The 115,343-nt window shown below is 54.4% G+C and carries 100 protein-coding genes, 7 tRNA genes, 1 rRNA gene, 1 pseudogene and 2 riboswitches (2 of these 111 only partly in view); of the genes and pseudogenes, 29 read left to right on the forward strand and 80 right to left on the reverse strand.

Annotated features, from left to right (window positions below; all coding sequences use genetic code 11):
• From cas1c to C6I21_RS00745, 10 genes are all read right to left on the reverse strand, one after another.
• Positions 1-510, reverse strand: partial view of a type I-C CRISPR-associated endonuclease Cas1c gene (gene cas1c, locus C6I21_RS00695; protein ID WP_105957505.1) — the 5' portion only. The gene continues 522 nt to the left of window position 1, outside the view; only the first 510 of its 1,032 coding nucleotides appear in the window; it begins with the start codon at positions 508-510; the stop codon falls past the left edge of the window.
• Positions 510-1,163 (reverse strand): CRISPR-associated protein Cas4, encoded by a 654-nt coding sequence (cas4, locus tag C6I21_RS00700; protein WP_105957506.1) that lies wholly within the window; start codon positions 1,161-1,163, stop codon positions 510-512. Before cas4 ends, cas1c begins: the two co-directional genes overlap by 1 nt.
• Positions 1,153-2,016: a type I-C CRISPR-associated protein Cas7/Csd2 gene (gene cas7c, locus C6I21_RS00705; RefSeq protein ID WP_105957507.1), complete on the reverse strand. Its 864-nt coding sequence runs from the start codon at positions 2,014-2,016 to the stop codon at positions 1,153-1,155. Before cas7c ends, cas4 begins: the two co-directional genes overlap by 11 nt.
• A complete protein-coding gene (cas8c, locus tag C6I21_RS00710; RefSeq protein WP_105957508.1) occupies positions 2,016-3,884 on the reverse strand; it encodes a type I-C CRISPR-associated protein Cas8c/Csd1 in 1,869 nt (622 codons plus the stop codon). Before cas8c ends, cas7c begins: the two co-directional genes overlap by 1 nt.
• Before the next feature lie 13 nt (positions 3,885-3,897).
• Complete coding sequence (gene cas5c, locus C6I21_RS00715) at positions 3,898-4,587, reverse strand: type I-C CRISPR-associated protein Cas5c (RefSeq protein ID WP_105957509.1); 690 nt, start codon at positions 4,585-4,587, stop codon at positions 3,898-3,900.
• Positions 4,588-4,605: 18 nt separating this feature from the next.
• Entirely contained in the window at positions 4,606-7,011 is a 2,406-nt protein-coding gene (locus C6I21_RS00720; protein WP_105957510.1) for a CRISPR-associated helicase/endonuclease Cas3, read from the reverse strand.
• A gap of 425 nt (positions 7,012-7,436) precedes the next feature.
• Positions 7,437-9,557 carry a heavy metal translocating P-type ATPase gene (locus C6I21_RS00730; RefSeq protein WP_245411498.1) on the reverse strand — a complete coding sequence of 707 codons (2,121 nt, stop codon included), beginning with the start codon at positions 9,555-9,557 and terminating at the stop codon, positions 7,437-7,439.
• Positions 9,550-9,921, reverse strand: coding sequence for an ArsR/SmtB family transcription factor (locus C6I21_RS00735; protein WP_105957512.1), 372 nt, complete (start codon positions 9,919-9,921; stop codon positions 9,550-9,552). Before C6I21_RS00735 ends, C6I21_RS00730 begins: the two co-directional genes overlap by 8 nt.
• 134 nt (positions 9,922-10,055) lie before the next feature.
• The gene (locus C6I21_RS00740; protein ID WP_105957694.1) at positions 10,056-11,258 is read right to left on the reverse strand and encodes an ISL3 family transposase; all 1,203 of its coding nucleotides are present in this window, start codon (positions 11,256-11,258) and stop codon (positions 10,056-10,058) included.
• 191 nt (positions 11,259-11,449) lie between these two features.
• On the reverse strand, positions 11,450-13,045 hold the full coding sequence (locus C6I21_RS00745) for a diguanylate cyclase domain-containing protein (RefSeq protein WP_105957513.1): 1,596 nt from the start codon (positions 13,043-13,045) through the stop codon (positions 11,450-11,452).
• A 243-nt stretch (positions 13,046-13,288) separates the two neighbouring features.
• On the opposite strand from C6I21_RS00745, the gene C6I21_RS00750 reads away from it, so the two are divergent.
• Both C6I21_RS00750 and C6I21_RS00755 read left to right on the forward strand, forming a co-directional pair.
• The gene (locus C6I21_RS00750) at positions 13,289-13,720 is read left to right on the forward strand and encodes a DUF2243 domain-containing protein (protein WP_105957514.1); all 432 of its coding nucleotides are present in this window, start codon (positions 13,289-13,291) and stop codon (positions 13,718-13,720) included.
• The gene (locus tag C6I21_RS00755; RefSeq protein WP_105957515.1) at positions 13,717-14,472 is read left to right on the forward strand and encodes a cytochrome c oxidase assembly protein; all 756 of its coding nucleotides are present in this window, start codon (positions 13,717-13,719) and stop codon (positions 14,470-14,472) included. The genes C6I21_RS00750 and C6I21_RS00755 overlap by 4 nt, the downstream gene beginning before the upstream one ends.
• Here C6I21_RS00755 and C6I21_RS00760 read toward each other — a convergent pair.
• Positions 14,438-16,315 carry a heavy metal translocating P-type ATPase gene (locus C6I21_RS00760; protein WP_105957516.1) on the reverse strand — a complete coding sequence of 626 codons (1,878 nt, stop codon included), beginning with the start codon at positions 16,313-16,315 and terminating at the stop codon, positions 14,438-14,440. The genes C6I21_RS00755 and C6I21_RS00760 overlap by 35 nt on opposite strands.
• A 173-nt stretch (positions 16,316-16,488) precedes the next feature.
• Positions 16,489-16,635: pseudogene (locus C6I21_RS16855) on the reverse strand (IS4 family transposase); the annotation flags it as partial.
• A 146-nt stretch (positions 16,636-16,781) separates the two neighbouring features.
• Positions 16,782-16,870, forward strand: a riboswitch (cyclic di-GMP riboswitch).
• Between the two features lie 80 nt (positions 16,871-16,950).
• Between C6I21_RS16855 and C6I21_RS00765 the strand changes: the two are divergent.
• Entirely contained in the window at positions 16,951-18,333 is a 1,383-nt protein-coding gene (locus C6I21_RS00765) for an S-layer homology domain-containing protein (protein ID WP_105957517.1), read from the forward strand.
• Between the two features lie 213 nt (positions 18,334-18,546).
• On the opposite strand, the gene C6I21_RS00770 is transcribed toward C6I21_RS00765, so the two are convergent.
• Positions 18,547-20,478: a right-handed parallel beta-helix repeat-containing protein gene (locus tag C6I21_RS00770; RefSeq protein WP_181186016.1), complete on the reverse strand. Its 1,932-nt coding sequence runs from the start codon at positions 20,476-20,478 to the stop codon at positions 18,547-18,549.
• Positions 20,479-20,618: 140 nt separating this feature from the next.
• Between C6I21_RS00770 and C6I21_RS00775 the strand changes: the two genes are divergently transcribed.
• Complete coding sequence (locus tag C6I21_RS00775; RefSeq protein WP_105957518.1) at positions 20,619-21,374, forward strand: helix-turn-helix domain-containing protein; 756 nt, start codon at positions 20,619-20,621, stop codon at positions 21,372-21,374.
• Positions 21,375-22,086: 712 nt separating this feature from the next.
• Here the strand turns inward: C6I21_RS00775 and C6I21_RS00780 are convergent.
• The gene (locus C6I21_RS00780) at positions 22,087-23,166 is read right to left on the reverse strand and encodes an alpha/beta hydrolase (RefSeq protein WP_105957519.1); all 1,080 of its coding nucleotides are present in this window, start codon (positions 23,164-23,166) and stop codon (positions 22,087-22,089) included.
• A gap of 609 nt (positions 23,167-23,775) precedes the next feature.
• Entirely contained in the window at positions 23,776-24,498 is a 723-nt protein-coding gene (locus C6I21_RS00785) for a GntR family transcriptional regulator (RefSeq protein WP_105957520.1), read from the reverse strand.
• Positions 24,499-24,747: 249 nt separating this feature from the next.
• Between C6I21_RS00785 and C6I21_RS00790 the strand changes: the two genes are divergently transcribed.
• Together C6I21_RS00790 and C6I21_RS00795 are read left to right on the forward strand one after the other, a co-directional pair.
• Positions 24,748-26,100 carry a 6-phospho-alpha-glucosidase gene (locus tag C6I21_RS00790; RefSeq protein ID WP_105957521.1) on the forward strand — a complete coding sequence of 451 codons (1,353 nt, stop codon included), beginning with the start codon at positions 24,748-24,750 and terminating at the stop codon, positions 26,098-26,100.
• 94 nt (positions 26,101-26,194) lie between these two features.
• Positions 26,195-27,772 (forward strand): PTS transporter subunit EIIC, encoded by a 1,578-nt coding sequence (locus tag C6I21_RS00795; RefSeq protein ID WP_105957522.1) that lies wholly within the window; start codon positions 26,195-26,197, stop codon positions 27,770-27,772.
• A gap of 435 nt (positions 27,773-28,207) precedes the next feature.
• Here C6I21_RS00795 and C6I21_RS00800 read toward each other — a convergent pair whose 3' ends face one another.
• Positions 28,208-29,614, reverse strand: a complete 1,407-nt coding sequence (locus C6I21_RS00800; RefSeq protein ID WP_105957523.1) for an MFS transporter — start codon at positions 29,612-29,614, stop codon at positions 28,208-28,210.
• Positions 29,615-29,702: 88 nt separating this feature from the next.
• On the reverse strand, positions 29,703-31,958 hold the full coding sequence (locus tag C6I21_RS00805; protein WP_105957524.1) for a glycoside hydrolase family 3 C-terminal domain-containing protein: 2,256 nt from the start codon (positions 31,956-31,958) through the stop codon (positions 29,703-29,705).
• A 129-nt stretch (positions 31,959-32,087) separates the two neighbouring features.
• Between C6I21_RS00805 and C6I21_RS00810 the strand changes: the two genes are divergently transcribed.
• A complete protein-coding gene (locus tag C6I21_RS00810) occupies positions 32,088-33,353 on the forward strand; it encodes a helix-turn-helix domain-containing protein (RefSeq protein WP_105957525.1) in 1,266 nt (421 codons plus the stop codon).
• Between the two features lie 872 nt (positions 33,354-34,225).
• Here C6I21_RS00810 and C6I21_RS00815 read toward each other — a convergent pair.
• The 3 genes from C6I21_RS00815 to C6I21_RS00825 are packed head-to-tail and all read right to left on the reverse strand — an operon-like array spanning position 34,226 to position 35,521.
• Complete coding sequence (locus C6I21_RS00815; RefSeq protein WP_105957526.1) at positions 34,226-34,783, reverse strand: sugar O-acetyltransferase; 558 nt, start codon at positions 34,781-34,783, stop codon at positions 34,226-34,228.
• Entirely contained in the window at positions 34,780-34,965 is a 186-nt protein-coding gene (locus tag C6I21_RS00820) for a hypothetical protein (RefSeq protein WP_105957527.1), read from the reverse strand. The genes C6I21_RS00815 and C6I21_RS00820 overlap by 4 nt, the downstream gene beginning before the upstream one ends.
• Before the next feature lies 1 nt (position 34,966).
• Positions 34,967-35,521, reverse strand: coding sequence for a GNAT family N-acetyltransferase (locus C6I21_RS00825; RefSeq protein WP_105957696.1), 555 nt, complete (start codon positions 35,519-35,521; stop codon positions 34,967-34,969).
• Between the two features lie 108 nt (positions 35,522-35,629).
• Here C6I21_RS00825 and C6I21_RS00830 point away from each other — a divergent pair, with 108 nt between their 5' ends.
• On the forward strand, positions 35,630-36,571 hold the full coding sequence (locus tag C6I21_RS00830; protein ID WP_105957528.1) for an arsenic resistance protein: 942 nt from the start codon (positions 35,630-35,632) through the stop codon (positions 36,569-36,571).
• 9 nt (positions 36,572-36,580) lie between these two features.
• Here the strand turns inward: C6I21_RS00830 and C6I21_RS00835 are convergent, their stop codons facing one another.
• Together C6I21_RS00835 and C6I21_RS00845 are read right to left on the reverse strand one after the other, a co-directional pair.
• The gene (locus C6I21_RS00835; RefSeq protein ID WP_105957529.1) at positions 36,581-37,012 is read right to left on the reverse strand and encodes a hypothetical protein; all 432 of its coding nucleotides are present in this window, start codon (positions 37,010-37,012) and stop codon (positions 36,581-36,583) included.
• A gap of 458 nt (positions 37,013-37,470) precedes the next feature.
• Positions 37,471-38,361 (reverse strand): AraC family transcriptional regulator, encoded by an 891-nt coding sequence (locus C6I21_RS00845; RefSeq protein WP_105957531.1) that lies wholly within the window; start codon positions 38,359-38,361, stop codon positions 37,471-37,473.
• Positions 38,362-38,480: 119 nt separating this feature from the next.
• Here C6I21_RS00845 and C6I21_RS00850 point away from each other — a divergent pair, with 119 nt between their 5' ends.
• Positions 38,481-38,729 (forward strand): hypothetical protein, encoded by a 249-nt coding sequence (locus C6I21_RS00850; protein WP_105957532.1) that lies wholly within the window; start codon positions 38,481-38,483, stop codon positions 38,727-38,729.
• Between the two features lie 118 nt (positions 38,730-38,847).
• On the opposite strand, the gene C6I21_RS00855 is transcribed toward C6I21_RS00850, so the two are convergent.
• The 4 genes from C6I21_RS00855 to glmS all read right to left on the reverse strand — a co-directional run bounded on the left by C6I21_RS00855 (position 38,848) and on the right by glmS (position 42,177).
• Positions 38,848-39,177: a hypothetical protein gene (locus tag C6I21_RS00855; protein ID WP_142393192.1), complete on the reverse strand. Its 330-nt coding sequence runs from the start codon at positions 39,175-39,177 to the stop codon at positions 38,848-38,850.
• Positions 39,174-39,830 (reverse strand): HAD family hydrolase, encoded by a 657-nt coding sequence (locus C6I21_RS00860; protein ID WP_245411499.1) that lies wholly within the window; start codon positions 39,828-39,830, stop codon positions 39,174-39,176. Before C6I21_RS00860 ends, C6I21_RS00855 begins: the two co-directional genes overlap by 4 nt.
• Positions 39,831-39,850: 20 nt before the next feature.
• Positions 39,851-40,297 (reverse strand): NUDIX domain-containing protein, encoded by a 447-nt coding sequence (locus tag C6I21_RS00865; RefSeq protein WP_105957535.1) that lies wholly within the window; start codon positions 40,295-40,297, stop codon positions 39,851-39,853.
• Positions 40,298-40,374: 77 nt separating this feature from the next.
• Positions 40,375-42,177 carry a glutamine--fructose-6-phosphate transaminase (isomerizing) gene (gene glmS / locus C6I21_RS00870; protein ID WP_105957536.1) on the reverse strand — a complete coding sequence of 601 codons (1,803 nt, stop codon included), beginning with the start codon at positions 42,175-42,177 and terminating at the stop codon, positions 40,375-40,377.
• 1,030 nt (positions 42,178-43,207) lie between these two features.
• Between glmS and C6I21_RS00875 the strand changes: the two genes are divergently transcribed.
• The 5 genes from C6I21_RS00875 (at position 43,208) to C6I21_RS16250 (ending at position 48,760) form a co-directional block, all read left to right on the forward strand.
• Positions 43,208-44,656, forward strand: a complete 1,449-nt coding sequence (locus tag C6I21_RS00875; protein ID WP_105957537.1) for a PTS mannitol transporter subunit IIBC — start codon at positions 43,208-43,210, stop codon at positions 44,654-44,656.
• 34 nt (positions 44,657-44,690) lie between these two features.
• On the forward strand, positions 44,691-46,757 hold the full coding sequence (locus tag C6I21_RS00880) for a BglG family transcription antiterminator (protein ID WP_105957538.1): 2,067 nt from the start codon (positions 44,691-44,693) through the stop codon (positions 46,755-46,757).
• A 15-nt stretch (positions 46,758-46,772) separates the two neighbouring features.
• Positions 46,773-47,213 carry a PTS mannitol transporter subunit IIA gene (locus tag C6I21_RS00885; RefSeq protein ID WP_105957539.1) on the forward strand — a complete coding sequence of 147 codons (441 nt, stop codon included), beginning with the start codon at positions 46,773-46,775 and terminating at the stop codon, positions 47,211-47,213.
• Positions 47,210-48,355 (forward strand): mannitol-1-phosphate 5-dehydrogenase, encoded by a 1,146-nt coding sequence (locus C6I21_RS00890; RefSeq protein ID WP_105957540.1) that lies wholly within the window; start codon positions 47,210-47,212, stop codon positions 48,353-48,355. The genes C6I21_RS00885 and C6I21_RS00890 overlap by 4 nt, the downstream gene beginning before the upstream one ends.
• A 138-nt stretch (positions 48,356-48,493) precedes the next feature.
• On the forward strand, positions 48,494-48,760 hold the full coding sequence (locus C6I21_RS16250) for a hypothetical protein (protein ID WP_181186017.1): 267 nt from the start codon (positions 48,494-48,496) through the stop codon (positions 48,758-48,760).
• Between the two features lie 680 nt (positions 48,761-49,440).
• On the opposite strand, the gene C6I21_RS00900 is transcribed toward C6I21_RS16250, so the two are convergent.
• The 23 genes from C6I21_RS00900 to C6I21_RS01010 form a co-directional block, all read right to left on the reverse strand.
• The gene (locus C6I21_RS00900; RefSeq protein ID WP_105957697.1) at positions 49,441-51,408 is read right to left on the reverse strand and encodes a phospholipase D-like domain-containing protein; all 1,968 of its coding nucleotides are present in this window, start codon (positions 51,406-51,408) and stop codon (positions 49,441-49,443) included.
• 325 nt (positions 51,409-51,733) lie between these two features.
• The gene (gene glmM / locus C6I21_RS00905) at positions 51,734-53,101 is read right to left on the reverse strand and encodes a phosphoglucosamine mutase (RefSeq protein WP_105957542.1); all 1,368 of its coding nucleotides are present in this window, start codon (positions 53,099-53,101) and stop codon (positions 51,734-51,736) included.
• A 21-nt stretch (positions 53,102-53,122) separates the two neighbouring features.
• Positions 53,123-54,514 carry a CdaR family protein gene (locus C6I21_RS00910; RefSeq protein WP_105957543.1) on the reverse strand — a complete coding sequence of 464 codons (1,392 nt, stop codon included), beginning with the start codon at positions 54,512-54,514 and terminating at the stop codon, positions 53,123-53,125.
• On the reverse strand, positions 54,507-55,325 hold the full coding sequence (cdaA, locus tag C6I21_RS00915) for a diadenylate cyclase CdaA (protein WP_105957544.1): 819 nt from the start codon (positions 55,323-55,325) through the stop codon (positions 54,507-54,509). Before cdaA ends, C6I21_RS00910 begins: the two co-directional genes overlap by 8 nt.
• A gap of 185 nt (positions 55,326-55,510) precedes the next feature.
• The gene (locus C6I21_RS00920) at positions 55,511-56,155 is read right to left on the reverse strand and encodes a zf-HC2 domain-containing protein (protein WP_105957545.1); all 645 of its coding nucleotides are present in this window, start codon (positions 56,153-56,155) and stop codon (positions 55,511-55,513) included.
• Positions 56,156-56,183: 28 nt separating this feature from the next.
• Positions 56,184-56,741, reverse strand: coding sequence for an RNA polymerase sigma factor SigW (sigW, locus tag C6I21_RS00925; protein ID WP_105957546.1), 558 nt, complete (start codon positions 56,739-56,741; stop codon positions 56,184-56,186).
• A gap of 484 nt (positions 56,742-57,225) precedes the next feature.
• Positions 57,226-57,301: transfer RNA gene (locus C6I21_RS00930), tRNA-Ala, on the reverse strand.
• Positions 57,302-57,311: 10 nt separating this feature from the next.
• Positions 57,312-57,387, reverse strand: a tRNA-Lys gene (locus C6I21_RS00935).
• A gap of 54 nt (positions 57,388-57,441) precedes the next feature.
• A tRNA-Gln gene (locus C6I21_RS00940) sits at positions 57,442-57,516 on the reverse strand.
• Positions 57,517-57,524: 8 nt separating this feature from the next.
• Positions 57,525-57,600, reverse strand: a tRNA-Thr gene (locus C6I21_RS00945).
• A gap of 2 nt (positions 57,601-57,602) precedes the next feature.
• Positions 57,603-57,677: transfer RNA gene (locus tag C6I21_RS00950), tRNA-Glu, on the reverse strand.
• A 6-nt stretch (positions 57,678-57,683) separates the two neighbouring features.
• Positions 57,684-57,759, reverse strand: a tRNA-Thr gene (locus C6I21_RS00955).
• 4 nt (positions 57,760-57,763) lie between these two features.
• Positions 57,764-57,838, reverse strand: a tRNA-Asn gene (locus C6I21_RS00960).
• A 342-nt stretch (positions 57,839-58,180) separates the two neighbouring features.
• Positions 58,181-58,297: ribosomal RNA gene (gene rrf / locus C6I21_RS00965) — 5S ribosomal RNA — on the reverse strand.
• Between the two features lie 96 nt (positions 58,298-58,393).
• Positions 58,394-58,696: a helix-turn-helix domain-containing protein gene (locus C6I21_RS00970; protein WP_105957547.1), complete on the reverse strand. Its 303-nt coding sequence runs from the start codon at positions 58,694-58,696 to the stop codon at positions 58,394-58,396.
• Positions 58,697-59,234: 538 nt separating this feature from the next.
• Positions 59,235-59,897 (reverse strand): KinB-signaling pathway activation protein, encoded by a 663-nt coding sequence (locus tag C6I21_RS00975; protein WP_105957548.1) that lies wholly within the window; start codon positions 59,895-59,897, stop codon positions 59,235-59,237.
• A gap of 132 nt (positions 59,898-60,029) precedes the next feature.
• A complete protein-coding gene (locus C6I21_RS00980; RefSeq protein WP_105957549.1) occupies positions 60,030-61,082 on the reverse strand; it encodes an Mrp/NBP35 family ATP-binding protein in 1,053 nt (350 codons plus the stop codon).
• Positions 61,083-61,156: 74 nt separating this feature from the next.
• Complete coding sequence (locus C6I21_RS16255; protein ID WP_181186018.1) at positions 61,157-61,474, reverse strand: hypothetical protein; 318 nt, start codon at positions 61,472-61,474, stop codon at positions 61,157-61,159.
• Between the two features lie 113 nt (positions 61,475-61,587).
• Positions 61,588-62,103, reverse strand: a complete 516-nt coding sequence (gene lepB / locus C6I21_RS00990) for a signal peptidase I (protein ID WP_105957551.1) — start codon at positions 62,101-62,103, stop codon at positions 61,588-61,590.
• A 383-nt stretch (positions 62,104-62,486) separates the two neighbouring features.
• Complete coding sequence (locus C6I21_RS00995) at positions 62,487-63,224, reverse strand: FixH family protein (protein ID WP_105957552.1); 738 nt, start codon at positions 63,222-63,224, stop codon at positions 62,487-62,489.
• A gap of 82 nt (positions 63,225-63,306) precedes the next feature.
• Positions 63,307-64,095 carry a TerC family protein gene (locus tag C6I21_RS01000; RefSeq protein WP_105957553.1) on the reverse strand — a complete coding sequence of 263 codons (789 nt, stop codon included), beginning with the start codon at positions 64,093-64,095 and terminating at the stop codon, positions 63,307-63,309.
• 240 nt (positions 64,096-64,335) lie between these two features.
• Positions 64,336-65,610: an allantoinase AllB gene (allB, locus tag C6I21_RS01005; protein WP_181186019.1), complete on the reverse strand. Its 1,275-nt coding sequence runs from the start codon at positions 65,608-65,610 to the stop codon at positions 64,336-64,338.
• Positions 65,611-65,778: 168 nt separating this feature from the next.
• Positions 65,779-67,350: a PucR family transcriptional regulator gene (locus tag C6I21_RS01010; RefSeq protein WP_105957555.1), complete on the reverse strand. Its 1,572-nt coding sequence runs from the start codon at positions 67,348-67,350 to the stop codon at positions 65,779-65,781.
• 121 nt (positions 67,351-67,471) lie between these two features.
• Between C6I21_RS01010 and C6I21_RS01015 the strand changes: the two genes are divergently transcribed.
• Together C6I21_RS01015 and C6I21_RS01020 are read left to right on the forward strand one after the other, a co-directional pair.
• The gene (locus tag C6I21_RS01015; protein ID WP_105957556.1) at positions 67,472-68,686 is read left to right on the forward strand and encodes a Zn-dependent hydrolase; all 1,215 of its coding nucleotides are present in this window, start codon (positions 67,472-67,474) and stop codon (positions 68,684-68,686) included.
• Positions 68,683-69,915 carry a pyridoxal-phosphate-dependent aminotransferase family protein gene (locus C6I21_RS01020; protein WP_105957557.1) on the forward strand — a complete coding sequence of 411 codons (1,233 nt, stop codon included), beginning with the start codon at positions 68,683-68,685 and terminating at the stop codon, positions 69,913-69,915. Before C6I21_RS01015 ends, C6I21_RS01020 begins: the two co-directional genes overlap by 4 nt.
• A gap of 746 nt (positions 69,916-70,661) precedes the next feature.
• On the opposite strand, the gene uraH is transcribed toward C6I21_RS01020, so the two are convergent.
• The 9 genes from uraH to C6I21_RS01065 form a co-directional block, all read right to left on the reverse strand.
• A complete protein-coding gene (gene uraH / locus C6I21_RS01025) occupies positions 70,662-71,024 on the reverse strand; it encodes a hydroxyisourate hydrolase (RefSeq protein WP_105957558.1) in 363 nt (120 codons plus the stop codon).
• Positions 71,014-71,961: a factor-independent urate hydroxylase gene (gene pucL, locus C6I21_RS01030; RefSeq protein WP_105957559.1), complete on the reverse strand. Its 948-nt coding sequence runs from the start codon at positions 71,959-71,961 to the stop codon at positions 71,014-71,016. The genes uraH and pucL overlap by 11 nt, the downstream gene beginning before the upstream one ends.
• Entirely contained in the window at positions 71,958-72,482 is a 525-nt protein-coding gene (uraD, locus tag C6I21_RS01035) for a 2-oxo-4-hydroxy-4-carboxy-5-ureidoimidazoline decarboxylase (RefSeq protein ID WP_105957560.1), read from the reverse strand. The genes pucL and uraD overlap by 4 nt, the downstream gene beginning before the upstream one ends.
• Positions 72,475-73,851 carry a 5'-deoxyadenosine deaminase gene (locus C6I21_RS01040; RefSeq protein WP_105957561.1) on the reverse strand — a complete coding sequence of 459 codons (1,377 nt, stop codon included), beginning with the start codon at positions 73,849-73,851 and terminating at the stop codon, positions 72,475-72,477. The genes uraD and C6I21_RS01040 overlap by 8 nt, the downstream gene beginning before the upstream one ends.
• Before the next feature lie 42 nt (positions 73,852-73,893).
• A riboswitch (purine riboswitch) is annotated at positions 73,894-73,993 on the reverse strand.
• Between the two features lie 5 nt (positions 73,994-73,998).
• Positions 73,999-74,586, reverse strand: a complete 588-nt coding sequence (locus C6I21_RS01045) for a nucleotidyltransferase family protein (RefSeq protein ID WP_105957562.1) — start codon at positions 74,584-74,586, stop codon at positions 73,999-74,001.
• Entirely contained in the window at positions 74,587-75,624 is a 1,038-nt protein-coding gene (locus tag C6I21_RS01050) for an XdhC family protein (protein ID WP_105957563.1), read from the reverse strand.
• Positions 75,621-76,106, reverse strand: a complete 486-nt coding sequence (locus tag C6I21_RS01055; RefSeq protein ID WP_105957564.1) for a (2Fe-2S)-binding protein — start codon at positions 76,104-76,106, stop codon at positions 75,621-75,623. The genes C6I21_RS01050 and C6I21_RS01055 overlap by 4 nt, the downstream gene beginning before the upstream one ends.
• Positions 76,103-78,382: a xanthine dehydrogenase subunit D gene (gene pucD / locus C6I21_RS01060; RefSeq protein ID WP_105957565.1), complete on the reverse strand. Its 2,280-nt coding sequence runs from the start codon at positions 78,380-78,382 to the stop codon at positions 76,103-76,105. The genes C6I21_RS01055 and pucD overlap by 4 nt, the downstream gene beginning before the upstream one ends.
• The gene (locus C6I21_RS01065) at positions 78,369-79,235 is read right to left on the reverse strand and encodes an FAD binding domain-containing protein (protein WP_105957566.1); all 867 of its coding nucleotides are present in this window, start codon (positions 79,233-79,235) and stop codon (positions 78,369-78,371) included. Before C6I21_RS01065 ends, pucD begins: the two co-directional genes overlap by 14 nt.
• A gap of 296 nt (positions 79,236-79,531) precedes the next feature.
• On the opposite strand from C6I21_RS01065, the gene C6I21_RS01070 reads away from it, so the two are divergent.
• Both C6I21_RS01070 and C6I21_RS16260 read left to right on the forward strand, forming a co-directional pair.
• Positions 79,532-80,674 carry an amidase gene (locus C6I21_RS01070; RefSeq protein ID WP_105957567.1) on the forward strand — a complete coding sequence of 381 codons (1,143 nt, stop codon included), beginning with the start codon at positions 79,532-79,534 and terminating at the stop codon, positions 80,672-80,674.
• A 137-nt stretch (positions 80,675-80,811) separates the two neighbouring features.
• Complete coding sequence (locus C6I21_RS16260; RefSeq protein ID WP_181186021.1) at positions 80,812-80,979, forward strand: YuzK family famiily protein; 168 nt, start codon at positions 80,812-80,814, stop codon at positions 80,977-80,979.
• 565 nt (positions 80,980-81,544) lie between these two features.
• Here the strand turns inward: C6I21_RS16260 and C6I21_RS01080 are convergent.
• From C6I21_RS01080 to C6I21_RS01115, 8 genes are all read right to left on the reverse strand, one after another.
• Positions 81,545-82,627, reverse strand: coding sequence for a sensor histidine kinase (locus tag C6I21_RS01080; protein ID WP_181186022.1), 1,083 nt, complete (start codon positions 82,625-82,627; stop codon positions 81,545-81,547).
• Entirely contained in the window at positions 82,617-83,297 is a 681-nt protein-coding gene (locus tag C6I21_RS01085; RefSeq protein ID WP_105957570.1) for a response regulator transcription factor, read from the reverse strand. Before C6I21_RS01085 ends, C6I21_RS01080 begins: the two co-directional genes overlap by 11 nt.
• A 41-nt stretch (positions 83,298-83,338) precedes the next feature.
• Positions 83,339-83,905, reverse strand: a complete 567-nt coding sequence (locus C6I21_RS01090; protein WP_105957698.1) for a redoxin domain-containing protein — start codon at positions 83,903-83,905, stop codon at positions 83,339-83,341.
• Positions 83,906-83,925: 20 nt separating this feature from the next.
• The gene (locus tag C6I21_RS01095; RefSeq protein ID WP_105957571.1) at positions 83,926-84,669 is read right to left on the reverse strand and encodes a cytochrome c biogenesis CcdA family protein; all 744 of its coding nucleotides are present in this window, start codon (positions 84,667-84,669) and stop codon (positions 83,926-83,928) included.
• A complete protein-coding gene (locus tag C6I21_RS01100; RefSeq protein WP_105957572.1) occupies positions 84,657-85,361 on the reverse strand; it encodes a hypothetical protein in 705 nt (234 codons plus the stop codon). Before C6I21_RS01100 ends, C6I21_RS01095 begins: the two co-directional genes overlap by 13 nt.
• Positions 85,362-85,571: 210 nt before the next feature.
• Positions 85,572-87,119, reverse strand: coding sequence for an L-glutamate gamma-semialdehyde dehydrogenase (gene pruA / locus C6I21_RS01105; RefSeq protein WP_105957573.1), 1,548 nt, complete (start codon positions 87,117-87,119; stop codon positions 85,572-85,574).
• Positions 87,120-87,141: 22 nt separating this feature from the next.
• On the reverse strand, positions 87,142-88,347 hold the full coding sequence (locus C6I21_RS01110) for an ornithine--oxo-acid transaminase (protein ID WP_105957574.1): 1,206 nt from the start codon (positions 88,345-88,347) through the stop codon (positions 87,142-87,144).
• 129 nt (positions 88,348-88,476) lie between these two features.
• Complete coding sequence (locus tag C6I21_RS01115) at positions 88,477-89,847, reverse strand: sigma-54 interaction domain-containing protein (RefSeq protein WP_105957575.1); 1,371 nt, start codon at positions 89,845-89,847, stop codon at positions 88,477-88,479.
• Positions 89,848-90,252: 405 nt separating this feature from the next.
• On the opposite strand from C6I21_RS01115, the gene C6I21_RS01120 reads away from it, so the two are divergent.
• Positions 90,253-90,630: a hypothetical protein gene (locus tag C6I21_RS01120; RefSeq protein ID WP_105957576.1), complete on the forward strand. Its 378-nt coding sequence runs from the start codon at positions 90,253-90,255 to the stop codon at positions 90,628-90,630.
• Between the two features lie 140 nt (positions 90,631-90,770).
• On the opposite strand, the gene C6I21_RS01125 is transcribed toward C6I21_RS01120, so the two are convergent.
• The 6 genes from C6I21_RS01125 to C6I21_RS01150 all read right to left on the reverse strand — a co-directional run bounded on the left by C6I21_RS01125 (position 90,771) and on the right by C6I21_RS01150 (position 96,162).
• Entirely contained in the window at positions 90,771-91,892 is a 1,122-nt protein-coding gene (locus tag C6I21_RS01125) for an NADH-dependent flavin oxidoreductase (protein WP_105957577.1), read from the reverse strand.
• Between the two features lie 73 nt (positions 91,893-91,965).
• Positions 91,966-92,685 carry a glucosamine-6-phosphate deaminase gene (nagB, locus tag C6I21_RS01130; protein ID WP_105957578.1) on the reverse strand — a complete coding sequence of 240 codons (720 nt, stop codon included), beginning with the start codon at positions 92,683-92,685 and terminating at the stop codon, positions 91,966-91,968.
• Entirely contained in the window at positions 92,682-93,821 is a 1,140-nt protein-coding gene (gene nagA / locus C6I21_RS01135) for an N-acetylglucosamine-6-phosphate deacetylase (protein ID WP_105957579.1), read from the reverse strand. Before nagA ends, nagB begins: the two co-directional genes overlap by 4 nt.
• Complete coding sequence (locus C6I21_RS01140; protein ID WP_181186023.1) at positions 93,818-94,564, reverse strand: SIS domain-containing protein; 747 nt, start codon at positions 94,562-94,564, stop codon at positions 93,818-93,820. Before C6I21_RS01140 ends, nagA begins: the two co-directional genes overlap by 4 nt.
• A gap of 157 nt (positions 94,565-94,721) precedes the next feature.
• Positions 94,722-95,225, reverse strand: a complete 504-nt coding sequence (locus C6I21_RS01145) for a hypothetical protein (RefSeq protein WP_105957581.1) — start codon at positions 95,223-95,225, stop codon at positions 94,722-94,724.
• A gap of 208 nt (positions 95,226-95,433) precedes the next feature.
• Entirely contained in the window at positions 95,434-96,162 is a 729-nt protein-coding gene (locus tag C6I21_RS01150; RefSeq protein WP_105957582.1) for a GntR family transcriptional regulator, read from the reverse strand.
• A 269-nt stretch (positions 96,163-96,431) separates the two neighbouring features.
• Between C6I21_RS01150 and C6I21_RS01155 the strand changes: the two genes are divergently transcribed.
• From C6I21_RS01155 to C6I21_RS01180, 6 genes are all read left to right on the forward strand, one after another.
• Entirely contained in the window at positions 96,432-98,198 is a 1,767-nt protein-coding gene (locus C6I21_RS01155; protein ID WP_105957583.1) for a helix-turn-helix domain-containing protein, read from the forward strand.
• A 125-nt stretch (positions 98,199-98,323) separates the two neighbouring features.
• Complete coding sequence (locus tag C6I21_RS01160) at positions 98,324-99,616, forward strand: Zn-dependent hydrolase (RefSeq protein ID WP_105957584.1); 1,293 nt, start codon at positions 98,324-98,326, stop codon at positions 99,614-99,616.
• Between the two features lie 25 nt (positions 99,617-99,641).
• Positions 99,642-100,778: a TRAP transporter substrate-binding protein gene (locus C6I21_RS01165; RefSeq protein ID WP_105957585.1), complete on the forward strand. Its 1,137-nt coding sequence runs from the start codon at positions 99,642-99,644 to the stop codon at positions 100,776-100,778.
• A gap of 79 nt (positions 100,779-100,857) precedes the next feature.
• Positions 100,858-101,382, forward strand: coding sequence for a TRAP transporter small permease (locus C6I21_RS01170; RefSeq protein ID WP_105957586.1), 525 nt, complete (start codon positions 100,858-100,860; stop codon positions 101,380-101,382).
• On the forward strand, positions 101,360-102,637 hold the full coding sequence (locus tag C6I21_RS01175; protein ID WP_105957587.1) for a TRAP transporter large permease: 1,278 nt from the start codon (positions 101,360-101,362) through the stop codon (positions 102,635-102,637). Before C6I21_RS01170 ends, C6I21_RS01175 begins: the two co-directional genes overlap by 23 nt.
• Positions 102,638-103,258: 621 nt before the next feature.
• Entirely contained in the window at positions 103,259-104,413 is a 1,155-nt protein-coding gene (locus tag C6I21_RS01180) for a polysaccharide deacetylase family protein (RefSeq protein WP_105957588.1), read from the forward strand.
• A gap of 120 nt (positions 104,414-104,533) precedes the next feature.
• Here the strand turns inward: C6I21_RS01180 and C6I21_RS01185 are convergent, their stop codons facing one another.
• On the reverse strand, positions 104,534-105,562 hold the full coding sequence (locus C6I21_RS01185; protein ID WP_105957589.1) for an anthranilate phosphoribosyltransferase: 1,029 nt from the start codon (positions 105,560-105,562) through the stop codon (positions 104,534-104,536).
• Positions 105,563-105,885: 323 nt separating this feature from the next.
• Here C6I21_RS01185 and C6I21_RS01190 point away from each other — a divergent pair, with 323 nt between their 5' ends.
• The 4 genes from C6I21_RS01190 (at position 105,886) to C6I21_RS01205 (ending at position 109,913) form a co-directional block, all read left to right on the forward strand.
• Entirely contained in the window at positions 105,886-106,863 is a 978-nt protein-coding gene (locus C6I21_RS01190; protein WP_105957590.1) for a quinone oxidoreductase family protein, read from the forward strand.
• Positions 106,864-107,153: 290 nt separating this feature from the next.
• A complete protein-coding gene (locus C6I21_RS01195) occupies positions 107,154-107,438 on the forward strand; it encodes a hypothetical protein (RefSeq protein ID WP_105957591.1) in 285 nt (94 codons plus the stop codon).
• 81 nt (positions 107,439-107,519) lie between these two features.
• Complete coding sequence (locus C6I21_RS01200) at positions 107,520-108,503, forward strand: 3'-5' exoribonuclease YhaM family protein (RefSeq protein ID WP_105957592.1); 984 nt, start codon at positions 107,520-107,522, stop codon at positions 108,501-108,503.
• A gap of 156 nt (positions 108,504-108,659) precedes the next feature.
• Positions 108,660-109,913: a serpin family protein gene (locus C6I21_RS01205; RefSeq protein WP_105957593.1), complete on the forward strand. Its 1,254-nt coding sequence runs from the start codon at positions 108,660-108,662 to the stop codon at positions 109,911-109,913.
• A gap of 57 nt (positions 109,914-109,970) precedes the next feature.
• Here C6I21_RS01205 and C6I21_RS01210 read toward each other — a convergent pair whose 3' ends face one another.
• From C6I21_RS01210 to C6I21_RS01240, 7 genes are all read right to left on the reverse strand, one after another.
• The gene (locus tag C6I21_RS01210) at positions 109,971-111,104 is read right to left on the reverse strand and encodes an alcohol dehydrogenase catalytic domain-containing protein (RefSeq protein ID WP_105957594.1); all 1,134 of its coding nucleotides are present in this window, start codon (positions 111,102-111,104) and stop codon (positions 109,971-109,973) included.
• A 186-nt stretch (positions 111,105-111,290) separates the two neighbouring features.
• On the reverse strand, positions 111,291-112,013 hold the full coding sequence (locus tag C6I21_RS01215) for an amino acid ABC transporter ATP-binding protein (RefSeq protein WP_105957595.1): 723 nt from the start codon (positions 112,011-112,013) through the stop codon (positions 111,291-111,293).
• Positions 112,014-112,685, reverse strand: coding sequence for an amino acid ABC transporter permease (locus tag C6I21_RS01220; protein ID WP_105957596.1), 672 nt, complete (start codon positions 112,683-112,685; stop codon positions 112,014-112,016).
• 72 nt (positions 112,686-112,757) lie between these two features.
• Positions 112,758-113,570 carry a transporter substrate-binding domain-containing protein gene (locus C6I21_RS01225; RefSeq protein WP_105957597.1) on the reverse strand — a complete coding sequence of 271 codons (813 nt, stop codon included), beginning with the start codon at positions 113,568-113,570 and terminating at the stop codon, positions 112,758-112,760.
• 200 nt (positions 113,571-113,770) lie between these two features.
• Entirely contained in the window at positions 113,771-114,544 is a 774-nt protein-coding gene (locus tag C6I21_RS01230; protein WP_105957598.1) for a copper amine oxidase N-terminal domain-containing protein, read from the reverse strand.
• 139 nt (positions 114,545-114,683) lie between these two features.
• Positions 114,684-115,109, reverse strand: coding sequence for a copper amine oxidase N-terminal domain-containing protein (locus C6I21_RS01235; RefSeq protein WP_105957599.1), 426 nt, complete (start codon positions 115,107-115,109; stop codon positions 114,684-114,686).
• 23 nt (positions 115,110-115,132) lie between these two features.
• Positions 115,133-115,343, reverse strand: the 3' portion of a protein-coding gene (locus C6I21_RS01240) for a copper amine oxidase N-terminal domain-containing protein (protein ID WP_105957600.1). 791 nt of this gene lie beyond the right edge of the window; only the last 211 of its 1,002 coding nucleotides appear in the window; its start codon lies off the right edge, out of view; the stop codon is at positions 115,133-115,135.

Below are 115,343 nucleotides of genomic sequence, written 5' to 3' on the forward strand. Positions count from 1 at the left end.
TGCTGCCTGGCCTTCGATTCCACGCATCGATTCCATATTGGCTGATGCGTAAATTTCTTTTGCATACATCGTCATTTTTTCTGAAGCCGACTCCAGCGCCTTTTCATCAACCCGCAACCGATGGTCACGAAGCGTCCGCTCGATTACCCATTTACTGTTCTGAATTTTTGCTGTCAGCATATTCCGGCTGATTTTCATTGATTCTTCTTCCTGCTCGGATATGGCGTACTGCTGCTTTCTCAGAACGACGTTCCCTCTGCTTTTTCCTGTGACCCTGGCTAGAAACCTTCCCGTCATCGTCATGAAAACGATCGAAATATTACGTTCTGCGCAGTAGCCCATGAGCGCGGGACTGGCTCCTGTATAGCCGAATGCCACAATTGATTCCAGATTATGAAGAGGCAGTTTCCCGAGTTTCTCTCCTTCTTTCTTTAAAACGACCGTTTCTCCTTCCAGCATCAGATAGACATCCGGCTGATTGACATAAAGTGTATTCAATAGGCGCTTCATCAAGAAAGATTCCTTTCTATATATGATTCGGCCGTTTCTGTCTTCATTAGTTTCGGCAGACACTCATTCCGCAGAGAACATGCCCTGCAGTGCGGTCCTGTTCTCACTGTCGGTGTATGACGCCGTTTGAACATAGCATGCATTTCATCGATCACTGTCTTTACCTGACTTCGTAAAGCCTGATCGATCTGGATATGTTCCCGGCGCTTAGGCTCTGCGTAATAAAAACTGGCTTCCTCAATATCAGCAGCGAACATTTCCTCGAGACATAAGACCTGCGCTGCCAGCTGGACTTCATCCACCGCTTCCCGCTTCGGCTTTCCCCGCTTGTATTCGACTGGCCTTATGCGGAACGTCCCTTCCAGCTTCGGAATATAAACCCCTTCTTTGTCTTCTGAAAATTCGACAATGTCACAGACACCGGTGATCTGAAATTCATGAGATTTAACAGGCAGCGCTCTGACGGTATAAAGGGAAGAGCGCTTTTCACGGATGAATGGATCATCCGCACGTTCATGAAGGTGCTTTCCCTGGACCGTCAGCACGTTTTCTGTCCAGAGTTGTTCAATGTGTATGAGTGCCCACTGCCTCCTGCAGAAGAAATAATGCTGCAGGCCGGAAATCATCAAGTAATCTTCTTCGTTATATTCCATGAAGAATCTCTGGGGTTAATCCGTCCAGTTCATCTGCCTCTAAGGTGTAATCTTCAAATGATTTCGGTTCCTCGGTACTGCTGTCCAGATCAACTGATTTATGCACTTTAGCTGCGGAGTACTGGCCCATTTTGGACTCATGCTCCCACCAGAAGACGCGGTCCACTTCCATACTGCCCTCCGGTCTCGCTGAAGAACTGTCATTTTCAAATAAGGTCCGGAGTGCTTCTTTTAACTGCTGGGCATCTTCATACGTAAAGCCGGTTTTCTCTGCAAGCTGCACGTTGATGCTTCCCTGGAATACATAGGTTCCGAAATCGACGCGGTGTTTCATCCCCATCGTGTCCGATCCCCGCTCCTTGCCGGATTCTGAATTGACGCTTTTGGTAATCTGCGTGCTGACGATGTCCACAGGATGGACTGAAACAGCAGGATGAACAGATACAGGGCCGCGGACACCGACGGAAACACCATCGCCTTTTCCTTTTCCTTTATAAGCAAAAACCTGACCGAAGGCTCTCACGTCGTACCATTCCTGACAGGCGATATCGGCAAATTCATCGCTGGAACGGCTTTTGGATTTCAAAATATCATTCAGTTCCGGGTGTGCTTCTGCTCTGGCTTTCAGGCTGTCAAAATCATCCGTTCTGCGGTCATTCGACTGCACAAAAATAGATTCTCCCATATCCAGCAGGCGGTTGCGGATTTTCCGCTTGATTGCGACATCGGATACTTCTCCAAAGCCATCGTAGTTCTGACGCGGACGGTTTCCATTTAACGGGTCCCCATTTGGATTGGCTTTGTACACAGAAAAAACTACCTTGAAATCAATTTTTCGGTCCAGTGCTGTCATTATGCATCCTCTCCTTTTTCTTCTGTTTGGTCGTTTGTATTTTTGTTATACAGTTCATGCCGCTGGCTGTAAAAGCCCAGCAGATATTTCCCAGAAAGCGGTTTGTTGGTGAAATCCTCCGGCGTCATTTTTGAGCCGATTTCATCCATCAGGCGCTGCAGGTCACCAGCTTTCCGACCCAGTTTTGCCTGGTAGGGCTGAATACTTTCCTGAATGGTTTTCCATGTACGCTCCGGGTGCTTGGAAAATGAATTCATATACCGGACCGCATTGGTTGCGCGGTTTTCGTCTCTGCTGAGCGCCCGCTTCTCCAGCACATCTGCAACAGCCAGCAGTCTTCCAAATAAATAATCCCTTGATGTATTTTCTGTATCTACACTCACATCTTGTCCCTCCTTTATATTAATAAATGCACATGCCGTAGAAAGTACTTTCTCCCACTCCCACTTTTCCATGGAAACAGGACTTGAAGCCCGGTGGAACAAGTTTGAAACGATGTCTTTTGGTACAGGAGCTTTTTCTGTCACACAGGGAAGGAGCCGGTTAATCATTTCTTTAATCACTTTGTCATCTGCATGCCTTCCGTACACTGCTTTGGCAATATCATAATGGGAGGGCGCACCCCAATAATACTGCCGCTGTTCCTGTTCATTTTTATACGAATGCATCCAGGCGCATGCCCCATGCCATTCGGCAATGCGGTCTACAAGCGCTCCCACTTCCATTACTTGATAATAAAGAACAGCAAGCCGGCCGGGAGTGGCCGCATCCAGTACGAGAATATTTACCCGCTCTGCTGCATCCAGATCGTTTTTCCATCCGTTCATTGCCTTCACAAACTTTTCGGCATAATCTTCTTTCGTAAATGGAGTTCCTGGTGCATCCGCTTCTTCTGGGAAAAGATCTCTTGCTGAGGACAGCGGATTCGGCGGCTCCTGCCGTCCGGGAACCCAAACAATAAACGAACGGCCATCATAGGTTTTTCCCTGGCGGCGGATGAGCCATTTCAGTGCGTTATGCATCTTTTGAGAGGCATCAAAGCTGATCCCCGCTGCTTCACCAGCTTCTGAAAAGCGGCCTCTGAACGTAAAACCAGACGTATCATTGGTCGAAATTAATTTTGCTTTATCTGCCGCATTCCGGATTTTGTTGGCATGACGCTCTGTCTTAGGAAGAGTTTCCCCGGTGACAAAGCAGATATCTTCTGCCATCAATTTCGTCTCGTAATAATCCGCAAACGAATCGAACATTTCTTTGTCTTTCCATAACTGCTTTTTGTTTTCCGGGTAATGGACGTCAAACCGCACAAATGCAGCACTCTGCCCCCCTGGCGATACTTTGAAAATATCCGGTTTCTCTTTCGCCTCTCCCTTCCATTTCTCCAGAAGCTTTCCTTCTTCATCCTGATGGAGGATCTTTTCCTTGAATAAATCCTGAATCAGCTGTCGTTTGGAAATATAGGCGGTTACAGCCTGAAGCTTTTCGTTTTTCTGATCCCAGGAGCTCCACTCCTGAAGCTGCTCATAGTACTTCTCAAACTGCTCGGCTTTGGAAGCCTCTCCATACAGCGTATAATCTCCAGCACAGTAACTCAGCTTATCATGTATCGGATACGGCGCTACCAGCTTTCCTGAACGGCTCGCGGAGGCTTCTGTTGTCGGAATCGTAGTGTTCGCCTGTTCGGAATCAATAACGACAGCGGAATGAAAATCCCCCTCCGGCGTGACTGCCAGCTCAATGTGTGCGTTCTGTGTCGTATGTGCAACCGGCAGAAGTGTATATTCCTGCCCATTCCGGCGGACGTTCACGTCGCCGATATCACTCAGATGCTTTTCGTATGTTTCATACAGCTGCTCCATCCAGCTCATATCTTCACCCCCTTCACTCGTCTTCCACCAGACGGACGTTGGATTCGTCGAATCGCTTCGGCTCCATCTCTTTTACTTTCCTGACAATCGTGCATTCCTCAGGATGGATAAAGTCAATAACTCCCTGTTTCATTACCGGGCGCCAGAGACGGACATCCAGCTGGTCTTTCCCTGTTTCATCCGGATAGCTCAGGCCGTGCACCATCGTTCCAAAGTGAAGTTCTTCATTATGATCATACGCCCCGTCACCGCTTCCAAACGTGCATGGCTCTACATACGCCTGACATTCCCGCGCACCGAGAAACACATCCCGGCGCCCTCCTGCCTTCACGGCCCGGGTCATCATATTGTGATGCTTGTGCTCGTTCCGGTCGTGCGCCAGATCTTTCCGGTGCGGATTAAAGACAAAGTGGGCCTGCACTTGATATTCCACGTCTTTTAAGTATGTGTAGTTGGCAAGGGTATTGCCGCCGTGATATTCGATCGGCCGGATTCCTTTTGACTCCATCCGGATCGGTTTCATGATCCGTACTTTATCCACCACGATCATGATCGTCGGTTTCCAGTAGATCGATTCCACCATCCCCTTCAGTGCCTGATACGTCGGTACCTGATAGGTAAGTTTTTCTCCCCCCAGCTTTGTTAATGGATCCGTGAATAAGGCATAATCGCCGTACACTGTAAATTCAACCGCATTGCGCATCGTACCCCTCCCTGCAGATTAATATCCAATAAAATCGAGTTCGCCGGCGCCGTCCATAGTCAGCCCGGTTTCTTCAGCATAAAAGCCTTCTTTTAATACATAATAATCTCCATCCGCTGCCGCTTCTACCGCCTCCAGTTCCACCAGTCGCTTCCATTCCCCGTGAAATACATTGACTGCATAATGCTGTAGTTCTCTCAGGAGTTTTTCCATTTCCCGTAACGATGTGCCGGCAGCAAGCTCAGCAATGATCGTTTCTCCTTTTCCGTGTGGCACGATAACACTTTTCGTATTGCTTTCGATTACTTCAAATGCTTTGGCTGCCGTTTTCATCGAATAAGATAATACAAACGGCGGCTCTTCTTTATGACGCTCCTTCCAGCTCACATAGTATGGGTGATGGTTGAGAATCGTGAATAATATCTCCGTCATATTTTTTGTCTCGTTCGGCATGCGGTAATTCAGCTGGCTTTCGTGCTGCTGGTAATAGTTCATGAAAAAGGTCGTCATGGCTTTCTCGGAGAGCAGGTCATGCTGGAAATAGCCAGGCTGCTTTTTGAAATCAATCAGCATCTTTCTCGTTATTTCCGCTCCTGCCTTCATTTCCGGAAGGCGCTGGAGGTTTTCTTCTTCATGATGGATCATATACGTCGGTTTTACCTCTGATTTCCCGTGACGGTTGCACCGCCCCGCCGCCTGCGCAATGGAATCCATCCCGGCTAGAGAGCGGATGACACAGGAGAAATCGACATCCACTCCTGCTTCAATCAACTGGGTGCTGACACAGATAACCGGTTCATCTGCTTCCAGCCTGCTGCGTATTGTCCCCAGTTTTTCTTTCCGGTGCGCCGGACACATCGCAGTACTTAAATGAAAAACTTCTTCACCCTCTTCTTTCAGCCTATCGACAAGACGGCGCACGACACTTTTCGTATTTAAAATCACCAGAATACTTTTGTGTTCGGACTGAAGGCTGTTTACCATCCCGGCGAGGTCTTCTGTATTCATTTGCTTGTCTGTTGCTTCATCGATTAGTTCCACGCGCTTAAAAGGAAGCAGCTTTTCTGGAGAGCGGTCGATCATTTCCCCGTCGATCGTCAACCGGATTTTTTCTGTCAGCCGGTCAAGTGCCGGTTGTGTTGCCGTACAGAGCAGAATAGAAGTCTTGGCCCGGTCCCTGAGAAACTGAACGCTCTGATTAAATAAGGTAGTGCAGGAGAGAGGTATTTTCTGCACTTCATCAAAAATAACGACCGCATTACTGAGGTTGTGAGCCCGTCTCGCATTTTTGGAACCATAGCTGTAAAAGGCATTTAAATACTGCACCATCGTTGTAAAAACAACCGGAATGTCCCAATTATCTTTTGCCAGGTTCATTTTCTGACGCCGGTGGAATGCTCCCCAGTCATCGGCTTCCGATTCTTCCTCCCCCTGCGCGACATTCGAATGATGCTCCAGCAGTTCGCCCTCCGCCTGCAGAACATGCCGGATTTCCGCTGCATTCTGCTCAATAATCGTTGTAAAGGGAACGACATAAATAATTCGGTCTTTCTTATACTTTTTTGCATGATGAAGCGCGTAACGCAGACTGGCAAGTGTTTTTCCACCGCCGGTAGGAATAGACAATGTGTAAATACCAGACGGTTTTTCAGCATACTTCCGGCACGCTTCTGCCATGTCTGAACGGGCCTGATTCACCGACGAGTACTCACCGCCTGCAAAAGAGTCATAGCGCGACTCCAGATTGTTCAGAAACCGCTCCACCGGAAGTGTATAGGAGGGATCTGTCGTTTCTGCCTCTTCAAAATCTCTCGTATTCGTCCGGTCGGCATCAATCACTGCGCTGAAAATCATGCGAGCGGCAAGCGACAGCCATTCTCCTCTTTTTTCAGGTCCGGCAGCGGTCATCAGCTCCTGTATCTCTTCCACTGCTTCGATGCAGTAGCGAACAAATGCATCCTCCGGCATCACTTCTCCAAAGAAACGTTCTTTGCAGGCTTCATATTCCGGAAGCTCTTTTTCCCTCACTCTCTTCCAAAAAGGACTGTCTATATCCGGAGACACATAATCATGAAGATAGCCATGGTGGGAAATAACGGCATTTGCTGTGAGTTCCGCAGTAACAAGAGGAATTCCATTCTGCTCTGCATGCAGCACATCCATGATCAACCGCCCACCGTACGTCGCGTGATCCACACTTCCGCGCTTTGGAGGCCGGTCCGGATTCGCAATCGCTTCTCTTAAATACGTTTGAAAAGCAGTGGTATACTTTCCCATGTCGTGTACCAGTGCAGCCAGTCCGGCTGTTTTCGATAGAGCCATATTGGACAGGTATCCTTCCGCCAGCTGACAGCACTCTTTCAAATGATCAGACACCAACTGTTCTGCTTCATCTGCTTCCCGGACGTGTGCAATATAGTCCATATTTTCCTCCTATGTAAAATCGGTTGTAGTACTATATTCGATGCTCATGAAAAAAATCCTTCTTTAAAGGAGATTTATTTACTTTTTTGTGTTTTTTTGCCTATACAGTTATGAAACAAGTCCCGATATTCAGTTTCTTTACTTTATGTAATACTTGCTTCGAAGTGTTCGGCAGGGACGGCGGTGTGTTTGTTCTCCGCTTCAAGAAGCAAGGCTCCGCGCGGCCGCGCCGCATGACAGAAGATCGCTGCCCTGGAACGGAGAAGCACCAGCAGCAGAAAAACACCACGGTATTTCATAAACGATTGAACTATCCAATTCCAGCCACAGCTGCACAGAACAGCATTCCCATTTACTCCACCTCCGTCCATAAAAAGAAACAGCCTCCCTTCTTAAAAAGGAGACTGCTTCGATCTATATATCTTTCACGCGGGTTCTTCTCTCCGCTCCACGGCGGCCGCTGTTTCTTTCTTCTCTTTTTCCATCAGCCGCAGGCTGTTGGCGGTGACGAGGAGTGTGGCGCCCATGTCGGCGATGATGGCGATCCAGAGGGTGAGCCATCCCGGCACGATCAGGAGGAGCGCCACGGCTTTTAAGCCGAGGGAGAAGATGATGTTCTGTTTGATGATCCAGCCGGCTTTGCGGCTGAGACGGATCAGGTAGGGAAGCTTGTCCAGGTCATCGGCCATGAGCGCAATGTCTGCCGTTTCAATCGCTGTATCGGTTCCGGCGCCGCCCATGGCGATGCCGAGATCCGAGGCGGCGAGTGCCGGGGCATCGTTCATACCGTCGCCGACCATGCCGGTGTGCGGCTGCCGGCGCACGGCGGTAAGCTTCTCCTCCGGCAGCAGGCCGGCGGCGGTTTTTGTGACGCCGAGCCGCATTCCGACGGCCGCCGCGGTCCGCTCATTGTCGCCGGTGAGCATCATCGACGTGATGCCGAGACCAGTCAGCTCCCGAAGCACCTGTTTCGATGACGTGCGGACCGTGTCCGCAAGCGCGGCGTAAGCCGTCACGACGCCGTCCACAGCCAGCAGCATCACCGTTTCCCCATTGCGCTCCCGTTCTTCGATCTCTTCCCGGAGCGGATCGGTTTCCCCGAGCAGCCAGGCCGGACTTCCTGCCTGTATTCGCTTCCCGTCCAGCACGGCTTCCACGCCGCGGCCGGTGACGGACTGGAACGATTCCACAGCTTCTCTGGAAAACGCGGCGCCTTCTTCCTTGGCACGGCGTACAATGGCCGCTGCCAGCGGGTGCTGCGAGCTGCTCTCCACCGCGGCAAGGTACGAAAGCATCTCCTCCCGGCTGCCGTTCACCGCGACAACATCCGTCACTTCCGGCGTCCCGTGCGTGAGCGTTCCCGTTTTATCAAAGGCGAGTGTCCGCAGACGTCCGGCCGCTTCGAGGTACGCGCCGCCCTTGATCAGCACGCCGTTTTTCGCCGCGCTTCCAATCGCCGTGACGACCGCTACCGGCGTCGAGACGACGAGCGCACACGGACAGCCGACGACGAGGGTCGCAAGTCCAAGATAAATCCACTCTTCCCACGACGCACCTGCTGCAAGCGGCGGCACCGTCATAACGAGGGCGGCCAGCACGATAATCGCCGGCGTATACCACGCCGCAAACCGGTCGATAAACTGCTGCGACGGCGCCCGTTCCGCCTGCGCCTCTTCGACGAGGTGAATGATGCCCGCAAGCGTCGTATCCTCGACGCGCCGCGTCACCGTCACCTCCAGCACGCCCTCTTCATTCAGCGTCCCGGCAAACACATCATCGCCCTTCTCCTTCAGCACCGGCATACTTTCCCCGGTCACTGCCGCCTGATTGAGCGTCGAGCGGCCGTGGAAAACGACGCCGTCCACCGCGAGCTTCTCTCCCGGGCGCACGAGCAGAAGATCCCCGGGCTCCACGTCCTCTGCCGGGACGATCTCCTCGTTTCCGTCTCGCAGCCGGCGTGCGGTTTTCGGTGCGATATCGAGCAGCGAAGCAATCGACCGGCGTGCTTTGTCCATCGAGAACTGCTCGAGCAGTTCACTCAGTGCAAATAAGAGAACGACGACCGCGCCTTCGGTCCATTCCCCGATCAGCACCGCGCCGGTCACGGCAATCGTCATTAACGTGTTCATATCGAAGGTCAGCTTCCGCAGATTGCGGAGGCCTTTCCGCAGCAGCGTCCAGCCTCCTGTGAGCATGACAGCGCCGTAGAGAACTTCCACGTAAGGGAGCTGTATACCGTGATCGAGAAAGAGAGCCGCGATAAACAGGACAACCGCTGTATACAGACGCCAGCTTCCTTTCTGTTTCCAGAACGAGACCGGCTGGGGAGCGTCGTTTTCCCGCCGGAGGGTGAGTCCGTCGAAGGCGCCTTCCTTCTCGACCTGTTCCATGGAGGCCGTGCCGTGGACGGTGATTTTGGCGGCGCCGAAGTTGATGGATGCGTCGGTGACACCTTCCAGGTGCCGGACGTTCTGTTCGAACGTCTTCGCGCAGTCCATTCAGGTGAAGCCCTGCACGCGGTAGGTGGTGACGGGCTGATCAGTCATGCGGGACACCTTCTTTCGTATGGGCGAGTGCGGTGAGGATGAGCTGCCGGATGTGATCGTCGTCGAGGGAGTAGAAGGCGAGCTTGCCTTCCTTCCGGTACGTGACGATGTCCTGCTTGTAGAGCGTGCGCAGGTGGTGGGACGTCGTCGCGGTGCTCGCGTGTAGAATGTTGGCGAGGTCGCAGACGCACAGCTCCTCGTAATGGGCGAGCGCATAAGCAATGGAGGCCCGCTTCTCGTCGGCGAGCGCTTTAAACAGCCGCACCGGTGCGGATAGATTCTCTTCGGCGAGGAGCTCTTTCGCTCCGTTCACATGCTCCTCGTTGTAGCAGTACACGTCGCACGTTTCGATCTCTTTCGGCATGGTGCTTCCCCCTCTATGGATGGTTCATTCAAATGATTGTTTGATTGTATTGTAGCATGCAGGGAGATGTTATTCAAACGATTGTTTGAAGGTTCTAAGTCAATTGTTGGGGTATCGGTGAAGCACCGATGCCCTTATCCTACTTGAAAGTGCGTATGTTTATATTGGTGGTGCAGTAAAATACGTAACCGGAAACGATCGTACCGCTGAAAGCCAAAGGCATTTCGCTTGATCACTTTCGTCTGGTTATTCAACCCTTCAATTGGTCCATTCGTGTAGCCGAAGGTGAAGCTGTTCAGAATTTCGCTCTCCCAGTTCCGGAACGTCGTCAGGGCGTCCTGAAAGTCCGGCATCTCCGATGCTTCTACCTGGGCATAGAAGCTCCATAGCTCTTCCTTGACGCTGCGTCCGTCTTCGCTGCCGATCTCCTTCGCACGCTGAAACCAGGCGTGAAACGCTTCTTTCAGTTGATGCGCCTGCCTGAGTTCTTCAGACAGGGACAGGTACCGGTCCAGGTACCAGCGCTGCTTTTCCGACAGCTGTTCAAACGGGAGATGAAACACATGCCTCATCCGCTTGCACTTCTTCCGGTCATAGTCATGAAATTCCTGCTGTACCCGCCGCCGGACCCGGTCCAGCGCCCAGTAAATCGAACGGCAGAAATGAAACCGGTCCGCCACGATGACGGGATTTCCTATGGCCTGCTGAACCGCGGACTTGAACGAGGAGCTCATGTCCATGACCACTACCTGTACCGCCTGACCCTTCTGCTGAAGGTAGTGGCGAACCGTGCGGGAGGTCCGGTCCGGCAGGATATCGAGCGGCTCGCCCGTCACTCCATCCGCCAGGATGACCTGGTATTTCCCCTTGTTCGTATCGCCCTTGTATTCATCGATCGAAAGGACCGGCGGAAGTTCCTCGACCTCCTGAAGCATCGATGCGGAGAGCGTATCGAACCGTCTCATCGCCGTCGTCGGGGACGTGTGGAACTGCCCGGCGCTGTCGGTGAAGTTTTTCCCTTGAATGATCCGCAGGCCAAGCGCCTGATTCCATTCCCGGCTGTGCCGCTGGTATCGGTTCACAAAGGTATTGGATTCGGCGAACCGTTTCCCACAGGAACAGACATACCGCCGACGGCGGTAAAACAAGACGGTCGGCCGTTCCCACATTTTAAGATGCTGGATTTTCTGATAGCGGTAATCGTGAACTCGATTCGTGCGGCTGAAACACTCCGGACAGCGGTGCGGTTTCCGCCGCAGCTCCACATGCAGGTGCAGCGCCCCTTCCACCATTTCCGATTTGGTACAGATCGCTTCTTCTAACCCTGGTAAATCCATGCTAAACTGAGCAGTGAGCACGCAGATCTCTCCTTTACTTGTTTCTCGACAACTCAAGTATAAAGGATAGAGGGGTCTGCGTGCTTTTTCGTTGAATTGTTTTTCTACCCCAACATATATTTTAGAGCCTGTTTGAATGAAAAGTTATAGAAAAACCGGACAGGAAACCTGTCCGGCAGATCGTACTATCGTCAATTTCGAAAACGCGGGATGGGAAGAATGCGGCGCAGCTTTTCCCAGCGCGAGGATGCCGCGGCTTCTTCGCCGTAGATATGGAACGTCTGCTTGCCGAGCATTTTTGCTTCATAGAGCGCCTCATCCGATTCCTGATAGAGCGTGTCCTCTGTTTTCCCCGGCGCGTAGACGGAAGCACCGATGCTTACAGTCACGTACACCTGCACCTGATCAAGCACAATCGGCTCCTCCATCGCAGCCAGAATGCGCCGGCATACGGCTTTGCCTTCCGTGCTCCCGGCCCCCGGCACGAGCACATGAAACTCATCGCCGCCCATGCGCGCCACCGTATCGCTGTCCCGGACACTTCTCGTAATACGCTTTGCCATGATGCGGATCACTTCATCACCGGCCGCGTGTCCGTACGTGTCATTGATCGTTTTAAAGTTATCGCAGTCGAGCATAAGAAGCGAAAATTCCTGCACCGTCCGGCTGCTTCTCGCCATCTCTTTTTCCATCAGGCGGCGGAACCGGCGCCGGTTGGCAAGACCCGTCAATTCATCATGCATCGCAAGCGAGCGGAGGTTTTCCTCGGTTTCCTTCATCATCGAAATATCCCGGCTGATAAAAATGAGCTTCGGTGTCTCCGCTTCTTCACAGACCGGCGTAATCGTTGTGCTGACCCAGTTCGACGCACCGCCTTTATGAAACAGCCGGTGCTCCACCTGTACCGAGACCCCCTGCTCCAGTGCATACGCAGCACGTTCCTCCACCGCAGCCATATCTTCCTTATCAATAAAGGTTAAGTACGACTTTCCCTGGAAAAACGACGCTTCCATACCGGTCAGCCTTTCGTGGGCCGGCGATGCATAATTAATTTTCCCATCAGCACCGGTAATACGGATGACGTCCTGGGTGTAGTCCGCAATGAGGCGGAACGTTTCTTCATTCTGTTGAAGCTCCCGGTAATGATTGTACAGCGGGGTAACGTCTTTATATAACGCAAGAAGAAGCCCGGTCTCTTCCTGATAAGGGGCATAGGATAAGAAAACGCGCCGGATGCTGCCGTCCTTTGCAGTGCACGAAGCCAGCCGTCCGGTGCTCTGGTTCATCGGCAGCACACCGGTGTGAAATCCGTCCATGCCGGTGCCGAGAAGTGCGTTTTCCGCCTGACCCGCACTCTCTTCTGCACTCCAGCCGAACGTCTTTGTAAATACAGAGTTGATACGCTGGATCGCCCCGGAGCTGTCCAGTACAGCTGCCGCATCCGGCAGGACAGAAAAAGAATCCGCCGGCGTGACCGGCTTCAATGTCAGCATCCATTCTGCTTCCCCTACCGGAACTGTTTTGACAGACAGACGCTGCCCTTCAAAAACCACATCCGCTGTACAGGCCTTGTCCGCAAGACAGACTTCCACCGCTTCCGCTCCGCTTCCAAAAATATCTGCCATCGTGCGGCCCGTTAAAATGCGGCCGGAGAAAAATGCCTCCGCGGCGTTGTTTGCTGCACTGCACATGATACCTGAAGATGTCTTTTCCATAATCAACAGCCGTTCCCCAAGTGTTGAAAACACCCTTCGGAACAATGATTCTGTGTCTACATGCGCAGTCATCCCGCTGCCTCCTTCTCACCCGTTTCTGTTCTCTATCATAGCACAAAAGTCAGGCTGGAAAGGACAGAATTCGACATAGCAGAGGGGTATTTTCTCCTTTGATTCTTTCGGTTCAGTTCTTTAGTTTTAATTTGCAGTTATTGATACAGGACTGCCGTCGCTCCTGGTTTATGAATGGAAAAACGGTGGAAAAACTATTTCAACAATGATGCACGTTCTCTCTTATCTGAAAGGAGATTTCCTATGACGGATTCCCGCCAAAACAGCTTATCTGCGATCTTCTGTGGACTCGGCACCATTGCGTTCTTCGATGAAGTCGTGTTTCATCAGCTGCTCCACTGGCACCATTTTTACGATTTATCGACGACGTCCGCCGGCCTCGTTTCCGATGGCCTGTTTCACGCGTTCAGCTGGAGCGCCACCGTCGCCGGCCTGTTTCTGCTTGCCAACCTCTGGAAAAAAGGCGTCTGGCAGCGGACACGGTGGCTTGGCTATTTCCTTGTAAGCGTTGGTTTATTCCAGCTTTATGACGGGCTCGTCCAGCATAAACTGCTCGGCCTGCACCAGATCCGCTACGGCGTCGATCTGCTTCCGTATGACCTCGCCTGGAATGGGTCGGCTGTGGTGATCGCCGCCATCGGTGTTCTCCTCATCCGGAAGGCCGTCCGCCCATGATGACGTACCTGCTTCTCTGTTTTTTCGTCTCCGGACTGCTGCTCGCCTTGATTTCCACTTTCTCCATCCAGCGGAAAGACCGCCGCTTTTATCAGCGTCTGCTCTTCCTTCAAACTGGTGCAGCGCTCGTACTGATCAGCATTTCCGGCCCGCTTGCTGCTTTGGCCCATCATTCCTTTTACGCTCATATGTGGGTGCACTTTCTGATCGGCATGCTTGCACCGCTGTTTTTCGTCCTCGGGCGCGGACTCTCCTTTTTTCTTTCGCTGCTCCCCACCCGTGCGGCGAAAGCAGCTGTCCGTTTTCTGCACCTGCCGCTTCTGCGTGGTTTTACGTTTCCTGCAGCCGCACTTACGCTGAATCTCGGCGGCATGGCCGTTCTTTACCTCACCCCGCTTTACCCAATGATGATGGATTCCCAGGCACTTCACTGGCTCGTTCACATCCATTTCCTCGCAGCCGGCTGGCTGTTTACCGCGGTCATTGTGCAGACCGAGCCGCTGCCTGTGAAACGCTCCCTCCTCCATAGAGGCGCTGTACTGACCGCAATGATCGCAGGACACGGGATCCTCTCCAAATACCTGTATGCGAACCCTCCGGCAGGCGTCTCAGCCGCCGAAGCCGCTTCCGCCGCGCAGATGATGTATTACAGCGGCGATCTCGTCGATGTCACGCTGCTCGTCCTGCTCGGCTGGGAATGGTGGAGACGGCGGGAAGTCACGCCCGCAGCAGCCGCAGCCCATTCAAAATAACGAGAATCGTGCTCCCCTCATGCCCGAGCACGCCGACCGGCAGCGCCAGCACCTGCAGGAAGTTCGAAAGCAGCAGCACGAGAATCACCCCCGCCGAGAAAACGACGTTCTGGAAAACGACGCGTTTCATACGGCGCGAAAGCCGGTACGCTTCGACGATCCGGGAGAGTTCGTTTTTCATGAGCGCGACGTCGGACGTCGCAAGTGCAGCATCCGTCCCGCCGCCCATAGCAATACCGATCGATGCCGTAGCAAGCGCCGGTGCATCATTAATGCCGTCTCCGATCATGGCGGTCGGTCCGTAATCACGCTCGAGCTGCTTCAGTTCCGCTACCTTCGTTTCCGGCAGGCAGCCGGCACGGTAATTGTCGAGGCCGAGTTCGGCAGCGATCGCGGCCGCCGTTTCTTCCGTGTCTCCTGTGAGCATCACGGTATGAATGCCGGCTGCTTTCAATGCCCGAACCGTTTCCTGCGCCTCTTTCCGTACGACATCGCGGCAGGCAAGAATGCCGGCGATTCCCTTTTCATCCTGTACATACAAAATCGTTTTCCCTTCGGAGGCGAGGGCAGCCGAAGCACCGTCTTGAAAAACAGCAGCCGCCTCCCGCCCGACAAATGCTGCTTTTCCAATCCGCCACGTTTCGTTTAAAACGACTGCCTCGATGCCGAACCCGGCTGTGTCCTGCACGTCTGTGACTTCGGCCGGTGTGATGCCGTGGAGCGCCGCATAGCGCATGACCGCTTCGGCGAGCGGATGGGAGGAAAACTGCTCCAGACCGGCCGCCGCCTGTAGAAACGTCGTTTTGTCGATATCGGCACGGGTGACGCAGTCGGTGACTTCGGGGTGGCCTTTGGTGAGGGTGCCGGTTTTGTCGAAGGCGACGGCGCGGATGCGGGCAAGCTGCTCTAAGTGGGCGCCGCCTTTGAACAGGATGCCGTGGCGGGCGCCGTTGGAGATGGCGGACAGGGCGGCCGGGGTGACGGAGGCGACGAGTGCGCACGGGGAGGCCACGACGAGAAGGACCATGGCGCGGTAGAATGTTTCGTTCCAGCTCCAGTCGAACAGGTAGGGCGGCAGCACCATCATAAAGGCGGCTGTGACAAGAACCGTCCGGACGTAGGGGCCTTCGATCCGTTCAATGAACTGCTGGGACGGGGCTTTTTCGGTCTCCGCCTGCTGCACGAGTTCGATCATTTTCTGTACGAGCGTTTCTTCAACCGGGGTCGTGATGGTGACGAGCAGCACGCCGCGCAGGTTGACAGTGCCTGCGAACACGTTGTCGCCGGGACCTTTTGCTGCGGGCAGCGACTCGCCGGTCACCGCGGCTTCATCGACACTCGTGTCTCCTTGTGCGATGGTGCCGTCAGCCGGTATTCGCTCGCCTGGGATAATGCGGATCGTGTCGTTTAACTGGAGCGTTTTGACCGGGACCGTTTTTTCTTCGCCGCCCCGGATACGCACGGCTTCCTCCGGCTGCAGGTTCATCAGCGCTGTGATGTCACTGCGGCTTTTCAGCATGGAGTAGGATTCGAGCGCGCCGCTCAAGGAAAAAATAAAAATGAGGATGGCCCCTTCCACCCAGTAACCGATCGAAGCCGCACCGAGCGCGGCGACAATCATGAGAATTTCCACATTCAGCCGGCGGTTGTTCCACGTATCCGAAACGCCTTCGACGGCCTTGGCTGCTCCGCCGATGACGAAGGCGGAGACGAACAGTACGACCTGAAGCAGACCGCCCGCAGCAAGCGCCGCCAGAATCAGCGCACCGCTCAGGAGCGCCGCGGTGAGCTCTACACGCGGACGGTACGCTTCTTTATTCCGCTTGAATGCAGCCGTATCCATTTCCCCTCGCCTCCCCAGGCCGTAAGACGTTTTGTTTATGTATTTCTTTTATTCGACAGAAGCAGGAAGGCTTCCTGCCTGCCGGGCCGGCGGGCGCGGTTTTCAGACTGGCTGCGGTCCGCAGGAGGTCTTCAGGAAAACGTCGGGGGAATGTATCATAAAGCTCCGGAGACATCCACCATGATTTCAAGCTGATTGCGATCTTGTTCTCTTACCGGAGTTATCATGGCTTTCTCCAGGCAGTAGACTCCTTTCTCAATAAACACCAGCTTTCATGCAGCTTCATAACTGCTTTGGCTTTTTTGGAATTCCGCCCATTTTTGTACTTTACCTGATAGAAAATTAATACAAACTAGGAACATTAGATAAAAAGACTTATAATATCAATCAGAATACACCAGTAAATAGGGGGAATATTCCTTCTTGTTCATTGTAATGAATGATACAATAGTATTAATAGACATATTATAGTTAATGGCAAACTTATTGAAAAATAAGGACGCAAAGCTATAGGGACTAAAGATCTTTCGAGATCTATGTCAGCCAGCTGCCTGTAACATAGAAGGTAGTCTGGCATAACAAGTACATTGTTGTGTTTTTTTGTTTTTAAAATCTGTTTAGAGGAGTGTGAAAAGATGGGTAAAGGAAAATTGATTTTTAGTCTGCTGCTTATATTTTTGTTGGTTACTAGTTTCAGCGTTTCAGTTTTTGCAAATGAGACTGAGAATGCTGATGACCGAATGGAAATTGAGCTTGATTTTGAGGATGCTGAAGAAGCACCATGGGCTCAAGGGTATATAGGAAAAATGCTGTCCAAAGATGTTGTTAAAGGGTACGTGGATGGAACATTCAGACCTAATGCGCCTGTCAAACGAATCGAAGCCATCATTATGGCTGTTCGTTTAATGGACATGGAAGAAGAAGCACTTGAGAAATCTCTGGATACACAGCTTCATTTCAGAGATGACCAGCAGATTCCTTCCTGGGGAAGAGGCCATGTGATTGTCGCTTTGGAGAATGGACTCTTTGATGCAACAGAGGAGGAAATCCAAGCGCATGAACCAGCTTCAAGAGTGTGGATCGTAAATTTACTAATCAAAGCTCTGGACTTAGAATCTGAAGCTCTGGAACAAATGACTAAAATACCTGATTTCACAGATTCTGATCAAATCCCGGCTGGATCAGTCGGATATGTAAATGCTGCAATTGAAAACGACCTCATCACTGGTTATCAAGATAATACATTCCGGGCAAATAATAATGTAACACGAGCTGAAATGACTGCTTTATTAGACCGGACAAATGATGGTTTATTAGAACAAGGAGGAGCTGTGACCGTCCAAGGTGAGATAACAGATATTTCGTTCTCTGACGAAGAGACAACGAATAGCTCCGCACAGACAAATGGAACGATATCCATCCAAACTTTTAACGGAGAAGTAGCAACATACTCGATCTCGCCTGAAATATTCGTTCAATATCATTCGAGATTTATCCAGGCAGATCAGCTTAGAACAGAGGATATTGTGACTGCCGTTGTTAATGATGGTGCAGTTGTAGAAGCCTACCTCCTCGATGAAGATTCAGTAAACACACACTCGAACATTGTAGAACTAGAGATAGAATTAGAGCAGGAAGATAAAGAGATGGAGATTGAATACAAGAATATAAAAGGTGAACTAGAAGCAGAAATTGAAACGGAATCTTCTGGTGTGGAGAAAGAAATTAAAGGCGAAGCAGCGATGCAGCAAGTGAAGGCATTACTTGATCAGTTAGCATTAACGCCTGCGTTATCTACTGATATGATCGTTGAAAGAATGTTGCACGCCCTGGAAATAGAAGAAGATGCACTTGAAAAACTAGAAATTGAAATTAAATTTTCTGATGGAACAAAGATTGAAATAGAGTTGGGAAATGATGATGAGAGCGACGATGATGATGACGACGATGATGACGATGACGATGACGATGACGATGACGATGACGACGATGATGACGACGACGATGACGATGAATAAGGAAAACTTACAAAGAAAGACGAATTGAGTTTATACATGAACATGTTTCGTCCTGGACTGTAGACAAGCCCCTTGAATAGGCGCTTGTCTACAGTTTTTTAACAAGGTACGGCCATCCATCACAACGGGGAAGATCCCTCCGCCTCCGAAACAGAAAACCAGCTGAGGGAATCTCTCCTCAGCTGGTTTTCTGCCCCTGGCTGGCAGCATGTTTTATCCCCAGATTGTGATGCGGTTTTTTCCTTCGACCAGTTCCGAGAGCGGTCCGGGTATCGTTGTTTCGTTTCTCGTACGTCCGGCAAGATCTTCTTCGAGGAAAACAGCACTCCCGTCCGGCTTTTCGAACTCTGCATCCACGATCCGGACACGGGGAAGCGTGTGGGTCGACTGGATGGAACAGAAGCGGGCTGCCGCCTCCTCCGGCAGATCGATTTCCAGAAGGACCGCGTCTCCTTCTTCTACGATGCGGAAGGAAGGGTCCCTGTCGACCTGCACGTATCCGCTCTCCTCCTCATAAGGCGCAGCACCATGCAGGTACGCATTGCTGTGAATATACACCGGCTCCTCTACCATCGCAAACGCTTCGTGGTCTCCGCCTGTCCGCTCACGGATCTCCTGCACGGCTTCGATATAGTCGTCAAGTGACGCTGAGAAGCCGTTATACGGCGAGGTGCCCGCGTTTTGAATACCGTCATCTCCAATAAACAGGTTGTTCACCCAGCGGTCATCTCCCCCATAGACAGGTGCCGTTCCTTTCACCTCTGTACTATGAGGCTGATGATACGGCGTGGATCGATCGAGCAGCTTCTGAAGCTTTACTTCCCCCCGGATCAGGTTGTTTACGTACGCTCCGCCCTGCGCCCGGTTATCGATGGCATAATCTGCGGTGAAAATATTATGGTCGATAAGGTACGGACCGCTGCTCACTTCGACAAACAAATCCCGGTTGCTGCGGTAGCTGATGTTACGGCTGACGCGGGTTCCCTGCAGCTGCCAGTCCAGCCAGATGCTGAGGGAACAGTCATGGATCCGGTTATGCACGATCTGTGTATCGATCGGGGCATGCAGCTTGATGCCGGCAATTTCATGGCCGTAGAATTCCCGCTTTACAGCAATATTGTAAATATGATTGTCTGTGATTTCACTGAAAATACAGCCGAGGTGGCCGACGATACCGTTCTGTCCGCAGTCATAAATCGTATTGCGGCGGACCACGTGCGAGCCGACCCTTTCCCTGCTCCAGCCGATCTGCGCTGCAGCAAAGACGGTTTCCAGCTGATAATGATAGCCCGGCTTATCCCGCCGTTTCGACGCATAGTTGTCTCCCGTGGAGATCTCTTTACCGAGACTGATGCCGCTGCACTTCGCGTCGTGGATGATGTTATCCTCAATAATCCAGCCTTTGCTCCAGTGCGGTCCTAGCAGCCCCGGCTGATCCGCTGTCGGCGGCGTCCACGGAGTTGCTGCCTGGGCCATTTCAAAGCCGCGGACCGTGATATAGTCCATCCCTGTGACGTCCGGAAAGAAGCAGCATTTCCTGGCGTTGATTTCGGTCAATTCCTTGTTCGGATCGGCGCTCTGGAAATTTGCATAAATCGTCGTCTGCTCGTCGTGAACCTCCGCATACCAGGTATACCGCTGCTGCTCTGGATCGTGCGCAGGAACGATCGTTTCCGTCCAGCGGTCCAGTACTTCTGTTTCCACCACCGGCGCTTTGACCTGGTCATAGCTCTCTGCCTCATAAAACGCCCGGCCGTTCATGTATACTTCCCCAAGATGCCTGCCGGGGCTGTACAAAAGCCAGTCGCCGAACAGCTCTTCAGCAAAGGGGTTGCCCTCGGGAAACAGATCATGGGAAACGGTGACCTTCCATACCGTTCCGTCCACCTTCTCCCAGCCGGTAACCTCTTCGGACCCTTTGATCACGACTTTTTCTCCTTCTGCGGCCTGATACGTGATCCTTCTCCAGTGGCTTCTTCCGGGATGTTTCGGCTTGACCCATTCCCGGTACACCCCTTCATGCACCGTGACGGTGTCCCCTGCTTCGGCCGCCTCGGCTGCGCGGTTGATCGTCAGAAATGGGTCCCCGCTTGTTCCCTGGCCTGCGTCCGTTCCGTGTTTCGCTACATGGTACTCGATTCCCATTGCCTCGTCCTCCTTGTCGTCGTCCTTCCCCGCTTCTGCGGGTGCTTCCTTCTTTATTTTAGGATAGACCACGCGACACGGCGATTGACATTCTAGTACAATAAGAGACAATATTCGTGATTTTGACGGGAGGGGATCGGATGATTTTTTTCGAACACCATGGCATGGAAGAAGATGAGTATTTTCGGGTTTTCCCCTTGAGGTTCGAGCATTTCCCGCTTCATTTCCACCGGGCTTTTGAACTTATCTTTGTGGAACAGGGCACAGCTTCGGTGTTTGTCGACCAGCAGGAATACGACGTCTCCTCCGGCGAAGCGGTGTTCGTCTTCCCTCATCAGCTCCACGCCATCACTACCTCCGGCGGTGCGCACGTAACGGTTCTGCTGTTTTCCCCCGAGGTGATTGGACATTTTTTTGTGAATCTCAAAGGCCGGATCCCGACGAATAACGTCATTCCCTTCCGCCGGCTGCCGGACCAAGGAGAAGAGGACGCCGTTTATGCCCAGAAAGCCTTTCTGTACGACTTATGCGACACGCTCGTCCGTCAATCGGGGTTCACCGACGTGAAATACTCCCCTAAAACGAAAATCATTCACCGTATGCTCCATTTCATCGATGTCCATTTTCATGAAACGTGCACGCTTCAGGCAGTGGCAGAGGAACTGCAGTATGACTATGCGTATCTCTCCAAGCTGTTTTTACAGATGACCAACATGACCTTCACGTGGTACGTCAATCACTACCGGACCGCTCAAGCCTGCTACCTGCTGAAAACCACACAGAAGCCGGTAGGAGAGATCGCCGCTGACTGCGGCTATACGACAATGCGCTCGTTCCACCGAAACTTCCACCGGATGATGCACACGACTCCCGGCAGGTACCGGGGGCACCGTTGAAGCTCAGGGAAAGAGAGAGACCATCCTTTAGATAGAAGCCCAAAATACCGCTCCACGGCACCGCTGTTGCAGCACGTCGTAAAAGGTCTCCTTCTTGATGCGCTGAAAAGCCGCCTCCCTCAGGAAGCGGCTCAGACTGCAGACAAATTTAATCATTATGTATAATTATTACGATTAAATACTAAAACACTTCTACGCTGCCTGGCAGAAACTTGCCGCGGGCTTGTCTTATAGCCGGGAGTACTCCCCGGCTGCAGCGCATGAGCGGAGCCGGCCTATGGTTTAAGACGCAGGGCAGCGATCTTCTGCCATGCGGCGCGGCTGCGCGGAGCCATGCTTCTCCTAAAAGAGATATTGTCCAGCTTCAGGACCCGCTCTGTTTCCTTCACCCCTGTCGCCGAAAGCAAAGATCGGCTTTCGTCGGCAGGGCTTCCAGGACGGCTCGTTCGTGACCTGGGCGCTTCCGCTTTTCAAACTCCCTCTTGAACGCGCACGGCTGCAGGTGCAGGCAGAAAGCGGTACCCCATTCAATATATCTCCCTTTTCTTTTTAGACCAGGCGGGCTTTTCCAGGTTTATTATAAAAGCTTCATTGTACGCTTCTCTGTTAAAAGCCTCCGTTTTTTCGAATACCTACGTTCCACCAGGGCGGAAGGTTTGAATTTTACTGCCTGGCTTTAATGAGTGCAACCCATGGTCTCAGCTGAAACACACTAAAGGGTCCTTTCCTTTCGCAGCTCCTGTAAAAAATGGTTGGAAATTTCGTTTACCGCATCAACGGCTTGAGGATAGTATCCAAGCTTTCTAACAAAGGCATGATCCATTCCTTTATATTGAAAATGACGTACCGGAACTCCAGCATCTTTCATCTGAGCAGAAAACTCTTCTCCTTGAATACGAAGAAAATCAAATTCTGCCGTTACAAGCGTGGAAGGCGGCAGGGGGGTTTTATCTTTGCGCAGTAATGGAGAAACGAGTGGCAGGAGCACCTCCTCCAAATTAGTAAGGTAGAGTGTCTGAATAAATAGGAGAGATTCTTTCATGGTTACAAGCTCCTGATAAATCAACTCCTCATCTTTGGCCATATCGTAGTGTTTTATGTTCCAAGTGTTTCTTGATACGTCAGACAAATCCACCAGAGGACAAAGCATGCCGATATAGCGGATTTTCCATGGTTTTCCTATGCTTAAATAATGGACCCCGAGGGCAAGATTTCCTCCAACACTGTCTCCTACTAAACCCATTTCATCCGCCTCTACATTAAACTTTTCGGCATTTTCGTAAATATAACGTACGGCTTCAAAACAGTCATTCAAGCCGTCCCTATAAGGGTGCTCCGGTGCAAGACGATATTCCACACCCACGACTACGGCCTCTGCTGCCTGCGCTAAGTACTTACACACATTTTTCATCACTTCCATATCCCGCTCGAAGAAACCTCCTCCGTGTAGATAAACAAGAACTGGCTTTTTTTCTCTAGTCTTGTTATAAACACTCAGTGGAATTTTACGATCCTTTAAAACTATATTCTCTCTGTGTGAGGAGATACCTCTGCTTAAATCTTTGTTATTTATCTCCACTCTGCTTCGAATAATTTCAAGGTCGTCAATTTCGAGCGGACGTCTTCCATTCGGGTCGACTTCATTTTCCAGAAAGTTTTTGACTCTTGGATCTAGACCGCCCTTCCCTTCCTGGAAAGGGATTTCCTTATTAATGATATTCAATCTTCCTTTTTTTGAATGCGATACTTGGTTTTTTAATCTAGCTGTGAGCTCCTCATGCGTGTATGCCATGACGTATAATCCTCCTTAGCAAAATAACCGACCTGTCTCTCAGCTGTCTTTCTACTAATATGTCCGGTTCTTCTCTTTTAGTTGCCCAAAGTCCTTTGTTTCTTTTCTATACCCTTTTCATGTTTATTTCAAAAATGATACGTGCCTTCCAGCATTACGCAGGACAGTGCTGGAATTAAAACGTCACCCGAAATCCCACGAAATTCCTGAATTTTTTAGCAGACATCAGATCTGACTTTACCGGACCTGCATGAGGCTGTAGCTCTTTACTTTGGCAAAACACTTACAATGAATTCCTGAAATCAATTTAAAATGCCCTATAAAACGTGGGACCGGGCTTTCAAGGTAAGAGAATATTATTTAAGTGAAAGAAGATTATTCCCATATATCCTAGTTAAGTACACAACTTTATTACTTGTTTATAATTTATCCGACCTTTTGTTATTTGTAGTCGTTTTTTTGTTTCACCTCCAAACCAGTATTAAACATTAAAAGGGAAAATTAGTTAATTATTCATATCAGCGGATTTCTTAATTCTCAGCCCGTGGGAGGGAAGCAAGAGGTTTTATGCATTAAAAAAGCCGCCTCCTTCAGGAAACGGCCGCGCGATCACCGGGCGCGTGTCGCGGTGATCGTAAATTTGTATTCATCGCTTTTAAAATACAGGTTCGTGTACTCAAACACTGTATCATCTGCAAGCTTCGAGGACAGCTCCACTTTTAAAATCGGCTGCGCGGCGTCCTCCAGTCCAAGCAGCTCCCGGATCTCCTCCGGGGGTAGAATCGGAATCACTTCCTGAAAGCTCTCCTTAATCGCAAGCGACAACTTCCCTTCAATATATGCATACTTCGAATCCTCCGCCACCTGATACGTCAGATCCGGAAACAGGCGGAGCGGCAGGTACGTCTCCTCTACAATGAGCGGCACATCATCGGCAGAGCGCTGCCGGAGAATCGCATATACCTTCTCCCCCTCGTCCAGGCCGAGACGCTGCGCAACGAACGGATCCGGCTCCACCACCTCAAACCGGAGCACCTTATTCGACGTCGTCTTGTTCCGCTTCTGCATCTCCTCCGTAAACCCGACCAGCTCATAAATATTATGCTCATACTTCGACTCCTGCACATACGTCCCGCTTCCCTGCACCCGGCGGAGAAGCCCTTCCTCCACAAGCAGCTTCACCGCCTGACGCACCGTCACACGGCTCGCTCCGTACTGCTCCGACAGCTTCGCCTCCGTCGGAACCGCCGTCCCCTCCGGCCACGAACCATCCTCAATCCGCTGCTTCATCTCCCTCGCTATCTGCTGGTACCTCGGCGCAAACTCACTCACAGGCGGCCTCCTCTCGCTGAATTGTCTGCTACCAATATAACACATTTCCAGCTAAAACGACGTTCCCACACATTCTCTCTTTTCCTGCATACATAGTCGGTTTTTACCCGTTCCCCGCCGGTTTCAGCTGAGCAGAAAGGTTTATCTGCAGAAAATAAATCGTTTTCTGTTGACGCTTTCACGTTATTGTATTATATTTGTATCACATATTAGATAAAATGTTTTTAATACCAATTGGAGGGTTTCCTCATGAAAAAGCAGAACTTGACGATTACCGGCGGCGGCAGCACGTACACGATCGGCATGATTATGAGCCTGATCGAAGAAAAGAAAACGTTCCCGCTCCGTTCCATTACCTTCTACGATACCGATGCCGGACGCCAGGAAAAAATCGCCCGGGCCAGTGAAATCATCCTGAAAGAAAAATACCCGGAGCTTGAAACGGTGAGCTGGACAACGGATAAGAAAGAAGCGTATGAAGGCGCCGATTTCGTTTTCGTCCAGATCCGCACCGGCGGCCTGAAGATGCGCGAGCAGGATGAGCAGATTCCGCTCCGCCACGGCCGCGTCGGCCAGGAAACGTGCGGCCCCGGCGGCATGGCGTACGGCTTCCGTTCGATCGGCGACATGATCGACGTCGTTAACGACATCCGGCACTACGCACCGGAAGCGTGGATTTTAAACTACACGAATCCAGCGGCCATCGTTGCCGAAGCACTGCGCCGCGAGTTCCCGGAGGACAACAAAATTCTGAACATCTGCGATATGCCGGCAGCGATCATGGTCAGCTACGCGAAAATCCTCGGCAGGGAAATCTGGGATCTCGTGCCGGAATACTTCGGCCTGAACCACTTCGGCTGGTTTACGGACATTTACGACAAAGAGGGCAACCGACTCACGGACGACATTAAGCGGGCCATCACCGAGGACGGCTTCATCCCGGAAGACTCGGAGATCGTCAACGACCCATCCTGGATTAAAACGTTCAAGCAGGTGGAAACGATGCTCAGCCACTTCCCGGAATACCTGCCGAACACGTACCTGCAGTATTACCTGTACCCATCCGACATGGTGGAAAAGGAAGAAATCGACAACACCCGTGCCCGCCAGGTGATCAACGGCCGCGAGAAGCGGGTGCACACGCTCAGTGAACAGATCATCGAAGACAACTCCACGGAAAACGTCGAGCTGGAAGTCGACATCCACGGCTGCTACATGATCCGCGTCGCTGCCTCCCTTGCCTACAACCGCGGCGAGACGTACATCGTCATCGTGGAAAACAACGGCATCATCTCGAACATGCCGTCCGATGCGATGGTGGAAGTGCCGGCTGCCCTGACAAGCCGCGGACCGAAGCCGTTTGCTGTCGGCGAAATCAAAACGTTCTACAAAGGACTCATGGAAGGACAGCTTGCGTTTGAAAAACTCGTCGTCGATGCCTGGTATGAACAGAGCTACGATAAGCTGATGCAGGCACTGACGCTGAATCGGACCGTCGTCGATGCGCCGGCAGCGAAAGCCATTTTAGATGACCTGATCGAGGCAAACAAAGACTTCTGGCCGGAGCTTTACCGCTCCAGGCAGGAAGCGGTTACCAGCTGATCGAGCGTCGTTTTTCGGGAGGGGGTTTCTCTCCCCTTCCTTTCACGGTGATGTAAAAGCGCTTACGGATAATGGATGAACAGGAGGAGACAGCATGAATTTTGCCGCGTTACAAAAGTTTGGAAAGTCGCTGATGGTTCCTGTCGCGCTGCTTCCGGCGGCCGGGATTCTTCTCGGGATCGGGGCGGCGCTCACGGGGCCGCTGGCGGATACGCTGACGTTTCTGCAGAATGATACGATCGAGGCAGTCAGTGCAGGGATGAATCAGCTCGGGCTGACGATATTTGAGAACCTGCCGATTATCTTTGCGATCGGTGTCGCGATCGGGCTTTCCGGGGGAGCCGGAATTGCCGGGCTCGCTGCGCTGCTCGGCTACATTATGATGAATACGACGATTTCGATTGCGCTCGGCATCACGCCGGAAATGGCGGAGTCGGAGGGTGCTTATACAGAGGCGCTCGGCATACCGACGCTGGAGACGGGTGTTCTCGGCGGGATTGTCGTCGGACTGCTTGCGGTGTGGGTGTACGGCCGGTTTAAACGGTTCCAGCCGCCGGAAGTGCTCGGCTTTTTCGCGGGGGACCGCTCGGTCGGGATTGTGATGGTGTTTGCGTCGATCGTTCTCGCGTTTGCGGTGATGTTTATCTGGCCGCCGATTCAGACGGCGATTGATGCCACGGCAAACGTGATTGCTTCAGACACGACGAACCCGCTCTACATCGGTCTCTACGGATTTTTAGAGCGTGTGCTTATTCCAACAGGCCTGCACCATATTTGGTACGCACCGTTTTTATGGACGGGTCTCGGCGGCAGTGCCGAAGTGGCGGGCCAGACTGTGACCGGCGATCAGTACATTTTCCTCGCCCAGATCGCGGAAGGTGCGGAAGTCACCGCCGGCCGCTTCATGGCAGGAAAATTCCCGGTCATTATGTTCGGTCTTCTCGGGGCGGCGCTTGCGATGTACCGTGCGGCGGATGAGAAAAACCGTCCGGTCGTCAAAGGGCTTCTCGTCGCCGCAGCCGGAACCGCGTTTTTAACAGGGATCACCGAACCGATTGAATTTACGTTTCTGTTTGTTGCTCCGGTGCTGTTCGTGATCCACGCCCTGCTTGCCGGCGTCAGTTTCGCCGTCGCCTTCATGCTCGACGTGCATCTCGGCTGGGCCGGCGGCTCCGGGTTCATTGACTTCATTCTCGTCAATGCCATTCCGGGCACGAACAACTGGTGGATGAACTTCGTCCTCGGCGCCGCGTTCTTTGTCATCTACTACTTCCTGTTCTCGTTCGCGATCAAGCGCTGGGATCTGGCCACGCCGGGACGCGGCGGCCAGGAGGCGAAGCTTTACACGCGGAAGGACTTCAACGAGAAAAAAGCAGGAGAAGACGGCGCAGCAGCAGGTGCTGATAAAAAAGAGTACCAGATTATCGCTGCCGATATTCTCGACGCCCTCGGCGGCGAAGAAAACATCGAACACGTCGACGCCTGCTTCACGCGGCTCCGGGTTTCCGTCCAGGATCCCGAACAGATCGATGAGCCGCAGCTGAAAGCCCTCGGCGCCGCCGGCGTCATGAAATACCAGAAAAACATCCAGGCCGTCTTCGGCGGCAAGTCGGACCTGTACAAAAACGAAATCCTCGACCTGCTGGAAGAAAAGAAGCAGGAACGGGCCTAGCCCCGCACCCCCGGCCGGAAGCGCAGACTTCCAGCCGGGGGATTTGTAGTTTGAGGAGCAGATTGGCAGCTGCTTTTCAGCGGAGTCTACCAGCGAAAAAGAGGAGTCCAGCAGCGGCAGCCCGGAGTCCGGTACTTCCGGCCTCCACACCGCCCTGGAAAACGTCCGCTTCTGACGGAGGAATGTATCATAACTCTCCAGGGAACGTTCGCTGCCGGCATCCGGACGTCCGTAACAGCAGGTGCGGCGTCCACTTCGTGAAAAATGTATCACTTCTCCTGCCGAAACGTTCGTTACCTAATGCAAAACATCCGCTTCTCCCCAAAAACGTCCGCTCCCTCCACCGGCCGCTGCCCCTCCAATGCCAAAAATGAATAAGCCGCCTCCCTCAGGAAGCGGCTTTCTCCTCGGTCATCAATGAGTCTTCTGCATTCGTTAAGAATCTGCTGTTTTCCGCTTTTTCAAATCACTCAAAATCGTCGGATACAGCTGATCAAGCCGGTAAAAGAATAAGATTATCATCTGCAGGACAGCGATCACAGCCGGGAGCCAGATGAACAGTACAATGATGGCTGTGACAGCGGAAGCCGACTGCTCGGTGGCACCTCCGGCATAGCCGCCGAGTGTCAGTCCCCAGCCGAGAGCCGCGGCACCGAGTCCCATGCCGACTTTCGTTCCAAAACTGCCTGCACTGTAAACGAGGCCTTCTGTCCGTACGCCCGTTTTCCACTCGCCGTACTCGATCGTATCGGCCAGCATGGCAAAGAACGAACCGAGAATCGGTGCCATGCCGATGCCGCGGATAAATGCTCCTGCCAGTACCAGCGTGGTGCTCGCCGGATCGATAACGAGCAGCACGGTTCCAAGCAGACTGACAGCAAGCCCGATCAGCATGGCGTTGCGTTTTCCAAAGCGCTTAATGACAGGTGCCATAAATAAGAGGCCGACCATAACCGGGAAAATACCGGCAAGACCAAGAATACCGACGAGATCCGGGCGGAAGAGGATATACTCCGCATAGTAGACATTCACACCGCTGCTGAGACCCATTCCCGTGTAGGTAACGATGGAAAAAGCAACGAGAAGCCCCCAGTATTTATTGCGGAACAGAGCCTTCAGCCCTGTTTTCAGCGGAACGGTTTTCTCTCCCGGCTCTCCGCCGTCAGCCGCTGCGACACGCTCCTTCGTTTTAAAAAAGGTAAGAAGAAACAAAAGGCCGGCTATGGCACCGAATATCGCAAACGTAATGGTCCAGCCTGTCTGACCTCCGCCGAACATGCCGACGAGCGGAAGTGTTCCGAACATCACGATCGATGCACCGCCAAGCGCCATAAACATACGGAAAATATTCAGCTGCGAGCGCTCGTACTGATCCTGCGTCATCAGGGAATTCAAGACGCCATAGGGGATGTTGATGGCTGTGTAGACAATATGAATCAGGTTATACGTCAGCACAATATAAATCAGCGTCGCGGCCTGCCCCATAGGCGGCACGGTAAACAGAGCGACAGATAACAGGGCGTAAGGAAGCGCCATCCATAACAGCCACGGACGCGCTTTACCGAAGCGTGATTTCGTTTTATCCACGACGATGCCCATGCCGATATCCGTCAGCCCATCAAGCAGCCGGGAGACGAGAATAATGGTGCCGATAATCGCGGCGGAAACGCCGACGACGTCAGTATAATAGAACAACAGAAACATGGAAATGGCAGAAAAAATCAAATTGCTGGCCAGATCCCCTGCTCCGTATCCTGCCTTCTCCCCGAATCCAATTCCCTGCACCTGCTTCTGCACTAGATTTTCTTTTTGCACATGTAAATCCCGCTCGTTTACAGCCATCTCATTTCCTCCTTTTATTAAGCGCTTTCAAAATACATTTTTGGCTGGTGCTGCCACGTTCCGCGCAGCAGCACCATTTTTTCACCATTTATCTGCGTGACACGCCGTTTAGTTTGTCGAGCAGCTCTTCCAGCCGGTCCTCGGTGAAACTCGGCTGGAAGGAGACGAGGGCACGAAGCGGCATGTAGGCCATCATGGCTTCGATCATATCCGACGGCTCGTCTTCAGACGGCTGGAAAACGGATCCTGCCATCAGCCGCTGCAGTTCTTCTCCCAGTACTTCTTTCAATGCCGGATCTTTCATTAAATCTCCGATTGTCGCATTTCTGTGTACAGCCGGTGCCTTCGTGAAAACGTCTTTTGACAGCTTTACTTTCTCCGTCTGTTCGATATCGCTGACCGACCGCGCAGCGTGGATAAGAACGCTGCCGCCTTCCACGTGCCAGCCCGGTTTTTCCGGCTCGTAATAGGCAAACGCTTTTTCCGGCAGGGCGATGCGGACGGTTCCGGTCTCTCCGGCTTCGAGCGTTATTTTCTCAAAGCCTTTCAATTCCTTCTCCGGCCTGACAACACTGCTTTCCGGATGGGAAAGGTAGATCTGGACGACTTCCGCGCCGGTCCGGTCTCCTGTGTTCGTTACCGTGACATCCACATACACGTCTCCGTCCACCTGCTCTACATTCATGGAATCGTAGGAAAAAGTCGTGTAGCTCAAGCCGTAACCGAACGGAAACAGCGGCTTGATTTTCTTCGTGTTATAATAACGGTAGCCGATAAAAATGCCTTCCCTGTACTCGACCTGGTCTCCTTCTCCCGGGAAAAATCCGTAGGACGGATTGTGCTCAAGCCGTTCCGGGAATGTCTCAGCCAGCCTTCCGGATGGATTGGCCCTTCCGTAGAGCACATCCGCGGCTGCGCCGCCAAATGCTTGTCCGCCGAGATAGCCTTCCACGACTGCGTCCACGCCGGACAGCCACGGCATTTCCACCGGCGCCCCATTGCTCAGCACAACGATTACCGGGACCTGCAGCTCCTTGAGACGCTCCAGCAGTTTTACCTGGTTGTCCGGAAGCCGCAGGTGGCTTCTGTCATACCCTTCCGATTCAAATCGGTCAGGCAGCCCGGCAAATACGACCGCTTTCCCTGCCTTCTCCGCTGCCGCGCAGGCTTCTTCCAGAAGCGTGTCATTCATCCTGTCCGACTCAAGCTCATATCCCGGCGCATACGCGATGTCCGGATTGTATTTCCGCAGCTCCTCCAGCGGATCATCCAGCTTGACCGGGTTAATATGAGAACTTCCTCCTCCTTGATAGCGTGGATACGCCGCAAGCCGGCCGATAACGGCAGCCGGGCCGGATGGATCAAGCGGCAGCACGTCATTTTCATTTTTCAGCAGCACCATCGACTCTGCCGCTGCCTGCCGTGCCAGCTGATGATGACTGTCGAAATCTACGTCCTGAGCTTCCGTCTGCTGTGACCGGAAAATGAGATCCAGTAAGCGGACACATGCTTCATCCAGGACCGTTTCGGAAAGCGCTCCGGACTGAACGGCGGAAATAATCTTTTTATCCCCTTCCCCCTGGCTTGACGGCATCTCCAGCTCCAGCCCTGCCTGCAGAGCCTGCACACGCTCATTCACCGCACCCCAGTCCGAGACGACGATGCCTTTGAATCCCCACTCTTTTTTCAAAATGTCCGTAAGCAGCCGGCTGCTTTCCGAAGCATAGGTGCCGTTTACCTTGTTATACGCACTCATCACCGTCCACGGCTGTGCCTGCTTCACTGTCTCTTCAAAGCTCGCAAGGTAAATTTCCCGCAGCGTCCGCTCATCCACCACGGCATCTGTCGTCATGCGCCGGTGCTCCTGATTGTTCACCGCAAAATGTTTCAGTGACGTGCCGACACCCTGCTCCTGCACGCCGGTAATATGAGCAATCGACATTTCCGATGATAAATACGGATCTTCGGAAAAATACTCAAAATTCCGGCCGCACAACGGAGAACGCTTCATATTTGTTCCCGGACCGAGCACGACCGCCACATTCTCCTTCGCAGCTTCTCTGCCGATCGCAGCCCCGACATCCCTTAACAAATCCCGGTTCCACGTAGCCGCAAGCCCCGCAGCCGAAGGAAAACACGTCGCCGGCACACTGTCGAGCAGCCCAAGATTATCCCCCTCATTCTGCTGCTTTCGGAGGCCGTGCGGACCATCCGTTAAAATGACCGATGGAATATCGAGCCGCTCCACTGCTTTCGTCTCCCAAAACGACGCTCCGGAACAGAGTCCAGCTTTTTCTTCCAATGTCATCTGCTTTACCAGGTTTTCCGCTGATACAACCGTCATATAAACCCCTCCCTGCTGATAGTGACTCTAGTTTATGGGAGAAGGTACTTTCTATGTTTGTATATACTTCATCTATTTTGTATAATTCAAGATAAATTTAACCGTTTTCATAAGAAAGGATGGGTCGATATGGTTGTATTGATGAAGAACAACAGCGAAATTCGGCGTATCGCTTCTATTTTTCAAGGAGCGGTTCTTCTGCCGGTTCAGCTGTTCGACGCAGATGAGAACCAGGCGGCCGTTTTTCCGGAAGGATTTCCCGAAAACCCGCTCTATAAAGAAGACCACTCCCTGTTTGCCGGAATGCATTTTGAGAAAGATCCGTTCGATTTCCCGGTACTCCGCTCCACCAACTTTTTGGAAAGTATTCTTTCCATACGGGTCCGCCGCCACGGCACGTTTAGCGGCACCATTTTCATCGGGCCGTTTTTGAATACGCCGCTGACCGAGGAGATGCTCTCCGGACTCATCCACGATATGCAGGCAGAAGAGCTTTATGAAGAGCTCAGCGCCTATTACAAATCAGTGCCTCACGCTGGTGTGAAGCAGAGCATGCAGGCCGGGGCGCTCCTTTATTATCTTCTTTACCAGAAAGAGCTGGACTGGAGTGAGGTGATGCAGAAGCGGAGTATGATGTCGATTCCTTCGGAGACGATGGAGCTGCAGACAGCTGAAAACCGTATACAATATAAGGAACATCATAAGCTGGAACAGGAAGAAGACGTCTTCCGTCACATCCGTGAGGGAAACAAAGAAGGCATTCTGGAGAACTGGGGAATGCTTGAGGGAACGTCCAACTCGGCTCTTTTAGCCAAAGACAGCTATGTAAGACATAAAAAGAACCTTGGCATTTCGGCCGTCACGCTCGGCACAAGGTATGCCATCCGGGGCGGACTTCCGGATGAAGAGGCGTTTACGTTGAGCGATTTGTATATTCAGGAACTGGAAAAGAAAACGAACGCCCGCGAAGTGGACCAGCTTATTCTTGAAGCAGTGCTCGATTTTACCGACCGGGTCGCCCAGCGGAGAAAAACGCTCTATTCCCCGCTTGTTACCGCCTGCATACAGCAGACAGCTAAAGATATTTTCAGCAGCGAAATGACCGCAGCAGAGCTGGCACGCTCCCTCGGCGTCCACCCCGGCTACCTCTCCACCATTTTTAAAGAAGAGACCGGGGTCAGCCTGCACGGTTATATCCAGGAGCAGAAAATCAACGAAGCCAAACGGCTGCTCACCCACTCTTCCTATACCGCCGGCGACATCTGCAGCTGGCTTCATTTTCACGATCAGAGCCATTTCACGAAAACGTTCAAGCAGTATACCGGCATGACACCGGGCGCCTACCGTAAAGCAGCTTCCCTTCCAGGAGCAGGGGAACCGGACAGAACTGTCTGATGAGACGCCGGCCGCTTTTGGATTTTGGGGCGGGGTTTCAGCAAAGTCTTACAACGGAGAGGATGACTCCTGCAGCGGCGGCCCGGAGTCCGGTAACTCCGGCTTCTGCTCCCGCAACGGCAGAAGGTTCTCAGTTCCGGCATAGAAACTCTATGCCCCGTCACGCGGCCGCTGCCTCTCTACCCTGAACCGAATACGGCACCAGAGCAGAGGGCGGGCGCTTTCCAGCACGCGTCGCGGTCGCATTCGCACTCAAATAAAATAAACCAGGCAGAAACCGCCTGGTCTTAAAAGAAAAGAGAGATTTGTTGAATAGGTTCCAGCTTTCTGCCTGCACCTGCAGCCGTACGCGTTCCGGAGGGAACGGCCTCAACTAATTCCTTCTTCCTTGCGTCTGAAGGAATGGATTTTCGCCTCGTTCGGATCCTCCCGGAGTCGACGGCCTCCGGTTTCGGCAGCTAGAAAAGAAACGCTTGATAGGAGCGGCCCTTTCTGTATAGAAATTGCTGTCATCCAGTTGCGTAGAAAGTATAATTATTGCCTTATACATTTCGTTCCTGGTACGGGTACGGAGCCTCTGTATTTCATCTCTATTTTACTAAGCTTCGAAGCGTTCGGCAGAGACGCCAGTGGGATCAAGCGCAGTCTGAAGATCCTTTCTCAGGGCGCAGGCCATGAGAAATAGCTGAAGACAAGCCCACGGCAAGCTTCTGCCGAGTAGCGGAGAAGCTCCATCAACAGAAACAAACGGTACATGGAACAGAACACTGCAATGCTGTAACGCTTGGCATCCCTGTTCGAAAGAGGCTTCGAACTTTATACTTTCTTGTACTTCAAAAAAAGAAGCCTATACCAGGCTCCTCCAGTGTTCTCTAAAATATGGCCCGGATGACGCGGGCGGGATTGCCGCCGACGACAACGTTTTCCGGAATGTCCTTCGTCACGACCGCGCCGGAGGCGATCACGACGTTATCTCCTACGGTCACACCCGGATTAATCACTGCCGCGCCGCCGATCCAGACGTTGTCTCCGAACGTAATCGGCTGTGCATACTCCCGGCCCGAATTCCGCTCTTCCGGGTCAATCGGGTGCGTGGCTGTATAAACCTCCACACTCGGCGCCAGCATGCAGTTGTCACCGAACCGCACCTCGCACACATCGAGAATCGTGCAGTCAAAATTCGCAAAGAAGTTTTCTCCGACGTGTGTATTGTACCCGTAGTCAAAGCGGATGTTCGGCTCCATGACAATCTGCTCCCCCGTCGAACCGAGCAGCTCCTTCAGCATATTCGTGCGCTCCGCTTCTTCCGTTTCCAGCGTGCTGTTGTACTCGCGCACGCGCCGGCGCGCCGCGGTCCGCTCCGCATACAGTACCGGATCCGCCGGGTCATACATCTCTCCTGCGAGCATTTTTTCCTTCTCTGTTTTCATGACTGCCCCTCTCCGGTGTCATCGAGTGTATTCGTCGACGTTTTCAGCTCGCCGGCCGCATTCACATACACATCCAGATACGTTCCGTCCGTAAATTTTACGACGACCGCCTTTTCTGCGACCGCCATCTCTTCGACCGTCTTTCCCGCAAAATTCGCCGGGTACACCGTAAAATCCTCCACACTACCCCTCCTTCGTAAAAAACGCATCCGGGTACTGCACCGTACCCTCCGTCCATGACAGCGCGCCGGGCACAAGCTCTTTTACCATCCACGCCTCCGCCGGCACATCAAACGGCGCCGTAATCCCGTGACGCCCCGCAGGCTCAAACCCGAACCGCGGATAATACTCCGGATGCCCGAGCAGCACGACAAGCTCAAATCCAAGCTCCTCGGCACGCAGCAGCGCCTCCTCGATCAGCGCACTGCCGATCCCCGAACGCTGCTTGAACGGATGCACACTCATCGGCGCAAGCGCCAGCACCTTCCCCGACGCCCCGACCGTCACCCGCGTCAGCAGAATATGCCCGCACAGCTCATCCGTCTCCGCCACCAGCGACAGCTCCGGCACAAACGCCTCCGACTCCCGGAGACGCCGCACAAGCCGGTGCTCCGACTGATCACTCATCTCCTCCAGCCGGAACGCCGCCTCCACCAGCGCCTCCACCTCAATATATTCCGCCGGACGCTCCGGCCGGATTACCACTTCATCCGGATAAAACGACGCTTCCTTGCCCATGATTTCCTCTCCTTTTTCCACAGCCTGTTCCATTCTCGTCTGCGGCAGGTTCTTTTCTTATCTTAGCACACCTGGTATTCTTTTCTACAGACGAAGAGGAGGGGTGTTATGAACCGGCTGGAAAAGCTGTATCCCGTTTTTATCCTGACTGCGGCTGCAGCCGGTCTGGCTCTCGGCACGGTGGATGCCGTTCCCCCCGCGGCACAGGCTGTGATCACGCCGTTTTTAATGATCATGCTCACCGCGGCATTTTATCCGATTTCCTTTCAGGGACTGCGTGCGGCATGTTCCAGCCGTCGTTTTGCGGGCGCAGCGCTTTTGATCAACTTTGTCTGGACGCCTCTGTTCGCCTGGGTGCTGGCGGGGCTGTTTCTCGGGGACCACCCGGCGCTCTGGATCGGCTTCGTCATGCTCATGGTGACGCCGTGCACGGACTGGTACATTGTTTTCACGAAGCTTGCCCGCGGGAACATGGCGCTCGCTGCGGCGCTGCTGCCGCTGAATCTGGTGCTGCAGGTTCTGCTGCTGCCGGCGTATCTGCTGTTATTTACCGGCGCCTCGGGCACGATCGCGCCGGGCGTGTTGATCGAGACCATCGTGTTTATTCTCGGCATCCCGTTTCTGGCAGCTGCTGCACTCCGCTTTGCTGCATCAGCGCGCAGGAACTGGAAAAAGCGGATCGATGCAGTCACCGCTCCGCTTCCCGTTCTCTTTTTATGCCTCGCCGTCGCGGCGATGTTCGCGTCACAGGGGACACTGCTTCCTGCCAACATGGAACTTCTCCTGCTGCTTCTCATGCCCATTCTGCTGTTCTTTACGGTCAATTTCGGCATCAGCTGGTTCGGCGGGGGCTTTATCGGACTGGACGGCGCCGGGCGCGTCAGCCTGACGATGACAACACTCGCACGCAATTCGCCGGCCGCCCTCGCGATCGCTCTGGCGGCATTTCCCGGCGAACCGCTCATCGCACTGACGCTCCTCATCGGCCCGCTGCTGGAAATTCCGGTGCTCGCTGCGGTGACGCAGCTTTTACTCCGGCTGCGCGGCTGAGCTAGGCGGTCAGCCGTTTTCCTCCACCTCAAATTCGGCGGTTTCGCTCACGAGTGTGCCGTTGTGATGCCACTGTACGGTAATGGGCATGGCCTGATCGTTGGAGACCGCTTCGAGAAACGCGGGATTCAGCTCTCCGCTGGAACGTACCTGCTCCACCGTTTCACCGGATTCAACACTCGGAAAGGCAGAGGTGGCCATTTCCACCTGATTCCGCTCGGACGATAACGACGTAATGATAACGCGCTCAGCGGGATGCTCTTCCCCGAGGTACGTTGCAGCAACCACGACTTCTTCCGCAGCGTCGCCGCCGGCTGAACCTTCCTCGATCGACAGCTCGATCTTCCAGTGCTCGGTTTCTTCCTCCAGCTGATACTCCCGCTCTTCACCGCCTGTACAGCCGGCTAGGAGCACCGCTCCAATCAACAACCACTTCATCATTCTACCGCCTCCCTGCTGCTTCCTATTTTACACATTGGGAGAAAAAAGGAAAAGAAGCGGAGCCGGTTTTCTTCGAAGCTGTGCAGCTGCTTGGAAAAACGCGGACCACGTCCGGGCGTTTTCGGACCAGGATCGGCTTTCGACGGACCAAAAACTGCGCTCATCGCAACAGAATTCCTCCGTACCGGACCAGGCCGCCTGTATCGGACCAGAAAAAACAGCGATCGGACCAACTTTCAAGCCTACTGGACCAGGATTTGCTCCAGCCGGACCAGGAACGGCGGGCTGCACCGGCGCGGTTTATTGAACCGGGCGGTTTCATGGCGGTCTCATCCGCCGGCGTGGCGGTCTTGGAAGGAGACGTGGCGATCTTTGAATCCACCTGCCGCCGGAGCCCGCGGCGGCCCATCTGCTCCAGACAAACGGCGGACTGCTTCCGCAGCCCGCCGTCGTCCACGTTACTTAGAAGTTCCGCCTTCTTTCGCCAGTACCGGAATCCAGATCTCGCAGGATGCCGGCGCTTTCTCTCCTTCTCTCCAGTCCATCCAGAGAATTTCCGGGCCTTCCCGCTGCTCATAGCGGACGGCAGGGAACCATTCCGCGTAAATATTCCCCCACGTTTTCTGAAGCTCGTCGGGGAAATCTCCCTCCGCGGTAAACACGGCCCACGTGGATGCCGGCACAGAAAGTGTCTCCCATCGATCCGGCACTTCTCCTTCGACGGCTGCACCGATATAATGATCCAGCTTCCCTTTTTCCTCCATCCGGCCTTCCGAGAAATTGGTCGATGCCTGTACGATGCCGCCTGGTTCGGTGTTGGACAGCTCCTTCAACGCACGCAGATCATCCTTGGAAAGCGACGCCCACATATCGGTAATGTGCGGGTTTTCTCCTTCAAATTGAATCGGCACTCTTTTTTTGATTCCGGCAAGCGCGAACGCTTCTTTATCAACAATACGATAGTTCATACTTGTCCCTCCTGTCATGTGAATACGGACGGAGACGGGCGGATACAGCTGCAGGCTTTTTTCTCCGGCCGCCGCTTCCGACGGCGTCATGCCGTGCACCTGGCGGAAAGCCCGCGTGAAAGCATCCGGAGACTGGTACTGATATTTCACAGCAGCGTCCAGCACGCGGAGCTTCCCGCCCATCAGCTCTTCTGCAGCACGTGACATCCGGCGGCGCCGGATGTATTCCGAGACCGGCACCCCGGCGAGAAAGGAAAACATCCGCTTAAAATGAAACTCCGAGCTTCCCGCGCGGCGCGCAGCTTCCTTCAGGTCGATTTCTTCTGTCAGATGAGCTTCGATATAGCGGACAGCCTCATTCCACGCCTGTATCTGATCCATTTCCTCTCCTCCTTCACTATGTACTGTAACAGGATATTTCTGCGGTCATCCGACAATTCGTGCCCTTTTCTGCAGGGAGAGTTTTTCATATAATGAGGGAAGAAAGGAGAGATGTTTTTATGGCTGCACCTCGAAACAGCTGGGCCGAAGCGAAAAAGAAATGCCGCTTGAATCAGGCGGACATTCAAATGGCTAAAGAACTCGGCATGTCACCGAAAAGCCTGCTGAAAAATATCCCCTCCAGGCAGGAACCGTGGAAGCTTCCGGTGAAGCAATGGATACATGAATTATACGAAGACAAATTTGGATTCGTAAAACAAATGAATGGCGGGAAGCAGCAGCCAAAAGAAGACGACCTTCCATTTTAACGAGGAGGAACGAATCCATCCGGTCTTCTGCTCAGCGGAACCCGATGAAGCATTTTGTCGAAGTCGACGGCTTCGTCGTACCTAAAGATCTATTCCGCGGGAAATAACTCCCCCGCTCCTACTCGTTCCACGCTGCGGAAGGAGAAAACTGAACGGTATATGCAGCTCCAAGCTCCTGCTGCAGCCGCCGGGTCAGTTCTTTTCCTTCAGCATCGTGCTGCGATGCTTTTTCCGCTGCATCAGGCAGTGCGGCGTCGTTTTCCCAGTCGATCCATGTTCCATATCGAAGCATCCACTGCCACAGCTCCTCCTTCAGCTCCGCCGTTACCGGCAGTTCCTCAAGTTCCAGGTTCGCTCCGCATACAGCACACCAGACCGGGTCGGCGGAGAAATCTCCTTCCACCTTCAGCTGCTCGTTCGTTCCGTCCCCGCATTCACACTGCATCACTGGTTCCACCTTTCCATCACTTCCGGAACGTCCAACAGCCGGTCGACCACTGCATCTGCGGCTGCCGGCTCCACTCCGGGTCCTCTTTTCCAGATCGTCCTCATTCCCACGCCCTTCGCTGCTTCGATGTCATTTATGGGGTGGTCACCGATGAACACACTGGCTGCGGGCGCCACGTTCAGCCGTTTCAGCGCCTGCATAAAAATCGCCGGATCCGGTTTTTTCACTTTTTCCCACTCTGAAATAAGCACGATGTCCATATAGGCTCCGATATCGAGCGCGTCGATGTTTCGCTGCTGAAAATGCCCGCGGCCGTTGGTAATGATACCGAGCAGAAGGCCGCTCTCCCGTAATGACCGCAGCATGGCATGCAGCCCGGAGAAGCCCTGTGCCTCTTCTTGAAACCGATCCACGTAATCATCCAGCAGTACTTTCCAGGAAAGCTTCAGCTGCGGAAATTCCACCGCCAGCTGCTGATAAACGCGGTCCTTCCAGACATACCCGCCGGCATCGAGCTCCAGAAAGCGGCGGATGTAAGCCGTTTTTACACCCGCTCCGTTCCAAAACCGGTCGTACTGATGATCGATGAATGCGCGCACCGACGTGTCCCGGTCCAGAAGCGTTCCATCGAGGTCAAATAACACTGCCTTCACCCGCAGCCCTCCGTTCTTTTTCATCCGTGCTTCCCGGTAAAGCAGTCCAGCACCAGAACCGCCCGCGGATCGATTTTCTCCGGAAGACGGTCGAGAGGAAAGTATGCCGTTTCCAGACTCTCCTCGTCATGCTCTTCCGCTGTTACGGAGGCTCCTTCTGCTGCGTACACAGCGATAATATTGTACACTTCATCACCGTTTGGATACTGATAGTACAGCGCCTGTCCGGAAAGCATGTCCACGAACCGGAAATTTTCAGCGGTGAGCGATGTTTCTTCAAACAGCTCCCGTGCTGCTGTCTCTTCCAGACTTTCTACCCGGCTCCAGTGCCCCTCCCGGGAGCCCCCATTCGTTGGTGTCTGAGCGCCGCTGCATGAGAATATCTTTGTTTTCCGCCTGTACAATAATGGTAGCACCCGGGAGAATGAGCGGCCGGCTCCCGATGTGCTCCCGCATGTCGTTGACATAGTTTCCCATATGTATCACCTCTGCTCTTAACTATATCAAAAGAGGCAGCCCGCGGTGGACTGCCTCTTGTTTTTCTTTATTCTACAGTAACACTTTTTGCCAGGTTACGCGGCTTGTCGACATCGCAGTCGCGGTGCAGCGCAGCATAGTAGGAAATGAGCTGCATCGGCAGGACGCTGACGAGCGGCGTCAGGTATTCGTGCACGCGCGGAATGACGAGCGTATCGCCTTCATCCTCGCAGCCCTCCATGCTGATCATGCAAGGGTTGGCGCCGCGGGCAACGACTTCTTTCATGTTACCGCGGATGTTCAGGTTCACGGCCGGCTGTGTCGCCAGACCGATAACCGGTGTGCCGTCTTCAATCAGTGCAATGGTGCCGTGCTTCAGCTCGCCGCCGGCGAAGCCTTCCGCCTGAATGTAGGAAATTTCCTTCAGCTTCAGCGCACCTTCCTGGCAGACGTGGTAATCCAGCGCCCGGCCGATGAAGAAGCAGTTGCGGGTCGTGCTGAGGAAATCACGCGCCACCTGCTCGAGCTCTTCTTTGCGCTCAGTGAAGATTTCCATAGCGTTGGCGACGATCGCAAGCTCCTGAAGCGGGTTGAATTCCATTGTCACGCCGCGCTTCTGTGCCGCATCAACAGCGAGAATGGCGAAAACGGCCATCTGCGCTGTGTACGCTTTCGTGGAAGCCACCGCAATTTCCGGACCGGCGTGCGTGTGGAGCGTGTATTCCGCTTCACGCGAAAGCGTGGAGCCCGGCACGTTCGTAACCGTCAGTGTCGGATGACCGAGTTTTTTGACGTTGACCAGAACGCCGCGGAGGTCGGCTGTCTCTCCGCTCTGAGAAATAAAGATAAAGAGTGGTTTCTCGCTTAAGAGCGGCATGTTGTATAGAAACTCACTGGCGATGTGGGTTTCTACCGGAATGCCGGCAATCTTTTCGATCATTTCTTTTCCGACGAGGCCGGCGTGATAGCTCGTGCCGGCTGCGATGATATAGATGCGGTCCGCCTGCGTAACAGCTGTGCGCACATCTTCATCGAGCTTGATGTTTTCGTTCTCATCCTTGTATTTGGAGATAATGTTACGGATGACAAACGGCTGCTCGTCGATTTCTTTCAGCATATAGTGCGGGTAGGTACCCTTTTCAATATCGGTTGCATCGATCTCTGCAATATAGGAATCCCGGGATACTTCATCCCCGTTCAGCTTTTTGATCTGTACGTTGTCACGGGAAACGATAACGACTTCCTGATCTTCAATTTCGACAAATTCATTTGTCACCTGAAGCATCGCCATCGCGTCGCTTGCAACGACGTTGACACCGTCGGCAAGGCCGATGAGAAGCGGGCTTTTGTTTTTCCCGACGTAAATCGTTTCCTTGTCGTCGTTATCGAGAAGGGCAATCGCGTAGGACCCTTCGAGACGGCTCAGCGTTTTCCGGAACGCCTGCTCTGTCGTGAGCCCTTCCTTGGCAAACAGCTCCACCAGCTGTACGATGATTTCCGTATCTGTCTCGGAAATCATGGACACGTGGGGAAGCAGTTCGCGGCGGAGCTGCTCGTAGTTTTCGATAACGCCGTTGTGTACGATCGTAAAGCGTCCGGCCGAGCTCTGGTGCGGGTGCGCATTCTGCTGGCTCGGCACCCCGTGGGTCGCCCAGCGGGTGTGTCCGATACCTGTCGAGGTCTCCGTGGAGCCGTCGACCACATCGCGGAGTGCAGCGATCCGTCCTTTTTCTTTAAAGACGTGCACGCCCTCATTGTTTGCGACCGCAATACCAGCAGAGTCATACCCGCGGTATTCAAGCTTTTCCAGTCCCTTTAATAGAATCTCTTTTGCATCTGCTGTTCCGATATATCCAACAATTCCACACATAATAAATATCCTCCCTGGGAGCAGGGCGGATGCGGGGCATCCGCCCCACTCTTTATCGTAGTCGTTTTTTTTGTAGGTTCAAGCCAGCTGATAAACGTTTGTTCAGTGAGTCGCCTCACTGGTTTGGTCTATCATTACGGTTGTGGCCGGCAACCGGGAGGCATCCGCCGAAAACAATCGATAACCTCCTCCTCGTCAACTGCCGCATCGGGCAGTTCAGGCGCTTTATAAAAAGGGCTTCCTCACGATCCTCCTCTCTTACACATGAATGAACACATCATACTACAGCACGGCAGACACGGTCAATTGCTTTTTTCCCGTTTCTGGAATCTATCCATGTCTTTTTTATGACACGTCTCCCCGCCATCTCCGCAGCACTATGTTTGACGCTGCGTGTCCCGGATTTGTTACAGGTTTTCTGCTAAAAAATCAGCGGCCCCTGAACTTGATAACAGATGTGCCTGCCGGCTTACGAGAAATGTACCATGGAGGCCTCGACACTTTCTCTACAAATCCCCGGGATTTTGGAGCCTGGAAATGTATTTTCCTCAAAAACGACGCTCGTAAACGGACGATTCCGCTGCCCCGGACGTTTCTATGGCGGTGTTTCAGCTTATCGTGGCGGTCTCTTCCCGGCGTATGACGATCTTCCGCTTCCGCGTGGCGATTTTCTCTGTCTTTGTGGCGGTCTGCTGCCGGTGTGGCTGTTTCCCCTGCCCGCATGGCGATGTTTTCTGCCACCGTGGCGGTGTTGAAAGCTGTCATGGCGATCTCACCGCAGTCTATCCGCAGAAATCCGGACGGCTGCGTAAACGAGTGAAGAATACGCGAAAACAGCGGTCATGTGTCAGACCAGTTCCATCTGGGTCCATCCTTCTGCCGGTTCCCTTCATTACAGTGATAACGCTTACTTTTTCAATAATGTCAGGAACGGGTGTGACGAAATTGGCTTTAGATTGTGTTGTAACAGCGTTGGGAGCGCTTTATGATGAAAGTAAGTCATTACTACATTTTAAAGGGGGCTGACGTGATGTCAGAACAAAAATCAACGTTTCGTACGAAGATTCAGCGCTTCGGTAGTTTTCTGAGCGGAATGATCATGCCGAATATCGGCGCATTTATTGCCTGGGGGCTGATCACCGCCCTGTTCATTCCCGACGGATGGATTCCTAATGAAACATTCGCCGAACTTGTCGGACCGATGATCAACTTTCTTCTGCCGCTTCTGATCGGTTACACGGGCGGTAAAATCGTCCACGATACCCGAGGCGGTGTCGTCGGTGCGACCGCCACGATGGGTGTCATTGTCGGAGCCGAGATTCCAATGTTTATCGGCGCGATGATCATGGGACCTCTCGGGGGGTATTTAATTAAGAAAATTGACCAGGCTCTCGAAGGAAAAATCCGCTCCGGTTTTGAAATGCTCGTCAACAACTTCACGGCCGGTATTCTGGCGATGATTCTCGCCCTGCTTGCCACCGTCGCCATCGGCCCGACCGTCGCCGGAGTCAGCGGCGCGCTTGCAGCCGGAGTCGAAGTCATTATCTCCGCCGGACTGCTTCCGTTTGCCAGTATCCTCATTGAACCGGCGAAAGTGCTTTTCTTAAACAATGCGATCAACCACGGTATTTTAAGCCCGATCGGCCTCGATCAGGCAGCGGATGCCGGCAAATCGATTCTGTTCATGCTTGAAACAAATCCGGGACCAGGCCTTGGTGTCCTGCTCGCTGTGATGCTCTTCGGTAAAGGTTCTGCCAAGCGGACCGCACCGGGTGCAGCGATCATTCACTTTTTCGGAGGCATTCACGAAATTTACTTCCCGTATATTCTGATGCGCCCGATCCTCATTCTTGCCGCCATTGCCGGCGGTATGACAGGCGTCTTCACGTTCCAGCTGTTTAACGTCGGACTCGTCGCCACACCGGCACCGGGAAGTATCGTCGCCTACATGGCAATGACGCCATCCGGAGACCACCTCGGCGTGCTTGCCGGCATATTCATGGCCACACTCGTTTCCTTTGCTGTCGGCTCCCTCATTCTGAAAACGACGAAAGCGTCGGAAGAGGAGGACGTGTCCCAGGCAGCGGCGAAGATGGAAGAGATGAAAGGAAAGAAGAGCAGCGTTGCCGCTTCGTTCAGCTCGGAAAGTGCCTCCACGATGGCCGCGACCGGTACGGAGGATTCAGCAGAGAACATTCATGTGACCAACCCGGATAAGATTATCTTTGCCTGCGATGCAGGTATGGGATCCAGTGCCATGGGCGCTTCGATTTTACGTGATAAAATTAAGAAAGCAGGTCTCGACATTGCGGTGACGAACACATCGATCAGCAACCTGCCGGAGGATGCCGATATCGTCATTACCCACAAGGACCTGACACCGCGTGCCAAAGAAAAGCTTGCTTCGGCAGAACACATTTCGGTCGACAACTTCCTGAACAGCCCGGAATACGAAAAGCTTGTTGAGCGCCTGAAGTAAGACGAAGTCACTTTTAGGAAAGGAGGGATCCGGCATGTACGTCTCGGCAAGAGACCGCCGCATTCTGGAAGAGCTTAGCACTCATCCGGACGGGGTGACGATTAAAACGATTGCGGACCGGCTCGATGTGAGCGAGCGTACGATTCACCGTGATCTTGCTTCCTTTGACAGTCTGCTGCGGCCGTATGAATTGACGCTGGAGAAAAAGGCCGGCCGGGGCATCCGGCTGGCCGGCTCCAGTGAACAGCTGGAACAGTTCCAGGAGGATGTATTCGATTCCGCCCCGTTTGATTTCATGCCCGAACAGCGCCAGCTCCTCTTAACGTATAAACTGTTGACCGCACTTGAGCCGGTGAAGCTGACCGCCCTGGCCTCCGACCTCCACGTCGCAGGTGCGACAGTCAGCCATGACCTGGACGCGGTTGCTGAAAATCTGGAGCAGTATCACTTAACGCTTCTCCGGCGGCGCGGATTCGGGGTGCAGGTGACCGGCAGTGAAGCGGCAAAGCGGCGTGCGATACGCGGCCTTTTGAGCGACCAATTAAGCGACACCGAGCTCCTCCGCTTCATCCGGCGCCATCACACGGCAGAACCGGGAGAACGGAGCCAGTCGATCTCGGATCAGCTTCTCGGCTTCGTCCGTACCGACAGGCTGTCGCAGATTGAAGCGGCGGTCGATGCGTTAAACCAGCGGCTTGATACGCCGATTGCAGACTCTTCCTACATTGCACTCGTTGTGCACCTGGCTCTCGCGATGGAGCGGATCAGCCAAGGGGAAAAAGTCGACATGAAGCCGGAGCTTCTTGATCAGCTGGAAGAGACAGCGGAATACCCGTACGCCGAAGCGCTCGCGGAAGAACTCGGCCGCATTTTTGAAGAAGTCATTCCGAAAGCGGAAGTCGGCTACATTACGATGCACCTGCGGGGTGCAAAACTGCAGTCCGGTTCCTCGGGGGACACCTTTTCGGACAACCTGCTGCTGACGAGGCGGCTCATGAAACATGCGAGCCTGGCAAGCGGCGTCGATTTCACCAGGGATACGTCGCTTGAGGAGGGGCTCGCTGCCCACCTCGGCCCGGCACTCTACCGGATGGAGCAGGAAATGACGATCCACAACCCGCTTTTGGAGACGATTCAGAGCAATTACACCGAGCTGTACAGTCAGGTGAAGGAAGCAGCGGATCACGTGTTTCCCTACGACGTGCCGCCCGATGAAATCGGCTATCTTGTGCTTCATTTCGGCTCCGCCCTGGAAACAGGAAGCCGCCAGAACGTTGACCATGTGTATGTCATCTGTTCGAGCGGCATCGGCTCCTCCAAATTGATGGCAAGCCGCCTTCACCGCGAGTTCCCGGAAATCCGGAAGCTCATTCAGATGTCGCTGTTTGACCTCGGCAGCCGGAATCTGGGCCCGGAGGATGCAGTGATTTCCACCATTCCGATCGATGCAGAGCATATTGATTACATTCAGGTAAATCCATTTCTGACCGATGAAGAAGTGCAGCGGGTGGCGCGCTATTTGAGCCGGAAAGCCGCCCCGGCATACCGGGAGAAAAACGAGGTGGAGGAAGACCCGGCCGGCGCGCTTCAATCCATGCAGGAGCAGCTGAACAGTACGATGCGCCTGCTCCACCACACAGCGGTGATTGAAGACACGAACACGCTTCCCCTCTGGACGAGTATGTACAACACGATGGAACTTCTTGCATCCAAATCGCTTGTAAGCGATCCGGAAGCTGTCACCGATGCGCTGCAGAAACGGGAGTCGCTTTCCGGCATCGGGCTTCCCGGTACGGCGCTTGCCCTTCATCATGCGCGTCACGCTGCAGTGAAGGAACCGGTGTTTCTCCTTTTGGAGCGGCAGGAACCCGAGCCGGTAAAAGCGATGGACGGCTCGACAATCGAGGCCCGGCGCATCGGCATTATGCTTGCCCCCGAGGAACTTTCCGAGCAGCAGGCAGCGATGATGAGCACGATCAGCGGCATGCTCGTACAGAATTCCGAGAGTACAACCCTGTTTGAAACGGGTACAGAAAAAGACATCAAGACGTTTATGAGCAGTCAGTTTCTATCGCTGCTCCGCAGTCACCCATACGAATAAAAGGAGAGATACATCATGACGAAAGCCATTCTGCCAGAAGAAAACATCCGTTTGAACGCACACTTTTCCTCTCAGGAGGAGGCGATCCGCGCTGCGGGAGAAATCCTGCAGGAAGGCGGATACGTAGATGAAGCGTATATTGCGAAAATGTTTGAGCGCGAAGAGATTACGTCGACCTTCATGGGCAACTACGTCGCTATTCCGCACGGAACCGATGACGCCAAATCAAGCGTCCACGCTTCCGGACTTTCGGTGCTTCAAGTGCCGGACGGGGTTCCTTACGGCGATGGCAATACAGCAAAGCTGATCTTCGGTATCGCCGGAAAAGACGGCGAACACCTGGAGATCCTCTCTAAAATAGCGATCCTCTGCTCGGAGGAAGCAAACATCGAAAAAATGCTCCAGGCATCGACGAAAGCGGAGCTGCTCGACATGTTCTCCGAGGTGGAATCATGAAAGCCGTCCACTTCGGTGCCGGAAATATAGGCCGCGGTTTTATCGGCCAGCTTCTGGTGGATGCCCGCTGTGAGCTGACGTTTGCGGACGTAAACGATACGCTCATTGAACAGATGAAACAGGCGGATGCGTACACCGTTCATTACGCGGAGCCGGAGCACCGGCAGTTTACAGTCAGCCCCTTTTCCGCACTCCACTCGGTGCATGATGCGGAGGCGCTGACAGAGGCGCTCCGCGGGAGTGACTTGATTACGACGGCCGTCGGTGCCACCGTGCTGAAGCACCTTGCCCCGGCTGTTGCCAAAGGCCTCCTTGCCCGCCCGGCGGATGCACCACCTGCCGCCGTCATTGCCTGCGAAAATGCCGTCGGCGGAACAGACCTGCTCGCCTCCCACATCAAAGAACTCGTCACCGATGCCGAATGGGAGGACATTCAGTCCCGGGCCGTGTTTGCCAACGCCGCCGTGGACCGAATCGTTCCGGTACAGAAACTGGAGGAGCCGCTCGATGTTCTCGTCGAGCCGTTTTACGAATGGACCGTTGATGCCTCCGCCTTTTCGGTCGATCCTCCGGCAGTGGAGGGCATTCATTACGTGGAGAACCTCGATGCCTACATCGAGCGGAAGCTGTTTACCGTGAACACCGGCCACGCCGCCGCTTCCTATATCGGCGCGCGGCGAGGCTATGAAACGGTGCAGCAGGCGATGCAGGATGGCGATGTGGAAACAGCGGTCCGCCAGGTGCTTGCAGAAACCGGCCGCCTTCTGCGGGAGAAATACGGATTTGATGCCGGAGATCATGAAACGTACATCGACACAACCGTCGAGCGGTTTAAAAATCCCGAGCTTACCGACGGCATCACCCGCGTCGCCCGCCAGCCGCTGAAAAAACTCGGCGCCGGTGAGCGGCTCGTCAGCCCGGCCGTACAGCTTCTGTCCCGCGGAGAACAGGTTCCCGCGCTCGCCCGCGTCATTGCCGCGGCCACGTTCTACGACCACGCGGAGGACGAGGAAGCCGTGGAGATGCAGCAACGGATTGAAGCAGAAGGCCGCATCGGCATGCTGCAGAACTGGACCGGCCTGGAAAGCGGCCACCCGCTTTTTAAGGCCGTGGAAGAGGCGCTGCCATCGGTACGTCAATAAACTAAAATAAACCAGGCAGAAACCGTCTGGTCTTAAAAGAAAAGAGAGGTCTGTTGAATAGTTTCCCGCTTTTTGCCTGCACCTGCAGCCGTACGCGTTCCGGAGGGAGTTCGAAAAGCGGAAGCGCCCTGGTCACGAGTGACCAGTCCTGGAACCCCTGCCGAAGAACGCTGCTCTTTGCTTTCTTCGGCAGGGCTGAAGGAACCAGAGCGGGTGCTGGAGCTGGACAATGCTTCGTTTCAAGAAGCACGGCTCCGCGCGGCCGCGCCGCAGGGCAGAAGATCACTGCCCGGCAGCTCAAACCAAAGGCCGGCTCCGCTCGCGCTCTCAGCCGCTGACCGCGGCATGGATTTTCGCCTCGTTCGGATCCTCCCGGAGTCGACGGCCTCCGGTTTCGGCAGGTAGAAAGAAAACGCTTGTTAGAAGCGGTCCCTTCTTCGCAGAAAATGCTGTCATTCAATCGAATTGGAATAGACCATCATTACCTTATAAACATCGTTCCTGCTATGAATCCTTTGTATTTCATCTCTATTTTACTGCGCTTCGGAGCGTTCGGCAGAGACGCCGGTGGGATCAAGCGCAGTCTGAAGATCCTTTCTCAGGGCGCAGGCCATGAGAAATAGCTGAAGACAAGCCCACGGCAAGCTTCTGCCGGGTAGCGGAGAAGCTCTATCAACAAAAACAAACGGCACATAGATCAGAACGTTGAAATGCTATAACCCTTGGCATCCCTGCTCGGAAGAGGCTTCGAATTTTATACTTTCTTGTACTTAACACAAAAACAGCGGCGGTCTATTTACGTAGATCTGCCGCTGTTTTTTCGTTTGGGCCGGGAAAGCAGATGGCCCGCCATGAGTTTTGGCGGGCGGTTATATGATGGGGGTGCTGCAGATCAGACCGCCATCATAGCCGGGAAGACCGCCATATCAGCCTTTGAGATCGCAACGATCAATCGCAACACCGCCACGCGGCCGGCGAAGACCGCAACGGGAACGTCCGAAACGCACCTCCCTCCTTTCTATCAAACAGAAAAACGCCTTCCCGCCCGGACGTCCGGGCAGAAAGGCGTGCTGGTCTCCCTTGATTTACTGAATGCTTCCCCCGGCATCGAGGTACCTGGCGTTCATTTCCTGAACGAATTGATTCGTGATTGCTTCATCGTGAATAAACAGCATGTTCTCATCATTCACGTTATTGCCGTTGTTGCTCCAGTTCGTCGCTCCCATGATGACCGTCGGATCGCTGTCAGTATCGGCATCGATCACCATCGTTTTGCTGTGGAGCTTCCGGCTTTCATTATCTTTATACACCGGCGCCTCGTTGGCCCAGCGGATGTTCGGATTGTTCTCACTTTCCTGAGCGGCTTCCTCCCCGCGCATTTCGATACTGGCCGACCACCACTGATTCCAGAAGCTTGAGTCGTAGACGCCCTTCACATCAAACCCAGTCCGCTCGCCGACATTATCTTCATACGAATTTTCCCATTTATACTTCAGTTCATCCACGAGCGCCTGATCGCTCCATGCAAAGATAGTGAACAGAGCGCTGTAGTCCGCTTCTTCTTTCACGTACTCTGTCATCGTTCCGACAGCGTTATCCGACGGGGAAAAATAACTCTGCACCGGGACACCGTCGACATCGATCTGGTGAACCGTGTTGTCTTCTTTTCTCGTGTTAAAGTTGGAAACTGCCGGGTCCGGCTGCATTCCCTCACTTCCCCACATTTCATTAAATTCTGTTGTATAAATACCAGCAAGCTCCGGCCAGTTGATTTCTACCACGTGCTGTTGGTTGCCACCCAGAACCCCGTTCTCCATATTCTCTTCTGTCCCGTACAACCCGGTCACGGTAAAATTCCAGCTGCCGGTAAAGACCCATTCCTCATCAATTACGGCAAATTTGTTATGCATCTGCGTGCCGACACTGTAGTAGGAATCCTCACCTTTTTCTTCTCCTTCCACAAACAGACGGCCGGTTTCTTCCCCATTGCCGACTCCCACCGTCACTTCGTCGATATCCGTTACCGCCGGCAGATCATATTCCGCCCGTTTCGTACTGTCCTCCACGGCAAACATCGGGGACTCGGAAAACACCTCGACGTCATCAGTCGTGCCGATTTCGCCATCCGCGCCGCGGACAAGCTGTTCTAATAGAAGGCGCATCGTTTCATACCGCTCTTCGTAATGAGGATCATCCGCATCCTTCGCATCTGCGATCACCCGCACATCAATGCCGTCTGCCGCACGCTCCGTCAGCGTATCGATAATCCCCGGGAGATTGATTTCATATGTCTGAAGATCAATCGACGTTTCTGCTTCGTTCAGCCGTTTAATCAGACGATCCTCTAAGTTCACGTTATAATTCGCTTCATTTCCCTCCGAGGAAAAGGACGTGTCCGCGCACTTGTTAAAGTAAACGTTTATCGCGCCCAGGTCTTCAGATACCTGATTCAATGTTTCCGTCGTATTTGTACAGTTTACCTGCGCCGCGTCTTCAGAGGAGGCTGCTGTGTTTTCTCCGCCCGGTGTGCCTAAACCGGCAGAATAATCTGTTTCTGCATCGGTCCAGTTTTCGGAGTCGGTTCCCGGAGCGGAAGCATCCACCCTTGCCATCGCCGCTTTCGTGGCATTGTCACCGGCGTGCCAGTCATCCACTTCATCTTCCAGGCCGCCGTCGTCTCGGCGGAGTTCTATGTACTCTCCTGTATTGCCCAGGTTGCCGGTGTAAATCAAGTCTGCCTGTGCATCCGGTACACTGCTGTCATCGGTCCGCTCCAGCAGGTAATATCCGCCTGCTTCAATGCTTCCTTCCAACTCCACAGCCGGTGTTCCGTCCTGCGCTTCCAGCGTCCAGCCGTCCAGCGATACTGCTTCTGATCCGGGGTTGTACAGTTCCATCCATTCGTTGGTGTAGCTCTCTGTTGTCCCCATCCATGCGATTTCATTAATGACGACCGGCGCGGCCGCTTCTGCCTGCTCTCCGGGGATAACCGGCACGAGCAGGACCGCTGCCAGAAACGCAGCCGCTGACTTCTTCCATCCAGATCCTCTCATCGTAACACTCCCTTTCTGTAAAATGGCAGCAGAAAAGCGAAGGTCCATTTTCTGCCTTTCCTCTATATTTTACTTTCATAAAGGAACAAACGATCGTTTCCACTTCAGGCAGATGAAATTATGTTCAATGATGAATTCAGAAAATTTCAACTATATAAAATACTACGATGCTGTTCACAAGTTTGTCAATACTTGTCGAAAATTAGTTCTTCCTCCTCGTTCTTTTCCCTGCCTTATTTCTCCCTCGTTCCCTAAATCAACCCCCCCGCACTTCAACGCAGAAATCCCGCAGTGCCGGTGGACCGGCTGCTGCGGGATGCACATTCTATTCGAGGGAGCCGAGCTCCTGCTTAACGATCGTTACGACTTTATCCACGTACGTGTCGCACACTTCTTCACTCGGTGCTTCGGCCATGACACGGACGAGCGGCTCGGTGCCGGAAGGGCGGACGAGAATACGGCCTTCGCCCTGCATTTCCTGTTCGACGGCGCGGATTTCATCAGCAATGACGGTGCTGTTGTACAGCTCATGCTTGTCCTGCACGCGCACGTTTACAAGCTTCTGCGGATACTTCGGCACTTCTGCGGCCAGTTCAGACAGCTTCATGCCGCTTGCTTTGACGATCTGCACGAGCTGCAGTGCAGAAAGCAGGCCGTCTCCGGTCGTTGTATGATCCAGGAAGATGATATGCCCGGACTGTTCGCCGCCGAGGCTGTACCCGCCGCTGCGCATTTCCTCCATCACGTAGCGGTCGCCGACAGCGGTCTGTTTTGTTTCAATACCTTCGCGCTCCAGCGCTTTATACAGACCAAGGTTACTCATCACGGTTGTGACAAGCGTGTTGTCCTTCAGGCGTCCTTTTCCGGACAGGTACTTCGCGCAGATATACAATATTTTATCACCGTCAACGAGATCACCGTTTTCATCCACCGCAATCAGGCGGTCGGCATCGCCGTCAAACGCAAGTCCGATATCGGCGTTTTTCTCCTTCACGAGGTCCATGAGCGGCTCCGGATGCGTCGATCCGACACCATCATTAATGTTTACACCGTTCGGCTTGGAGCCGATGCAGTGAATATGGTCGGCTTCCAGATCGGCAAACAGGTGATTTGCGAGCGGCGAAGCGGCACCGTGGGCACAGTCAATCGCAATGCTCAGTCCGGAGAAATCCGTTTCTACCGTCTGCTTCAGGTAATGCAGGTACTTCTGTCCGCCTTCAAAATAGTCATTGACGATACCGATGTCCCCGCCGGTCGGACGCGGAAGGTCGTCTTCCATGTCATCCTCCTGATGCAGCAGCTTTTCAATTTCATCCTCCTGCACATCGAGCAGCTTAAACCCGTCGGATCCGAAAAACTTAATGCCGTTATCCTCCACCGGATTGTGCGATGCGGAAATCATTACTCCTGCATCGGCACTCAGCGCTTTCGTCAGAAACGCCACACCCGGCGTGGTGATCACACCCAGACGCATTACTTCCGCACCGATGGACAGAAGTCCTGCCACGAGGGCATTCTCCAGCATCGGTCCGGAAATGCGGGTGTCGCGGCCGATCAGAATCTTCGGCTTATCCGTTTCCTTCGCCTTCGTTAACACATAGCCGCCAAAACGGCCCAGCTTAAAAGCAAGCTCCGGAGTTAACTCCGTATTCGCCTTTCCGCGTACACCGTCCGTTCCAAAAAACCTTCCCATAGCATGAATCGCTCCTTCACTTTACTCTTCTTCAGAGTCTTCGTTTTCCTGGCTCTCTTCTGCCGGTTCTTCGTCTATATTTTCCGAAGATGCTTCATTGGTTTCATTGGTATCGTTGGTATCGTTGGTCTGAACATCATTGTCACCGGTATCTTCTGTTTCCGGCTCGTTGAGCGCTTCTCCGTTCAGCAGGACGACGCTCACTTCCATGCCCTGCTGCGGAAAACGGACATCCTGCGGTCCCCGGATCTCCAGCGGCACATTGTACGCCCCGGCACCGTAGTCTGTCAAATCCAGTACGGCTTCAAAATCACTGCGGCTGACACGGTCCAGAACGCTCTGACCTGCCTGGATCTGCAGGTCGATTTCCCCGTTTACAAGCGCAGGGAATTCCACGTCCAGACCGCTGGCCACACCGGTTACCGTTACCGGAAAGCCACTGTATTCGCGCTCTTCCTCGCCGGTTGTATCGACATTCACGGTTACTTCCTCGGGTTCCACCTGCTCCATGCCTTCAGGAACCGGCACCGTGGTTTCATAGCTTGTATCTCCATCCAGCTCGGATAAATCAACGTCTTCGAGATCGATGACGGAAAGCTCATTGAGCTCCGTGACCGGTCCAAATACCTGCACAGCCGGCGGCTCAAGTGTGATCGAGCTGATCGCTGTGCCTTCCGGCGGATCGCCGGTGCGGCCGATCCGGAGCGGCACTTCCTTATTCGGACTCGTAATCGGCACCGTCACATCGACAGCCGGCGGGTTCGTTTCCGCCTCCAGTGCGTTGCCGCTGCTGTCATAGACAACGACTTCCACCGATTCCGTAAATGTCTCTTCCCTTCCGGATACATCCACATTCACGCTCGCGCCGGCGATCTGATCCAGCACCCCTTCCGCTGCCGTAATATCAACGGTGGAAGGCTCCGTTTCCGGTTCGCCGGTCATGTACCCTTCAGCGAGATCCTCTTCATTTTCCAGATTCACTTCCACCGGTACGGAAGAAGTCATCCGCTCCTGCAGCGTGACATCCACCGTCAATGGAACAATCGACACACGGACATCGTTTGGAAACCCGCTGTGCTGAATCCGCTCATAGTGGACTCCGGCCTCTCTTCCGCGGAGGTCGATAAACACTTCCTGCTGCGTCTGGGTGACCTGCGAATACGTCAGCACGTTCTGCGGCCCCCGGAGAAAAACCTGCACCGTCTCCGGTGCATCCGTCAGAACGAACCGTTCTTCGTCATAATAAATGTTGAGCGGGACTTCCTCCAGCACGCGTTCGCCTTCGGTCACTCCCGGAATACCGCCGGCCTGATTCATCTGCTGATTTTCGATATTGACCATCAGAAACAGAAGAACTGCAATAACAATGGAAGCCAGCTTAATGAACCAGCTTTTATTGAAAAGTTTATCCATTTTTGCGGCCTCCCCACTGCCAGCGGGAAGAGGAGCTGTTCCCTTCCCGTTTCAGAAGTTCGTTTTCCAGAAATGTCCGCAGTCCATCTTCCTCCAGGTTCCGGTGAAGTTCGCCGTTTTTCGTCACAGATATGCCGCCGGTTTCCTCTGAGACAGCGATCGTCACGGCATCGGTTACTTCACTCAGACCGAGTGCTGCGCGGTGCCGGGTGCCGAGCTCCTTGGAGATGAACGGATTTTCCGACAGCGGCAGGTAACAGCCGGCTGCCATAATTTCGTTCTGCTTCATAATCACTGCGCCGTCATGAAGCGGCGTGTTCGGGATAAAGATATTGATGAGAAGTTCCGACGTCAGCCGGGCATGCATCGGGATGCCGGTTTCAATGTAATCGTTCATGCCGGTCTCACGCTCCAGGGCAATCAGGGCCCCGATCCGCCGTTTACCCATATAGTTGCAGGCGTTGATAATATGCTCGATCTGCTGCCGCACCTCTTCTTCATCCGCGGTGGAACTGGACTGGAAAAAGCGGCCGCGGCCGAGCTGTTCCAGCGCCCTCCGGAGCTCCGGCTGAAAGATGATAATAATGGCCAGCAGTCCGTATGTAACCGCCTGCTGCATAATAAACTGCAGTGTATTCAGGCCGAAAAAGCCGCTCAGAAACCACACGACGAGTATGACGGTAATTCCTTTAACGAGCTGAACCGCGCGGGTGCCGCGGATAATCATAATTAATTTATAGATAACAAACGCGACCAGCGACACATCCACGATGATCGCCAGGGCACGCAGTAATGTAAGGTCTTCCCACATGGCGTTTCCTCCACCCTGTCATTTTGCTTGGCACACGGTGTTTATTATATCATACGTGCAGCAGCGGAACGGACGGAAATCCGCATATTTTCGTGACAGAAAACGGGTTTTCTTCTGCTCTGCTGTTCGGTGCCTTTTGGAGAAAACAAAAAAAGAAACGGACGGAAGGTCAGGCGCCGTATATGTTACCGGCTGTCCTCATTCTCCGTGCCGTTTCCAGAAAAAGAAAATGCATCTTTCATAAAATCTTTGATTTCGTACCAGAGCCACTCCATCGATTCGTCAATTTCTTCAATCTCTCCGCTGATCCGGGCTGTAGAAGCCTGCAGGTGCTGACCGTTGATAATGACAACATCTCCGGTCACTTCTCCGTTCACTTCCACGCTGCCGTTACGGACGACGAGATCACCTTCGACGACGGCATCTTCCGGCACGACCACCATATTCTGCGACTCATCTATCAAGTACTGCCCGCTTCCTTCCACGCTGACCGTTTCCTCTCCGCCCATGACAGAGGAGAGACTGATCAGGAAGACAAGGAAAAACGTAGCTGCTGTAATCACCATTGGATGACGGCGGATCCATGTTTTCCATTGACGGCGCTTCGGCTGCTTCGGCAGGCTCTTCATCACCTGATCGGTAAATCCTGCCGGCGCCTCTAAACGCGCCATACTTCGAAGCCGGGCAACAGCCGTGCTGCACTCATCTACGTAGCTCCGGCACTCCGGGCATTCCTGAAGGTGCCTCTCCAGCTGTTCCGCTTCCCGCGTCGTCATTTCTTCATCTAAATACGTATCGATCAGCGTACGCTGTTCTCTGGAGCAAGCCATCTGCCTCCGACTCCTTTCCCCCCCTGGATTATCCGAGCCGCTTCCGGAGCGCTTCCCGTCCACGGTGAATCCGGGTCTTTACCGTTGCTACCGGGAGATTCATCACCTCGGCAATTTCTTTCAACGATAAGTCTTCGATATATTTCAATATGACCGCCGTCCGGTATTTCGGCGGGAGCTGCATAATTTCGTCCTGCACCCATTCCTGCATCTCCAGCTTCACGATCTGTTCCTCCGGAAGAGGCGTTTCATCGGCAAACTGGGAATGATAGTCCAGATTTTCGGTACCGCCGACGCGGTCCTCCAGGTTGAAATCAGGCTTCTTCTTACGTATACGATCAATAGCCAGGTTGGTTGCAATCCGGTAGATCCACGTGGAGAATTTCCGGTTTTCATCATACGAGTCCAGATTCGTATACGCACGAAGAAACGCCTCCTGGGATACATCCTGTGCTTCGTGCACATTTCCAAGTATCCGGTAGGCGACATGGTACACCCGGTCCTTATACAATTCCACCAGCTCTGCGAAGGCCTCCTGGTTACCGCCCTTCACTTCGCGCACTATTTTTTTGACGACGATATCCATTCTCTACCCCCCGCTTCGCTGCGGTGTTTCTGTTTACGTCCGTCCCTATCCGCAGGTTTCATAAATCACCAATTAATTTTATCATTCCCCCTGTAAAATTACAGCAGTTCCAGGATATCTATTTTTCCTAATTTTAGCATTTTGAAATAGTACAAACGATGATTGATGAAACCCCGCAGCCACTGACCGTCCGGAAGGTAATGGCTGCGGCAGAGATGGGGCTGAAGCGGCCGTCTGAAAAACGTCCACTTCTGGCAGGAATTTGTATCACAACTCTCCGCCGGACGTTCGTAAAGCACGGAGCAGCGTCCGTAACCAGGACATCGACGTGCCCTTCGTTAAAAGGCATCACAACTCCGCTTGAAACGTTCACAGCTCCAGCAGAAGGTCCTTTTCTTCCGAAAAAGGTGCACTTCCTCCCTGCTTCAGGGAACAAAAAAACACCCGGAACGGAATTCTCTCGTCCCAGGTGCTTGTGTATGTATGGTGGAGCCTAGCGGGATCGAACCGCTGACCTCCTGCGTGCAAAGCAGGCGCTCTCCCAGCTGAGCTAAGGCCCCAAAAAAAAAATGGTGAGCCATGGAGGATTCGAACCTCCGACCCTCTGATTAAAAGTCAGATGCTCTACCAACTGAGCTAATGGCTCACATGCTGTCTTTACAGACAGGTGAAACGTGCATTCTTTTTTCAAAAAAGAAAATGGCAGGGCTAGCAGGATTCGAACCTGCGAGTCACGGAATCAAAATCCGATGCCTTACCGCTTGGCTATAGCCCTATACGTTGTGGTGCTGGCCAGAGGACTTGAACCCCCAACCTACTGATTACAAGTCAGTTGCTCTACCAATTGAGCTAGGCCAGCACTGGTGACCCGTACGGGATTCGAACCCGTGTTACCGCCGTGAAAGGGCGGTGTCTTAACCACTTGACCAACGGGCCGGAAAATGGAGCTTCCTAGCGGGCTCGAACCGCTGACCTCATCCTTACCATGGATGCGCTCTACCAACTGAGCTAAGGAAGCATAATGGCTCCACAGGTAGGATTCGAACCTACGACCGATCGGTTAACAGCCGATTGCTCTACCACTGAGCTACTGTGGATCAATCAGAATCGGCGACCTGCGGCGCATCTCTGCGGCAGCTTCGCTCTGTCCCGTTCCTCACGTATCCTCATACGCTCCGGACGGTCCTTCGCCTGCTTTCTTGACCTGCTTGCATCTCCCCGATTCTTCAGGGCGCGACCTGCGGCGCATCTCTGCGGCAGCTTCGCTCTGTCCCGTTCCTCACGTATCCTCATACGCTCCGGACGGTCCTTCGCCTGCTTTCTTGACCTGCCTGCATCTCTGGTGAAATCCGGGATACATGCTTTTTTCAGAAGTACTTTTCCGCGTCAGCTGAAACGTGGAAAAATGGGTTATGTGCCTTCTAAGTAAAAAAGAAAGAACCCAGCGGCGTCCTACTTTTGCAGGGGGAGAGCCCCCAACTATCATCGGCGCTGGAGAGCTTAACTTCCGTGTTCGGCATGGGAACGGGTGTGACCTCTCCGCTGTAGCCACTGGGTCGTTGTCCGAGTCGGACATTTTGTATAATACTATATTTCGATGGCTTTTTGCAAGAGATACTGCAAAAAAGTTTTTCTTCTTCTTTTTCCTTCATTTAATCGTCCAGGTTCCCGCCGTGCTCCGCCCATTCGCGCACCTGCGCACGTGGAAAATACACCGTTCCGTTCACGTCCATCCGGGGCAGATCGCTGCGGTTCTGCACCAGCGCATGAATATCTTTTCTATTCACACCGAGAAATTCTGCCAGCTCGTTTTCCTCCATGAGCGGCGGCGCATCATCCAGCGCCGAAAAGAAACTCATCGTTTCGCTTCCTTTGCCAAAATTCCGCAGTCCTTCCCCAACAAAATAGCCTGCTGCTGCGAGGCCGAGACCAATTCCGATAGCAAGTGCTGTCATACGAAGCCCTCCTTCTGCTGAATACTTTTCCAGTATATAGAATCTTCCATTAAAAAGGAAGTGCTTATCCAGGAACAACCATTATATTCAGACACACTCGATGGGGCCTCGCTTTTCCCCGGCGGCAGCCGGCGGTGGGAGTCTCGCTACGGAGCAGGCTTGTCTTATAACGTCGGCTTTCACTCGCCCAACCCTCCCTGCCAGTCTCACAAATAGAGGTTCGATTCCAACTTCGTTCGAATTGTCCAACGTCGACCGCAATTATTCCAGCTTCCCCATCTAATATTCCTACAACGCAACGGCAAAGTCTAACTTCCCCATCCACCGGCAGCGAACCCCGCTGCCCTTCTGCTCAGACCGCCTTCTGTTTGGGGCGCATGGCTGCGGCGGGCTGGGCCGCAGCGGTTACCAATCCTTCGATCCTTCCTGCAAATTCGCCGATTTATCCCGCAGCGCTGCTGCAGCTCTGACTATTTTCTTCCACTATACAAAAAACACAGGCTCCCGGAATGCACTCCGGAAGCCTGCGCTGCTGTTTCTATTTTGCCTTTTTCTTTTTCGTCCCGGAAACCTGATCGCGCTTCTGATCTTCTGCGACGGTCGGCTGCTTTCCGTTCGGCTGAGCGTGAAGACGGTGCAGAACGAGTATCTGCCACGTGTTCGCTACGAGGAGCGGGACGATGGCGTTGATAATAAACGTCAAGTCGTTTTCGCTCAGTGCCGGCACCCATTCGATCGTCGTCACAACGACCATGAAAAACAGCGTCGGAACAAAAGCGGAGTAGTTCGTATCCCGTGACTTAATGACGGCAACCACCCACCCGTAGGCGAGCAGAAGCGCCGGCATCCAGATATAGCCGAGCATGGATTCGCCTTCTGCGGCAAACAGCAGATGACGGAAAAACATGAGATCAAACAAGGCGAAGACAATGAGAACGATCTGCACTTTGTTCCAGAGGGAAACGGACTTAAAGATGCCAAGCCCGAACCGGTGGATGGTGAGGTAGGCAAAGAATCCCATCTGGGCGATGACGGTCCAGATTCCGGCGGTAATGGCGATCATGAGAATACCGCCGAAGCGGAGATTCGCTATATCGTTGATGTGCGTTTGAAAATCCATAATAAAACCCATCAGAAAACCGAACGTCGTTCCGATGAGCAGCGTCGAGTTAAATAAAAATACCACTTTTCGACTGTTCACTAGGTGTATCCCCCTTACACAGATCTATGCGTCTCCCATTGTAGCAGACACTGTCCTGCCACTGCCAGCGTTTTCACCGGCCTGTCACAACAAAAAAACGGCCCGGGCTGAAAGGACCCGGACCGGACGATGCTATTCTTTTGCTGTGCGAGTGATGACGTCTTTTGCAATGTCGCTGTAAATACGGCCGATCGGATGATCATTATCGTACACGGACGGTGCGAAAATGTCCTCCCGTTCCTCGGGCTGTCCGAGCGGAATCTGGGCAAGCACATCGGAGCGGAGTTCTTCCGCCAGCTTCTGACCGCCGCCTTTTCCGAAGACGTATTCCTTTTCACCGGTCACCTGGCTCTCAAAGTAAGCCATGTTTTCAATGATACCGAGAATTTCGTGCTCGGTTTTCATCGCCATCGCACCGGCGCGCGCTGCGACGAAAGCCGCGGTCGCGTGCGGGGTCGTCACAATGATTTCCTTCGTCTGCGGAAGCATGGAATGAATATCCAGTGCCACATCGCCTGTTCCCGGCGGAAGGTCGAGAATGAGGTAGTCGAGATCGTCCCAGACGACTTCATTGAAGAAGTTGTTGAGCATCTTCCCGAGCATCGGGCCTCTCCAGATGATCGGGGAGTTGTCTTCGACGAAGAAGCCCATGGAAATCACCTGGACGCCGAAGCGCTCCACCGGATAGATCTTTTCGTTTTCTACGCGCGGCCGCTCTTCAATACCCATCATATCCGGCACGCTGAAGCCGTAGATATCCGCATCAATGATGCCGACTTTCTTTCCTTCCCGCGCCAGGGAAATAGCCAGGTTGACTGAAACGGTCGACTTGCCGACGCCGCCCTTTCCACTTGTAATGGAAATGAACGTCGTCTGATCCGCCCGGTCGAGAAGCGTCTTCTCTTCTTCGGCCTCCGGCGTTCCGTACTCGGAGACGACGCTGTCCGGCAGCTGCTCAAAGCGGAGCCCGACCGAATCTGCACCGGCTTCCTTCAGTGCTGTCACCACTTCCTGCTGCAGCTGCATCTGCTCGGCCGTTCCCGGCTGTGCAATGGCAAGCTTCAGGCTGAGAAGCTTTTCTTTTATTTTAATTTCCTTCACTGCTCCAAGCTCAGTCAAAGATGTATGGAGATGCGGATCGTTAATCTCCGCAAGCACTTCGCGCACTTTCTCTTCCGTAATCATTGTGACACCGTCCTTTATCGACTGAATTCGATTACACCACTAGAAATTATAACACATTTTGCCACTGTCACGAATCACCCTGCCTGAATCGATGAAAGAAATAGGCATCTTATTTCTTTTTTTTCCGTCGGAACATGGAAAAGTGGAAGCACTCTCGTTACGAGCGGCAGGTCCAGGAAGCCCCGGCGGTGAAAACAGCTTTCTGCACTGGAAAGAAACGGAGTGATTACAGGAGCGGGGCAGCCGACAAAAACGCCCGGCTGTCCAATGGATTCAGGAAAGATCGCCATGTCAGTGGTTGAGACCGCCATGCCGGCGCCAAAGATCGCAATGATTTCCCGGCAGACCGCCACACGACCCAAGGAGACCGCAATGAAACCTGTGTAAACCACCGCGCCACGAAGCTTTCTGCCGCGCCGCTGCCCCATAGAGGTAACGCTCTCTACTCCATATACAAATACAAAAAAGCAGCCGGAACATTCTCCAGGCTGCTTCTTCTATCTATCTAATTCGTAAAACGGACATCGGTAAATGGAAAGAACACCACCGCGGAACGGCCGACGATATGCTCTTCGTCAATCATGCCGAGGCCGTTTCGGCTGTCGAGACTATTATTGCGGTTGTCCCCCATGACGAAAAATTCATCTTCCTCAAGAGTAACCGGCTCCAGTGACTCCGTGTACTCCATCATTTCCAGAATATACGGTTCATCGATCTCCGTACCATCCACCTGAAGACTTCCGTCCTGCATTTCCAGCGATTCGCCGGGCAGGCCGATGACGCGCTTAATATAGTGACGGTCATTTTCTCCTTCGATAATAACAATATCCCCGCGCTCGTATTCGCCGATCCAGCTGGCCGTTTTGTTCACGAGAATGCGGTCCCGGTCATGAAGCGACGGTTCCATCGATGCCCCTTCAACTACATACGGTGCGATAAAAAACGACCGTACGACGAAGGCCACGGCAACAGCAACAATAATCGGAACCAGCCAGGAACCGGATTTCTTTTCTTCCGCCACAACGGCTTCCTCCTTTGTTTCTCAAATCCCTGTCTCGTTGTATGATAGCACACCTTTTCCACCGGCGCATCCATCGGCATTCCTATTCAATCAGGGACCCTTTCACGCACAAAAAACCACCGCGGAATCTTCAGGGCGGTGGTTTCTCTGACGCGCATTGTTCGCTGAGGCGCCTGCGTTCTGCTCATGCTGTGTATATCTAAAAAGATGTATTAGAGCAGGCTGATGATGAAGCTGATAACAACGAGAAGTCCAATAACCATAAGAATAGTGCGAAGCATAGATCAGCGCCTCCTTTATCGTGATATATCCCTTATTCCTCCCAGATTCCAAAAGTAAACATCGATCTTCCCGGGTCATAAGGAGATTTTTTCACGATAATCCTATTCCGTTACTTCCACTTCCACATGCACATGCTCATGAATGTCCTCATCTTCGGCGTGAACCACCACATCATACGTCCCCGCTTCCGAGAACGCATGCTGCACCTCGTACTGCCCGTCCGAAATTTCCACCGCACCGATCCAGACACGCTCTTCGGCGTCAGCAGGGCCCATCTCCAGGCGGGTGTCCCCGCTCCAGTTCTCCCCGTCCAGGGAAATGCGGAAGGACAGCGTCACTTCTTCCTCTACGGCCGCTTCATCGGTTTCCCAGTCGACGTGGAACCCATCCATCACTTCCGCATGCTCACCGTGGTGACCTTCATGAGGCTCCGCGTCCGGGTCCCCGGACGTTACCTCCTGCACCGGCATCACGTGGGAGCCGCGGGCCGTCGTATGCGCCTGTACCTGATACACAGCTTCATCCTCAAACGCATACTCCGCTTCATACACGCCGTTTTCTGTGTGCACCGCCTCCACCGAATCACTCTCCGATTTCGCACCGTCCACCCAGATCTCAAACTCCACTTCACCGGCGTCTTCCACCTGCTCCTCCCCCTGCGTCACCACAGCAGCAAGAACAACGTCATCCCCCGGCTCCACCGAATCCGGCGCCTCAATCACCGTCTCCAGCGGCTCCATGTTCACATCCTCAATACTCACCGCACCCGTACTCTCCTCGTCCGACGTTCCACACGCCGCCAGCAGAAGCACCGGCGCCATCACCAAACCCTTCTTCATCCTATCATCCCTTTCTCTACCACTATCTTACTCCCGGAACCCCCGAATGAAAAGTGACTATCCTGTGAAAACACCCTCTCCATTACAGCCTGCCGCCCTCCTCACTGCGGGCATCCGGCACCTTCCCGTCTTCCGCACGACGGTACCAGGGCATCCGGTGCCAGAAGAGGCCTGCGGTGAAGACCGAAAGCAGCACGGCCCAGAACACGCTTTTCCAGAGGACAGAATGCGGGAAGTGATGATCGAGCACGTGAATATCCGGGTGCGCCAGCGTGTACACGAGCAGCTTAACCCCGACCCAGCCGACGATAATGTAGGAAACATGCTCCAGCTGGGGACGTTTTTCCAGAAGACCGATAAACAAGTGGGCCGCAAAACGCATGAGGACGATGCCTGTCAGACCCGCAGTCAGAATAACAGCAAACTGTCCGCCGTCCATCCCGCCCACGGGCGGAAGGCCCGTTTCCGGAAGAACGACCGCAAGTGCTACGGCAGCGAGAATCGAATCCACCGCAAACGCGACATCCGCAAGCTCTACTTTAAAGACGGTGCTCCAGAATCCGGATCCTGTTCCACGTACTTTTTTCACGGCGTGGCGCCGCAGGAAATGGTTCACCGCCAGAAAAAGAAGATACAGCGCACCAATAGCCTGCACCTGCCAGACGTCGATGAGAAACGAGATCATGAACAGAGAGGCAAACCGGAAGACAAACGCGCCGGCCAGTCCGTAGAAGAGCGCTTTTTTCCGCTGCTTTTCCGGCAGGTGCCTCACCATCATTGCAAGCACCAGGGCGTTGTCCGCCGCGAGCAGTCCTTCCAGTCCGATCAGTACGAGCAGTGTCCAGCCGTATTCCACCAAGAGCGCCGTCATATTGTTATCTCCCTTCCATAATGAGCGCGGCGGAAAAGCAAAAAGACCTTTACCGCAGCGGTAAAGGTCTTGCCGGCAGTGATGACTGCCCGGTGAACCGAGGAAGAGACTCCCTGTACTGACGGCTCACGCGGAATGGCTACTCCCCTTTAATGATTACTCTGAGTATAGCCCGGATTTCAGGGAAAAGCGATGGAAAACCTGCGGAATATTTTGTAAAAAAATGTATAGAAAGGAGGTTTATACCGAAGGCACCCCGGCACCGGCGATTTCTTCGCCGTGCACCCACGTTTTCTCGACTCTGCCGGTAAACCGGGCACCGGTGTAGATAGACTCCGGATGACGGTGGCGTGCGTCTTCCCGTGTCATCGTCCATTCCACGTCCGGATCAAGAAGCGCCATATCGGCGGGATTTCCGGGCGCAATCTCCACCGGGTTCTCAAGCCGGAACCGTTCTGCAGGCGCCCGCGTAACCCACGGAACCATCGTCTCTACAGCAATACCCCGCCGCTTCCCTTCGGTCAGCAGCACGTGCCACGTATGCTGGCCGCCGGCGATGCCGCCCCAGGCGTCACGGAAAGGCACGTCTTTCATCGCCGGCGGGGCCGGGGAATGATCGCTTGAGACAAGGTCGAGCGTCCCGTCAAGGAGCGCCTCCCACAGCGCATCCTGATGCCTCTTTCCGCGGATCGGCGGCGCACATTTGGCAAGCGTTCCTTTCGTTTCCGCTTCCGTTCCGGTAAAAAACAAATAATGCGGGCACGTTTCGGCTGTCACATGGACACCGTGCCGTTTCGCCCGGCGGATTTCCTCCAGTGCCTCCGCGCACGTGACGTGGCAGATATGCACGGCACAGCCGGTTTTTGCTGCATAGGACAGGAGGCTGCTTACGGCCTCCCGCTCCGCTTCCGGCGGCCGGGATGCTGCAAACTCGCGGTAACTGCCGCACTCATTCTGATACCGCTGAAGCACTGCCGGCGACTCCGCGTGCACGGCGAGAATCAAATCGAGCTCCGCCATCCGCGTCATTCCTTCAAGCAGCAGCTCTTCTCCCGCAGACGCAAATTCATCGAGGCCGGATGGAGACATAAACGCTTTAACTCCAATGATTCCCGCTGCTTTCATGGCTTCCAGATCGTCAACATGCCCGGGAAGGAGCGCACCCCAGCAGGAGCCATGAATCCGGGATTTTTCCTTAAACAACCGCTTTTTTTCCAGCACGCGTTCCGCTGTCGCCGTCGGCGGGGAGCTGTTGAGCGGCATGTCGGCAAAAGCGGTCATACCGCCGGCAGCAAGCGCCTTTGATCCGTTCGCAATTCCTTCCCAGTCCGTCCGCCCCGGTTCATTAAAATGAACATGGATATCGATTCCGCCCGGCACGAGCAGTTTTTTAGGTGATGCGCCGTTCGCTTCGGTCACCGAGGTAATGAGGCCGTTTTCGACCGTCACCGTCCCGGGCTGAAACGAACCGTTCCGGTAGACGAGCACGTTAGTAAGCTGTATATCTGCTGTCATGAGGCACCCCCGTCTGCGTTTCTTTCCAGTGTAGCTTGTCCGGACGCTTCGTTCATTGGCCGTTCTGCCCCGGGAGCTGCCTGCCGTTGTGCAGAATAAACAGTCCATAAGTTCGGAGCATTCCCTCCTGCCCCCGGGCGGTGTGCAGAAATCTGACACCGCATTTCGTTAATCGTACGCTTCCAGAAACAGCGCGAGCCGGAGCTCGAGGGTCCCTTCCGGCGATTTCAGCTCCTCGCCGAACAGCTCCTCCAGCTTCTTTAAGCGGAATAGGACTGTATTGCGGTGCACCCCGAGAATCTCCGCCGTTCTGCCGATATGGCTCTGATGGTCGAGGTAGACGCGGAGGGTTTCCGTCAGCGTGCGTTCTTCTTTCGCTTCCAGCTCCCTAAGCGGCCGCAGCCGGTAGCGGAGAAAACTGCGGCGGTTTTCTTTCGGCAGCAGGTGAAGCAGCTCCCGCATGCCGCGCGTACGGCTCGATTGAATAAACGGCTGCGAGTAGAGCTGCATGCCGGCCTGCAGCGCCTCAACGGCTTTCGTCCAGGAATCAGACAGCTCCGTCAGCTCCCCGGCGGCACTGCCGATCCCGAAGGAGAGACCGATATCCAGCTGGTCTCTGCACATCGTCTGCAGATCGGCCAGCCCATCGGCAAACTGCCGCTCCACTTCCTCCTGAAAATAGTGCAGGCCGACGAACAGCACGAGCACTTCCCCTTTGGAGCAGAGAACGAAGTGCGGAAACACGTCCGCGACGTGCTGCTCGAGCCATTCATACAGTTCGCTGCGCTCTTCGTACATCGCCCGCTCTCCGCGGATATCCGCTTCAAACGGTGCAGCCTGGGCCGCTGCAGTAATGTAGAGCGTATCTTCCTCCAGCCCGTAAAACCGTCCGCGGGAATAAATTTCCGCATTCGTCGTAAACCGCCCCTCCAGCACATCGTTAAAAAATGCGTTTTTCATTAAACGCTCGTGCTGGCGGAGAGCGCTCTGTTTCATCAGTTCAAACGACACGACATTGGCCGCCTGGGATAAAAGGAGACTCATGGAAGGCAGGGCCTCCCCCTCCACGACAAGCATCCCCCGCTTGGAGGAGCCGGTTTCCACCGGGTACGTGCTCCACGCCTTTCCATCCGCTGCCGTCTCCTGCCGGATGCCCTCCTGATGATCGGCGAGCTTCAGAGAGACAGCTTCCCCACCACTTCTGGCGTAGAGAAGCGTTCCGGCTGCATCACGCAGCTGTATGTTTCTTCGAAGTTTTTTCTCCACTTCCCGCATAACGAGCGTCAGTCCATCCTGCTGATGAAGGAGCCGGCTGAGCCGCTCATGAAACCGGCGGGAATCTTCAAGCTCTGCTTCTCTGCTCTTAAGTACGAGCGCCAGCATGTCGTTGACAAGCGTTCCTAGAGAGAGATCCTCTGGAATATCAAACAGCGGCAGTCCCCGTTCCTCCGCTGCCTCCTTCAGTTCCGGCGGAAGACCTTTTAAAAACCGGGCAGATTTTATGCCAATCCCCGCACACGACGCTGACGCCATCCGGTCGACGAGCCGGACGAGCTGACCGGGCGTCTCCCGCATCGAGTAGCCGGTCGTTACGAGAAACAGTCCTTCCTCCAGATAGCTGTCAATGTCGGGCGCATCCATCATTGTCACCGCCCGGACTTCCCGGTGCATCGCCTGTTTCCCGGCTGCCGGGACCGCCTCCTGAAGCCGGCTTTTTTCATAAAGCTCTTCGACGTTCATAAAAGGACCCCCTCTTTTAGTTTACTTATACAACAAGATACATGATTTTGTGTATAACAGCCAATGATTTACGTCCTGGTTCTGGTAGCATAGCAGAAAAGAGAGAGAAAGGACGTTTTTTATGATGCAGACGCAGATTGACTGGCTCAGTACGTATACTGATGACACACCGGGGGTGACCCGCTTGTTGTACAGCCGCTCCTGGTGCGAGGCACGGTCCGCACTGATGGACTGGATGACCGCGCTCGGCATGCACGTTTATGAAGATGCGGTCGGCAATGTGTTCGGCCGGGTCGAAGGCCGCTCCCCCGAAGTCATCCTGACTGGATCCCACCTGGACAGCGTTGCACACGGCGGCCGTTTTGACGGCGCTGCCGGCGTCATTGCCTCTATTTTAAGCGTCGCCCGGGCGGCGGAAAACGGCACTCCCGACTACACGCTTGAAGTCGTCGTTTTCTGTGAGGAAGAAGGAAGCCGCTTCCCGTATGCGTGCCTCGGCTCGCACTACGTCGCCGGAAACGTCGGCCCGGACGTTCTCGAAAAAACGGTTGACGCAGACGGTATATCCATGGAGAAAGCGCGGAAAACCGCCGGCATTACCGGTCACATAGAACAGAATGCACGAACGGATATCCGCCGGTTCATGGAGCTTCATATTGAGCAGGGCGGCATCCTTGAGCATGAGGGCTGCGCGGTCGGTCTCGTGGAAAGCATCGTCGGGCAGCGGCGGATGTACATTGACGTCACCGGCACGGCCAACCACGCCGGCACGACACCGATGGACCTCCGGAGTGACGCCATGGAAGCATCCGCCTCCATGATGAGCCGGATGGCCGCCGAAGCAAGAAGACGCGGCGCACCGCTCACCGCAACGGTCGGCGAGATGCAGGTCTCGCCGAATACCGTAAACGTCATCCCAGGTCACGTACGGTTCTCCCTTGATTTCCGCCACCCGGAAGAGGAGGCGCTGGCGTCGTTTCAGGAATGGGTGGAGCAGACGTTTTCAGACACAGCCGCCCACTACGGCGCTTCGATCTCCTTTGATGTTTTCATGAAGGAGGCGCCAACACCGATGGATCACGTGATGACCGGTGAACTCGAATCGTTCTGCCAAAACGAGCAGCTTTCCTGCCGCAGGATGCACAGCGGTGCCGGGCACGACGCACAGGTACTCGGCCGTATAACGGCCACCGCGCTTCTATTTGTTCCAAGCTGGGAAGGCATCAGCCATTCCCCCGAGGAATATACCGAGCCCGAAGCGCTGGAAGCAGGACTGACACTGATGACGAATGCGCTCATTTCCTGGGCGTACACTACGAAGGAGGTACTTACATGAGCCGATTTATTCCCCCGCGCCGGACGATTATGACACCCGGCCCGGTCGAAGCCGACCCGCGCGTGCTGCAGGCGATGAGCAGTCCGATCGTCGGTCAGTTCGATCCGGTGTTTACAACGCTGATGAACGATACGATGGAGCGGATCCGTTACTTATTTCAAACCGACAACCACTGGGCCTATCCGATTGACGGGACGTCCCGCTCCGGCATGGAGGCGGTGCTCGTCAGCCTGATTGAACCCGGGGACCGCGTGCTGATCCCGGTATTCGGCCGCTTCGGCTACCTGCTCACGGAAATTTCCGAGCGGTGCGGTGCGGAAGTTCACACGATCGAGAAACCGTGGGGCACGGTGTTTGATGCAGCGGAAGTCACGGAGAAAGCGGCGGAAATCCAGCCGAAGCTCATCGCCTGCGTCCACGGCGAAACGTCCACCGGCTGTCTCCAGCCGCTCGATACGATTGGTCGTTTTGCGAGAGAGCACGGCATGCTCTTCGTCGTCGATGCGGTGGCAACGATCGGCGGTGTGGAATTCCGGATGGATGATTGGTGTGTGGATGCGGTCGTCGGCGGCACGCAGAAGTGTGTGTCCGGCCCGTCCGGCACGGCGCCGATCTCTTACAACGACCGTGCCGAAGCGGCGATGCAGGGGCGGAAGCAGGTGGAGAAGGGGATTCGGACAGACGCGGATGCGGAAGGAGACGTCACGCGGCGGATACGCAGCAACTACTTCGATCTGACGCAGCTGCAGGATTACTGGAGCCCGCGCCGTCTGAATCACCATACGGAGGCGACGTCGATGCTTTACGCACTGTACGAGGCACTCCGGGTGATTCAGGAGGAGACGGTGGAGTTCCGCTGGGAGCGGCACCGGCTTCATGAGAAAGCGCTCTGCGAAGGCATCCGCGCAATGGGGCTCGAGCTGTACAACGACCATGACGCCAAGCTTCCGGTCGTCCACTGCATCCGTATTCCGGAAGGTGTGGATGATGCAGCTGTCCGGGAAACGATGCTGACGCAGTTCGGCGTGGAAATCGCCTCCTCCTTCGGTCCGCTTCAGGGGGTCATCTGGCGGATCGGCTCGATGGGCTACAGCGCCCGCCGCGAAAACGTCTACCACGTCCTGTTTGCGCTGGAGGCCGCCCTCGTCAGCCAGGGAGCTTCCGTCGTCCGCGGCGAAGCCGTCCAGCAGGCAATGAAGGTCTATGAGCGGAGCCCGGTTGTCAGCTGACCGGCTTCAGGAAAGAGATGCCGTCCGTCTCCAACCAGACAAAAGCCATGCTTCCGGACGATCCGCACAGGATCACCGGAAGCATGGCTTTTTAAAAAGTAGAAAGAGGGAGTATAAAATTCGCAGCCTCTTCCAAGCAGGTATGCCAAGGGCTGCAGCGCATGAGCGGAGCCGGCCCATGTTTTAAGGCGCAGGGCAGCGGCCTTCTGTCATGCGGCGTGGCCGCGCGGGGCCGTGCTTCTTGAAGCGGAGAACGAATCCCACTGACGCCTCTGCCGAACGCTTCGAAGCGGCAGTGTGCTGTCATTCGAAAAACACCGGACCAGAAACAGCCGCCCGCGGACCAGCCCGGCCTGTTATCGGAACACCGCAGCTCCCCTGTCGGACCAGGAGCGGCCTTCTCCGGACCAAGCGCATTCTATCGGACCATCTTCCGCCCAAATCGGAACACGTGCCGTGCCCAATCGGACCACCTTTCCAGGCCACCGGACCACCGGCCGCCGGAACTTCCGGCGCCCCCTCTGCTCCAAGCCGCAGCCAGCGGCTGAAAGCACCCGCTCTGGTTCCTTCACCCCTGCCGGAGAAAGCGAAGAGCAGCTTTCTCCGGCAGGGCTTCCAGGGCGCTTCCGCTTTTCACACTCCCTCCGGAACGCATACGGCTGCAGGTGAAGGCAGAAAGCGGGAACCTGTTCAATAAACCTCCCCTTTTTTTAAAGACCGGGCGGTTTCTGCCTGGTTTATTTTATTCAGCTCCCGCGGTACGTGCTGTAGCCGCCGGGCGCGATAAGGAGCGGGACGTGGTAATGCTCGTTTTGATGGGCGATGCCGAAGCTTACGGGCACGACGTTGTAAAACGGCGGCTCGGACTGGTCGAGCCCCTGTTTTTCAAAATACGTATGCACGTGAAACAGCAGCTCATAGCGCCCTTTTTTAAACGTTTCTCCCTCCAGAAGCGGCTTGTCAAAGCGGCCGTCCTCGTTCAGTTCGCCTTCGCACATTTTCTGAAACTCGCCGTACGACGGTTCGTAGCGCCACAGCTCCACGAGCAGGCCCTCGGCAGGACGGCCGATGCTCGTATCGAGCACGTGGGTCGTCAGTTTACCGCTCATGGCGGGATGCCTCCACGTCTTCCCGGAGCACCGTAAAGCCCTGATAGCCGTACGGCGGCCGCGGTTCGGTGAAGACCTGCCCTTCTCCAGCGTCCGCCACCGATTCCCGGATCGTTTCCCACGTGCGGTTGTTCGATGTAAACGACACTTCCTTCAGCTGTGGAAACCGCTCAAGCGTGCGGCAGCCGATGTCGTAGATCAGCTTCTGAATCGACGGGGAGTGTTTCTCATGAAACACGGTCTGGGCGATGCCCTGGACCTGTTCTGCCGGTACGTAGGCTTTTTCCGCGTCCTCCGGGTTCTCGTAGCGCCAGAAAATATCGAGGTAAATATACAGCGGCCGGTCGCTCGTTTCCGGGAGCGTCGTATACTCATCCCTGATAAATCCGGCAAAGGAGCTTCCTTTGACTTTGATGAGATGGAGATCGGTAATGCCGCCGCAGAAATCCTCGATGACCGCTCCGCCCTCTGCATCCCGGCCAAGCTTTACTTCTGCGTACGGACGTCCGAGAAGCCCCTCTTCAAACACCACGTCACTCGGCTCTCCGCCTGCCTCGACTTCGCGGAACAGCTTCTGCCGGCCTCCGAGAGTAACTCCTTCAATGTGGCTGTAGGCCGATAAAAACGCGCGGCCGGTATGAAGAAAATAGCCTTCCATCGTTGCCTTCTCACACTCTCCGGCCTGATGCAGCATGAAATTTTTCATGGAGTCGGTCGCCACCACCATACTGTTATCCCCATCGGTAAACGACGGCAGAAATGCTTCTCCTTCGAGCGCCACGTTAGCATCAATGGCAAAAATCGTGTTGGTTCTGCCGGTAAAGGACGACTCCGGAATCGGCGGGACAGTAAGCTTGGGCGCATACGTCCGATAGACGAAAACATCTCCTTTTCCGTAGTGCATCGTCCGTGCGGTTCTGGCTGCTGTTTTCATCATGACTTCATCCTTTCAATCTGTGCACTTCCGTCCACCAGGTCGTGGAGGCGGAAATGGATAATTTTTGTCACTTCTGCGATGGCTGTTTCTTTTTCCGTTTCCCAGTCATGAAACTGTCGCTCCTGCAGGCTCTGCAGAATGTCTGCTTTCGTTTTTCCTTTAACCGCCAGAATGAACGGAAAGGTGAAGCGGCTCGTATACGTCTGATTTAACGCGGAAAATGTCTCGTATTCCGCTTCGCTCAGCTCATGCAGACCGGCTCCTGCCTGCTCCGAACGGGAGGCGTCTGTCACGTCGAGACGGGTGCCGAGATCGGGATGGGCACGCAGCAGGGAAAGCTGCTTTTCTTCCGGAGCCCGGTAGATTTCCCGGGCGAGGGCGGCGAACAGATCCTCCCTGCTCTGGAATGGCCGTTTTTCCCAGGCTGCCTCAGCTACCCAGGGGGAGTGCTCGGCGGTCCAGCCGATGTTTTCGATGAAGGCGGTGCGTGTCATCTGGTTGATGTCGGTGAGGTTATACATGAAATTTGTCCTCCATTCTGCCGGCCCGTTCGGCGGAGAGTCCGGGGATGCGGCCGATCAACCGGCGGATGGCATCGTCGGCTCCGCGCAGGACGACGTCTTTTTCGATGGTTTTGAGCTGGTGGTTGTCCATGACGAGCCGGCCGTGGATCATCGTGCTTTCGACGTCGGCGCGCGTCGCGGAGTAGACGATGCGGGAGATGGTGTCGACGTCGTGTTTTGGATACATGTGAAAGTCGTTAAGGTTCAGGATGGCCAGATCGGCTTTTTTGCCTGCTTCGAGGCTTCCGATCTCTTCTTCCATACCCATGGCTTTCGCGCCGCCGATCGTTGCCATGCGGAAGACGGTGCGTGCGTCCATGCTCGTCGGGCCGTGCTCCGGCTTGTGGATCAGCGCGGCGAGGCGCATTTCATTCATCATGTCTAGGTTGTTGTTGCAAGGCGCGCCGTCCGCGCCGAGACTTACGCAGACGTGGGCGTCGAGCATCGCCGGAACGTCGGCGGTGCCGGAGGCGAGTTTCATGTTGGAGCCCGGGCAGTGCGTGACGTTGACGCGGCGGTCGCGCAGGATGCGGCGCTCGTTGTCGTTGAGCCAGACGCAGTGCGCGAGGATGAGCCGCTCATTGGCGAGGCCTAAGTGGTCGAGGTATTCGACGTTTCTCATGCCGGTTTCCTGTTCAACGATCGCGATTTCGCCCCGGTTTTCCGAGGCGTGGGTGTGGACGTAGGTTCCATACGCCGTGGATAAAGCAGCGACCTCCCGGAGCAGTTCTTCGGTGCAGGATATGACGAACCGGGGCGAGTAGGCATATTGAATGCGCCCGTTGTCTTTTCCGTGCCACCGCTCCATCAGCGCCTGACTTTCTTTCAGGGAGGCGGCCGTTGTTTCCTGGAGCTTTTCCGGCACTTCGTCTCCTTTATCCATCATCACTTTTCCGGAGAGTGCGCGCATGCCGGACTGTTCAATCGCCCGGAACGCGGCGTCGGTGTGATGCACGGTTTCCATATCAACGATCGCTGTCGTGCCGCTCCGGATCATTTCGCCGAGGCCGAGCATCGCTGAATAATAAATCGAATCCTCGTCGTGGGCTGCCTCGAGCGGCCAGATGCGTTTTTTGAGCCAGTCCATCAGCTCCAGGTCGTCGCCTTTGCCGCGGAAAATCGTCTGGCATAAATGAATATGTGTCTGGATCAGCCCGGGAATGACGACACGGTCTGTGGCATCGATTACCCGGTCGGCTTCCGGATGGAACAGCTGCGGACCGATTTCGCTGATCGTATCCCCCTCAATGAAAATGTCGCCGGTAAACTGATCGTCGTTTTCGTTCATCGTAATAATCTCTGCGTTTCGTATCCATGTTGTTTCCATCGTTTCTTCCTCCTGGATTCGTTTTTGGCACAGCGCTGCCTTTTTTCAGCCGCGCTGTTTCGTAGTCAGGAAATGTCGGTACCTGCTAGAGACTCCCCGCCCATCCTGCGGGGATTATACGAATCGGAGCTTTGTATTTGGTTCGCTTTACACGTGATGAAGCTTCGACAGTGCCTGCGCTGCGTCCTCCGGGGTATCGAGGTCTGCGGCGGCGCCTGCTTCGTTTGTCTCTACGAAGCAGATGCGCTCGTCCGGCAGCCACGTCTTTCCGCTGCGGTCGCCCGGCTTTGGCGGCGGAAGCTGATCCACATGACCGATAAAAACCGGGTGGCCGGGAATGCCGCGGAAGCGCGGCCGTACCATGAACGGTTCCTCCGTTTCCCGGAGCCGCTTTTCGCCTTCGCTCCGGATTAGGCGGACGAGAGCTTCCGGCAGAAACGGCTGATCTGCGAGAAACACGAGTATACTTTTCGTTTCTTTAGGAAGGGCCCGGATGCCGGCCGCCAGAGACGAGCCCTGCCCTTCTCTCCAGCCGGCGTGGTAATGACATGCTGCCGGGGAGGTGACGGCTTTCATAACCTCCTCCGCCCGGTATCCGGTGACGACGAGCACGTCGGACGTGCCCGCCGCACGGACTGCCCGCTCCACCATCGGCACTCCGTCGATTTCCATCACCTGCTTCAGCCTCCCCATCCGGGAGCTGCGCCCGGCTGCGAGCACGAGAGCATGCGTCATTTAGACGACCTCCAGCACGGCCGGCACCTGTTTCACTGCGCGGCGCACCTGAATCAGTTCGGCCATCATGCTGATGGCAATCTCCTCTTCTCCCTCCGCCTGAATATCCAGTCCTGCAGGCGAGGTGATCCAGCCTGGAATCGTGTCAGTACCGAGCAGGCGTCTCGTTCTGCGCCGCGGGCCGAGCACACCGCAGTAGGAGGTGTTCTGTCCGGCAAGCAGCTGCAGGACACGCTGATCCTGCTCAAACCGGTGGCTCATGACGAGGACGGACGCTCCTTCCGGGAGAGAATGTTCCTGAAGCCACCCTTCCGGATGACGGCAGATCCGCTCATCTGCCTCCGTAAACCCGCCTGCTTCCAGCCGGTTGGGCGAAGGATCGACAACGGTAACCCCCCAGCCGGTGCGCACCGCCTGAGAGACGACCGGTTCGGCGTCTCTGCCAGCGCCGAATACGTACAGTTTCGGCTTCGGCATAATGCATTCGTAGATGAGCATGCTGCCGCCTTCAGTGATAACGGCGGCGGTTTCTTTGTCGGTCTGCAGCGACACGAGCTTTTCCCGCTCTACTTCCGACAGCGTAATGGCGCCGTTTCCGCCGATCCGTTTTCCTTCCGGCGTGTAGAGAACTGTTGCCTCGCCGCTTCCTGTCCTTTTCAGCTGGACTACCGGCCGGTTGTTCTCCAGTTCCGTGAGCATGCGCTGCCAGATAGAGGAGGGATGCATGTGGACGGGTTCCAAAAGCACGCGGATGCTGCCGTTGCAGCCGGCACCCTGTCCCCAGCCGAGGTCATCCTCGGAGCGGAGATCGTACGTCACCACCTGCGGACTGCCGCTGTGCAGAACCGCTTCTGCGGCATACGATAAGTCCTCTTCCACACAGCCTCCGCTTATCAGCCCGGACCACGTGCCGTCTTTCGCAAAAAACATTTTCGCTCCCGCTTTCCGGTAGGCCGAGCCCTCCACCTCAATTACTGCTGCCAGGACACCGCTTCCTTCCTGCTGCATCGTTTTCAACAGCCGGTGCATATCACTCATCGGACCGCACTCCTTTCATGAGATTCTTTCACACTCAGCCGCTCCAGAACGCGGTGCATTCCGCCGTATCCGGTGCAGCGGCACAAGTTGCCGGTAAGCCCTTCTTCCAGCTCTTCTCTCGTCCTCTCCCGGTCCTGCCGGAGCATACCGGTCAGACTGACGACCATCCCCGGCGTACAGTAGCCGCACTGCATCGCTCCTTCTTCTAAAAACGCCTCGGTAATGTCCGTGTCCCGGATTCCCTCAATCGTCTCGATCTCCCTGCCGCTGCACTGATACGCCATCAGCAGGCACGCATTCATTGCGCGGCCGTCGACAAGCACCATACAGGCACCGCAGCGGCCGATTTCGCAGGAAATTTTCGTGCCCTTCAGCTGAAGATCCTCCCTTAAAATATCGATGAGGCGCCGGGAGCCATCCGCCGGCACAACCACATCACTTCCATTGATCGAAAGCGTATATTCCGCCGTTTTCTCTGTCATCCTGTCTCCGCCCCTTCTGCATCCATCCAGGCTTCCAGCAGCGCTTCCTCCCGGATGAGCTTCTCCCGCTCCACCGGAAGCTTCGTCACCCGTACACCTGCCGCCTGGTAAATCGCTTCACATATCGCCGGTGCAAGCGCCACCGACCCGATTTCCCCGACACCGCGGGGCCCGTAGGTATCCCCCTCCGGCAGCCTCTCCACCGCCTCGACGGCCTGGTGCTTCGGCACGTCCTGAATCGTCGGGATCAAGTACGCATCCAGATTTCCCGTCTGGTACACCCCGTCATTCATCACCGCATCCTCCGTCAGCGTAAACCCGAGCGCCATAATACTCCCGCCCTCGATCTGACCGAGGTAGCCGAGCGGATTGACGACACTTCCTGCAGCCACCGCATGATCCGCTCCCGTCACTCTCACCGTACCGGTCAGCTGATTCACCTCTACCTCCGCGATCACTGCCGTCGACCCGTAGAGAAAATGACCTCCCATAACTGGATCCGGTGTCAGCGGAAAGTGAAACTCCGTGCTTTCTTTCAGTGATCCTTCGGCTGCCAGGCGGCGGTAGGAAACGAGAAGCGCTCCGCTTTTTTTGTGGCGGATGCCTTCTGCTCCGGTTTCCATGTTTTCCACGGCTGCGCCGGTAAGTGCCGACGCCCGTTTAAAAAGAGTATTTTTAAATGGCGGGACGAGGTACTCGAGCGCCTGCCAAATCATATTTGTCGATCGGGACGCTGTGGATGAACCGCTTTTCGGAACGGTACTCGTATCGCCTATCGTCATCAGAAGGTCGTTTTCTGCGCAGTGGAAATGACGCAGCAGCATGATCTCAAGCGTGCCGACAAGCCCCTGGCCGAACTCCTCGTGGCCGAATGCCGCTTCGATCTTTCCTTCCGGCGTCAGGCGGAGTTCGCCGCCCGCCGGATCCGGAATGCCGTAGCCGAGACCCGAACCGTGCATCGCAATCGATGCGCCGGTGCCGCGGACGATCCACGGCTCCTGTTTATCCCGCGAAAACGACGGACGCTTCCAGAGCGGGGACTGCTGCACCGCTTCCCATACCCCGCGCGGCCCGTCATTCGGCGCCACTCGCTGGCCGAGCGGTCCGGGGTCGTTTTCCTGACGGAGGTTCCGCCGCCGCATTTCCCACGGATCGACGCCGAGCTTTTCCGCGAGCCGGTCCATCTGGCCTTCGAGCGCAAACAGCGCCTGATTGCCGCCGAACCCCCGGAATTCTCCGGAGATGCCGTTGTTGGTGTAGACCGCCAATCCTTCGATGCGCACGTTCGGCATAATGTAGCCGCTGATCGTATGCTCCGTCGCAAACTGGAGCACCGGGCCGCCAAGTGTCGCGTAGGCGCCCGTGTCGGAAACAAGCAGCGCCTCGTGCGCGGTAATAAGCCCGTCTTTATCCACGCCGGTCCGCATCGTGATTTTCATTGGATGGCGCTTTAAGCCGGCGCGGACGGACTCTTTCCGGCTGTAATGAATCTTGACCGGCTGTCCGGTGGCAAGCGCGAGAAGCGCCCCGAACGGCTGGACATTCAGCTCATCCTTCCCGCCGAAGGAGCCGCCGATCGGACTGGAGACGATACGGATCTGCTCCTCCTCCCAGCCGAGAATCCGGCTCAGCTGCATCCGGTCTTTGTATCCGTGCTGCGTCGGCGCATACACCGTCAGCGTTCCATCCGTTTCGGGAACGAATAAGCCGCCCTCCATTTCCATAAACACATGCATCTGCCTCGGCGTTTCATACGTTTCCTCCACGACGACCGCCGCTTCTGCAAATCCGGCCTGGATATCGCCGCGTTCATGAAACGTTTCATGAAGAATGTTTCCGTCCGGATGAAGTTTAACGGCCTCGGGATGGAGCGCTTTCTCCGGGGTATCAAGCACCGGGAGCGGCTCCACGTCGATCGTAATGACGTCGAGCGCCGCCTGGGCAATTTCCGGCGTATCGGCTGCCACTGCAGCGACCGCATCCGCTTCAAACCGGATGTGGTCCCGGACGAACACCGGCTGGTTCGGGTCGGCAATGCCGAACCCGTTCAGACCCGGCACGTCGTCTGCCGTAAGCACTGCCCGGACGCCGGGCATCGCTTCTGCCTCTGCTGTGTAAACCCGCCGGAGCCTGGCGTGGGGGATGCCGCTCCGTTTTACCCGTGCATGAAGACACCCCGGCACTTCTTTGTCCGTTAAATATTGAAACGAGCCGTCGATCTTGGCACTGCCGTCGGGGCGTTTCCGCCACGAAGCCGCTGTGTCATTGAGCTTCAACGAATCCACGCTCCTTTCTGTACCATTCACCGACAATGAGGTTCGCCGCCACCCGTTTTTTGTATTCGGAAGACGCAAACACATCACCCGGCGGCTGAAATTCCCGTTTGATCTGATCGTGCATCAGCGCGGGGAAAAGCTTCCGGGAAGAGGAGCGCAGAAACAGCGCCTCGGCACCATGAAGCCTTGCCGGTACAGCGCTCCCGCCGCCCGCTGCCAGTTTGGCATCGTACACACTGCCGGAAGCATCTGTCAGAATCATTCCTGCCACTGTCACCTGGGATGGGATAAACGTTTCTCTTCTTCCCGTTTTGACAAAGAAAGAGAGTGTCCCTTCCGGCCGCTCCCTGATCGGAATGGCGATTTCCAGCAGCAGTCTCATCGGCGCCTTTTCTTCCTGCACCCACTCCTCCACCGGCTGTTCGATGATCTGTGTTCCGTCATACCAGCGGAACACCGCTTCATAAACGAGCAGCACCGGCAGTGTGTCTCCGACCGCGCTCATAATATTTCCGCCGATCGTTGCCTGATGGCGGATCGATGGCGCTGCGATGCGTGAGCAGGCTTCCTGAAGAAGCGGGACCCGCTCCAGAACGAGCGGACTTTCTATAAGATCCGAGAGCAGTGTGAGGGAACCGATCACAAGATGACGGCTATCTTCCTGAATCGATGCGTGCATTTCCGGCACGTCATCGAGTGCAATCAGATTCGCCGGCTGGTGCTCCCCGTTTTCCCACTGGGTCCGCAGCCAGGTCCCTCCGGCGACGAAACAGAAATCTTGCTTCAGCTGTGACGCGGTTTCCCAGGCTTCCTGCAGTCCGTCGGGTTTCCACACCTGTTTCGTCTGTACCATAGTACTGCCTCCTCCTTGAAATCTGTTGTATAAAACGTAGTAAATCCTACTGTACAGGCATACATGTAAATTGACAGAAAATTCGTCAGGAAATATACCGCACTATTTTACCGCGTCAGGTTATCTTTCAGACGCTGGAAGTACTGCGGCTCAGGGGATAACGGCTTCCATCTCGGTGTACGTGATGAAATCCGGGTACGATATTCCTCCAGTTCGTTGTACACTTTAACCAAAGACAGCGGAAGACGTTTTCGATACGCTGTAGAAAATAGAGAATAGGAAGGAAGTGGCGCGGGATGAACAATGTCACGTATACACAGCCGGGAGTGTTCCGGGCCGGAGAGAGCGGACCGCTCCGGGGAATGAGCTTTGCGTTAAAAGATGTCTTTTCCATCCGCGGGGTGCGGAATACAGCAGGAAATCCGGACTGGTACCGGACGCACGGACCGGCGGCGGAAGATGCCCCGAGCGCGGCACTGCTTCTGGAAAACGGCGCTTCTCTTGCCGGCATGACACTCACCGATGAGCTGATGTTCAGCCTCCACGGGGAAAATTATCACTACGGCACGCCGGAAAATCCGCGGGATCCAGCGCGCATTCCCGGCGGCTCCTCCAGCGGGTCTGCGGCTGCCGCCGCCTCCGGCGATGTCGATTTCGCTGTCGGGACGGACACCGGCGGATCGGTCCGCGTGCCGTCGGCCTACTGCGGCTTGTACGGCTTCCGGCCGACACACGGAGCCGTGCCGATCGACGGCGTCATTCCACTCGCTCCATCCTTTGATACGGTCGGCTGGATGAGCCGCTCGGAGGATCCTTTTTTCCGCGCCGGGGAAGCGCTGCTTCAGGAAACGCTGCCCGCCCGGGCCGGCAGCTTTCAGCCGATGCTCCCGGATCAGGCGTGGGCGCTGATCGATGAAGAGATAAAAGAAACGCTCCTGCCGCTGCTTCCGGCAGCGGATTCTGTGCCGCTTGCCGAGACCGGACCCGAGGACTGGGCTGCCGTTTTCCGCGTCATTCAGTCCTTTGAAATTCACGAAAACCACGGCGGATGGATCGCCGAAACGAAGCCGGCCTTCGGCCCGGGCATCCGTGAACGGTTCGCCGCAGCCGGCAGCGTCACACTGGAAGAAAAGCAGCTGGCGGATGAAAAACGCACAGCCTTTACCGCCGCTGTAGAAAAGCGTTTAGGCGGAGACGGCCTGCTGCTTCTGCCGACCGTGCCGGGGCCGGCGCCGCTCCGGGACCTTCCGGACGAAGAAGTCGACCGCATCCGCCAGCGCACACTTCAGCTCTGCTCCATCGCGGGCCTTGCCGGGCTGCCGCAGGCCGTCGTCCCCGTGGAGACCAGACACGGGTGGCTCAGCCTGTCTGTTATCGGCCCAAGGCATCAGGACGCCGCGCTTCTCGCCTGGGTCCGCCAGCACCTCGTAAAAAGCTGAATCCAGGTGGAGAGTAACAGGACGACGAGTCCAAAGTGAGTCGAATATACCAATTATCTCCAACTATGTTTTCTCCTTTCCTTTGTGAGGTAATATGACAGAAATACCTTCTGTCATGGAAGGAAAGGAGGAACATCGTGGAAATTCCCGAACATTTGATTAAAGGCATGCACCTGACACACGGCATGAGCTTTGAAGCCTACCAGCAGTCCGTGGAACGAAAAATCCGTGTCGAAGAAGCCCGCGAAGACGAATACCAGCGGGCCCGTGACACCGTCCGCCGCGCCACCGCCACCCTGCGGTAAACATGGGCATCATAAAGAAGCTTCCGGAGATCGGTTTTCGATCTCCGGAAGCTTCTTTTCCTTACGCCGCCGGCGCTGCGGCTTTCATGAACCCATTGATGAACCGGCCGCCGGAAAGCCCGGCGGCCCATCTGCTTTCAGACTGTCTGCGGTGCTGGCAGAGGGCGGGCGGATCCGGCCCGCGGTCATTCCACGTTTTTATCCGGTTATAAGGAGCGGAGGGAAAAAGTTCGGACCATCCCGGGGTGCCCACGGACCAGAATGACCCTTCCGCGGACCACGACGGGCTCGTATCGGAACAAAAACGCCTCCTGCCGGACCAACCTTGATTTATCGGACCACCTCTGCAGGAAATCGGAACAGGTTTGACCCCCTCGCGGACCAAAAAGCGAGCCTCCCGGACCACCATCCGCACGAACAGAAAAGGAGGTTTTTAATGGTTCACCGTTTTCTTCCTGCACCTGCAGCCGCGCAGTACTGAATGTTAAAAAAAGCTGCCACAGCCGTGTTAACGGCCGTGGCAGCTTGTCATAGAAGGTGCTGCAGATGCCTTCTACATAACGGTTCAGCGCTGATCTGTCGAATCCGGAAGAAACAGGCGGAAGGAATGCCTGGTCCCGTCGGAAAGAACGTCGACGTTTCCGGCATGCTGCTTTTCGATGATGTTTTTCACAATCGCAAGCCCCAGCCCGCTGCCGCCGGTCGTCCTGTTTCGTGACGCATCCGCCCGGTAAAACCGTTCAAACATCCACTTTCTGTCCTCTTCTGTCAGTTCCGGTCCGGGGGAGGTAACCCGAATTTCATACCCGTTTGAAACCGACTCTCCTTCCACCTCTACCGCACCCGCTCCTTCATAATGCTGATAGGCATTTTCGAGAAGATTCATAAATGCCTGCTGCATCCCTTTTTTATGCACAAAAGACGTTCCCGGGGCTGCTGCTGCGTGAAAGTGAATCCCTCTCTTCTCAAATTTCAGCCGGTACAGCTCCGCTGTTTCTTCGAGAAGCTTCCCCGGATCCAGCTGCTCTTTTTCCTCAAGAAGGGCCGCGGTCTGTTCATTCCACCGGCTCATTTCCTGCATCTGCTCCACCATGTCAATCAGCCGCTGGGATTCCTCATGCAGCGAATGATACAATTTAGGTTCTCCGGAGATGACTCCGTCCCGCATCGCTTCCAGATACCCGCTCACATTCGAGAGCGGGGTCCGCAGTTCGTGCGCCATATCATTCATCATCCGGGCCCGGGTTTCCTCATTTTCCCTCAGGCGGTCCCGCAGCTCATTGATGTGGCTGCTGAGCTGCTCGATTTCATAGAAAGCGGCCGTTGCTTCCAGCTGGTCATACCGGCCTGCTTTTAATTCATTCAGCGAAGCACCCAGCTGCTTGAGCGGACGCGTCATTTTTTTCGTGAAGAAATAATGAAAATAAGCCCCGGCCACGATGACAGCAGGCACGACAAACCAGAGAACTCCTGCAAGCTGTTCCCGGAAAACAGCTCCGCTCTGTTCTCCCTCTGCAGGCAGCTGGTCCACCAGGCTGCAGGCAGTGGCATAGATAAAATAACTGCTGATGGATAGAAGCACCGCAATAATGAGGGTGTGCACAGCCGTCAATTGAAAGATGAGGCTGGAACTTCGTTTATGGAACAAAACGATACCCCATTCCGCGCACCGTCTGAATCCGCTCGGGAGCAGACGGCGTTTTCTCAATTTTTTCCCGGAGCTTCTTGATATGCGCATCAATGGTCCGGTCCATCACGACCGTTTCGTCGTTTGGGTGAATCTGCTCCATCAGCTGCTCCCGCGAGAGAACGATATCCGGGTGCTGCATAAAATAATACAGCAGACTGAATTCATATTTTGTCATCGGAACCTGCCTGTCGTGAAGCAGCACTTCCCCTCTGCGGGGTTTAATCACAAGTCCGTTATGGGCCACCCTCTGGCAGAGCATGCTGCCGCGCCGGAGCACCGCTTCCACCCGTGCCATCAGTTCATTGGGACTGAAGGGCTTTGTGATATAATCATCCGCCCCCATACGAAGCCCTGCGATTTTTTGTTCACTGCTCGTTTTGGCCGTGATCATAATGATCGATGTTTCATTCTGTTCCTGTTCCCGTATCCAGCTGCACAGTTCTTCTCCGCTCAGTTTAGGAAGCATTAAATCCAGCAGCACAAGGCAGGGAGCGTGGGACCGGAACAGTTCTTTCCCTTCCTCTCCATCCACTGCTGTGATGACTTCATAGTTTTCTTTCTGCAGATAAGTTTTGATCAGGTTCCGGATCATTTCATCGTCTTCAACGACAAGTACGAGCTGCTGCATGTCTATCATCCTTTAATTTTCTTAGTCTCTGTACCTGCAGTTTAGTCCATCTGCTCGAAAATTTGAATCATCATGTCTTCATTCATCGGCCCGAGCGCAATGTTTTCGATCCGCCCTTCCGTGTTGATCAAATAGGAAGTCGGAACCGGCTGAATATCAAACTGTCCGGCAACAGAGACATCATGATCCAGCAGTATCGGGAATGTCAGTCCGAAATCGTCGCGGAATTGTGCTACCTGGTCCGTCCCCGGTTCGGTTTCCGTCAAATTCACCGCGATAATTTCGACGTCCTCATACTCTTCATACACGTTCTGCATGTCCGGCATTTCTGCCCGGCAGGGAGGGCACCACGTTGCCCAGAAATTGAGCATCACTTTTTTCTCGCCGCGGAAATCAGAGAGCGAAATCTCCTCTCCTTCCAGCGTTTCCAGGGTAAAATCCGGCGCGTACTCTCCTTCTCCCAGACCAATCTCCTCTTCCGGTACAGGGGGCAGATCCTGTTCCTCCGCCGTCTCGACGGCAGCTTCTTCTGTCTGCCACTCGATGGTATCGTACAATGTCCAGCCGATCATTCCGGCAAACACAGCAAGCAGTATCCACTTTTTCACGTTACCCATCCTTTCTTTTCTCATCCGAGGTTTTCAAACCATGTTCCTTCAATCAGCCGTAGAATAAATGCAGAAATATCCGTCATTTGTCCTGTAAACAGAAGGACGCCCATAAGAATCATCACACCTCCGCCGGCTTTCATAATCACGCCGCTGTAGCGGACGATCCAGCGGGTGGAGCCGATAAAAAAGGTCAGGAGGAAAAACGGAAGTGCAAATCCAATGATGTACAGAAGTGTATACCAGAATCCCTGCTGCGGATCACTGGCAGAAAGGACAAGTATCGAAGCAAAAATGGGACCGATACACGGCGTCCACCCCGCAGCAAAGCCCATCCCGACAAACGTTGTGCCGACGACACCTGCGGGCTTTTTCGTTATCGTAAACCGTTTATTCTGCATCAGGCTTTTCATTTGAAACACGCCGGCGACAAACAAGCCCATGAAGATAATAAAAATGCCGGCCAGCCGCTGAATCAGATCCCCCGAAGATCCTACGATAAGCTGCTGCAGCCCTCCCCCCATGAACGTGGCACCGGCACCGAGAGCCATAAAAATCGTGGAGACACCAAGAAGAAAGAAAAACGTATGAAACATCAGTTTTTTCCTCACCTGTGTTGTACGGGAGTTTTCCAGTTCCTTCACACTAATTCCAGTGATATAAGATAAATAGGCGGGGAAGAGCGGCAGGGTGCACGGGGAAATAAACGAAATGACACCTGCAGCAAACGCCGCCCATAAGGTTAATTGACTCAGTTCTTCCATGTTTTCACCTGCTTTGTATTCATTCGTTGAAAGACCACAGCCACAGCTGCGCCTGCTGCCGGAACCCAGAAATACATACCGGGCACCGGCACCATAAAGAACGTATGGCCCGCATCGAAAAATCCGATCATCCACCTGCTGAGAGCCCACATTCCTAAAACCGCAGTAATCTGTAATTCCATACGTTTCGTCCTGTGATGCAACCAGTATAAAAACACAGCTCCTGCTGTAATGATGTAAGCCGAAATTGGGTGGTTTTCCACGGGAAGTACAGCTGTCCCGCTGCCTGTGGAGGGCTGTAGAAAGTGGAAGCCGATTTCAGCCGCTATAAGTATAGTGAACACCTGCACGGCCAGCGCGTTACCGGAAAGAGAGAGTTTCTTCCTCTGCCACACGCTGTACACTGCCATCACTACTCCCGACAGGAGCAGTTCATCCGCCCCTCCCGGATAGCTCAGAACAGCGAGCGGATCGGATAAAAGCAGCGGAAAGCGTATAACAGCTGTGCCGAACATAAATGTAATCAGTCCCATTGTCAGAACGTTTATCCCCGCTTCCCGGACCGCCGTATATTTTTCCTCCTGAAGCTGCGTCCCGTATCGGACGTATAGGTAGGCTCCTGCAAGCGATGCCGCCACCGCAAGCATCGTTTGTGTAATCGTAAAAGGACCTATGGATAGGACACCATTCATCTGCTCCCTCCTTTCCTTCCATACGATAAACCAGTTTTGTGAAAGTTTGATGAAAGCACACTCGCTTTTTCTGCCGTAAACAGTTCGCAGTTACTACATATTTACATCTCCATGAACGAAAAAAGCTGCCACAGCCTTGTTTCCGGCCGTGGCAGCTTTTCCAATAATGGAGGGGGCTGTTTTCTGAGCACCTTCCGTTTTTTTAGTTTATTACAGCATCTGGCTGATGGACTTTGGCAGCAGGTACTGCAGCAGGTAGTCCGGTCCGCCGGCTTTCGAATCCGTACCGGAGAGTTTGAACCCGCCGAATGGATGGTAGCCGACGATCGCGCCGGTGCAGTTCCGGTTGAAGTACAGGTTACCGACATGGAAGTTCTGCTTCGCATACTCCAGGTAATCGACGTTCCGGGAAATCACCGCGCCGGTTAAGCCGTACTCCGTGTTGTTGGCCACGTCGATGGCTTCTTCGTAGCTCGCTGCTTTCGAGAGCGCCAGCACCGGACCGAAGATTTCTTCTTTCATAATACGTGCGTCATGCGCCGCATTGCCGAAGATCGTCGGCTCGATGAAGTAGCCGGTCTCGCTGCTGGAGTTGTCTCCGGTTAGAAGCTCGGCTTCGTCTTTGCCGACTTCAATGTAGCCGGTCACTTTGTCGTACGCTTTCTGGTTGATCACCGGGCCGAGATAGTTTTCGTACTTCTCCGGGTCCCCGAGTGTCAGCTTTTTCGTCTCCTCTACGACACGCTTTGCGACTTCGTCGTAAATCGACTCGTGAATGACCGCGCGGGAGCCGGCGGAACATTTCTGGCCGGAGAAGTTAAATGCTGCCGTGACGATCGCATTCACCGCGATATCAATATCCGCATCTTCTGCGACAACGACCGTATCTTTTCCACCCATTTCCGCAAGTACGCGCTTTAAGTGGTGCTGGCCTTCCTGTACTTTCGCCGCGCGCTCCAGAATACGGAGACCTGTCGCTTTGGAGCCGGTAAACGTAATCAGCGCAGTGTCCTTATGGTCGACGAGGTAGTCGCCGATTTCATGCGGCTCGCCCGGAACAAAGTTGATCACGCCGTCCGGAACGCCCGCTTCGCGGAGAATGTCCACAAATTTTGCTGCGATGATCGGAGTCGGCTCTGCAGGCTTCAGAAGAACGGTGTTTCCTGCAACGAGCGGTGCCACGGTCGTCCCGGCCATGATCGCTGCCGAGAAGTTCCACGGTGGAATCGTGACAGCCACACCCGCGGACGTGTAAATGTACTGGTTGCTTTCTCCGTCGCGGCTTTCGATCTTTTTGCCGTCCTTCAGCTCAATCATCTGGCGGCCGTAATACTCGAGGAAGTCGATCCCTTCTGCCACTTCAATATCCGCTTCCACCCATGGCTTACCGGCTTCTTTTACGACCGTTGCGGAAAGCTCGTGCTTGCGGCGGCGCATGATCGCTGCCGCGCGGAATAGAAGCTCCGCCCGCGCTGTCGGACTCGTTTTACTCCAGGCAGGGAACGCTTTTTTCGCTGCCGCAAAGGCTGCATCGATTTCCGCTGTGCCTGCTTTAGCCACGCGTCCGATCGTCTCCGACGTTTTCGCCGGGTTGATCGACGGGAGCCACTCGCCGCTCATAACTTCCTTTCCGTCGATGATAAGCGGGTAATCCTTGCCGATGTCCGCCTTAACGACTTCCAGTGCTGCGAGGAAATCCTTTTGATTCTCTTCCTTGGAAAAGTCCGTGAACGGCTCGTGCTTATACTGTGTATACATAAAACATTCCTCCTTTGAAAAATTAAAGTGCCTGAAGCACGCTTTCGATTTTTTCCAGCGCCCAGTCGAGATCGGCTTCGTCAATGACGAGCGGCGGCGCAAAACGGATCACATTCTCCCGCGTTTCTTTGCAGAGGAGTCCTTCGTCTTTCAGTTTTTCACAGCTCTCTCTGGCAGGTACCGTCAGTTCCACTCCGATAAACAGTCCGCGCCCGCGGATCTCTTTAATTTTCGGGTTGTCGATCCGGCCGAGACGCTCCCGGAAATACGTGCCGAGTCTGTCGGAACGCTCCGCAAGCCCTTCTTCCTCCAGTACATCAAGCGACGCACAGGCGACCGCCGCACCAAGCGGATTTCCGCCGAACGTCGAACCGTGGGATCCCGGTTCAAATACACCGAGCACCTCTTCATCCGCTGCAACGCAGGAGATCGGGAACACCCCGCCGCCGAGCGCTTTTCCTAAAATGTACATATCCGGTACGACGTCCTCCCAGTCACAGGCAAACGTGCGGCCGGTCCGGCAGAGACCCGTCTGGATTTCATCGGCGATGAAAAGAACGTTGTTTTCCCGGCACAGTTCCCGTGCCTGCTTCAAAAAGCCTTCCGGCGGCATGACAACGCCGCCCTCTCCCTGAATCGGCTCGACGAGAAATGCCGCTGTATTCGGGGTAATGGCCTGTTTCAGCGCATTCAGATCGCCGTACGCGACCGAGCGGATACCCGGAAGCATCGGTCCGAAATCTGTGCCGTCCGCTTCCGCCGCAGCAAGCGAAACTGCCGTCATCGTCCGCCCGTGGAAGTTTCCGTGGCAGGCGATGATTTCCGCCTGGTCATGCGTCACGCCTTTTCGCCGGTACGCCCAGCGCCGAGCTGCCTTGACCGCCGTCTCCACGGCTTCCGCGCCGGTGTTCATCGGCAGAACGAGCTCTTTCTTGGTGACAGCGCTTACTTTTTCGTAAAAACGCCCCAGCTGATCGTTATGAAACGCCCGCGATGTCAGCGTCACGTGGTCCGCCTGGTCTTTTAAGGCCTGTATAATTTTCGGGTGTCTGTGGCCCTGATTGAGCGCCGAATAGGCACTCAGCATATCCATATAGCGCCGGCCCTCCGGATCTTCCACCCAGACGCCCTCCGCCTTGGAGATGACGACGGGCAGCGGATGATAATTCCGCGCACCGTGCTTTTCCGTCTGTGCAATTACAGCTTCCGTATTTGTCGCTGTCGTCATTCTGCATCACCCTTTCCCACTTTCTATATTATGCAAACGCCATGCCAACTTTTATCCCTCTGCTGAAAGCGGATTCCCGCACCCCTGCAAAGAGATGGCGACAATTATTTTGTCATAAGACAATTTTATTTACCTACGGACGGTCTCTATTCCCACCTTCTTCAGATGGTATGTCAAACTCTGCCTCGTCAGGCCGACCTCCGCCGCCGTATCCTGAATCCGGTAGCCATTCCGCCTGAGTGCTGCCTGGAGAAAACGACGCTCCTTCTGCTCGAGAAAGGCCTTCAGTGTGACGGCCTCTGCTTCTTCTTCCTCGTCCGCCCCCGCCTGCGGCCCGGGCTCCGGGGCCGACTGCCGCTTAATGTAGCTCGGAAGATGATGGAGCTCAAGCCGGTTTTCCTCTGTGATAAAGTTCAGCGCCCCTTCAATCACGTGCTCCACTTCGCGGATGTTTCCGGGCCAGTGGTACTGATCAAACGCCCGCCACACATCCGGGCTCATATCCTCAATGTCGAGCTGGAACAACCGGCTGTACCGCTTTAAAAAGTAAGGGCACAGATCCCGCAGATCGTCCTTTCGTTCCCGGAGCGGCGGGATGAACAGCGACACGACGCTGAGCCGGTAGTACAGATCCTTCCGCAGGCGGCCGGCCGTGACGGCATCAATCGGATCCTCGTTCATCGTCGCGATCAGGCGTACATCGACCGGCCGCTCTGTAACATCGCCGACGCGCCGGATGCGCCGGTCCTGAATCGTCCGCAGCAGTTTGGACTGCAGATCCGGACTGAGGGAATTCATTTCATCGAGCAGAAGCGTACCGCCCTCCGCCTGCTCAAACAGCCCCGGCCGGTCTTCCGCTCCGGTGAACGCCCCCTTTTTCGTTCCGAACAGGATCCCTTCAATCAAACTTTCCGGAAGCGCCGCACAGTTCTGGCTGACGAACGGGCCCGCGGAGCGGCTGCTGCCGGAATGGATACTCTGGGCGAACAACTCTTTTCCGGTGCCGGTCTCTCCGACGATGAGCACCGACGAACTCGTCCGGACCGCCCGCTTTGCCAGCTCAATCACTTCCTGAAGCTGCGGGCTGCTGCCGATAATGTCGCCGAAATGAAACCGGCGGCTGCTGTGGCGGCGGTTCTCCTCTACGAGGCGCTCGAGCCGCGTAATATCTTTCGTGATTTCCACGGCACCGATCCGCTTTCCATTTCCGTCGTCCACTGGAAACGTCTGATTGACCGTCGTGATTTCCACGCCTTTGTTGTTCCGATATGTCTGGGTGATATTCCGGAACTCTTTCCCTTCATACAGCGCCGCCTGCAGCGTGCTCCCGCCGGCCGTAAACTGAAACACATCCTCCAGCGCCTGTCCGAGAACTTCTTCCGGGTCCATGTTTTCGATTTCCGAGATTTTTCTATTGTAGATCACCGTCCGCCCGCTCCCGTCCACCGCATGCACCCCTGCATCCAGCTCCTTGAGCAGCTTCTGATAAATGGCATCCATTCCAACTACCTCCGCTGTAGTGACAACTTTTTTGTCATCATAACAGAGAGCGCGACAAAAAGAAAGCGCTGACACTTTTATCGTGTTCGGTTTTGGATGAAGGACTACGGCGGCCCGGGCGGCGGAGTCTCCTAACGGCAGATTCCATTCTTAAGCAGACCGCACAGTCTTTGCCGCACCAAGCGGCTGAAAGCACAGCTTCTATAGGAGAAGGAATGGCCAGCTGACGTCTCCACCCAGTATTCCAACAGCGCACCGGTTTAGTCCTCCTTCTCTATCCATCAGCACCTCCTGCCCCGCCTCTTCTCCACCTTTCTTCAGATAGAAAAAGGAAATTCAGTCCCAAATATAGAAACACATAATACGCTTAAAATGACTATTTTTTCTATAATAAAGGAGGACTCCATGAGGAAGAAAAATGGGCTGCCGTTATTGGCAGCACTGGGACTTTCCCTTTTCGCATTAACAGCCTGTTCTAATCAGGAAACGCTGCATTTTCAAGGAGAAGGAGAAAATTGGGAAGTAGAGTACACAGCAAATGTGACCAATGAGACGGATCAAACGATTGACTATGTCATCCGCTATATTGGCGAAGGGGACGTTTCAGAAGCAGTGGACTATCAGATTGGGGAGACGACGGTGACAAATGAAACGTTGGAAGACAATCGTTACGTAGAACATGCAGGAAGCGGGTGTCAAAACTGCTCAGTCCTTCAACAAGAGGACACCATTGATTTTTCCATTCAATGGGAAGAAAACAATGAACGTTTCACCCTTGAATAAATCTGCTTAACAGCAGCTGTTCTAAACGAACTTCACACTGAACTCCCCCTGCAGGCCGCACACCATTTCTCGTTAAAGAAGCTCCAATTGTCAAAAAACCACCGGAAGCTTCGGCTGCTTCCGGTGGTCCCGTCCTTTATTTACTTCTCTGCGTGTTCTTTTACCGGGAACCAGCCCGGAGTGTTGACGATCGCGTTCCAGAGCGGTTCCGGAACGACGAGCGTTTCACGGTCGTCGACGGAGAGTTCGGTCCGGATCTCACTTTCCCGGCCTTCCGCAGCTTTTTCAACCCATTCCGGCTCCACGATCAGTTCGCGGCCGAGGGCCATCAGCGGTACGCCGCCTTCCATTGCTTTTTCCACGTCATCAGGCGTATGAAGCGATCCGACGCCGACAACCGGCACACGGCTCCCCACTTCGTCCTGAATCAGCTGCACGCGGCTGCGCGTATCCTCTTTATCACGCATCGAGCCGGCATGGAAATCCTGAACGGAAACGTGCAGGTAATCGAGCCCTTCCTCTGTCAGCGTGTTGACGAGCGCGAGCGTATCTTCCATCGTAATGCCCGGCTCTTCCATTTCCTCCGGAGAAATACGATAGCCGACGAGAAACTGGCTGTCCGCTGCCTCCGCTGCCTTCTTCACTTCATTTAACACTGCCAGCGGAAAACGCATCCGCTTTTCCAGTGTGCCGCCCCATTCATCGGTACGGCGGTTGGAGTGCGGGGAGAAAAACTGCTGAATCAGGTACGTATTGGCGCCGTGGATTTCGACACCGTCATAGCCTGCTTCGATCGCGCGGCGCGTTCCTTCGCCGTACGCACGGATAATTTCGTCGATTTCCGCTGCCTCAAGCTTACGTGGCACCGGTGCGTTCTCGCGCGCGGCAGGAACGGCACTGGCACTGACCGGCTGCTCGTCCGGAAGCAGGTTCGGCGGAGCCATGCGCCCACCGTGGTAAATCTGCAGAATCGCCTTCGCACCTTCTTTTTTAATGACGGAGGCAAGCTCCCCGAGGCTCGGTACAAGATCGTCGCGGTCTGCGCCGATTTCACCCGGGAACCCTTTGCCGCCCGGCGTTACATTGGCACATGCCGTGATGACCGCTCCGGCGCCGCGGGAGCGCACGCGGTAGTATTCGCGTTCTTCGGGGGTCGTTTCCCCGGTATCTGCGGAAGAGAAATTCGTCATCGGCGCAAGCATAATCCGGTTGCGGAGCTCCGCGCCATTTTCAAACGTAAACGGTTCGAGAAATCGTTTCATCGTGATGTTCCTCCTCTGATGGTTGTTGTTCGACACATACAACAGTGTAAGAGGAAATCACGCGGATGGGAATTTATCTGCTCAGAGACAGCGCCGCTTCATCAGCGATGACCGTCACATCCGGATGTGTCTGAAGCGCCGTGACAGGCATCTCCTCCGACATGGCGCCGTGCAGAAGCGCACGTACAGCCTCCGCCTTCCTCGCTCCGCTTGCAAGCAGCAGAATGCGGCGGCTCTCTAAAATCGTACCGATTCCCATCGTCACCGCCTGCTCCGGCACACGCTCTCCTTCTCCGAAAAAGCGGGCATTCGCCCGGATCGTGCCCTCTGCCAGACGGACGACATCCGTCCTTCCATGAAAGGAACTCCCCGGCTCATTAAAGCCGATATGTCCATTAGCACCAACGCCGAGAAGCTGCAGATCAACGCCCAGACGTGTCACCAGCTCATCATAGCGCGCCGCTTCCGCGTACGGATCCTCAGCATCCCCGGCCGGCAGATGGGTCTGCGGAGAAGGAATGTCCGTATGCTGAAACAGCACCTCGTTCATATAATAGTGATAGCTCTGCGGATGATCCGCGGCGAGACCGAGATATTCATCCAAATTCACCGTATGCAGATGCTGAAGCGAACGTCCCTCCTGCCGGACCCGCTCCCTGAGCGCCTCGTAAAATCCGAGCGGCGTGCCCCCGGTCGCCAGTCCGAGCGTCCGGATATTCTCTAACTCTGTGTACACCAGCTCCGCGGCACTGCGGCTCATTTCCTCATAGTCTGCCACCTGTATCAGCTTCATCTCTCTTCCCCTCCCCGTGAAAAAACGACGTTTCCACACGACACGGTCTCTACGACTGCGCCGCTTTCATCCAGTATCGTCCAGTCGGCGTCCATCCCCGGCCCAAGCGTGCCTTTTTGGCTGTCGATGCCGAGAATCCGCGCTGGATTCGTACTGGCCATCTGCACCGCTTCTTCCAGGCTGCAGCCGGTAAACGCCTGTATATTGGATACAGCCTCCGCCATCGGAAGAACGCTTCCGGCAAGCGTACCGTCGGCAAGGACGGCCGTCCGGCCGGTAACCGTTACTTCCTGGCCGCCGAGCGTGTACGTGCCGTCTTTCAGACCTTTGGCGCGCATCGCATCGGTGATCAGCGTGATCCGGTCTGCTCCGAGCAGTTCGTACGTCAGGGCGCACGCTTCCGGCGACACGTGAATGCCGTCTGCGATCAGCTCCACCTGTACGTCCGGATCGCGGAAGACCGCACCGACGACGCCGATTTCCCGGTGATGCAGTCCGCGCATACCGTTAAAAAAGTGCGTTGCCTGGCGGACACCGCGGCGGAATCCTTCGCGGGACGCTTCAGCGGTGGCATCGGTGTGTCCCATGGAAACGACGACACCTTCGGCAGACGCTTTTTCCACCAGTCCGGCTTCGTCCAGTTCCGGTGCCATCGTCATCATCCGGATCCTTCCGCCGGATGCTTCCTGCATCTGTTGAAACACTTCCGGATCGGGCGTTTGAATATGCGCCTCCGGCTGAGCGCCCTTTCTCGCAGGGTGAATAAACGGCCCTTCCAGGTGGACACCTAGCATCGCTGCCCCCTGCCCCGGTTTATACGCCTTCACCCGGCGGAGAGCGTCGAGGATCTCTTTTTCCGGAGAGGTGATCGTGGTGGCGAGAAACGACGTCGTTCCTTCCTGCGGAAGTGCGCCGGCAATCGAGTGAAGCGCATCATCGGATGGGTCCATCACATCGCTTCCCGCGGCTCCGTGAATGTGCGTATCGATAAATCCCGGTACAATGCATCTGCTGCTCCGGCCGTGTCCGCCGCTGGTGATCCGGGTGATCCTGCCTGATTCCACGGTAATCTCCGGGCTCTCCACCCAGCCGTCCGCTGTCAGCATGCGGCAGCCCGTATAGGAAAATGACGTCATCGTATCTCCTCCTCTCCTGCCAGTGCAGGAATCCGTTTTTTATACCGGTCGATCAGCTTCCGGTTCCACGCATCGGAGCCGTCGATGTTGCCGCTGAGAAAAACCGGTGCCCCGCCCTTCATCCTGCCGAGACGGGCAGTCGCTTCAGCGGAGACCGCCTGCGCGGCAAACAAGGCAGCCATACTGGAAACCGCCGCAAACGGCACGGGGACGTTGTCGTCTGTAAGTGCTGCATCTCCGGACGGGACATGAGTATCGATGACGACGGTGCCGACATCCTTCAGCTTCTTTCCGCTCGAATGGCGGGAAGCGCCTTCGTAGAGCGAAGACGTCAATGCGATGACCGGGATGTTTTTCTCCCGTGCGGCAAGCGCCGCTTCTACCGGAGCCGGGTTTCTTCCAGACGTGGAAGCGACAAGAAGAACGTCGTGTTTTTCCAGGTCGAGGTTCTGTGCCGTTTTCACTGCAAAGCCTTCATCGCGCTCCCATTCCGAAGCACGGGCGCCGCCGGATTCCAGCAGCAGCTCCTGAACCCAGTGCGGCTTGACGGGAGCCAGTCCCCCGGCCCGGTAAAACAGCTCCTCGCCGATCATATGCGAATGCCCCGCACCGAAACAGTGCAGAATGCCGCCGTTCTCTATGGCTTCCGCAGCGAGCCGTCCCGCTTCCTTCAGCGCTCCGGCTTCTTTTTCAGTTATTGTCTGCAGCAGCCGCTGCACGTGTGTATGGTAGGTTTCGAGCATGATACCGCTCCTAATGTTTAGTTGTCTATACCAGATATAGAAAGCAGAAGGGTGTTCACAACAAACCTTCTGAACACCTCTGCTTATTTGCTTCAAGTACAAGAAATCATAAAATTTGAAGCCTCTTCCAAGCAGGGATACCAAAGGCTGCAGCATTTCAAGCTGTTGTCATATTCATCGTTACTTTCTGTTGATGGAGCTTCTCCGCTACCCGGCAGAAGCTTGCCGTGGGCTTGTCTTCCAGCCGGGCGCTGTTTGCACGGCTGCAGCGCATGAGCGGAGCCGGCCTTTGGTTTGAGGCGCAGGGCAGCGATCTTCTGGCCTGCGGCGCGGCCGTGCGGAGCCATGCTTCTTCAATCGAAGCATTGTCCAGCTCCAGCGCCCACTCGCTCGAGGTTCCTTCACCCCTGCCGAAGAAAGCAAAGAGCAGCTTTCGTCGGCAGGGCCTCCAGGACTGGTCGCTCGTAACCAGGGCGCTTCCGCTTTTCGGGCGACTGCGCTTGATCCCACCGGCGTCTCTGCCGAACGCTTCAAAGCGCAGTAAAATAGAGATGAAAAACAGAGGCTCTGTAGTAGGAACGATTTTTATAAGGTAATGATGGTCTCTTCCAATTCGATTGAATGGCAGCATTTTCTGCGCAAAAGGGATCACTTCTAACAAGCGTTCTCTTTCTACCTGCCGAAACCGGAGGCCGTCGACTCCGGGAGGATCCGAACGAGGCGAAAATCCATTCCTTCTGACGGAAGGAAGAAGGAATTAGTTGAGCCCGTTCCCTCCGGAACGCGTACGGCTGCAGGTGCAGGCAGAAAGCGGGGACCAGTTCAACAAACTCCTCTTTTCTTTTAAGACCAGGCGGTTTCTGCCTGGTTTATTTTGCCCGCTGCAGGTCCATCATAAACCGGTAGCGGTCAGCACGGTACTTGGAACGGACGACTTCAAGCGGCCGGTCATCGGCCAGGTACGTCCTCCGTTCAATCGAGAGCACCGGCGCTCCTTTTTCCACACCGAGAATGTCCGCTTCCTCCGGCATGACGAGCGACGCTTCCAATGCCTGCTCGGCACGGCCGATAATGAGTCCGAGCGTTTCCTCCAGGTAGGAATACAGCGAGGACTCTGCCTCTTTCTCGGTCAGTCCGTGCACGACCGATGGATGAAGCCACGTTGTTTCCAGCGCCATCGGCACGTTGTCCGCCAGGCGGATCCGCCTCATCTCTATGACGTTGTCACCTTCGGCAATGCCGAGAATGAGCGCAACGTCCCCCGGTGCAGGAACCTCGCCGAAGTGAAGCATCCGGCTCGCGGGCTCCAGTCCCCGGGAACGCATATCTTCCGTGAAGCTCGTCAAACCGCCGACTGCCTGCTCAATTTTCGGCTCCGACACGAACGTGCCGGTTCCTTTCCTGCGGTAAAGCAGTCCTTCGTTCACGAGCGACGTGATCGCCTGGCGGACCGTCATGCGGCTGATATCGTACTGTTCCGCAAAATCGCGCTCTGAGGGGAGCACATCCCCCGGCGCCAGTTCACCGCGGTGGATACGGCCTTTAATTTGTTCTGCCAGCTGGTAGTAAATCGGTATCGAAGAATGTTTATCGATCACGGACAGCGCTCCTTTATCATCAATTGGTTTTCTCTTTCCCTTTCATTTCCTTTTTTACGCCTGCAGAAGCCGGTACGTTTCACCAATCCCGGAAAGAATGGGCTTCGTTTTCCTTTTGCTCAGTGTAGCACACCACATAGATAGAAGTCTATACCAATAGACCACTTCAGCACAGCTGTGTATACTGTGGAAAAGTCTCTCCCTTTCCGGACAGCCGATGGGCTATAATAGGAACCAATGACTAGGAAAAGAAAGGAGGTCTGCTTCGGATGAACACGGAGAAGAAGCTGATGAGTCTGATTCAGTCTGCCAGGGTGCTCACGTCGACACTGGATCTGGATGAGGTGCTGCACGAGCTGATCGTGGAAGTACTGAATGTAATCGACGGTGCCAATGCCAGTGTGCTGTTTCTCTACGACGAGAACATCGACAAGCTGTATGCTAAAGCGGCGGTAGGCTTCGATATGAATTACCTCCGCCATGCACGTTTAGCGCCGGGGGAAGGTATGAGCGGAACGACGTTTTCCGCCGGGAAGGGCCAGATGTTTCTCTCTCAAGAGGAAACGGGCGGCCATATGGATAATATCAGTGAGGAGACAAAATATTTTTATTCCCGGTCGCTCGGGGATTATAAACTGCCGACGAGTGCGATTTCGGTGCCGCTTCTCTCCAAGGGGACGTGCATCGGGGTGCTGACGGTGGATATCTATGAGAAGGATGCGGTATTTGACGAGCAGAATCTGCATCTTCTGGAGACATTTGCTGCGCAGGCGACGATTGCGATTGAAAACGCCACGCTGTTTTCCCGGAACGAACGGACGACGATGATCCACGAAGCGCTGTCACGGGCGGCGATTTCTCAGGGCGGCATCCGGGAAATTACGAAAACGCTCGCCGGGCTGATTCATCACGGGGTCGTTGTATACAATGAGTTTTTCGATATTTTGGAAACGTCGTCTGCGGCAACGAAGGAGGATGCGCAGGTCGTGCTTTCTTCGATGGGGCGTGAGGCGGCGAGTGTGTCGGAAACGGAAGTGACGACGCTGACGCTGGAGGAGGAGCCGCCGATCCAGGGCGTCTTTTTCCCAATCCGCTCGGAAGCGTTCACGATCGGCTATTTAACGATTATTTTAAAGCATGAGGAAAACCTCGATCCGCTCGACCGCTTTGCTATCGAACAGGCAAGTTTAATCTTCGCGCTGGAGATGACGCGGCGCGAGCGCACAGCGATGGATGATATGACCCACTCCGGCTATGTGCTGGACCAGCTTTTGTTCAGTGAGTGGAATGAAATGTCGATGAAGCAGCTCTCCCAGCTTCCTGCTTTCCGGGAGGAGTCCCAGTACGTCGTATGCCAGATGCTGTTAAATGAGCCGCTCCTGCTGCACGAGCGGGCCGGGACGCACAAAAATCAGCTTCTCCGCCTCATCTACCGGGAAGTGTCGCAGCATCCGTTTCAGGCGTTTGTGCTCGACCAGAAGCAGGAGACGACGTTTTTATTTGCTGCACCAAAAGAACTCGGACGGTCGGTGTACGATGAACTGATACGGTTGTTTGAACGGATCCGCAGCGAAGCGGAAAGCCGCTACGGCATGCCGGTGCTCGCAGGACTCGGACGGTCCGTTGACACGCTCGAAGATATCCGCACTTCCTACCGGGAAGCCAAAAAATGCATCGATGCCATGCAGGCACCCGGCTCCTCCCCCTCCATCATGCTGTTTCAGAACCTCGGCCTGCAGCGGCTGTTTTTAAACACCGAGCTGCAGGAGCTCGAAGACTATGTGAGCGATACGATCGGGCCGCTCCTTGCCTATGACCGCGCGCATGATACATCGCTCTGCCGGACGCTCGAAATGTATCTGGAGGAAAACGCGAACCGCAGCCGCACCGCACGAAAATTGTTCGTCCACGTCAACACCGTGAAATACCGCCTTCAGGTGATAGAAAATCTGCTGCAGCTGGAGGAAATAAGCGGCCGGACCGCGTTTGAACTGCAGCTGGGACTGCATATTTATGATTATTTGAGCATGAAGTAAACATTCCACTTAGCTGAAACAGACAAATATAACCTATTTATTTTGTCTGTTATATATATGTGCGAATTCATTGAATTGTCATATAATTTGTTACATTCCAATGATATTCGTACAGGAGGAACTTTATGCTGGATCAATTATTGAAAGACTATAATGAACAGTTAACGAGAAATGGCGTCGACGGCAGGCGCCTTGCCGAACGTCTGACAGCTCTCAGCGAGATCGGAAAGACCGAAGCCGGCGGCTGCCGGCGCATTGCGTTCTCACCAGAAGAGCAGCAGGCAAAAGAACTCGTCATGGGCTGGATGGAAGAAGCCGGCCTGCAGGTAACACAGGACGGTGCCGGCAATGTGATCGGTGTCCTGCACGGTACTTCTCCGGAACGATCGGTTCTTTCCGGCTCCCACGTCGACAGCGTGCCAGACGGCGGCCATTTTGACGGTCCGCTCGGTGTCCTTGCCGCACTCGAAGTAGCGGAAGCCTGGAAAACACAGGGTATCCAGCCGGTCAAAACGTATGAAGTGATCATCTTCACAGATGAGGAAGGCGCCCGGTTCCAGAGCGGACTGACAGGGAGTCAGGCAATGACCGGTCAGTGGGAGCAGGCGGCAAAAGCGGCCCTCTCCGACACTTCCGGAAAGTCATTTGAATCCGTTTTGTCGGAAAACGACTTAAGCTTTCAATCGTTCCGGGAAGCGGAGCGGGACTTCTCCACGATCGACGCATTCGTTGAAGTCCACATTGAGCAGGGCAAACGGCTGGAAAAAGAAGACCTTCCAGTCGGTATCGTTCAGGGGATCGCCGGTCCTTCCTGGCTCAACGTTTCCTTTCAGGGAGCAGCCGGACACGCGGGCAACACACCGATGAATGACCGCCGCGATGCGCTGATTGCCGCAGGGCGGTTTGTGAGTGCCGTGGAAGTACTTCCACCGAAAGTAAGCGGGACGTCAGTTGCGACGGTAGGAAAACTCGAAGTGAAGCCGAACGGCGTCAACGTCATTCCCGGCGAAGTAAATCTGACCGTCGATATCCGTGACATTGAAGAGGACTCGCGCGACAAGCTGCGGGATGCGATCTGGCTTCTCGCAGAAGAAGTAGCCGAGGACCGGGGAATCGACGTCGAGATTGAGCAGGTCATGTATGTCGCACCAGTGAAAGTAAAGCAGGACATGCAGGACCGCGCCGCACGCGCACTGGAAAAAGCGATTGGACGCCGCACCTATTTTCTACCGAGCGGCGCCGGACACGACGCCATGATGGTCGGCCGCAAAACCGACGTAGCCATGCTGTTCACGCGTAGTCAGGACGGCATCAGCCACAATCCTGCCGAGTGGTCGACGTTAAACGACTGTGTCGAAACCGTCCACGTATTAAAAGAACTGCTCGAAGACCTGTGCGGGATCCGTACAGAAGCATAAATCATTTAAAGGGGAGAGATGAATCATGAAAAAGCAGGCAGTAAAAGTATCCACGGTGACAGCAGCAGCCTTATTCCTGGCCGCCTGCGGTGTCGAAAGCGGAAATAACGGCGGCGACGCTGCGGAAAACAACGCAGAAGCGGAAAACAATACCGCTTCTGAGAATGAAGCAGATAACGCCGCAGAAAACGAGAGCTCAGATAACGCCGGAGAAGAAAATGAAGAAGCGGCAGATGCCGAATACGAGCTGCAGCTCGGCTGGAACTCCGGACTCGATGACGATTCCAAAGGCGAAGCGGCAAAAGCATTCGCAGAATATGTAGAATCGGAATCCGATGGACGGATCGCTATTGAATTTTTCCCGAATGAAACGTACGCAAGCTCTCCGGAAATGATCGACGCGGTGCAGGTCGGCGCGCTCGATATGGCGATGCCGGGGGCCAACGAACTTGCGAACATCGTGCCGGAATACGCTGCACTCTCGCTCCCTTTCCTGACCGAAGGATTTGAGGAGGCGCACGCCGTTCTCGACGGCGAAATCGGCGACGATCTGGAAGCAATGGGTGAAGAGAACGGCTTTATTACCTTAAACGATGTGGAAATCGGCTTTGCCCAGATCACGAACAACGTCCGCCCGATTGAATCACCGGAGGATATTGAAGGCATGGCGATCCGTTCTCCGAACGATGTGAGCCTGATCGCCACGTTCGAGGAGCTTGGAGCGTCGGTTTCCACACTCGACTATACCGAAATCTACAGTGCGCTGTCCCAGGGAGTTATCGACGGACAGTTCAACCCGCTGCTAAGCATCTACGACCAGAATATGCACGAAGTCCAGGATTACCTGGCCGTGACCAATCATACGTACTACTACTCCTACCTGATCATGGACGACGAGCTTTACAACAGCCTGGATGAAGAGCTGCAGGGCATCGTCGATGAAGGCTCCGAGCGCGCGAAAGAAGCGGCACGGGAATTCATCGCCTCCTCTGAAGAAGAGGCACTGGAACGCGCCGAAGATGAGTTTGAGGAAGTAACAAATCCGGATCTCGCTCCGTTCCAGGAAGCAGTCCAGCCGGTCTACACGGAAGTGGAAGATGTGATGGGTGCTGAAATCATCGAGCGGATGCAGACGTTCCTCGAAGAGTACCGCAGCCAGTAATCAATGAACGTCTACAGCCGGGGGCGGCTTCAGCTGCTCCCCGGCTGTGTTTCTACATACGTTAAAGGAGGAAGAAGCGATGCGTGAACGTAAAGGCGGCATTCACCGGTTCGTCAACTGGACAGAAATCGCAGCAGCGGTTCTTCTCGCAGCTCTTACAACAGTCGTTACGGCAGAAGTCGCCGGACGCTACCTGCTGAACCAGCCGATCGCGATGTCCAACGAATTGACCCAGCTGTTATTCCCGTGGATGATCTATGTCGCCGCCATCGCGGTTACCCGGGACGATGCTCATTTATCGGTCAGCTATTTCCGGGACAGAATGCCATACGCCGCTCAGAAAGGGCTGTACTTATTTTCTAAAGCAGTAATGCTGATTTTTTCACTGGCTCTCGTCTATTCCAGCTGGCTCTATATCGGCAATGTGTCCTCCCAGGTCATGCCGGTCATGCGGATCTCCCGCGGCTGGCTTTCCGCCTCAGTGACACTCAGCTTTCTGCTCGTCAGTATCATCTTAATTTATCAGATCGTTATGATCGCCCAGAACAAAATGCCGGTGCCGAGAGAGGAGGACCAGGTCGATGCTGTGGATCATGATCGTTAGTTTTTTCGCCTTAATTCTTCTCGGTGTTCCGATCGCCTTTTCGATGGGAGCTTCGGCCCTGCTGTACATTGTTTTTGCCGGTATTCCGGTGGAAATGCTTACGCAGCAGTTCTTTTCCAATACGCAGTCGTTTACGTTTCTTGCGATTCCCTTCTTCATTCTCGCCGGAAATCTGATGATACACGGACAGATTGCCCAGCGCATTATCGGTGTGGCCGATACGATGGTCCGCCAGCTTCCCGGCGGTCTCGGCTGTGTGTCGGTCGTCACAAGTATGGGCATGGCCGGCGTGTCCGGCTCCTCTGTCGCTGACGCTGCCTCCACCGGCTCGGTCCTTATTCCGGAAATGAAACGAAAAGGATACAGCGCCCGCTTCGCCGCTGCGATCAATGCATCCAGCTCGGTCGTCGGCATTATTATCCCACCGAGCTCCACGATGATCATCATCGCCTGGCTCGTCGGGCCGGAACTGTCCGTCGGAGCTTTGTTCGTCGCCGGTATCATCCCGGGCCTTCTGATCGGTATTGCTTATTTGATCACCACCGTCCTGATTGCCCTGAAGCGCGGCTACCCGCGTGAATCGAAACCGACGTTCATCGAATTTTTAAAAAGCCTGCAGCGTGCCTTTCTCGCTCTCGGCCTTCCGGTCCTTCTGATCGGTGCGATTGTATTCGGTGTTGCAACAGCCACCGAAGCTGCGGCACTCGCGGTTGTCTATGCCCTGCTGCTCGGTCTTCTTATCTACCGGACGCTGAACTGGACGAATATCGTCAAATCGCTCCGCGAATCCGTCCACGGCACAAGCATCGTCATGGTGACGATCTGTGCGTCCATGATTTTTACGTGGGTGCTGATTTCTGAAGGGGTTCCGCGCATGATTTCCGATTTTCTGCAGGGACTTGGTCTCCCTTCATGGGGACTGCTTCTCGTCATGATTCTGATTATGCTGCTTGCCGGCATGATTATGGAACTGGTGCCGAATCTCTTCTTGTTCATTCCGATCTTTTTCCCGATTGCGACAGACGTGATCGGCATGGACCCGATGCACTTTGCGCTCGTCATGCTCGTCACGCTTGCACTCGGTATGTTCACACCGCCGGTCGGTGCGACACTGTTTATTTCCTGTTTCATTGCCAAAATCAAAATTGAGCAGACGGTAAAGGATGTCATGCCATACCTGGCAGCCGGGATTGTCGTCATTCTTATTATTTCGTTCTTCCCGTTCACCGTCCTCTGGCTGCCGTCGCTGTTTTAATTTTAACAGCGGCTGCAGAAGGGGAAAGCTCTATTACTCTGCTGCGGCGGTCCCCCGATGGGCCGCCGCAGCTTTTTTCGTTTAAGAAAGCATAAAATTCGAAGCCTCTTCCAGCCGGGCGCTCGCTGCACAGCTGCTGTGCATGAGCGGAGCCGGTCTATGATCTAAGGCTGGCTCCGCTCGTGCCTTCAGCCGCTTAACGCGGCATGAAGAAGTTGGACTTTTCCGGTGAGCTGCGGGATTTTTAGGCGGAGAAGTTGGAATATAGCCGGGGGAAGTTAGACTATACCAGGGAAGTGAGAATAGGCCAGGGAAGTGAGAATAGGCCGCCGAGTTGTGAGACTGGAAGGGCCAGTTGTCGGAGCGGCAGTTGTGAGACAAATCAGCTCAGAAGTAAGACTCCGCCGCAGCCGTGCTTCGGCTTCCACTGGAACACATAAGGCTGCAGATGCAGGCAGAAAACGGTAAATCATTTCGTATATTGCTCTTTTCTTTTAAGGCCAGGCAGGCTCCGCCTATTTTTTTCACATAAAACAGGTATTTTACATATTTTATTGCAGGTATATTTCACTACATTGCAGAATAGTAACAAAACAAGACTATGGAAGGAGTGGAGAAAAGATGAAACCGGGAACATGGTTGTGGTGGGTCGTTTGTTTTGTACTGCTGGCAGGAGTATTCGCTCCGGCTGCAGAGGCTGCTGCTCCGGCAAGAACACCGATTTTGGTTGCTGTGGAGGATGACATTGTGTCGTTTCCGGATGAGAAGCCGTTTGTAGAAAAGGGGCAGACCTTTGTACCTGTACGTTTCTTTTCGGATGCCATGGGTATTTCGGTCGGATGGGACAATGCGGCGAAAAAAGTCACGCTGAAAAAAGACGGGAAGACGATGGTGATTGAAGCCGCCGGAGGTCGTGTTGTGATGACAGATGGGACAGTCAAAAAACAGCAGATTCCGCTGCAGAATGGAAGGACACTCCTCCCGTACCGGCTCATTACGGAAAGCTTCGGGTACGCAGTACAGTATTATCCGGAAGGTCCCGCAGCCCGTGTTTATTCCAGTGAAGCAGAACTGTCTTCATCGGCTTTTCTCGCTGCCCACAAATCAACATTTGATGCCTTCCGTAAAGAACGCGATGCCTGGCTGGAAAAGCAGAAACGCAGCTCCAAAAAACCTCTTTACGTTACCTTTGATGACGGACCGAATAAATACACCGCCTCCATTTTAAATCAGCTGAAAAAAGAAGATGCCAAAGCGACGTTTTTCGTTCTTTCCGGAAATGCCAAACGGTATCCGGATCTGATCCGGCGGATGCAGAAAGAAGGGCATGAAGTTGCCTGCCACGGAGTGACACACCAGTTAAAAGTCTTTTATGCGTCACCGAAAATGGCGCTCCAGGAAATGAATACGTGTGCAGCAGCCGTAAAGAGTATTACCGGTGAAAAGCCGGTGCTCGTACGTTCGCCATACGGCAGTAAACCGTATTTAACGCCGCGTTTCTCCCAGGCTCTCCACGGCGCAGGCTACCGGATCTGGGATTGGAACGTGGACACGCGTGACTGGGCATCAAAGTCTCCTCAGGAAGTATGGACACGGACCGCTTCAGCATTAAAGAAAGCCGAGGCCCGCGGAGAGAAGCCAGTTGTTCTGATGCATGACAACTCTATTACCGTACAGTCCCTGCCACGGCTTCTCACGACGTGGGAGAAAGCCGGATACAGGATGGATCCGCTGGATGCCTCCATGAAACCGTACTTCTTCTGGGACTACCGCTGACACTCTATTTTCCCTATAACAAAGGAGAAAGCATGCTTAGAAGCTGCTTTCTCCTTTTCTGTGAATTGTCCTTTCTGCTTTCTTCAGCCGGAAGAGCGGGGGCCGGAACAGACATATGATTTACTGTATTTTTCTCCATTTCTCGAGCTGATCCCACCCTGCGCCGGCGGACAGCTGCGATTCTGCAAGCTGAATGCCTTCGTCTACCGTCGGCCGGTGACCGAAAAGAAAATAGCGGACGCCTGTATTGTATACCGTCAGCGCATGCGCATCGGGGTGTCCATTTCCCCGTAGTACGCCTTCAATCAATTCTGTCTGCTCCGGCAGGGTGAGCGTTTCGAGTTCTTTGTTTCTCCGGATACCGATGCCGGTGTCGTCCGGGTTCAGATCAAAGCTGATCGTCTCCTCCTGCGTCACATGATACAAAAAGCTTTTCCGGTGCGCCGGCAGATCTTCGGACCCCTCTGCCCCCTGCACCATATACATATGATCAAAACCAAGACGCCGCAGCAGCTCCGAGTTCGTATCCACGACGGTCCGGTGAAAAATACCGACCATAATGGAGCGGGCACCTGCCGGACTGAGCATTTTTTCAATCGTATTCAGGAATGTCCGCACACCGATCAGCTCACGCACCCGGCGGATCCGTTGAAGCGGCGGACAGAGTTTCTCCGTATCGCCAAAGCCGATGCCCGCTTCTTCCAGGGAGCGGCCGATCTGCTCCGGCGGGGCACCGGTATCAATACCGATATCCGATACGATATGCTTGAGCGGCACCGCATACTTCGGCGGCAGCGCCTCTCCGGAATGAAGATAGACCGGAATGCCTTCCGCTGCAAGAAGCAGCGCCGATGGAATCGTCTGCGCGAACATGTTCCGGCCGGTATACGGTCCGCCGAAATCGATCATCCGCGCCTGTACCTCCTCTATCACCGGGATATGCGTCGTGTGCTCCCGAAGGACCTCCGCAAACGCCACCGCCTCGTCCGGCGACTCCTCTTTCAGCCTCTCTGCCACCAGAAGCGCTGCCGTCTGCGCATCATCCGCCTCCCCGCTGCAGATCATCTCTGCTGCTCGGCGGGCATCCTCATAGCTCAAATCCTGCGCCCGCTTTTTGCCGCGGGCCACCTGCTTAATAAACTCCTGCATTGTGTACCTTCCTTTCCTGTACCCTTTATGTATACGAAGCCTTTCCGGCGGGGATAAACCTATCCCTCCATCCTGTGAAAGCGTCACGGCCTGAGAAAACACCGGCTGACGATTATCAGCTGCTACATGGACCGCCGGAGCGGCTTATTGCAGCTCTTCTGCCAATTGTATCAAATATGTTCGTTTTAACGGCGGCGTACAGCCATTTTCCTCGGAATTCTGCGTATGTTTATCCACCACTTTTTGAACAAATAAGCGCATCTGCATTATTTTCCAGACTAAATGAAGCAGGACCGGGGAATACGGGGGATGGAGGTGGTACGATGAAAGCAGTACAGATTCATTCTTTCGGTGGCCCGGAAGTGCTCTCGTATGAAGACGTGAACACCCCGGAACCCGGCGAAAAAGAAGTGCTCGTAAAGGTGCACGCAGCCGGCATTAATTATGCCGACACGATGCGCCGGCAGAACAACTATGTGCTCGATACGCCGCTGCCATTTATTCCAGGGTCGGAAATTGCCGGTGAAATTGTGGAAGCAGGACGTCTCGTCGATCCAGCTTTCTCCAAAGGACGCCGGGTCACGGCGCTGATCGGCGACAGCGGCTATGCAGAATACGCTGCCGTCCATGAGCGTTCGCTGATTCCGATTCCCGACCCGCTCTCCTATCAGCAGGCGGCTGCCCTTCCTCTGCAGGGATTAAGCGCCTATCACATTTTAAAAACGATGGGACGGCTGCAGGAAGGCGAATCGGTTCTCATCCACGCAGCAGCCGGCGGTGTCGGCACACTTGCCGTTCAGCTGGCGCGCTACTTCGGCGCCGGAAAAATCATCGCTGCAGCAAGCACAGAAGAAAAGCGTGCTCTTGCAGAGAAGCTCGGTGCCGATGTCACGATCGATTACACACAGGAGGACTGGCCGGAGAAGGTGCTGGAAGCAACCGACGGCCGCGGCGCGGACGTTGCGATGGAAATGGCCGGCGGAAAACTCTTTCAGCAGACGCTCGACTGCCTCGCCCCGTTCGGACGTCTCGTCACTTACGGAGCAGCAAGCGGCGAACTGCCGGAGCTGAACACGTTTCACCTGCTGGAAAAGAACCAGTCCGTTATCGGCTTTTTCCTGCCGCAGATGATGGCAAAGCCCCAGTTATTTGAATACAGCCTGAGAGAGCTCGTCACCTTGGCAGCAGAGGACAGACTCCAGTTGCATATCGGCGGTGTCTATCCGTTGAAGGATGCAGCCAGTGTGCATCGGGACATGGTAGACCGGAAGACGAGCGGGAAGCTGATTCTCGAGCCGTAGCCGGCCGGATTAAATCATCCAGCGCCCCGTGAAAAAAGTCCTTTTCCATGGCGGTAACGGATATCTTTCTGTTCCCGGTTGGCCTATTTGGAAAAAAAAGGTTTTTAATAATATCGATGTATGGTATGCTCCCCCTGAGTCCAGGGGGAGTTTTTTACGTAAAGATATATAAAAGGAGTTGGGCTCTATGACTACTATTGGAATTTTCGGCTATGTGATGATCGTGGGAGTAATTCTGCTGCTTCTCGTTATCTGGAGGCTGACTCGAAAAAAGTAAGGAGGAATCCGCTGTGCGTTTGCTGCTGGAAATGCTCCGGATCCTGCTGCTCCTCGTCCTGAGCGGCGGGGTGGCCTGGGCCATGTTATCGTTATTTATTCCGACGGAGGCCGATCCTCTCGCCGGCCTGTCTGTCAGCGTGGGCGTGCTGATCGGCTTTTTCGTGCTGTACCGGAACAAGCTGCAGTTTTCCGGCTGGTATGAAGGCGCAGAGAGAAAGCCGCTTTCGAAAAACGTGTCGTCGATTCTCGTGATGACGGCGCTTCTGCTCGTTTTTCTGCCAGTCGTTTTCTTTTGACGACGCGGCGCGGGCCGTTCGTGACAGTGCCTGCCCCCTGTGATACGATAGAACAAATGTACGCAGGGAGGGATTTACTGTATGGATGATTTGGCGCAGCTCACAGAAGCGAACCAGCAGTTCCGCGGGTACGGCCTCGTGCGGAGTGCACGGCTGGCCCAGACGAAAAAAGGCGACCCGTTTTATAACCTGACGATCGCCAGAGGAAAAACAGAGATTCCGGTGAAAGTGTGGAGTGACCATATTCACGGCCGGGAAGACGAAGTGAAGCAGATGCTCCAGGAAGGAAAAGTCATTTTCCTCGAGGGGGATACGTCGACGTATCAGGACCAGCTGCAGATGACGGCGCGGGCATTCCGCGCGGCAGAAGAAGACGAATATGATATTGCTGAATTTCTGGAGACACCGCCGGAACCGATTGAAGCACTCCAGGAAGAGTTGGAAGGGTATTTACAGCAGATCACCGACCCGCTGCTCGCTGAGATCGTGACGTCGATTTATGCGAAATACAAAAAGCCGTTTTCTACATATCCGGCAGCAACGAACAACCATCATTCCTTCGTCGGCGGACTGCTTTATCATACGGTATGCATGCTCCGTCTCGGCATGGATGTGTCCACACGCTACCCGGCGGTGAATAAAGATTTCATTATCGGCGGCATTACGCTGCACGATGCGTCCAAAGTGATGGAATATACGAGCCATATCGCTCCGGCCTACAGCGTGCCCGGCGAATTTATCGGCCACATTTCGATGTCGTCGATGCTCGTCGACCGGGAAGTCCAGCGTATTCTCGCCGGACGCGGGGAAAATGCGAAGCTGACCAAGCTGGAGCAGGAAGCCGTTTACCAGCTGCAGCACTGCATCCTCTCGCACCACGGCCGGATGGAGTGGGGATCGCCGGTCGAGCCGAAAACACTCGAGGCGCACATTATCCATCTGATCGACATGATCGACTCCCGGGTCAACATGGCCGAACGCGGGCTGGACGGCGCGCCGGAGGGCGAGTTCACGAAAGTCTTCCCACTTGGAAAACTGTATAAACCGATGAGCGGGGATGACTGATTCCCTTATAATGACCGGCCGTACGGAGATAAATATTTCCGCACGGCCGGTTTTCTCTGTCTTCCGGATAGAAATATCTGTAACTCCAGTTTCTCCTTTTTCGTCTGTACAAGTAAGAAAGGTCGTATCGACCATTGAAAAAAGGAGGCGTTTTGCATGAGCCATCTTAAAACAACTGCAGCCTGGAGCGGTTTTCTGTCAGCCACCCTCCTGCTTACGGCCTGCGGCGAAAACTCACCTGATGCCGAAAATACAGCGGATGCGGTGCCGGCGGAAGAAGAGCCGGACGACGTTTCCATGGAAGATGTAAACGAAGACGTGCCCGGCTCCACCCAGACGTTCGGCTGGAATTTGTTCGATCACCTTCTCCAGGAGGAGGAAAACCAGCTCCTCTCCCCCGCAAGCATCAGCACGGCACTGGCGATGACGATGGCGGGCGCGGATGGGGAGACGAAGCAGGAAATGACGGAAGTGCTTTCCCTGCACGGACTGGAGGACGAGGAAATCGACGCTTCCTTCCAGGCGCTGATAACCCTGCTGGAAGACACCGGTTCTGACGTGGAGCTTGCCATTGCCAACTCCATCTGGAAACGCGAAGACTATGGGTTTGACGACACCTTTATCGAAAAGATGGAGGAGGAATATCAGGCCCAGGTGGAACCGCTGACAGACGAGGAACCGATCAACGACTGGATCAGCGGGCAGACAAACGGCCTGATTGAGGATATGATTTCCGAGGTGCGGCCTCAGACGGTCATGTACCTGATCAACGCGGTTTATTTTCAAGGGGACTGGGCCGAGCCTTTTGAGGAAAGCCTGACAACCGAAGGCACGTTCACCACGTCCACCGGCAAAGAGGTCGACGCGATGATGATGCGCCGGGCGGAAAAAGAACCCGTCTTCCTGCACAGTGAAAACGACGCGTTCCAGGCAGTCTCCCTTCCCTACGGCGAAGAAGAGCGATGGTCAATGAACGTTATTCTTCCACATGAAGAGGAGGGCTCGCTGCAGAAAACCGTCGACGCCTTCCGTAACGAAGATCCGCTTACCTTCTCCGAAAAGGTCGGGAACTTCCGGCTCCCCCGCTTCCAGATGGAGGAGGAAACGACGCTGAACGAGCCGCTCATCGAACTCGGCATGCCGAAGGCGTTCAACAGCGCGGAAGCGGACTTCTCACGCATGGTGGAAGGCGGCGGTATCTTTATCAGCGAAGTGCTGCACAACACCTTCATTGACGTCGATGAAACCGGCACCGAAGCGGCGGCAGCAACGTCTGTTGCGATGGAAGAATCCGCACCCGGTTATGATTTCGACATGATCGTCGACCGTCCGTTTCTCTTTACGGTTCAGGACGAGGAAACCGGCGTGCTTTTGTTCGCCGGCTATGTAAATAAGCCGGAAGAAGGGTAAAGAATACTGCATAAAACGGGCCGGGAGCGACTGCTCCCGGCCCGCTTGTATGCGCCGTTACGGCTTTAGTACGAACTTGATACTCTCATCTTCTTTTTTATCGAACATGCGGTACGCCTCTGCTGCATCGTCGAGTTTCATCGGATGGGTAATGATGTCGGTCGGGTCAATCTGCTTGTTTTCGACCATCTTATACAGCGCCGGCATCATATGAATCACCGGAGCCTGCCCCATCGTAAGCGCCACGTTGCGCGTGAAGAAATCGCCGATCGGGAAGTTGTTTGCTTCGGTGCCGTAGACGCCGGTAATCTGGACAATTCCGAACTTACGCACAGCCTGGGAAGCCGTGATAATCGGGCTGATCGTACCGAACTGGTTGTCTCCCTCCGAGCCGAATTCTTCATTCGGCGGAACGGTGCCGTCCATGCCGACACAATCGATAACGACGCGTGCGCCGCCCTTTGTTTTCTCATGGAGAAGCTTGCCGATCTCCGGATTCTTATCGAAGTTGAACGTTTCCACATTGTTCGTGCGGCGGGCATGCTCGAGCCTATATTCATAATGGTCCACTGCAATGACCCGCTCCGCGCCTTTCATCCAGGCGAACTTCTGCGCCATCAGACCGATCGGGCCGCACCCTAATATCACGACTGTATCGCCGTAGGTGACACCGCTGTTCTCCACGCTCCAGAACGCTGTTGGAATGACGTCGGATAAGAAAAGGACACTTTCATCATCGAGCTCGCTGTTTTCCGGTACTTTAAACGACGTGAAGTCTGCATACGGCACGCGCAGGTACTCTGCCTGACCGCCGGGATGCATGCCGAAGTCTTCCGAGAATCCGAACAGTCCGCCCATTTCGGTGTGCGGGTTCGAGTTGTCGCACTGGCTTTCCATCTGATTCCTGCAGAAATGGCAGTCGCCGCAGCCGATGTTAAACGGAATGACGACGCGGTCGCCTTTTTTCAGTTCTTTGACTCCCTTGCCGACTTCCTCGACTATCCCCATCGGCTCGTGGCCAATAATGTAATCCTCGGGCGCCGGCACGCCGCCTTTGTATAAATGAAGGTCGGACCCGCAGATACCGGTCGCTGTAATTCTCACAATCATATCTGTATCTTCCTGAATGGACGGCGCCTTTACATCTTTCACCTGCATCGTGTCTTTCCCCTGATACGTTACCGCTCTCATCGTCTCATCCTTTCTAAAATAAGTAGGCTGTGTCCTTCTATTTACAGATTCAGGATGAATTAAACAAAAACGACATAAATTATACCTTTTTTCCTACGTCCATCGAAAACGAATACGGAGCCTGTTTGTCATACAAACGAACAGGCTTCCAGAACCGTTATGCGGTCCTGGAAGCCTGTTACGAAGCTATAAAATTTTACTGAGAAACTCCTGCGTCCGCTCGTTCTGCGGATTATCGAAGAGGTCGACCGGTTTACCTTCTTCCATAATAATTCCCTGGTCCATGAACAGGACACGGTCTCCCATTTCACGGGCAAAGCCCATCTCGTGGGTGACAACGACCATCGTCATCCCTTCGCGGGCGAGATCCTTCATAACTTCCAGCACGTCCCCGACGAGTTCGGGATCCAGCGCTGACGTCGGCTCATCAAAGAGCATCACTTTCGGATTCATGGCGAGGGCGCGGGCAATTGCGACACGCTGCTTCTGACCGCCGGAAAGACTTCCGGGGTAGACATCCGCCTTATCTCCAAGGCCGACTTTTTCAAGAAGTCCTTTCGCCCGGGCGTTCGCGTCCTCCTGAGAGATGCCGCTCACTTTCACCGGCCCGATCGTAATGTTTTCCATGACCGTTTTGTGCGGGAACAGGTTGAAGTGCTGAAACACCATGCCGACCTGCGCGCGAAGCTTATTGATGTCAGTTTTCGGGTCCATGAGACGGACGCCGTCGATTTCCACGTCGCCGTCCGTGATCTCTTCGAGCATATTCAGACAGCGGAGAAATGTACTTTTTCCGGATCCGGACGGGCCGATGACACAGACGACCTCCTTCTCCTCAACAAAGGCATCAATGCCTTTTAACACTTCGGTCGAGCCGAAGCTTTTATGAAGATCCATGACTTTAATCATTTATACATCCAACCTCCGTTCCACACGGCGGAGTATAACCATAGACGGCACGGTAATAATCAAGTAGCCGAGACAAAGCATGATATACGGTACAAACGGCTCCCCCGTGGTACTTACATACTGACGCATAATGTACGTCATTTCCCCAAGTGATATGACGGCGAATATGGACGTATCTTTCAAGCTGATAATAAACTGGTTGCCAAGCGGTGGGATCATGCGGCGGAACGCCTGCGGCCAGATGATGTAGCGCATCGTCTGCGTGGACGTCATACCGACAGAACGGCCGGCTTCCATCTGCCCTTTGTCCACGGATTCCACGCCGCCGCGCACGATCTCGGCGATGTAGGCGCCGGCGTTGATCGCAATGGCGATGATCCCGGCGGTTAACGCATCAAAGTTAATCCCGAAAAAGTCCGATACCGCAAAGTATAAAAACAACGCCTGCACGAGAATCGGCGTTCCGCGGACCAGCTCAATGTAAACGGTCGCAATTCCATAGATAATTTTATTTTTCGAAATCCGCATCAGGCCGACGAGGCTTCCGATAATGAAACCGAAAAAGAAGCCGGTGAAGGTGACGATCATCGTCAGCTGCATCCCCTGCCAGATAAACGGGATGGAGTTGACGTAGTGCGGACTTGAAACGAGTTCGTTTAATTTATCCCACATGTACTCTGCCTCCTCGGAAAAACACGTCCAGTGCAGCAGTTACGCCTGCACTGGACTGTGCCTGGTCACACATTATTCTCCCTGGCTCTCAATGACTTCCTCTGCCGTTTCCGACAGCTCGTCAACGTTTGGATCGTCCCCGAACCATTCATTATAGATTTCGGCATAGCCGCCGTCTTCCATCATTTCGTTCAGAGCATCGTTGACGTCCTCGACAAGTTCAGAGTCCTCCGGGAAGGCAATACCGTATTCTTCACCCTGCAGTACGTCACCGACGGCTTTGAGTTCGCCGACGCCCTCTGTATCAATGTAGTACAGGACGTTCGGTACGTCGTAGAGCACACCGTCCACACGTCCCGCGCCGACATCCTGATACGCACTGACGATATCCGGGAACGTCGTGATTTCAGCATCGGTGTTATCCTGAAGGTACGATTCACTCGTTGTCGCTGCACGCGTAGCAATGTTAAAGTCGTCTACATCGTCGATCGATTGGATCTCATCGTTATCTTCTGCGACAGCAAGCTGAAGCCCGGCAAGGTAGTATGGACGGGAAAACTGGAAGTTTTCAGCGCGCTCCGCTGTAATAGTCATACCGGCAATGCCGATATCATAGCGCCCGGTACCCATTCCGGAAACAATGCCGTCAAACTCTACTACTTCCAGCTCAATTTCGAAACCGACACGGTCAGCGATTTCATTGATGAGGTCAATATCGAACCCTTCCATTTCCCCTGTTTCCTCGTTTAAGTATTCAAATGGTACATAGCTGGAGTCGGTGGCCACCGTATAGGTCGGCGTATCTCCTTCGTCTCCCCCTCCGCATGCTGCGAGCAGTGCAGCAGCGGCAATTCCAGTACTCAGTCCTGCAGCTTTTTTCTTCATAATATGTACATCCCCCTCGATTCGAATGATTACGAATTTTACAAAAATAACGACCGTGAATAAACTGTAGCATAATCTCCCGTTCAATTCAATTTGATTGTCAAATAATCTCTCCGTACTGTGTGTTTCTTCCTACGTCGCCGGGATATAAACAAAAAGCTCCCGCCATGTGAGAGCGAAAGCTTTTCTTGAAATGATTTTTACGGGTACAGCGAGACGTTATCCTGGAGTTCCACGATCACCCAGCGGCCGTTTTCATAGCGCATGGAGCCCCTGAAACTGGCTGTGAAGTAGTCCTGATCCCGAAGTTCCGCCCTTACGGAAAAGCGGGCCTGGGTCGTTGTCTCGTACGTAATGTCCAATTCTTCAGTCGGGTACACGTTCTCGAACACGTAGCCGTCCTGGCGGATGATCTGGTTGATCAGCTCGTGGCTGAAATACGGCCGGAAATGGGAGCGGATCTGGGAAAAGTCGTCCAGGCGGTTCACATCGCCGATCAGCCGGGCATAGCTCTCCTTTTGCTCTGTGCTCAGCCGGTCCGGTGCAAATGTTCCCTGATGCACTTCCACCCGGGTCTCTCCAAAGAAAATCCAAGCTGTTTTCGTCTGCTGCCGCCAGAGGAATGGACGATTCAGTGTTTCCCCGAAAAACCGCAGCGGAATAAATGTCGTACCCCGCTCCACGCGGGCCGGTACATCGAGTGACACGCTTTCTCCGTTCACGCGTGCTGTCCGGCTGTTGATAGGCAATTCAATCGTCGTGTCCCGGTACTCGATGGTCACCGTGCGCGTCCCCTGGTCCCAGGTGATCTCCCCACCGCCGCCTTCCACAACAGCGCGAAGCGGCATCAGCACCCGCCCCTCCTCGATTTTTCCATTCTCAATAATGACGCGGTCCTCTTCTGCCTCAGCGGATGTAGTCCATCCAGCCACCCCGCAGAAAAGGACGATAAGTACAGCGAGCCAGTATTTCATTATCTTTTCCTCCCTTATCGATTGGCCTTCCTCCTAATTAGACGAAAACCATCCACAAAGGATCCGAAGAAATGGACATTTTCTTAGAAAATGAAACAAAGCACAGCCGGAAGGAATGCTTCCGTACTGTGCTTTGTTTCTATCGTGTAAGCACGATGACCGTTGTTCCATCGTATACTACCGAAGCGGTGCGGGAAGCCTGATCCCAGGACAGCGGCAGACGGAACGCCGCGCTGAACGTGCGGAGCGGAATAAACGTCACGCCGTTTTCCACGCGGGCTCCGACGTTTACCGGCACTGCCTGGCCGTTAATGCGCACATCCCCGCCTGTTACCGGAAGCACGACGGTTGTGCTCCCCCGGACGATCGTCACTTCCCGGGCAGACTGATTCCATGTAACATCACTGCCGCCGGCCTCCGCTACGGCCCGGAGCGGCAGCAGGGTACGCCCGTTCTCAATCTTTCCATTATCTACAACGATCTGCTCGGCTGCCGCTCCGCCTGCGGGAAGAAGCAGGCTGAAAAGCAGAAGCAGGATGGCCGTTCCTTTTACGGTTAACCTCACTGGACCGCCTCATTTCTTTTGTATCAGGAGTTGTCTTCCTCTTCGTCAATCACAACGACACTTTTCGTTTCATTGTCCCAATCGACCTCTGCATTCAATGCTTCACTCACAAAACGGAGCGGTACCATCGTACGGTTGCTTTCCAGAAGCGCTGGGACGTCCAGCGTTACCACCTGTCCATTTACGGTGACGGTCGTATCGCCAAGAACCAGACGGATCTCTGTATCTCCCCGC

The sequence above is a fragment of the Alkalicoccus urumqiensis genome (genome assembly GCF_002993335.1).
Classification (GTDB): domain Bacteria; phylum Bacillota; class Bacilli; order Bacillales; family Salisediminibacteriaceae; genus Alkalicoccus; species Alkalicoccus urumqiensis.

Excerpts from the sequence above, each read along its gene's own strand:
- cas4 (WP_105957506.1), bottom strand. The coding sequence starts at position 1,163 with ATGGAATATAACGAAGAAGATTACTTGATGATTTCCGGCCTGCAGCAT.
- cas7c (WP_105957507.1), bottom strand. The coding sequence starts at position 2,016 with ATGACAGCACTGGACCGAAAAATTGATTTCAAGGTAGTTTTTTCTGTG.
- cas8c (WP_105957508.1), bottom strand. The coding sequence starts at position 3,884 with ATGAGCTGGATGGAGCAGCTGTATGAAACATACGAAAAGCATCTGAGT.
- cas5c (WP_105957509.1), bottom strand. The coding sequence starts at position 4,587 with ATGCGCAATGCGGTTGAATTTACAGTGTACGGCGATTATGCCTTATTC.
- C6I21_RS00720 (WP_105957510.1), bottom strand. The coding sequence starts at position 7,011 with ATGGACTATATTGCACACGTCCGGGAAGCAGATGAAGCAGAACAGTTG.
- C6I21_RS00735 (WP_105957512.1), bottom strand. The coding sequence starts at position 9,921 with ATGCCGAAAGAGATCGAAACGTGCGACGTGTACTGCTACAACGAGGAG.
- C6I21_RS00740 (WP_105957694.1), bottom strand. The coding sequence starts at position 11,258 with ATGGATTTACCAGGGTTAGAAGAAGCGATCTGTACCAAATCGGAAATG.
- C6I21_RS00745 (WP_105957513.1), bottom strand. The coding sequence starts at position 13,045 with ATGACTGCGCATGTAGACACAGAATCATTGTTCCGAAGGGTGTTTTCA.
- C6I21_RS00750 (WP_105957514.1), top strand. The coding sequence starts at position 13,289 with ATGACGGATTCCCGCCAAAACAGCTTATCTGCGATCTTCTGTGGACTC.
- C6I21_RS00755 (WP_105957515.1), top strand. The coding sequence starts at position 13,717 with ATGATGACGTACCTGCTTCTCTGTTTTTTCGTCTCCGGACTGCTGCTC.
- C6I21_RS00760 (WP_105957516.1), bottom strand. The coding sequence starts at position 16,315 with ATGGATACGGCTGCATTCAAGCGGAATAAAGAAGCGTACCGTCCGCGT.
- C6I21_RS00765 (WP_105957517.1), top strand. The coding sequence starts at position 16,951 with ATGGGTAAAGGAAAATTGATTTTTAGTCTGCTGCTTATATTTTTGTTG.
- C6I21_RS00770 (WP_181186016.1), bottom strand. The coding sequence starts at position 20,478 with ATGGGAATCGAGTACCATGTAGCGAAACACGGAACGGACGCAGGCCAG.
- C6I21_RS00775 (WP_105957518.1), top strand. The coding sequence starts at position 20,619 with ATGATTTTTTTCGAACACCATGGCATGGAAGAAGATGAGTATTTTCGG.
- C6I21_RS00780 (WP_105957519.1), bottom strand. The coding sequence starts at position 23,166 with ATGGCATACACGCATGAGGAGCTCACAGCTAGATTAAAAAACCAAGTA.
- C6I21_RS00790 (WP_105957521.1), top strand. The coding sequence starts at position 24,748 with ATGAAAAAGCAGAACTTGACGATTACCGGCGGCGGCAGCACGTACACG.
- C6I21_RS00795 (WP_105957522.1), top strand. The coding sequence starts at position 26,195 with ATGAATTTTGCCGCGTTACAAAAGTTTGGAAAGTCGCTGATGGTTCCT.
- C6I21_RS00800 (WP_105957523.1), bottom strand. The coding sequence starts at position 29,614 with ATGGCTGTAAACGAGCGGGATTTACATGTGCAAAAAGAAAATCTAGTG.
- C6I21_RS00805 (WP_105957524.1), bottom strand. The coding sequence starts at position 31,958 with ATGACGGTTGTATCAGCGGAAAACCTGGTAAAGCAGATGACATTGGAA.
- C6I21_RS00810 (WP_105957525.1), top strand. The coding sequence starts at position 32,088 with ATGGTTGTATTGATGAAGAACAACAGCGAAATTCGGCGTATCGCTTCT.
- C6I21_RS00815 (WP_105957526.1), bottom strand. The coding sequence starts at position 34,783 with ATGAAAACAGAGAAGGAAAAAATGCTCGCAGGAGAGATGTATGACCCG.
- C6I21_RS00825 (WP_105957696.1), bottom strand. The coding sequence starts at position 35,521 with ATGGGCAAGGAAGCGTCGTTTTATCCGGATGAAGTGGTAATCCGGCCG.
- C6I21_RS00830 (WP_105957528.1), top strand. The coding sequence starts at position 35,630 with ATGAACCGGCTGGAAAAGCTGTATCCCGTTTTTATCCTGACTGCGGCT.
- C6I21_RS00835 (WP_105957529.1), bottom strand. The coding sequence starts at position 37,012 with ATGATGAAGTGGTTGTTGATTGGAGCGGTGCTCCTAGCCGGCTGTACA.
- C6I21_RS00845 (WP_105957531.1), bottom strand. The coding sequence starts at position 38,361 with ATGGATCAGATACAGGCGTGGAATGAGGCTGTCCGCTATATCGAAGCT.
- C6I21_RS00850 (WP_105957532.1), top strand. The coding sequence starts at position 38,481 with ATGGCTGCACCTCGAAACAGCTGGGCCGAAGCGAAAAAGAAATGCCGC.
- C6I21_RS00865 (WP_105957535.1), bottom strand. The coding sequence starts at position 40,297 with ATGTCAACGACATGCGGGAGCACATCGGGAGCCGGCCGCTCATTCTCC.
- glmS (WP_105957536.1), bottom strand. The coding sequence starts at position 42,177 with ATGTGTGGAATTGTTGGATATATCGGAACAGCAGATGCAAAAGAGATT.
- C6I21_RS00875 (WP_105957537.1), top strand. The coding sequence starts at position 43,208 with ATGTCAGAACAAAAATCAACGTTTCGTACGAAGATTCAGCGCTTCGGT.
- C6I21_RS00880 (WP_105957538.1), top strand. The coding sequence starts at position 44,691 with ATGTACGTCTCGGCAAGAGACCGCCGCATTCTGGAAGAGCTTAGCACT.
- C6I21_RS00885 (WP_105957539.1), top strand. The coding sequence starts at position 46,773 with ATGACGAAAGCCATTCTGCCAGAAGAAAACATCCGTTTGAACGCACAC.
- C6I21_RS00890 (WP_105957540.1), top strand. The coding sequence starts at position 47,210 with ATGAAAGCCGTCCACTTCGGTGCCGGAAATATAGGCCGCGGTTTTATC.
- C6I21_RS00900 (WP_105957697.1), bottom strand. The coding sequence starts at position 51,408 with ATGAGAGGATCTGGATGGAAGAAGTCAGCGGCTGCGTTTCTGGCAGCG.
- glmM (WP_105957542.1), bottom strand. The coding sequence starts at position 53,101 with ATGGGAAGGTTTTTTGGAACGGACGGTGTACGCGGAAAGGCGAATACG.
- C6I21_RS00910 (WP_105957543.1), bottom strand. The coding sequence starts at position 54,514 with ATGGATAAACTTTTCAATAAAAGCTGGTTCATTAAGCTGGCTTCCATT.
- cdaA (WP_105957544.1), bottom strand. The coding sequence starts at position 55,325 with ATGTGGGAAGACCTTACATTACTGCGTGCCCTGGCGATCATCGTGGAT.
- C6I21_RS00920 (WP_105957545.1), bottom strand. The coding sequence starts at position 56,155 with ATGGCTTGCTCCAGAGAACAGCGTACGCTGATCGATACGTATTTAGAT.
- sigW (WP_105957546.1), bottom strand. The coding sequence starts at position 56,741 with ATGGATATCGTCGTCAAAAAAATAGTGCGCGAAGTGAAGGGCGGTAAC.
- C6I21_RS00970 (WP_105957547.1), bottom strand. The coding sequence starts at position 58,696 with ATGACAGCACTTGCTATCGGAATTGGTCTCGGCCTCGCAGCAGCAGGC.
- C6I21_RS00980 (WP_105957549.1), bottom strand. The coding sequence starts at position 61,082 with ATGATTACGGAAGAGAAAGTGCGCGAAGTGCTTGCGGAGATTAACGAT.
- C6I21_RS00995 (WP_105957552.1), bottom strand. The coding sequence starts at position 63,224 with ATGAAGAAGGGTTTGGTGATGGCGCCGGTGCTTCTGCTGGCGGCGTGT.
- C6I21_RS01000 (WP_105957553.1), bottom strand. The coding sequence starts at position 64,095 with ATGACGGCGCTCTTGGTGGAATACGGCTGGACACTGCTCGTACTGATC.
- allB (WP_181186019.1), bottom strand. The coding sequence starts at position 65,610 with ATGACAGCAGATATACAGCTTACTAACGTGCTCGTCTACCGGAACGGT.
- C6I21_RS01010 (WP_105957555.1), bottom strand. The coding sequence starts at position 67,350 with ATGAACGTCGAAGAGCTTTATGAAAAAAGCCGGCTTCAGGAGGCGGTC.
- C6I21_RS01015 (WP_105957556.1), top strand. The coding sequence starts at position 67,472 with ATGATGCAGACGCAGATTGACTGGCTCAGTACGTATACTGATGACACA.
- C6I21_RS01020 (WP_105957557.1), top strand. The coding sequence starts at position 68,683 with ATGAGCCGATTTATTCCCCCGCGCCGGACGATTATGACACCCGGCCCG.
- uraH (WP_105957558.1), bottom strand. The coding sequence starts at position 71,024 with ATGAGCGGTAAACTGACGACCCACGTGCTCGATACGAGCATCGGCCGT.
- pucL (WP_105957559.1), bottom strand. The coding sequence starts at position 71,961 with ATGATGAAAACAGCAGCCAGAACCGCACGGACGATGCACTACGGAAAA.
- uraD (WP_105957560.1), bottom strand. The coding sequence starts at position 72,482 with ATGTATAACCTCACCGACATCAACCAGATGACACGCACCGCCTTCATC.
- C6I21_RS01040 (WP_105957561.1), bottom strand. The coding sequence starts at position 73,851 with ATGGAAACAACATGGATACGAAACGCAGAGATTATTACGATGAACGAA.
- C6I21_RS01045 (WP_105957562.1), bottom strand. The coding sequence starts at position 74,586 with ATGACGCATGCTCTCGTGCTCGCAGCCGGGCGCAGCTCCCGGATGGGG.
- C6I21_RS01050 (WP_105957563.1), bottom strand. The coding sequence starts at position 75,624 with ATGAGTGATATGCACCGGCTGTTGAAAACGATGCAGCAGGAAGGAAGC.
- C6I21_RS01055 (WP_105957564.1), bottom strand. The coding sequence starts at position 76,106 with ATGACAGAGAAAACGGCGGAATATACGCTTTCGATCAATGGAAGTGAT.
- C6I21_RS01065 (WP_105957566.1), bottom strand. The coding sequence starts at position 79,235 with ATGGTACAGACGAAACAGGTGTGGAAACCCGACGGACTGCAGGAAGCC.
- C6I21_RS01070 (WP_105957567.1), top strand. The coding sequence starts at position 79,532 with ATGAACAATGTCACGTATACACAGCCGGGAGTGTTCCGGGCCGGAGAG.
- C6I21_RS01085 (WP_105957570.1), bottom strand. The coding sequence starts at position 83,297 with ATGCAGCAGCTCGTACTTGTCGTTGAAGACGATGAAATGATCCGGAAC.
- C6I21_RS01095 (WP_105957571.1), bottom strand. The coding sequence starts at position 84,669 with ATGGAAGAACTGAGTCAATTAACCTTATGGGCGGCGTTTGCTGCAGGT.
- C6I21_RS01100 (WP_105957572.1), bottom strand. The coding sequence starts at position 85,361 with ATGAATGGTGTCCTATCCATAGGTCCTTTTACGATTACACAAACGATG.
- pruA (WP_105957573.1), bottom strand. The coding sequence starts at position 87,119 with ATGTATACACAGTATAAGCACGAGCCGTTCACGGACTTTTCCAAGGAA.
- C6I21_RS01110 (WP_105957574.1), bottom strand. The coding sequence starts at position 88,347 with ATGACGACAGCGACAAATACGGAAGCTGTAATTGCACAGACGGAAAAG.
- C6I21_RS01115 (WP_105957575.1), bottom strand. The coding sequence starts at position 89,847 with ATGGATGCCATTTATCAGAAGCTGCTCAAGGAGCTGGATGCAGGGGTG.
- C6I21_RS01120 (WP_105957576.1), top strand. The coding sequence starts at position 90,253 with ATGAGGAAGAAAAATGGGCTGCCGTTATTGGCAGCACTGGGACTTTCC.
- C6I21_RS01125 (WP_105957577.1), bottom strand. The coding sequence starts at position 91,892 with ATGAAACGATTTCTCGAACCGTTTACGTTTGAAAATGGCGCGGAGCTC.
- nagB (WP_105957578.1), bottom strand. The coding sequence starts at position 92,685 with ATGAAGCTGATACAGGTGGCAGACTATGAGGAAATGAGCCGCAGTGCC.
- nagA (WP_105957579.1), bottom strand. The coding sequence starts at position 93,821 with ATGACGTCATTTTCCTATACGGGCTGCCGCATGCTGACAGCGGACGGC.
- C6I21_RS01140 (WP_181186023.1), bottom strand. The coding sequence starts at position 94,564 with ATGCTCGAAACCTACCATACACACGTGCAGCGGCTGCTGCAGACAATA.
- C6I21_RS01155 (WP_105957583.1), top strand. The coding sequence starts at position 96,432 with ATGAACACGGAGAAGAAGCTGATGAGTCTGATTCAGTCTGCCAGGGTG.
- C6I21_RS01160 (WP_105957584.1), top strand. The coding sequence starts at position 98,324 with ATGCTGGATCAATTATTGAAAGACTATAATGAACAGTTAACGAGAAAT.
- C6I21_RS01165 (WP_105957585.1), top strand. The coding sequence starts at position 99,642 with ATGAAAAAGCAGGCAGTAAAAGTATCCACGGTGACAGCAGCAGCCTTA.
- C6I21_RS01170 (WP_105957586.1), top strand. The coding sequence starts at position 100,858 with ATGCGTGAACGTAAAGGCGGCATTCACCGGTTCGTCAACTGGACAGAA.
- C6I21_RS01175 (WP_105957587.1), top strand. The coding sequence starts at position 101,360 with ATGCTGTGGATCATGATCGTTAGTTTTTTCGCCTTAATTCTTCTCGGT.
- C6I21_RS01180 (WP_105957588.1), top strand. The coding sequence starts at position 103,259 with ATGAAACCGGGAACATGGTTGTGGTGGGTCGTTTGTTTTGTACTGCTG.
- C6I21_RS01185 (WP_105957589.1), bottom strand. The coding sequence starts at position 105,562 with ATGCAGGAGTTTATTAAGCAGGTGGCCCGCGGCAAAAAGCGGGCGCAG.
- C6I21_RS01190 (WP_105957590.1), top strand. The coding sequence starts at position 105,886 with ATGAAAGCAGTACAGATTCATTCTTTCGGTGGCCCGGAAGTGCTCTCG.
- C6I21_RS01200 (WP_105957592.1), top strand. The coding sequence starts at position 107,520 with ATGGATGATTTGGCGCAGCTCACAGAAGCGAACCAGCAGTTCCGCGGG.
- C6I21_RS01205 (WP_105957593.1), top strand. The coding sequence starts at position 108,660 with ATGAGCCATCTTAAAACAACTGCAGCCTGGAGCGGTTTTCTGTCAGCC.
- C6I21_RS01210 (WP_105957594.1), bottom strand. The coding sequence starts at position 111,104 with ATGAGAGCGGTAACGTATCAGGGGAAAGACACGATGCAGGTGAAAGAT.
- C6I21_RS01215 (WP_105957595.1), bottom strand. The coding sequence starts at position 112,013 with ATGATTAAAGTCATGGATCTTCATAAAAGCTTCGGCTCGACCGAAGTG.
- C6I21_RS01220 (WP_105957596.1), bottom strand. The coding sequence starts at position 112,685 with ATGTGGGATAAATTAAACGAACTCGTTTCAAGTCCGCACTACGTCAAC.
- C6I21_RS01225 (WP_105957597.1), bottom strand. The coding sequence starts at position 113,570 with ATGAAGAAAAAAGCTGCAGGACTGAGTACTGGAATTGCCGCTGCTGCA.
- C6I21_RS01230 (WP_105957598.1), bottom strand. The coding sequence starts at position 114,544 with ATGAAATACTGGCTCGCTGTACTTATCGTCCTTTTCTGCGGGGTGGCT.